Genomic DNA, 115,343 nt, shown 5'->3' on the forward strand with positions numbered 1-115,343 from the left:
TTTTTATTTGCAGGCTAAAGTAACGAGAATGCGGTGTGCCGTTTTTCAAACTGATTTGAAAAATTTCAGCCTAAACAGACGTATAATACGTATTTTTTCCAGATCTGATTGCTTGTAATTCTCCTGAAGTACAAAGCTCTTTCAATAATTTAAATGCTTTAGTTGTACCGGAATTTAATATTGCTTCCGCTTCTTTTCGAGTTATTTTCTTGTTTTTATTTACATATTCCAGAATAAGCTGCTTTTCTGTTAATGAAGAAGGCTGTCTGTATACAGCTACAATCCGTTTTTTGGGCAGATTTGTGTGATTAAGCATTTCATTTCGATTTGGAAGTGTAACACGAAATACTCCTTTGGCTGTTTCGAATACAGGCTGTTTGGAAAAATCTTTATATGCGCGTTGAATTTTGCCAATACCAGTTCCATAACTTTCTATCAACATCATTAGATAAAAGATAGCCGCCAGATTCGGATTTCTTGGTTGTGATACGCCTAAAAAAATAGAATCTAATTCCAATCCTGAAACCAGACCGCCCAAAGAAACAAATTCCATCCGGTCATCATAAATATTAATCAGATTGCTGCCACTAAAAGAATAGTCTCTGTGAACAATACTATTTAATAATGATTCTCTGACCGCCTCTTCTGGATAATCTCTCTTGTCAATTCTCTCTAAGCCTGAGAAACTTGCTTTCGTTTTATTGTTTAGATCGATAAACTGAAAAACGTCATCTAGCTGCTTGATAATTGAACCAGAAAATTCTTTCCGATCGCGGAAAATTGCTTTGTCAGTTCCCTGGAAAATGGCAACCTTTGTCGTTACTTCACACTGATCGGATAATAGCAATGCAAGATTTGTATATAAATTATCTTCACCAATCATTTTCAGAGTCATCATCTGAGACGAACCCAATGGTATATTCCGTTTGGACATTTCAGCAGAAAACACCTCAAATGTCAATGCCTGATTCATGCTCCGGCAGGATTCATAGGAACGGATACCGTTTTGAATAATCATTTCACGGATGCCGTCATCCGTCATTGGCTGTGAAGAGCTTCCTTTTCGGACATAAACACCGCTCGGTTTCAATCCTTTTTCTCGGATATAATAAGGGCGATTTGTTCCAGTCGCAACATTAATTTCGATTACTGTTTTTTCCTCTATTTCAACCGTTTTTATATTCACAAATGGCATGATATCTGGAGCAATCGCATCTTTTAACGAACCCGCGACCTGCAACATAACTGAATCTGGATCATTCACTCCAATAACCGTTCCATCTTTTCGAACTCCAATCAAAATGGTACCTCCAGAAGCATTGGCAAACGCAATCACTTCTTTTCGAATATCAGCTACATATTCTTGTTTAAACTCAACTTCCTGATTTTCAAACGATAGCATGAGATTTCTCCTTTCTTTCTCTTATTTTATGAAAGAAAGAAAGGAAAGTCAAGACGCGAAAGAAAGAAAAGAAACGACATTTTTCCCATCGCCCGATACTTTTCCATATCCGAAGTATAATGACCTGGTAATGCAGTTAGGATTTCGAGAAAAATATTTCAAAAAGTAAAAAGGAGAGTGCATTAATTATGAGAAAGCAGACTAAATTAGTTGCAGTACTTTCTGCAGCAGCTTTACTCGCTATGGGTGCTTCCATGACTTCTTTCGCAGCTGGTTGGCAGAAAGATGACGCTGGTGTTTGGCACTACTATGATAGCGATGATGAGATGGTAACAGGCGAATGGAAGAAGGACGGCGGTAAGTGGTTCTACCTTGACGAAGACGGCGATATGCTGACAGATGCTTGGGTAGATGATGACTACTATGTAGATGAGTCCGGTGCTATGCTGACAAACGCTTGGAAATACACTGTATCTGACGAAGATCAGGATGAACCGGATGAGGATGGCGAGCGTTGGTTCTACTTCAACAACAAAGGTAAAAAAGTTGTAAACGATACCAAGAAGATTAATGGTAAAACTTACTTATTCGATAGCGATGGTAAGATGGAGTTTGGCTGGCAGCAGGATAATAACACCGGCGACATGTACTACTATGGCGATGAGAACGATGGTGCTAGAACAGAGTCCAAGTGGCTGTGGCTGGAGAGATCCGGTAACTTAAGCGATGAGGATCTGGATGACGGACAGAATAAAGGTCTGTGTGACGATACCTCTTCTGATCCGTGTGATGACGAAGGTTGGTACTGGTTCCAGTCCTCTGGTAAGATGTACAAAGATAAAACAAAGAAGAAAATCAACGGTAAGTTCTACATGTTCAATGAGCATGGTCAGATGCTGTATGAGTGGATTGACAATAAGAAAGTTTCTGTTGGTTCCAACGCGCAGCTTGATGCAAAACGTGCTGATGGCTCTGTAGCAACTGCTGGTGAGATGCTGTACTACAATGTAAATGAAGAAGGCTGGAGAGCTGATGGCTGGTATCAGATCGATGGTTCCGAGGCTATGAAGACAGACAGCGATACAGACTGGTACTACATCGATGATGGCGAAATGTATCATGCAACAGATGCTGATGATGCAGGTACGACTGATGGCGGTAGTGAAGTTTATGTAATGAGAAAGAAAGTTAAAGTAAGTGGTAACAAGTATTTCGCATTCAATAAAAAAGGTCAGATGCAGGATGGTCTTCAGTACATCATTAAAGATCATGGCTTCTTCTACTTCGATGAGAATGGCTACCAGAAGACTGGTAAAGTTTCCAGCGTAGAGTGCGAAGATGATGATTACACCTTCTACTTCACAACCAAGAACGGTAAGAACGGTATCGGTTATACCGGTGAAAAAGATGGTACTCTGTACTTCAACGGTAAGAGACTGGAAGCAGATGATGATTATAAGTTCTATGTAGTAGATGGAAGTATCTACCTTGTAAATACAAAGGGTAAGATTCAGAAAGCTACCAACAGCAAGAAATATGATGATATCGAAAACGGCGCATACGTTGGAAAAGATGTACATGTAACAACTAACAAGAAAGGTATCGTATCTTCTGTTCAGGTTGGCAATGCAGCAGCAACTAGAAGCGAAGATTTATTAACAGATCTTGCAACAGACATCAATGCAACTGGTTTCGATGCTAAGTCTTATGAAAACGCAAATGATAATAAAGTAGCAGTTCCGTTCATCGATCTGTACGATAGCAATGATGTTTATACCTATACAGGTAGTGATTATGCTGAGGGATGGAGATAATTAAGTATTACTTTAAGTGATTCTTAATTTCAACCGATTAGAATTTCTTAATCTCTCTAAATTAAAGGAGAGCTGTCGCATTCATATGTGGCAGCTCTTTTTCTGACTAAATATGGTAACATTGTTTCTATGCAAAAAGGACTCCGGCATCCCAGATTTCTCTGAGATGTCGGAGTCCTCTTTATATCAAGCTATCAGCTCAATTCTTCAAGTTCAGCTCAATTACGGCTCCCAAACGAAACCATCAGTTGTGCTCTGACCATCTACATCAAAACCACCAGTTCTGATTACATCAGTCGGAAGTGTTGTTGCATTTGTATTCTTCTCATCATCAACAAAGTACTTGTTAACAGTACCGCTCTTGGTTACAGTTACATAACCTTCGCCGCCATCCAGTTCGTACTTCTTAGAAGTAGATTTCTGGATCTTACCAGTCTTGTTAACTACATACAGAAGATTGTTGTATTTGTATACAGCGTAGTCATCATCAGCCTCAAGTCTCTGACCATCTGCGTACAGATAACCATCTTTGATTCCGTCATAGCCCTTACCAGTATCGTTGTTCTTTGTGCTGAAGTAGAATGTGAATGTATCATCATTGTCATCATCAGCAGTTGTCTTACCGGTCTTCATATAGCCATTGTCATCGAAATAGTAGGTATGGTTTGCAATTCTCTGCAGACCTGTCTGCATCTTACCATCCTGATCGAAGCAGAAGTACTTACCATTGATTTTGATTTTCTTTCTGTACTGGGTTGCACCTGTAGAGTCAGTCTGAGCATCCTCAGCGCCTGCCTTCTTAGCTTCGCCCTTCTTGAAGAAGTACCAGTCGGTATCGTTGTCGTTGCCAAGATCCTCAGCACCGTCGATCTCGTACCAGCCTGCTGATCTGGAGCCATCTTCAACTTCGTTAGCGTAGATCATATCGCTTGCGGAAGCGCCTGCTCTGTTACCATCCAGAATAAATTCTGTGGAGGAACCAGTAGCTGTGTACTCCTTAGTATTGATCCACTCGTACAGCATCTGACCATGCTCGTTGAAGTAGTAGTATTTACCATTGATTTTCTTTTTCTTGCTGTTGTCTCTGTATGCTTTACCGTCGTTCTGGAAGTAGTACCAGCCTTCGCTATCACACAGGGAGCAATCATCATCATGAGACGGCATGGAATCGTTATCCTCGTCATCCTCATTCGGCTCTTCTAACCACAGCCACTTAGCATCTGTTCTCCAGCCTTCATCCTCAGTTCCCAGATAGTACCAGTCACCGTTATCTTCGAACCAACCGTATCTCATCTCACCGTCGGTGTTGAAGTAGTAGGTTTTACCGTTGATCTTCTTCTTATCATCGGTTACTTTCTTACCTTTATTGTTGAAGTAGTACCAGTTCTCGCCATCATCATCCGGATCGCTGCTGTCATCATCATCAGCTACTTTGACCCACTGGTTAACCAGCATAGCACCATCTTCGCCTACATAGTAGTCATCGTCTACCCAAGCGTCTGTTTCCATATCGCCATCTTCGTTGAGGTAGAACCACTTACCACCATCTTTTTTCCACTCGTCAGTTACCTGATTGTCATCGCTATCATAGTAGTGCCAAACACCAGCGTCATCTTTCTGCCAACCAGCTGCGAAAGAAGTCATGGAAGCACCCATAGCGAGTAAAGCTGCTGCAGAAAGTACTGCAACTAATTTAGTCTGCTTTCTCATAATTAATGCACTCTCCTTTTTACTTTTTGAAATATTTTTCTCGAAATCCTAACTGCATTACTAGGTCATTATACTTCGGATATGGAAAATTATCAATAGTTTTTTTACAGAATTTCCAACTTTTTATTTTGAAGTGGAATATTGTCTGTATTTCCTATGTTTCTCTTCCCTGTGAAGTACTGCCTTTCTCCGATACATCCACATTATAATACACGTTTTTCCAAAATACCATAACATTTATCTGTGCATTTTCTTACGGATTTTTTACGAAAATTCTTTATAGTTTCGTAATTGTATTTATATTTGTACAATCCCGTTTTAACCTCCAAAATGCCTGTATTTCCAGTATTTTTTACGTTTCTTATTTCCCACAGACCACCTTATCAAGCCTTTCGTCACTGTTCACGCATACGTGCCCAGTAACAGTCTTTATTCTCTCCCCGCAGCATTGCTTTTTCCGTTTACTTTCTCTGTGTTTATGCTATAATGTTCATATATCACTTTTGATTTTATTTTTTGAACACGCAACAGCTAGAACCTATTTTCACTCTTATCCATCTATAATGATGACGAAATACGTGAATATATAAGAGAAAAATAAAAGAATTTAATAATTCAGGAGGTTTTATATGGATCGCTATGGACTGATCTGCCGGAGTTTCTATGAGAATCCGGATGTGACCCAGCGGGAGCTTGCTTCGATTTTGAATCTTTCCCTGGGGACTGTGAATAAATTGCTTGGGGACTGCCTGGAGGAGGCATTTCTCATGACAGATATGGATACGGGGAAATATCTGCTGACCGAACAGGGGCTTAAGTATCTGGAACAATTTAAAGTGGATGGCGCCGTCATTACCGCCGCCGGGTTTGGCTCCCGGTTTGTGCCGCTGACGTTTGAAACGCCAAAAGGGCTTCTGGAAGTGTTTGGCGAGCGGATGATTGAGCGCCAGATCAAGCAGCTCCATGAAGCGGGGATCACGGATATCACAATTATCGTCGGTTATTTAAAGGAAAAGTTTGAATATCTGATCGACAAATATCAGGTCAAACTCCTCTATAACCCGGAGTACGCCACCAAAAATAATCTGGCTACGATCTACCATGCCCGCGAGCTGTTCCGCGGCCGCAATATGTATCTGCTTGTCTCGGACAACTGGATTCGGAACAATATGTACCATAAATATGAGTGCGGCGCATGGTACTCTTCTGTTTATATGGATGGTGAAACGTCAGAGTGGTGTCTTTCTTCTAATAAAAAGGGGCGTATCACATCGGTGCAGGTCGGTGGGCATGATTCCTGGGTCATGTATGGACCTGCGTTCCTCTCGCGTGATTTTTCCAACCAGCTCATTCCGCTCATTGAGGAAGCCTATCATCAGCCTGGCACAGAACAATGGTACTGGGAACAGGTTGTCGTCGATCATATCAAAGAACTGGATTTTTCGATGAACTGCCAGCCGGCGGATCAGGTCTATGAGTTTGAAAACCTGGAAGAACTGCGCCTGTTTGATCCGAAATATCAGAATCATTCGGACAATGCCGCCATGCAGCTGGTCGCACACGTTTTCAATGTAAAGGAGGAAGCGATACACAACATCCGCTGTCTCAAATCTGGTATGACAAACCAGTCGTTCCTGTTTGAGCTGGATGGAAAACATTATATCTGCCGCATTCCGGGTCCAGGAACAGAATTTCTGATTAACCGGAAAGAGGAGGAGGCTGTTTACAAGGCGGTCACACCGCTTGGCATTACCGAACATATTTTGTATTTTGACGGAAAAACCGGCTACAAGATCGCCCAGTATTATGAGGGTGCTCGGAATGCGGATGCAAAGAACCCGCAGGAGATGGCCGCCTGCATGGAGATGCTGCGGAAGCTGCATCTTTCCGGCGTGACGGTTCCGCACACGTTCCGCATCCGGGAACGGATTGATTTTTATGAGAGGATCTGCCGCGGACATGAGGAAATGCTGTTCGAGGACTACCCGGCGGTCCGCACCCGGATGAATGAACTGATGGATCGGCTGGATACACTGGAACGTCCTTGCTGCCTCTCCCACATTGACTCGGTTGCAGACAATTTCCTGTTTCTGCCGGACGGCTCCCTGCGTCTGATCGACTGGGAGTATGCAGGCATGTGCGATCCGCTCATTGATATTGCGATGTGCAGTATTTATTCATATTATTCACAGGAAGAGCTTGACCACCTTCTGGAAGAATACCTCCAGCACGCCCCATCAGACGAGGAACGCTTTGTCACGTATGCCTATGCGGCGCTCGGCGGTTTCCTGTGGGCGCTCTGGGCGGTCTTCAAGAGTATGGAAGGACGCGAATTTGGCGATTACACGATCGTGATGTACCGGTATGCGAAAAATTATTATCGAAAAATTGTTTCCGAGGGCTTGTTAAAATTGTAATATTTCCGTTAGGTATTTTACATTTTTCTATGTTATACTTATAAAGTAATTTGATATGATACCAGGGTCAAAAGGTCAGAAGTTCGACGCAAGCTTGCTTGCAGGAGAATTTTTGACCTTGGAACCCGCCAAAAATATGAGTAAGTAGCCATTTTTCAAAGAAAAATGAGCGAATTACGAATGTTTTTGAAGATTGCGGGAGCATATAGTGCGGAGCAATCTGGTATCAGAGGGGTCAAAATGCCTTTTGACCCCAACATCTTTGATATTAATTTCTACTGTAATCATAGATAACGATAAATCACATTGCAAGGGGGATACGCGATGCGGAAAAGATATGCAAAACTGCTTGGGCTTGCCTGCCTGATCGGTGCCATGGGGCTGCTTCCTTCTTCCCAGAGCCGTGCGGCCGGATGGCTGAAGGACGGAAACTACTGGTACTACATGACCGACGACGGTCAGAAGCATACCGGATGGGTACATATCGGAGAGAAATATTATTATATGGATGAATCGACCGGCAAGATGGTGACTGGATGGCGTCAGGATTCATCCACTTCCGCCTGGTATTATTTCAACCAGAGCGGCGAGATGATGACTAAATGGCAGAAAATCAACAACTACTGGTACTATTTTAACCAGTACGGTGTGATGCAGAAGGGCTGGCTCCAGCTTGATACGGTCTGGTATTATCTGGGCAATGATGGACGGATGTTTACCAACTGGCAGAAGATGGATAACGGCACCTGGTACTATTTCGGCACGGACGGGGCGATGCGGACTGGATGGCAGAAGGTAAACAGCACCTGGTATTATCTCGACGAAAATGGAAAAATGCTGACCGGTTGGCAGCTCATCAAAAATGAATACTACTATCTCCATGATGGCAAGATGCTGACCGGATGGCTCAATGACAGCAACGGAAACACCTACTACATGGACAAGACAGACGGCAATATGAGCCGCGGCTGGAAGCAGATCGACGGCACCTGGTACTATTTCAATGAGTACGGACACCGTCAGAAAGGCTGGATTAAGGTATCCGGCACCTACTATTATCTGGATGAGAACGGTAAGATGGCTTCGAACACAACCCGGACGATTGATTCGGTGAAATACACCTTTGCCAAGAGCGGTGCGTGCCAGAATCCACCGTCCAGTCTCTCCGGCATGAGCGACAGCTATTTTGACCCAAGTGCTTCACAGGGAACAGGGACTTCGTCTGGCAGTTCTTCTTCAAGCAGCACTTCGGGGCCAAGCGGAACGGCTTCGAACAATTCCAATTCAGGGACCTCCAGTTCAGGTAACACCAACAATTCGAATAGTTCCGATCCTTCGACCAGTTTTACTGCACCGGGAAGTTCCAACAGCTCCAGCTCGTCAAATGGTTCTTCGTCGGGCACAACCGTTCCGATTCCTGGAAGCGGCTACAGCAGCTCCACTTCCACGCCGGGCGGGACTTCCAGTTCGTCAGGCTCTTCGAAAAACCAGACAAGCAGCAGTTCCACCAGCGATACCAGCAATGTACCAAGCCGCATCTACAGCAACGGCACGACTTACACCGCACCGACGACATCGAACTCCAGCTCGTCAGGCTCTTCGTCAAATTCGTCCGATAAACGGATTAACGGATTTACCTCCAATCAGGGCAATACGATTCAGGAGGGACAGACGCAGGGTCCTGGACGGAAATAAACCGTATTTGCAAAATATATAATTGAAATAAAAAAGATTTTGACCAACGATTCATAGCTTATATCGATGGTCAAAATCTTTTTAATTAAAATCATACCTTCTAAAAGCTGCCTACACCTCAAACACCAAATCCCCATAACTCGGAAATGGCCATAATTCTTTATCTACCAGCATTTCCAATTCGTCTGCCGGTTTACGGAGAGCTACCATCGCCGGGCACACCTCATGCAGATAGGCGAATGCTTTTTCTTTGTTATCCTTGATCGCAGATGCCTTTGCCAGGATATCTTTGAGTGCCGCCAATGCCACCTTCATCTCTGAAAGTTTATCAGAGGTCTCTAAAAGCAGTTCTTTCTGGACACTGACATCGGCCTCCTCACAGGCAGTCCGGACGGCTGTCAGGGAGGAAGCAAGCTGAGTCGTATATTTGACAACCGCCGGGATGATCTGCTTGCCTGCCATGTCGATCATCGTCTTCGCCTCGATGTTAACAGTCTTGGAATATGCCTCATACTCGATCTCGGCACGGGATTCCAGCTCGGTCCGGGTGTACACGCCAAATTCTTCAAAGAGCTTGATCGCTTTCTCGGTCCGGATTGCCTCGACAGAATCGATACCCGCTTTCAGGTTCGGGAGTCCACGGCGCTCTGCCTCTTTAACCCATTCCTCAGAATAACCATTTCCGCTGAAAATGATACGGCGGTGCTCTGCAAACAGACGCTTGATGATATCATGGACTGCGCTGTCAAAATCATCGCTGTTTTCCAATTCGTCCGCAGCCTCTTTAAACGCCTCTGCCACGATCGTGTTGAGCACGACGTTCGGGGATGAAACAGAATCCGAAGAACCAACCATACGGAACTCGAATTTGTTACCGGTAAACGCAAACGGTGAAGTACGGTTGCGGTCGGTTGCATCCTTGACGAAATCCGGAAGTGTCGCTACTCCCGTCTGAAGTACCTCGCCTTTCTTAGAATGTGCGGCTTCGCCCGTGCTGCACAGCTGATCGATAACATCCTCCAGCTGCTCGCCCAGGAAAATAGAGATGATCGCTGGCGGCGCCTCTGCCGCACCCAGACGATGATCGTTGCCCGGAATCGCGGTGGACTCGCGCAGCAGATCCGCGTGTCTGTCAACTGCTTTCATGATGCACGCCAGAACCAGAAGAAACTGTACATTTTCGTGCGGCGTCTCGCCCGGATTCATCATGTTGATGCCGTCGTCGCTCGTCAGGGACCAATTGTTGTGCTTACCGGAACCATTGATTCCGTCAAATGGTTTCTCATGCAGCAGACAGGTCAGACCGTGATGTCCTGCGACACGCTTCATCGCCTCCATGACCATCTGGTTGTGATCGACTGCCAGATTGACCTGACAATAGGTTGGCGCTAATTCATGCTGTGCTGGTGCAACTTCGTTGTGCTGTGTCTTTGCACTGACCCCCAGACGCCACAATGTCTCATTTAACTCTTTCATGAACGCACCGACTCTCGGACGGATGCTTCCAAAATAGTGATCATCCATCTCCTGTCCTTTCGGCGGCATCGCGCCAAACAGGGTACGACCGGTGTAGATCAGGTCTTTTCTCTGTAAATATTTGTTCTTATCAACCAGAAAATACTCCTGCTCCGGTCCCACATACGGAATCACACGGTGGGAAGTCGTATTTCCAAACAGGCGGAGAATCCGGAGTGCCTGCTCGTTGATTGCCTGCATGGAACGCAGCAGCGGTGTCTTCTTATCCAGTGCTTCGCCGCGGTACGAACAGAATGCAGTCGGTATGTAGAGTGTCACGCCCAGCGTATCTTCCCGCAGAAATGCCGGGGAAGTACAATCCCAGGTTGTATAGCCGCGTGCCTCAAAGGTGGAACGAAGTCCGCCCGACGGAAACGAGGATGCATCCGGCTCGCCCTTAATCAGCTCTTTACCGGAAAACTCCATGATAACGCGTCCGTTGGAATCCGGTACGGAGATAAACGCATCATGTTTTTCTGCCGTAATGCCGGTCAGCGGCTGGAACCAATGGGAATAATGCGTCGCACCGCGCTCGATCGCCCAGTCTTTCATCGCGTGTGCGACAACATCTGCGATGGACGGATCCAGCTCAGCTCCGTCTTCAATGGTTTTCTTCAGTTTTTTGTAAACACTTTTCGGAAGGCGTTCCTGCATCGCCTTGTCATTAAACACATTTTTTCCGAAAATTTCCGGTACATTGATAATCTCGCTCATTCAATCCCTCACATTAATATGAAAACAGACCGGACCGCCGGTATGTATATCCGCGTTGCGAAATGTACATCCCTGCAGTCCGGTCATGAACCTTACTTATTCATCAGGCTTTTCCGATAGAACCGAACAGTTCCATCTTTGTCTTAACCGTCTCTTTGATCGCCTCAAAACCAGGTGCAAGAAGTTTACGCGGGTCAAATCCTTTGCCCTGCTGATCCTTACCAGCCTCGATATACTGGCGGGTTGCCTCTGCAAATGCCAGCTGGCACTCAGTATTTACATTAATCTTCGCTACACCTAAAGAAATGGCTTTCTTGATCATATCTTCCGGAATACCGGTACCACCGTGAAGAACCAGCGGCATATCGCCTACTTTTTCTTTTACGGCTGCCAGCGTCTCAAAGCTTAAGCCTGGCCAGTTTGCCGGATATTTGCCGTGGATATTGCCGATACCTGCTGCCAGCATATCAACTCCGAGGTCTGCAATCGCCTTGCACTCGTTCGGATCTGCACATTCGCCCATACCGATCACGCCGTCTTCCTCGCCGCCGATGGAACCAACCTCAGCCTCCAGGGAAATACCTTTCTCCGCGCAGACTTTGACTAATTCTTTGGTTTTCTCTACGTTCTCGGCGATCGGATAATGGGAGCCGTCAAACATGATGGAAGAAAATCCAGCATCGATACATTTGTAGCAGCCCTCGTAGGTGCCGTGATCCAGATGCAGCGCAACCGGAACCGTGATGTTCAGCTCTTCGATCATCGCTTTTACCATCGCAGATACTGTCTTAAAGCCAGTCATATACTTGCCTGCGCCCTCTGAAACACCTAAGATAACCGGTGAGTTCTGCTCCTGTGCCGTCAGTAAAATCGCTTTGGTCCATTCAAGATTGTTGATGTTGAACTGACCAACCGCATATTTGCCATCTCTTGCCTTCTGAAGCATTTCCTTCGCACTAACTAACATATACAAACCTCCTCGTTGTCTCTTTTTGATCTAACCAGAGTCTATTATATACCATAATTCAGTATTTGCCTAGCCTGTCAAAAAAATAACAGGCAATTATTTTAATATTTTGTAACTTTTACTGTAAAATCTCCGAAACGGTCTTCTCCATCTCCTCCGGCTTGCACTGGCGGTTGTGACGGATCTCTGCCTTGCGGATCTCCTCGATCGCCTGCGGGATCTTCACGCCGGATGCTTTCTCCATCTCGTCGATAAGCTCGAACTCACCCTTGCCTTCTTCGCTGCCGAAGATTGCCTCCATGACGCTGCGGGAGAATTTATATGGGCTTGCCGTCGATGCGATAACTGTCTTCTTGGTATCGCCTGTCTCCTTCACATAGTTATGGTATACGCAGGATGCAACGCCGGTATGCGTATCGATCATATAACCGGTCTCATCATAGAGACGCTTGATCTCGGCTGCATTTGCCGCCTGATCAGCATAACCGCCGACAAAATCTGCCATGCGCCCACGCATCTCGTCGGTAACCGAATATTTGCCATCTTTCGAAAGCTCTTCCATGCGTTTCTTGGTCTCCTCCGCATCGCAGCCGGTGGAGAGATAAATCAGACGTTCCAGGTTGCTGGAAATCAGAATATCCATCGACGGGGAAGAGGTCAGGATGAATGGACGGTTCTTGTCATATACGCCTGTCTTAAAGAAGTCGTACAGAACTTTATTGTCATTGGACGCGCAGATCAGCTTGTCGATCGGCACACCCATCTGTTTTGCAAAATAAGCAGCTAAGATATTGCCGAAGTTTCCGGTCGGAACGGTTACATTGATCTTCTCACCGTTCTCGATCTCGCCGTTTTCAAGCAGCTTTGCATACGCATATACATAGTACACAACCTGTGGTACGAGACGACCGATGTTGATGGAGTTTGCGGAAGAGAGCTGATAGCCTCTGCCTGCTAATTCTTTGGCAAATTCTTTGTCACCAAAGATTTTCTTGACACCGCTCTGTGCATCATCAAAGTTTCCGGAAATACCGACAACGCTTGTGTTCGTGCCCTTCTGGGTCAGCATCTGCAGCTCCTGCACACGGCTGACGCCGTCCTTCGGGTAAAATACGATAATTCTGGTTCCCTCAACGTCTGCAAAACCAGCCATCGCTGCTTTTCCGGTATCGCCGGAGGTTGCGGTCAGGATCACGATCGTATTCTCCGCATGGTTCTTCTTCGCCGATACGGTCATCAGATGCGGCAGGATCGAGAGCGCCATATCCTTGAAGGCAATCGTGCTTCCGTGGAACAGCTCCAGATAATATGCTCCGTCTGCTTTGACAAGCGGCGCAATCTCTTCCGTATCAAACTTACTGTCGTAAGCGCGCTCGATACAGGTTTTCAGCTCTTCCTCTGTGAAATCAGTCAGGAACTGCTTCATAACTGCATAAGCTACTTCCTGATATGTTTTATGGGATAATTCTTCCAGGCTGCAATCTAACACCGGGATATGATCCGGCATGAACAGGCCGCCGTCTGCTGCCAGTCCCTTTAAGATCGCCATCGAAGCCGTTACGTTGTTTTCACCGCCACGGGTACTGCTGTAATTGATTGCCATGATTTTCATCCTCTCTTTTTATCTTTCCCCATCGTCCCCATCTTTGCAAAGGATGCCGGAGTTAAACTTTCTGCCATATAAGTGTTCTGTGTGGTTTTGCAGTTCTCCCGCAAAGTTACGGGACCCCCTGCTCACTTTAGTTAAAAATTCTATCATACTTTATGGCACAGCGCAAGAAAAATTCCCCCTTAATACGTGATCTTCCAGCGCCCAAACAATCCCTTCTTAAAATGGGAAAACCGCCGTGAAGCACTCTCATTTCCCATCTCGATCGCCTTCTGGTAGCACTGTGCCGCCCGCTCGAGATCTTCCGGGGATTCATTTTTCCGTTCGTAGATAAATCCAAGCTCATAGAGTGCATATCCGTCACATTCCGTCTGTGCCGCCCGCTCAAAAAGCTCCTTCGCCTTATTTTCATCGGCGGTGCAGCCTTCTCCCTTCATATAGAGATAGCCTAACTTGGATGCAGACTGCAGGCTTCCGGCTTCTTCGCACCGGTTCAGCCACTCAAATGCTTTTGCATAATCGCGGTCTACTCCCTCTTCGCCCTGGAAATACAGGCATCCAAGAATCTCCATGCACTCTGGATTTCCCTGCGAAGCGCCTTTTTCGTACCAGGAAACCGCCTGCTTCATATCAATCTCGCCGTTCAGACCATCCCGATAGATATTTCCAAGCGCCAGACTTGCCTGTCCGTCGGTCTCGATCCCAGCTGCCTCCCGCAGAAGTTTTTCTGCCCGGACGGTGTCCTGCTCGTCGGACGGGCGCAGATACAGGCGGGCTAACGGAAGCGCCGCCTCTTTGATGCCTGCCGCATATGCTTTTCCATACCAGTAAAACGCTTTTTCATCATCGCGCTCCACCAGTTCATCCTGATAGAACAGATTTCCAAGTTCTTCAAAGCTCTCCGCCTCGTTCCGCGCCGCGGCGTTTTCCAGCGCCTGGACGGCCGCCTGGATATCGCGCTCTGTGCCCTGTCCGTTTAAATACATCTGCCCCAGATACAGCATGGCGCGGGAAGACCCCTGCTTTGCCGCCGCATAGTCATATTGGAATGCAGCTTCCCAGTCTTCTTCCTGGCGGTAATGTTCCCCCATCTGGAAGAGTCCCCAGACCTCCCCGCTGGCGGCGCACTGATTCGCCCAGCGAAGTGCCTCTTTTTCATCTTTTTCCCGGTATGTACCATTCTGGCAGCATTTTCCCATCTTAACCATCGCCGGGATAATGCCGCCGTCCGCCGCCCGTTCGTACCAGAAGAGGCACTGCTCACGGGCGCTCTCAGTCTGCGGCATATAATCGGCCAGATCTTCCCACTCAACTGCCTCGCCCATCTGCCACGCGGCATAGACATCGCCCATCTCAGCGGCATCCCGCACCTGACGGTAACTTTCCTCGATGGAATAACGTGCCGACTGCTTCATCTGTTCGTCATACTGACCGGCGCGCAGCGCTCCTAACACTGCCCGGGCACTTCCCGCCGAAGCCCCCCGCAGGTAACATTCATACGCTTTTTTCTCATTGAACCCGACAGCCCCGTCCCCCCAGCTGTAACAGTGTCCTAAAAAGAACCATGCTTCTGCATCGCCCGCATATGCCGCCTCTTCCAGCCAGGTAACTCCCTGGGCGTACATCGCATCGTTACACTGTTTCCAGATCTGGTCTGCACCTTTCTCACATAAGCCTGTCATCAGGATTGTCATATATCATTCATCCGCCTTCCACACGAAATTGTATCAATTAAAACTTTCTGCCTCCGCCGCCGTGCATCCTTCCGCTGCTGCCCTGATGTATGGTCGTCCTTCCAGCCGAACCGCCCGAAGCGCCCGGACCCGGATTTTTCGGAATCCGTCTGGTCACTACCGACCGGTTTACAAACTGCTCCTCATTTTGGACAAAATGCAGCGCACTGTCCGCCCGGTATGCCATATGGAAACCCAGCGACTGGCGGTGTTCTTTCTGCATCTTATACTGGCGCATCACCGAAAAGCACGGGAGTGCCGCCACGATCGCTGCCGCGACCGCCGCAAACAGCGCCTCATACCATTCCAGGGAATGTTTTTTCTCCTCGCGCACCTGCGTATACTGTCCCGCCGGAACGCCCATCTCCAGATAATTTTCGATGCTGTCGATCGCCCCCAACGCGCCTTCCGCATAGTTTCCATCCGCCACGCTGTCATATGCCGCATCCAGCACCTTCTCTACCCGCGCATCCGTCAGCACTTTCATCGCATACCCGGTGGTAGAAACGTATATCTCCCGGTTGTCCATATCGATCGAAAGCAGAATACCACTCGCATCGTCCCCGACGCCCAGTCCGTGGCTGTCGTAAAAATCATCGGCATAGCTTTCCGCCGATTCTCCCTGTGCGTCCTCGACTGTCAGTACCGCCAGATCGGCATCCTGTGAGTCACGCACCTCATCGATCCGTGTCTCCAGCTCCTGCACTTCTTCCGCGCTGAACAGTCCCGCCTCGTCGAAGACGCGCGTGCCTTCCGCCGCCCATATAGGGCTGACCTGTGAAAATGAAATAAATGCTGCAACGGAGAAGCATATAAAATCTTTCAGCCGTCCATATTTCTTCTTTTTCTGTGTGACTCCCGCATTTTGATTCTCTATCATATCAGGTATCCTCCCAGCAGCAAAAGTACAAACACAGGAATGAAAATCGTCAAAAACAGGCGCACCAGTTTTTTCGAATCAACCGGCAGGACGCCGCAGACCTTTCCATTTTCCCCATTCATCGCAAAATAGTACATCTGCCCGTTCTTCGGATCCGGGTAGGTCATCATCCACACCGGAAGCATGGCATAGTTCCATTTTTCCCCCGTGATGGTCTCCCGGTGGTTCCGGATATCCACATGATCGTAGCCGGAGACGCTATTTTGCAGGGATTCTCTCGTATACTGCTTGATCTCCTGCTCAATCTCCTGTGCAAATTCTTCCTTTTCCCGGTCGCGCCGCTCCGCCCTAAATCCCAGAAAATAGCCTGCCTGAAACGGGCGCAGCTTCTTCATATCAAACGGAAGCACGGTCTCGGCAAGGCTGCGGTCCGCCTGCTTTAACGCGTTGCGCGCCACATCCTTGATGGGAAGCTCCGCCTTTTTCTCCAGATGGTAACGGCTCGTCTCGATATACTCGATCTCCCCCGCCACCGTCACGCGTTTTTGCAGCGCCTCCGCCTGCATCTCACCGGATACCTGGCAGCTATACATCCAATATGGATAATAAATTCCTTCCAGATACTCCATCTGACGCGGCGAGTAGAAATCATCCGGCACATACTTTTTCTTCTGAATCCAGTTTTTAAAGATTTCTTTTGCCTTTTTCTTGTCGATCTCAAACGGAATCAGACCGTCCGGGCGGTATTTACCGTCCAGACTTCCCGAAAGGACCACCGGATTGTGACAGTAACAGCAGTACGTGGATGCTGTCGTCTCCTGTGCCACAATCTCCGCGCCGCAGCTCGGGCAGGTATAGAGAACCATCTTAGACTCCGCCTGCTTCTGGCTCTCTATCTTTTCCGCTTCCGGCATTCCACCCGGCTTCGAAGCTTCCTCTGACTTTCTGGCTGCCTCTTCCATCTCTTTCAACGTCTCTTCCGTAAACGCTGAGAGGCAGTATTCACATTTAAATTTCTGCGTCTTCGGATCAAACACCAGTCCGCCGCCGCAGTTTGGACACTTATATGATTGTATCTCCATACGCCCTATGACCTCGGTTTTCCGCATTCGGAACAAAACTTACCTGTATTGACCGTTCCGCAGCTGCAGGTCCACGGACCGGCTGGTCTTGGCTTGCCGCACTCGGAGCAGAACTTTCCGTGGTTGACATTGCCGCACTCACAAGTCCAGGATTCTGCCGGAGCTGCCGCACTGCCCTGCGGCGCTGCGTTCTGTCCTGCCGGTTGTGCATAGCCGCCCTGTGGTGCTCCCGGCTGCTGTGCATAACCACCCTGCGGCGCTCCATTCGCCTGCCCCGGCGCATAGCCGCCCTGCGGTGCCGCATATCCCTGCCGCGCCGCCTGCTGCATCTGCATCTGCTGCAGGTTGGACGCCGATGCGGCGCCCATAAATCCGCCGCCGAAGTTCATGCCGGCGCCCATTCCCATGAAGCCTGCCATCGCACCGCTTCCGTTGGAACCGGCTGCCTCAAAGCCGCGTGCCATCGCGCCCTGCACATACCCCTCGCGCACCGACGGGTCGCCGAGCATCGCGCCCTGATTCCGCATATTGATGAGTTTCTGCGATTCTTCATCATAGGAAATGCTGGCGATACCGACTGACTGGATCTCCATGCCACGCAGACGGTTCCACTCCTCATCCAGCGTCTCCGCCATATAGCGTCCCAGTTCCCTGCCTTTGGAGGCTACAAAGGAAATCCGCACGCCATCCGCCGACATCTGGTTGATCGAGGTCTGCAGCGCTTCCAGAAACTCCGCTAAATACTGCTCATTGATGGAATCAATCTCCACCTGATCCTGATTTTTCGGAATAGCCTCCGCATAAAATTTCAGTGGATCCGTGATCTTGATGGAGTAAGTTCCATGTGCGCGCAGAAACAGCTCGGAATTATAGAATAAATCAAAATAGTTGATTGGCGTCCGTGTACCGAACTTGATTCCCTTGATCTCCTGGAGATTAATATAGTAGACCTTCTGTGCATACGGCGTCTGTCCGCCATAACGCACACGGTTGAAGGATTCTTTCAGTGCATCGCCGAACTGTCCGTTAAACAGAGACGGCAGGGATGAATTCTGCACTGTATAATAACCCTCTTCCGCTGTATAATCAACGACCTTACCGCCGTCCACCAGCATCATAAACTGATTCGGGTACACATGGATCACAGAACCATTGGACACCGTTTCCGGTGTTCTCTTCCGGTTCTCCCCGCGGCGTGTCTGCACCCCCGCTGAAAATACGGTCTGTTCCCCCATATTTTCCGGTTCAATCACTTCCAGCCACTGATCTGCCAGCCCGCCGCCGACCGCGTGTGCCGCTGCTCTGATAATTCCCATACTCACTGCCTCCTTCTCCAAATTCATAGTTTCTCTGTTTTTCTGCTTTTTCTATCTATCGGTTATCCTTCCCTTTATTTTTCCCATGCCGATTCCATTTTCCCGGCGTGATCGCCCATACTGCTGCCGCGATCAGCACCATCGCCAGCATACACTGCAAAATCAGGCTGCACGCCGTCCAGTGTGCTGTGATCGCATTGTCTGGAAATACGCCAAACAGTGGCTCGAACCATTTTCTCATGTCGCCGCTTCCCGCCTGTCCGTTAATTACATTATAAAACGAGACAGCCGGATTGAAAAGAAAGAGATAGCGTAAAATGCCGGAACTTGCCATTTCCGATGCATTGAGATTAGATGCATACGAATTTGCCGCCCGGAGCGCCATCCGGTATGCAAACAGATTGACCGCCATCGTTCCCGCCGTCAGCGCCACCACCGTCACATAGGAGCAGACGGTCGATACCGTCGAGCGGCGCAGCACCGATGAATAAAAGATCCCGATACTGCCCGTTAAAATTGCCACAACGCCGTGGCACAGGAACAGCATCCCGATGTCCTGCAGCGTAACGCCCCCGTAGACAAATACGAGCGCCTGTACCGGAAGCGCCGAGACCGCCAGCACCAGCATCGTCACCAGCGAGGACGCCAGTTTTCCAAGCACCATGTCACGCGGCTCCATCGTGGTCGTCAGCATCAGTTCCAGCGTCTGGCGTTCCCGCTCGCCGCTGATACTGCTGGCAGTCAGCGCCGGCATGATGAAAAGCAGCATGATAAATTCGATCGAGGAGACGAACGTGTAGAGATCCAGAAACTGCGAATACTGGATCTCCGCCGTCGTCCTGACCTGTTCCGCCACCGAATACATATTAAACAGCGCCACCGCCGCCAGAATACTGTTAAAAACAAACAGAATCGCCATCATGCGGATGCTGCGGCTTCCGACTGTCATTTCCCTCCTAAATACCGGATTCCATCTCATGTTTCAGCACCGCCCTCTCTTCTTCATGTCCTGTGATCTGCATAAACAGTGATTCCAGGCTTCCCTTCTCGCGCATAAAGCTGCTGACCATCACATCCGCATCGATAAGCTGCTGCAAAAGCAGCGCCTCATCCTGCCGATCCCCCAAAAAGCCCAGCTTGATCTCATCCCCCTGCACCGCAATCGTCTGCACGCAAGGATGGCTTTTCAGGATCGCAAGCGCCTTTTCTTTCTGGCTGAAAATCGAGATCAGAAGCGGATTGGACGAGTTGATCCGCGCAAAAATCTGATCCATGCTGCCCTGCAGGACCGTTCTTCCCTGCTCAATGATGCCGATCGAGGTACAAAGCTCTGACAATTCCGATAAAATATGGGAGCTGACGAGCAGCGTTTTTCCCTGATCGCGCAGTTCTTTCAGAATCGCCGTATACTCCACCCGGGTGCGCGGATCCAGCCCGGAAGCCGGTTCATCCAGGATCAGAAGATCCGGATCGTGGATGAGCGCCCGCGCCAGACAGAGGCGCTGCTTCATACCTCTCGAAAGCCCGTCCACAAAAAAGTCCTCTTTATCTTCCAGCCGCACCTGTTCCAGAAGCGTATGGCAGCGCGTCCGCGCCTGCAGCCCCGTAATTCCGTAGCAGGATGCAAAAAATTCCATATATTCCGATACTTTCAGGTTATCATATACTCCGAAGAAATCCGGCACATAGCCGATCCGCCGCCGGAGTTCTTTTCCGTCTGAGTAAACATCCAGTCCGCCGATCTCCACCTCGCCCTCATCGGGAACGAGAAGTCCCGCAAGAATCTTGAGCGTCGTCGTCTTGCCTGCCCCATTGGGACCCACGAATCCAAAGAGTTCCCCGTCCGCGACCTCCAGATTCAGCCCATCCAGCGCCTGAAAATTGCCATATCGTTTTCTGAGGTTTTTAATCGTCAGCATCACTCTCTCCTCCCTACGACATAGATTCTTGGAAGCTGGCTTTCCCAGCCATACTCTCCCGTCTGTTCCGGCACATATTTGACGGTCAATGTGTTCGACGGAGACAGGTACGGCGAAAGCTCCTTTGCCGAATACTCTGATTTCAGCTCGATCCGGTCATTGCGCCCGGTCTCATAGTTATAGAAATACATGCTTCCGGAGAAGGATGACATATACGGATAGAGCGGATTTTCCGAGAATCGCGGTGACAGAGTCTCAAACGTAAGCTTTTCAATGACAAGGTCACTTCCCAGCGAATATTCGACCGTCGCAGCCTCCGCTGTTTCCCCGCTATACATTGTGTTGTACGCCGCCTCATAATTTCCGGCGAGCACCGTTGGATCTTCCTCAAGCGCCGAACGGTAAAGTTTTCCGTCTTTTTCACGGTTCAGCGGAATTGACTCGGTCACCATGCAAAATCCTTCCCGAAGTGTCCTCGCATCCGCCAGGAAATCTTCCTCTCCCTGGCGCTTCCGGGTTGAAAATGCCACCAGGCACCCCTCGGACGGATTGCGCCCCGCGCCGGAATCCAGATAAAAGCTCAAAAGTCTCGTCTGCTCCTGCGCCTTTAAATAGTCTGGATCCTCAATCTCCGCTTTCTCATACTGATCCGCCCCGGTCACCATCTGTGCTGCCGCATACGAATAGCTGACCGGATAATTGCAGGTCTCCTTTCCATTCAGAGAAATCGTCTGCCCAGGCTCTAATCTTCCCAGCAGCACTGCTTTCCCATTAATGAGCAGAGCCGCATTCTCCAGCGGTTCCTCAAAACAGTTTTTTACCGTTCCAGACACCACGCCGTCAAAATAGGAAATATTTCCCTGAACGCCCATCGCGTCCGTTTTCTCCAGCTCACGACGCAGGGTAAACAGATTCGGTGAAAATGCGACCGTATCCCGCATTTTAATTTCGACCCGTTCCGGCTGATAAACAAAGTTCGTATGATACTCTTCCTCACCGGTAAAGCGCACCGCCGAAACCGCATCGTAATAGTAACTGCGCGTCATCGGGCGCACCTCATAGCCCGGCTTTAAACTCACCGAATACGGCTTGTTATAAGGGCTTCGGATGTTCATATAAGTGGCTTCTTCCGCCTCTTCTCCCGAGGTATCCAGAATCGACGCATACGTCACAAACGGCTCCCGGAAGCGTGTCTTTACGCCCAGCGCATAAATAATGCCGGTAAACAAAAACGCCCCCAGTGTCACCGCCGGCAGATAATACCGGTAAATTCCCCGCTTTTTTAAGTAGAAATAGATGCCCGGACCAATCAAAAGCAGGTAGACCACCACGATCGCCGTGTACGCCGCAACCTTCGGAAGCCGCCCCGCATTACCGGTGTTGACCAGCCCCTGTACGCTGAAATACGAGCCCGAATAACCGTAGTAATCCTCCTGTGCCAGCTCGTCCACGGTATCACTTCCCAGCACCAGCGTATACAGCTTTTCAAATGAGGATGGACTGGTCAGGCACAAATCGCTGATCGCATCCATCGAAAAGGCAGCTGCCACGATCCGCCCCTGTTTGCAGTTCGTATGGGATAACAGCGGGAACACTTCCCCCGCCAGCAGAGTGCTGCCGTTCTTCAGGTTCACATCGACGCATTCTGCCTGGATCTCCCCCGTCTGCTCGCCCGGTGCCGTCTCCCCGCCCAGACTGACCGGAACGGTTACCGCATCCAGATACGGCGGCTCCAGCACCTTCTCTGCAAACCTGCCATAATTTCTCGCACAATCCACACCGCCGCCAAAGAGGATCGTACCGCCGTCTTCCACCCAGCGCCGCAGCGCCTCATACTGGACATCGCTGAGGGAATCCAGGTCAAATCCAGACACAATTACCAGATCCAGCGGATCGTAACCCAGCCGGTCATCCGGTGCCTGCTCGGCATCCAGAAAAACCGCCCGCGTCCGAAGCGTCCCATATCGGATGCCCGCGCCGTCTAAATAAGAAAGTGCCTCCGGCGTATCCGTCAAAATTCCGATATAACTCTCCGCAACGTCCTCCTCAGAACCAAGTTTCAGACGTTTCCGGATGACCGTTTTCCCGTTTACATCCTGTACCGATACAAACATCTGATCCGCCCGCACACCCAGCGGGATATAATATTCCTGTTCAAACTTCTCCCCCGCTGCCAACGATAACGGATAGGAATACTGGTACGCCTCCAGACTGGACTGCGCGGTCAGAAACTCCAGCGTTCCCTCAAACGGCGCTGTATCATTATTCAGAAGGACCGTTACCCGAAGGTAACGGTCGCTCTTTGCCGTATTGTCAAATCCATAGGAAACATCCATCGACAGCGGCGCATCTGCTTCCTTCTGTGAGGCATATGCGTACCCCGCAGGAAGGCAGAATAGTGCCATCCATCCGATCAATATCGCAAAAAAGAACTGTATTCCCCTCTTTTTCTGCATCCTTTCTCTCCCTATCTGTAACTGTTCACGCATACGTGCCCAGTAACGGAATTTGCCGTGGCTTCGCATTAAATACGGCAAATTCCTGCTGCCACCATGTTTTCTTACGGCACTTTCGGTTCCAAAAGTGCCTACCTATGAACAGTAACCAAAAATCCATTAAAATGTCTATTAGATTCTTTCCCACACTCGCCTTTACGGCATCTGGAAATTTTCCCTGTTGATGTCAAAATTCGTCCGCAGGCGCACCGTAAACACCGTTCCATTCAGATCGCTCGTTACCTGAATCGTGCCGCCGTGCATATCGACGATATTTTTGGCGATCGCCAGACCTAACCCTGTGCCGCCCGTGTTGGTCGATCGCGACTGTTCCACGCGGTAGAATTTATTAAATAAAAGAGGCAGCTCGTCCGCCGGAATCACGTAACCGTAGTTCGTCACCGAGACAGTCACGACCTCTTCCTCCGCATGAATCTGCACCAGCACCCGTTTTCCGTCTGCACCGTATTTGATCGCGTTATTGATCAGGTTGTCAAAGAGGCGCGCCAGAAGATTTCCGTCTGCCGTGATAACCTTGCCCGGGACATTGCTCTGCAGCTCGTAGGAGAGGTTTTTGTCCTTGAAGCTCGGATAAAATTCCTCCAACAGCTGGCTGAGCAGTTTGACGATGTCCACCTTCGACACGTGCATTGCCACTTTTCCATAATTCATTTTGGTAAAACCAAACAAATCTTCGATCAGTTTTTCCAGACGTTTCGATTTTGCATAGGCAATATCAATATATTTTTTCTGCATTTCTGCAGGAATCTCCACCTTGCCGGACAGAAGTTCAAGATAGCCGATGATCGAGGTCAGCGGTGTCCGCAGATCGTGTGCCACATTGGTAATCAGCTCGTTCTTCGTGCGCTCCGCCTCGCGCTCCTTGTCCATCAGATTCCGGATATCCCCGACCATCTTATTTAAATTAACCGCCATCGCCGTAAACTCGTCATCGCCCCGCACCTCGATCGTCGTATTCAAATCGCCCTCGGAAATATTCTGAATCGCGGACGAGATCCGGCTGATATAGCGCATGGACCGCTCCTGGAGGGCAAAAAAAGTGACTGAGAAGATCGCGATGCCCGACAGAAGATAGACAAATGCCATCAGTGTCTCTGTCTCCGTCAGGCGCAGGAAAAAAGAATCCCGGTACCGCGTCTCCCGCAGATAGCTGCTGATCATCGAAACATTGGCAATCAGAAACACCTCCACCAGGCATGCCACCACGGTGCTGTAAACGATGTTCATGACCATCCGTGTCCGGAATCGGCGACTCATATCTTTTTTATTTTTCAATTTTGTATCCTACCCCCCAGACCGTTGTAATGATCTTGTTCTGTCGGGTGTCCTCCTTCATCTTGCCGCGAAGCCGTCTGATATGTACCATAACCGTGTTATTTGCCTCGTAGACTTTCTCATTCCACACCTTCTCAAAGATTTCATCGGTGCTGAAGACCCGCCCCGGATTGGATGCCAGCAGATACAGAATGTCAAATTCGATCGGCGTCAGCTTGATCTCCTCGCCGTACACCATCACTTTATGATTATCTTTGTTGATCGTGAGTCCTTTGATCGAGATCTCATTTTTAACCTGATTTCCTGCACCGCTCTGCGGATTTAACTGCGTATAGCGGCGAAGCTGTGATTTGACGCGCGCCGTCAGCTCCAGCGGGTTAAATGGTTTCGTCACGTAATCATCCGCGCCGGTTCCCAGTCCCAGAATCTTATCCAGATCCGCTGAGCGCGCGCTCAGCATGATGATCGGGATATTGTTCGTCTCCCGGATCTTGCGGCACATCTCCAGACCATCCATCCCCGGCATCATGATATCGAGAAGCACCAGATGAATCGTCTCCTTCTCCAGAATCTCCAATCCCTCTAACGCATTGGATGCTTTATATACTTTATAACCATCACTGACCAGATAAATCTCCACCAGATCGGCAATCTCTTTCTCATCATCCACCACCAGAACGTGTATTTCAGACATAAAAAAACCTCCCTCATATGTAATGCAGGTTCCCGGTATCTCTATGCGAAACACCAGACGAATATACCTGTTTCCAGTTTACCATATGGGGAGGATTTATGCTTTAAAAATTTATTACATTTTTGGAGAATTTTGCTTATCTGCGAACTGCAATTTCTTTATTGTTCCAGCGGAATAAACACCCTCATCGCCGCCGGGTCCTGCTTTTTTCCAGCTTCCTTCGCCGCCTGCACTGCCTCCGCACAGAAGGTATCCTGCGCGCAGACCGGCTCTTTGCCGCGGCGGTTGCGTTTAGCGTAGGTTCCATCCGGTCTCAGGTACTGCGCCTTGACATTGTCGGCAAGCTGTACCTCTAAGATGTGACAGATGCGTGCTTTCAGCTTCTCATCCTCAACCGGGAAGAGAATCTCCACACGACGGTCGAGGTTTCGCGGCATCCAGTCGGCACTTCCCATGAAAATCTGCGGTTCACCGTCGTTCTCGAAGTAGAAAATACGGCTGTGCTCAAGGAAATTTCCAACGATCGAGCAGACCGTTATATTCTCGCTTAATCCCGGAATCCCGGCGCGCAGACAGCAGATGCCGCGGACGATGAGCTGTATTTTTACCCCCGCATTGGACGCCTCGTAAAGACTCGCAATGATCTCACGGTCGCACAGGGAGTTCATCTTTGCCACGATCCGCGCTGGAATACCTTCGCGGGCGTTGCGCGTTTCCCGCTGGATCAGGCGCAGAAAACGTCCGCGCAGCCACAGCGGCGCCAGTGACAGCTTGTTCCAGCCAAGCGGCTCCGAATAACCCGACAGCATGTTAAAGACTGCAGTCGCATCCTCACCGATCAGCGGATCACAGGTTAAAAGACCGCAGTCGGTGTAAAGTTTTGCCGTCGAATCGTTGTAATTTCCAGTTCCCAGATGGACGTAGCGGCGGATGCCCTCTTCCTCGCGGCGCACTACCAGCGTGATCTTACTGTGTGTTTTCAGCCCCAGCAGACCGTAGATAACGTGGCAGCCGGCTTTTTCCAGCATCTTCGCCCAGAGAATATTGTTTTCCTCGTCAAAACGGGCTTTCAGCTCAACCAAGACCGACACCTGTTTTCCATTGTCCGCCGCTTCGGCGAGCGCCGCGATAATCGGGGAGTTGCCGCTGACACGGTAGAGTGTCTGCTTGATCGCCAGCACCTCTGGGTCGCGGGCAGCTTTCTTGATAAAATTGACGACCGGCTCAAAAGTCTCAAACGGGTGGGTCAGCAATATATCGCCTTTGCGGATATTGGCAAAAATATCATCCTCATTCATCAGCGCCGGAACCGGCTGCGGCGTATACGGCGGTGTCTTAAATTCATCAAAGCCCGGCAGACCGAACACCTTCATGAGGACGGTCAGATCAAGCGGCCCGTCAATCTCATAGATCGCGTGCCCGCCAACGTGCAGCTCCTTTTTGAGGATGTCTAAGAGGCGCTTGTCCGCCTTTTTCTCGATATCCAGGCGAATAACCTCGCCCCACTGGCGTTTCTTGAGCTTCTGCTCGATCTCCTTGAGCAGATCCTCCGCCTCATCCTCGTCGATGCTCAGATCGGCATTTCGCATGACACGGAACGGATGGCAGCTGATAATATCATAATTTAAGAACAATTTGTCGATGTTCCGCTCGATGACTTCTTCCAGATAAATGATAGATTTGCCCTCCTGGCACGGCAGCTCCACCACGCGTGGAAGCCCGCCCGGCACGCAGACCATCGCAAATTCCAGCTCGCCGTCTCCCTTTTTCTTGCGGACCAGCGCGGCGATATTTAACGATTTATTGTGAATAAGCGGGAACGGGCGGGAGGAATCAACCGCCATCGGCGTGAGGACCGGGTAGACCGATTCCTCAAAATACCGATCAACGTACACCGCTTCTTCCTTCGTAAGTTTCTCATGCTCGGTGACCACGCGCAGACCGTGCTGTTTTAAGAGCGGCAGGAGCATCCGGTTGTAGGTCCGGTACTGATTCTCGACCAGCTCATGCGTTTTTCCATCGATCGCATCCAGCTGTTCCTGTGCCGTCATACCCGCAATATCCCGCTTCGTATAATTGGCGTGAACCATGTCCTTGAGGGATGCCACGCGGACCATGAAAAACTCATCCAGGTTCGACGCCGTGATGCTTAAAAATTTCAGGCGTTCAAACAGCGGGGTCGTCTTATCGCGCGCCTCACCCAGAATCCGGTAGTTAAATTCCAGCCAGCTCAGTTCACGGTTTACATAATTTTCAGGTTCTCCGTATTTCAACACTGCATCCGACATCCTTATACCCCTCTTTTCTGCCTGAGTACAGGCCGTATTCCAAAGACTTCCTCAAAGAAATCTGCCTTCTGGTCAAATGAATACTGCTCCAGCACGATACTCTCCGGACAGTCCGTCGTAATCACCAGACTGCCGTTCCGCACAGCGATGCGGCTGTCGCTCAGCTTCTGGCGGTGGCTGCGGTCCATCGAATTGGCCAGACGCAAAATTGCCGTCAGCTTCGCAATCAGAATCGTCAGATCTCTCCGGGAGGTTCCAAGCCCCGCATACTGGGACAGATCCGACTCCAGGATGACCTCATCGTAGGCATATTCCTGAATGTTGTAGCGCACGATATTGGCTACAACCTCGCGCTCCAGATGGGAAATTCCGATGATCTCCGTATCCATGATGATCTGGTACGAGCTTTCCGAACCGCGCGTGATGCTGACAAACTTGCCGCAGTCATGCAGGGTCGCTGCGATCTTTAAAAGCAGGCGTTCCCGCGCTCCCAGACCATGGTATTTTTTCGTTGCATCAAAGATCATCTCCGCCGACCGCTCTACCTCGCGCACATGTGCGCCGTGGCAGCGGTAGCGCTTCGCCATCTGGCGCGCCGTTGAGAGAATATCTGCCTCAAAATCATGATGGAAGCGGACCAGACGGTTTTCCTGTGCGTACTCTGCCGCGATACCATCGCAGAGTGTCGTCCCCGGTGCCCAGATATAGGAAGCACCCGTCATGTCTAATATCTTCCGGTAGAGAATCGCACTTGGAATCAGCACTTCTGCGTAATCCTGCGGCAGCTCATAGCGCTCCTGAATCTCCTCCGAGGACATTCCGATCAGCTTCTCGCAGAACACGCCAAATTCCTTTGCCGTGAACCGCGCCCCGCCTTTTTCATGCATGCCTCGGCTGATCATATAGTTCATTGTCTCGCCGGTCGCAATCAGCGTCTCGATCTGATGCTCTTTTAAAAATATCTTCCGGAATGTGTATAATTCATTTTCTACCAGCTCGTCGATGATCGCCGGGATCTTTCGGTAATCGACACGCCAGTGTGCTGACATTTCGCTTAAACGCAGCACGCCGAGCAGAAGGTTCTGCGTCGATACCAGTACCTCCTCATCAAAGAGGGAGATCTGGGTGCTTCCGAATCCGACATCCATCAGCGCCGCGCCATTTTTCACGGTGCGCTGGAATTCTTCCTCCCTGGCTGCAACAGCTTTATAACTCTTAAAACGCAGCTCCGAGTTGTTCATCGTGCGGACCCGGAGTCCGGTACGCACCAGAATCCGGTCCAGTACCATCTGGCTGTTCCGCGCCTCCCGAAGCGCACTGCTCGCAAATGCCCGGTAATCCGATACCCGGTATGTTTTCATCACTTCCCGGAACTTATTCAGGACCTCGCACATTTCCTCCACGATCTCGTGGCTCAAACGTCCGTCATTGTACGTGTCTTTGCCAAGCGCCAGCGCATGGCGCACATGATCAATCTCGCGGATTCCGGCGGAAGCAGAAATCTCGAAAATTCCCAGCTCCAGTTCGAAGGAACCCACATCAATAGCGGCAAAGGTTTTAACGGTCATATTACTTGATCTCTCCTTTCAGCTTGCTGCGTAAGTTTGCAATAAACTGGGTGGCAGTACGTCCGGACAGCCCGCCGTGGCTTAACTCCCACTTGTTGGCTTCCAGAAGCAGATCTGCCTCCGGCATATGGATGTGGTATTTATCTGCCAGTACGCGGACGATGTTCTGGAACTCTTTCTTGTCCGGTGAGCCGTAGTAGATCGTGACGCCAAAACGCGCAACCAGGGACAGTTTTTCCTGCACCGTATCGTTGGAGTGCAGATCGTCGTCCAGCTCGCGCTTATCGCTGAATTTCTCGCGGATTAAGTGACGGCGGTTCGATGTCGCATAGATCAGGACATTCTGCGGCTTAATGCCGAGACCACCCTCTATGATTGCTTTCAGATATTTATATTCCAGCTCATATTCCTCAAAGGAAAGATCGTCCATATAAATGATAAATTTGTAGTTGCGGTCTTTGATCTGCTCCAGGACATCTGACAGTCCGCGAAACTGGTGCTTGTACACCTCGATCATGCGGAGTCCGCGGTCATAATACTGATTTAAGATCGCCTTGATACTGGATGATTTACCGGTACCGCTGTCACCGAAAAGCAGGCAGTTGTTTGCCGCGCGCCCCTCGATAAATGCCTCGGTATTCTCAATCAGCTTGGCTTTCTGCAGCTCATAGCCGACCAGATCGCTCAGCTCGATATGTTCCACGCGCGTGATCGGCTCGATATCGACCTGCTTTGCCTCGTCATCCATGATAATATGGAATGCTTTGTTAAGACCAAACTTGCCGACACCAAATTCTTTATAAAATTCGGTCACGATATCCTGAAATTCCTGATCACTCTCCGCATTCTCCAGGGAAACCGATAATTCAACGATCCGGTCGCGGATGCGGTGGTTGAACGCCTTGCTGTTTTCCAGCGCATTTTCGTAATGCTTCATCTCCGACCAGATGCCGTTCTCAGCCTCGTCCAGACGGGCAATATCCAGGGAAAAAAGCTCTCTGACCTGTGCAAAATCGTGACGGGCAAGCTCGCTTAAGCTGCCGCCGACCGGTCCGATGATCTCGCAGGATGTGCTGTAGGCATTTTCATTGTTTGCCATGCAGAACGCCAGGAAACAATGCCACAGGTTTCCGCGGAATCCATAGGTCACTGCCAGATCGATGAGCTGACTCGCGCATGCATATGCATCCGGGCGTGCCTCGCCTTCCTCTGGTTTTAAGAGGCTGCACATATCGTCAAATAACTGCTGATACCGCAGGTTGCGGTATAAAATCATCGTATTTTTTCTTTTTTCTTCCATTATTCTGCCTTTCCGGTTACCATCACATTTTTTTACAGTACTTTCAGTCTCAAAAATGCCTGCCCGTGGACAGCAACCCATTCTGTCTTGTCCTAAGCTAAAGAGTCTAGTAATTTCCTAATATTTTTACATTTTTCGCTTCGCGCATGATTCCGTACAGTGCATTCTGCACACCGGCATCCTCCAGGTTTCCCTCGATGTCCACGAAGAAGCGGTACTGCCAACTCTCCTCCGGGATCGGACGGGACTCGATCATACGCATATTGACGTCATTGAAAATAAAATTGCCGAGCATGCTGTACAGCGTACCGCTGCGGTGCGGCAGCTCGAAACAGAGGCTGATTTTCTCTGCACCCGCCTGATAGACGCGATCCTTCGCCAAAATCAGGAAACGGGTCGTATTGTCCGGACAGTTGTTGATCGGACCTGCCAGCTTTTTGAGCCTGTAAATCTCACCTGCCACCTCACCTGCGACTGCCGCCTGTGACGGATCTTTCTCATCGCGTACCTTCTGTGCCGCCACAGCATTATTTTCCATGCTGAGCTGCTGCCAGTCGTGCTGGTTTAAGAAGTCGCTGCTCTGCATCAACGCCTGCGGATGGGCAAAAACACGCTTCACATCGGAAAGTTCCGCGTCCGGTGTGCCAAGCAGGTAGTGATGTACCGGCAGAAATGTCTCCGCCACGATCACATTGTCGTATTTTAAAAGCAGATCATAGTTGTCCGTCACGGCACCGGCGGAAGAATTTTCAATCGGAAGCACCGCAAAATCAGCTTTTCCCTCCTGAATCTCCACCATCATATCCTCAAACCGGCGTACATGATGGATATCCGCGTCTTTTCCAAAGAACTGCAGCGCCGCCGCATGACCGTAAGCGCCCTCTAATCCCTGGAACACCACGCGTTTTCCGGCGGTTTCAAGCTTCTCCACCTTATGGAAGCCCAGATCCGGACCGCCGACGCGCCCTGCGATCGTCTGATACTGATACCGGCGGCTCAGCGTCATCATCTGCAAAAACAGCTCGGCAACCGCCTGCTTGTTAAACTCGCCCTCTGCCATCGCCTGAACTGACTCGATCTTCTGTTTCTCACGCTCGGCATCGTAAACCGCCTTTCCGGTCGCGATCTTATACTCTGCCACCTCGCTGCAAAGGCGCATTCTCTCCTCAAATAACTTTTCTATCTGGGTGTCAATCTGGTCCAGACGCCCTCTTATCTCCAGCAAATCCATCTCTTAGCTGTTCTCCTTTTCCATCTCTGAAAGCATCCCTGCGATCTTTTCTCTCGTATATGCGCCGACAAACTTCCGGTTCTCCGGATCCAGCTCTTTCACGATAAACGGCTCGCCGAACTCAATCACGACATGGCTCGGACAAATAAGAGGAATATGCTTCTCAAAGACCTCCGCTGTTCCCTTGATCGCCACCGGAACAACCGGACAGCCAGATTTCTCTGCGATCTTTAAGCTTCCCGCTTTAAATGGAAGCAGATCGGAAAGCTGTTCATTTTTATTGCGGGTTCCCTCCGGAAAAATCCAGACAGAAACGCCGCGTCGCACCTTCTCGATCCCCGCCAGAATCGTTTTTAAACCTTCTTTTATATTATTCCGATCTAAAAACAGACAGTTGACATTGAGCATCCATTTTGACAAGAGCGGAATCTTCTCCATCTCTTTCTTTGCCACAAATCCCATCAGTCCCGGAACCGTCGTATAGCCAACCAGGATATCAAAATAGCTCCGGTGGTTTCCCACATAGAGCACCGGGCGATCCTGCGGAATATTTTCATATCCGCGCACCTCTACCGTCACACCTGCCATTTTGAGCAGTTTTTCAAAAATATTACGCACCATCTGGGTGCTTTCTTCCTCCACTGCAACCGGATCTACCTGTCCCTGTTTATCCATACGGTGCAATGTGCCGATGGAACCAACAAGGAAGCTGACGATCGTTCCTACTATCTTTATCGCGCGAAACATACTGATACCTCTCTTTTCTCTTGTATCTGTCCGAAACCGTCTGGTTTTTATCCTGCTATTTTCATTTCCAGACAGACTGCTTTACTGTCTCATTATATAGAAAGAAGCAGGGTTTTACAAGACTTTCCTTGTAAGACATCCTGCCTCTGTTACTGTTCACGCATACGTGCCCAGTATCGGAATTTGCCGTGGCTTCGCATTTAAATACGGCAAATTCCTGCTGCCACCACGTTTTCTTACGGCACTTTCGGTTCCAAAAGTGCCTACCTGTGAACAGTAACCTGCCTCTCTATTTTTTATGGATCCACAATCTCCGTCTTTCCGCTGATCAGCGCTTCCACCTCGATTCCACCTATCTCGCACAAGATTCCCTCATAGCTTTCCAGTGTATCGCTGTAATACACGCTGTAGATAGACACATCCTCAGAAATCTCTCCATCCAGATAGTTTTCCAGCGGATTTTCTCCCAGATCCCGGAAAGAACCACCCAGATCCATCATCAGCTCCCAGCTTTCCGGATGAATGTCCTGCTCATCCAAATCATGCAGATACATCCAGAGCGCCATGCATAGAATCCTCGCCTCGGCTTTCGCCCGCACTTCCTTCGCTTTCTGTACCTGTCCGGACATGATCGGGATCGAAACTGCAACGAGAATCGACACAATCCCGGTCACAATCAGCAGCTCTGCCAGCGTAAAGCCTGACCGTGCCCTAGCGGAACTGGTTCTTTTCTCTGTCATAGGTATATCCCACCGCCTGCAGCTTCTTCTCAAGCTCCGACCGTTCTGTATCAAACGCACTGCATAATTCATCTAAATCCGGGTAAAAATCTCTGAGCTGTGTGTTCACAAAACTCAGGCACATAATCGGATCGTTCGGTATTTTTCCTGCCATCTTTTTCCCTTTCTGTCCTTTTATTCATACTCAAACGTAACCGTCACATAGTAACCGCGGTCATTTTCCTCGATCGCCTTTACCACGCCGTGATCGGCGGGAATCCGGTCATTCAGCTTAAAAAGCCCCGACATCGCCACCGCCGGTTCTATCATATAATTGACATTAAACGGCGTCACCGACTCCGTCACCTCTACTGTCTGTCCGACTTCTACCAGTCCCGGACGTTCCATTTTAAATACAACATCTCTTGTCACGCCGTTTTTCCTCTTCTTTCTGGTCTGATCCCCGATTCTGGCTGCCGGCATATCCTCACGCCGTGCCTCTGATTTCAAAATTTTTTTACACGAACCATAACCGCCAGCTTACCAGTTTTCTAGTATACGGCACTTTTTTCCTTTTATCAACTGCGCCCACATAACCTACCGTTCGTTTTTTTCACGCGCCATCCGCCGCAGCTGCCGAAATCCAAGCCATGCCAGTAAAAGCAGCAGCAGACTTATACTGATCGTCAGTCCGTAGTGAATCCACCGTCTCCAGAACGGAATCGGGAGGTTTTCCACCGGCGCAGTCTCTGTTTCCACCAGAGTTCCCGGATCCGCTTCTATTTCTGTCATCTCTTCCACATCCAGTTCCGCTTTTTCATACTCCATCCGCCTCCGGTAACGCTCATATGCCGGAAGTCTGACCGTTCCCCCGTACACTGCCCGGCAGTCCCATACGCGGCGTTTTGCCTGTACCGCCGCATTGCGGCACCAGATGCCAGCCTCATCCTGATAAGCATATCCCTCCCAGCTTGCCGACTCAATCTGCACCTCATCCTCCGATAGCCCTGCACTTGCAAGCAGTTCTTCCCTGCACGCCTCCAACGGCGGCACTTTTTCATCATGCATCACGACAGTTTCACCCAGCCGGTATGTGTCCGCCCCGTATTCGTGAAATACGACCGAAATCTCAAATCCATCCTGCCAGTGTTCGTTCTCATAAGAGGTTCTTTTCAGATCCAGCATAACCGATACGGTCTTCCGGCTCTCCCGATCCTCCACCTCCATCGGCGCTCTCGCCGGGATCTCCTGTTCCCGCGTCACGGATGGATAGACCATCTCCCCCGAAACCTCCCGCGTTCTGCCGCGCACCGGCACCGCCTCTATCTCTGTCCCCACAAGCCGGTAGGTAATTTTCCCCTCTTCCAGATATTCTTCCGGCGCTTCTGGTATCTCAGCCTCTTTCAAATAGGAAGAAGAATAACGGATCCGCCGTTCTCCCGCCTTATCTTCCTGTGCGTAAGCCTGTCCGCCGGTGCCCTGCAGGCACAGCAGCACAAATGTCAGCACTGCCAGCCTCCCGCCATATCTTCTGTCTTCTCTTTTCCCCATACATTCTCCCTTTCTGCCATTCCCCGGCAAATGTCTCCTGCCAGCCGAACCGCATTCTTTCGTAAGCACGTTCTAAATTTCCGTACTCCTCTCTCAACCTTCTCCATCCTTTCTAAAATTGTTATTGTTCACGCATACGTGCCCCGTAACGAAATTTGCCGTGGCTTCGCATTAAATGAACAGTAACCTGAAATTTTCTGTGCTGAGTTTAAATCGGCATAAAATACCACATCACACACAAATATCATTCAAGATATAAGATGCCATGTTTTCTAAATGCCGATATGATACTTATATTCAGCACCACGAAATCATATGACTGCTTTTTTGTTTCATAGGACGCAGTTTCCCCTGAAACAAAAAATGCATTATGAAATTTCATAAATACCCGGATATTTCTGTGAATCACAGATGCCCTCTTTGCGGGCAGAATCATCGAATGCCGTCCGGAACCGGACTTTGAACTGCATCGTACCTTTATTATAGTCTGCCCTATCTCAAAATACAATTTATAAATCGCTCCCGCGGCATTTTCTACAAAAACCCCTTTTCATCCAGCATTTACTTATAAGTGTTATACAAAAAATCGAATACGAGTTTCTGTTTGGTACGGCAAAATGACTTGACTGGACAGCAGATTTTAGGTATACTTGCATATAGGTACATTTTACAAAATAAGAGCGGAGGAAATTAAACTATGAAGTGTCTTATCATTGACAAAGTATACGCTGGTATTGCTGAAGAACTCAGCAAATACATGGAAGTTAAAACTGCAGAGAATCTGCCGTCCACCAAGGATCAGTTATTAGCTGAAATCGGTGACGTAGACGTTCTGATCATGCGTGTAGATCCGAAGATCGATCAGGAGATCATCGACGCTGCTAAGAACCTGAAGGTTATCGGCGTTTGCTCCGTTGGTCTGAACCACATTGATATGGACTATGCAAAATCCAAAGGAATCCAGATCTTCAACGCACCGGGCTTAAACGCTAACGCAGTTGCAGAGCTGACCATTTCCAAGATGTTAGATATCTCCCGTGGTACTTTCACAGCTAACTACGATGTAAAAGTAAAACACGAGTGGAACAAATATAAATTCGAAGGTCGTGAGCTTCGCGGCAAGACTCTGGGTGTTATGGGCTTCGGTCGTATCGGTAAGAGAGTCGGCGAACTTGGTCGTGCATTTGGTATGACTGTCGTTGCTTACGATCCATTCCTGAAAGCGGAAGATTTCGAGAAAGAGCATGCAACTGGCATGTCCGTAGACGAGATGTTAAAGGTAGCTGATTTCGTATCTATCCACGTACCGCTGACACCAGAGACAAAGGATCTGTTCAACGCTAAGTCCATCGCTGAGATGAAGGATGATGCAGTTGTTCTGAACATGAGCCGTGGTGGTATCGTAAACGAGAAAGACATGTACGAGGCTCTGAAAGCTGGCAAGATCGGCGGCTACGCAGCAGACGTTATGGAGAACGAGCTGGCTGGCAGCGGTCTGACAGGTGATGATACATTCGCAAGCCCGCTGTTCGAGTGCGACAACTTCATCGTTTCCCCGCACATCGGTGCTCAGTCCGTAGATGCTTCCAGAGACATCGGACTTCACATCATTTCCAAGGTAAAAGAGGCTCTTTCCCTGTAATCAGGAAACCAGTCTTATACTCATATAGGAAATCCTGCGGAAATCGTTCTGCAGAAACTGCATAAAGACAGGAACCGGATGATACTCTCGCCGGTTCCTGTTTTTTTGTTTCATAGGAAACTACTGGAATACCACTGGTTCCTCCAGCAGTTCCGTCCGTAGCACAATATACGGATACGACGGCTCTTCCCCGGTCGGCTCGCTTCTCTCCGGTCCTTTTAACTCGGTCTTGACGATGATCGAATTGTCCGTCAGGTACAACTCCGGAACCGTAATGCTGTAGCCTCCGGTCTCCTGCTTGCCGTACCCGGCAGCTATGTAGAGGTCATTTCCGCTTGTGTAAGTCAGGCGGAAGGAATCGTTCTTCTTTTCTTCTATGATCTGCGCCAGCTCCTGCGGCGTCTCGTCGGGACCTATGACGGCAAATTCCAGATCCCGCAATTTTTCTGCCTGTTTTTCACCGCCGCATGCAACCGCATAGACCCCCGCCAGAAAGATTCCCATCACAACCATAAGGCTTAGAAGCCATTTTTTCCTGCTTTTCTTACTTTTCATCAAATAAAAAACCTCCCGCTCCCCTGCACGCAGCCACGCGGCAAAATGCTTTGATTTACTGCATTTTATGAAGCGGAAGGTTGTGATATTCAATCTTTTTTCCTTTTTCCCTGGCATACGCCAGCAGCCGGTCGTTCGCCGCCGCCCAGCCCCCATACTGCCTGCGGCACGCAATCACGCACTGGCACGCATCCAGACATTCTCTGGCTTCTCGTTCCTTTTCCTCTGATATTTCTTCAAATGCGGGGACTGCAATCAATCTGGACGCCAATGTACAAGCCGCCGGATAATCTAAGTCGGCTTCCGATACAATCCCTGCCGCAAACGTGGTTCCAGCTCTCTGAAGCTGCCAGAAGACAGCGCGCCCGCTTCCTCCTCCTGCCAGCACAAACACCTCTGGTGCCCCCTCCGGACGCGGAAGCTCCATACTGCCGCCTGTCTGACGGAAGCGCCCTTCCTCGATCTGGAAAAGCTCGGAAAGATGTTCCGGAGTCAGCATCTCTTCCGGGCGTCCAAACCGGCTTTCCTGCCCCGGGCTGACGCACAGCACCCAGTCAGAGACGCGCTCCGCCAGATCAAGTTCATGAATGGATAAAATGACTGCCACCTTCTTGCGGCGCGCCAGCTCCTGCAAGACCGACATAAATTCCAGCTTATAACGGATATCCAGATAGGAAGTCGGCTCATCGAGAAGCAGCAGTTCCGGCTCCTGACAGAGCGCCCGCGCCAGCATCACCCGCTGCCGCTGACCGTCGCTGAGCGTCTGGAAGTCCCGCTCCCGAAGCTCTGATACCTGCACTGCCTCCATCGCCTCATCAACTGCCTTCCAGTCCTCCTCCGAGAGGACACCAAACCACCCCGTGTACGGATAACGCCCGGCTGCCACAACATCCCGGCAGGTCATCCACTCTGCATGAACCTTTTCCGTAAACATGACCGCCATCCTCCGTGCGCGCTCCGTTCCCTTCATTCCCAGAAGGTCCGCGCCGTCCAGGTAAACCGCGCCTCCCAGAGGGGGAAGCTGCGCGGCGACACTCTTTAAAATGGTCGATTTTCCGGCTCCATTCGGTCCGACTAAAGTCAGGATCTCACCCTTCTTTATCCCGATCCGGACTGGATTTAAGATCTGTTTTCCACCGTATCCAACCTGTAAGTCCTCTGTATAAAAGTAGATCTTCTCCTCATTTTCTGGATTCATGGTATTTTCTCCTCTGCTGCTCTATGCTTCAGGTGCTCTTTCGATGTTTCCGCATCATCACAAAAATCACGACCGGCGCACCGAAGACAGCTGTTACCGTGCTGATGCTCAATTCCGTCGGGGCAAAGACCGTCCGCGCCAGCCAGTCGCTGAACAGGCAGAACACGCTTCCGCCCAGGAAACAGCCCGGAATCAGTACCAGCGGTCTTGTATCGGCAAACAGCCAGCGGATCAGATGCGGAACCGCGATTCCAACAAAGGAAACCGGACCGGCAAATGCCGCTACGCAGCCAGATAAGATGCTGGACAAAATCACCATAAAGAAACGCAGATGTGCGACATTGACTCCCATGCTTTTCGCATACGTCTCCCCCATCTGGTATGCGCCGATCGGCTTGGATAACAGAAACACCGCTGCCGCTGAGACAAAGGTCACGCCCGCCATGACTGCCACATTTTCCCATGTCATACCAGAAAAACTTCCGCGCGACCAGTTATGCAGGTTGACAATATCCGCATCGCTGGCGAAGGTCACAACAAAATCCGTGATTGCCGAGCAAATATAGCCGATCATCACGCCCCCGACGATCAGCATTGCCATCTGTTCCATTTTCCGCGCGACCAGGAGCACAAACAGCATAGAGAGAAGCGCTCCGGCAAATGCCGCTGCCACCAGCATCCCCGAATTGATCGTAATATTCCATTCCAGAAATCCGACCATCACAAGTGCTACCAAAAGCTTTGAACCAGAAGAAATTCCCAGCACAAAGGGACCCGCGATCGGATTGTGGAAAAAGGTCTGTAACAGATACCCTGACAGTGCCAGCGCCCCGCCAAGGATCAGCGCCGCCAGCGCGCGCGGCAGGCGGATCTCCCAGATGATCGTCCACGCCATTCCACGCAGCTTAGGCTCCCGCAATTCCTGTAAAAATTCCATAATCGGAACCGATACACTGCCTGAACAGGCACTCCAGATAAGCGACAGGAGCAGCAACACAATCAGAAGCAGAAATGCGGCTGCGATCCGCACCTGTCTGCCTGCCTGCGCCAGGTTTCTTTGTTTTTTTTCCTGTTTTTGTCTGTTTGCTTCTGATACTGAACGCATCGTTTCTCCTATCTATCTTTATTACACTTTCCTTCCTCACGACTGTAATTTATACAGATATGTCCCATCTTCCTGGCTTCCGCTGAAAATCGCATGGATATCTTCCAGCATCGCTCCAACTGACATGGATTCCTGATAGAGATTCTTCGTCGTACACCAGACATTTCCCGCCTGTACCGCCTTGAAATCCTTGAGAACCGGCGCTTTTGCCAAAAGCTCCGAAATTGAGTGAATCTCCCCATCGATTGTACTGTTATAAATCAGATAATCGGATTCTTTCGCGGCTGCATAAAATTCTTCCATCTGCATATTGACGGTCGAAGACCGCTTTCCGTCATCCCCCAGATGCCCGAATATGTATCTGCCGCCCGCTAATTCTATCATTTTCGGTATATAATCAGAGGAACGGCGCACGTTCACGCTGCCCTGGTTCGTAATATAGAAAAATGCCGCCGACGGCTTTTCCACCTGTGCCGTCTGTTCTGTTTTTACGCTCCCGCCTGCGTTCTCCGCATCCGAACCTTCTTCTGTAACACGCTGCAAAGCCGCTTCCTGCTTTGCAAATGCCGCTTCCGCCTCTTTTTCTTTTCCGGTCAGCACTCCATACAGGCGGATCCATTCCGTCCGCCCCAGCGGATGTGCTTCGTAGCTGGAATGATCCACAAGCACCGGGATTCCGAAACTTTCCAACTTTTCTTTTACCTCCGGCGAATGGAGAATCATCGTATTTTCTATTGCCAGACCGCAGCCCTCCGAGACGATCCGCTCATAATCCGGTTCGCTGTACTTGCCTGCGTAGAGAATTGACCCATTCTCCATCGCCTCCTTTGCCTCCGGGATGTACCAGCCCGACGCATCGGTTCCCGAAAACCGGATATCCGGGAGCGCTCCCAGCATCCGGAACATATCCATGGTCGCGGTCGCTACCAGATAAATCTGTTTGACCGGGCGCTTAAGCACCTGGATCGAATCCGGAAGATCTTCCGGCACCTTTCCGCCCTCTGGAATCAGAAGAAAACGGCTTCCATCCGCAACCGAAACTGCTTCGTACTGCATCCCGTCCGCATCCTCATAGGTATCGACCGCAAACTGGGTCGCATAGGCAAGTTCCATCCGCGATTCCCAGGTCAGGGACGCACTGATCGCCTCACCCGGCTGTGGAAGTGATGCCTCCGCCACCTGTGCATCCACGTTTTCTGCCGGCCGGGACACTTTCGAACCTTTACCCGCCTCATTGGATGTCTCACTGGCAGATGTAGACGACGCTGCCGCCACCGCACTCTTTCCCGTATTTCCACAGCCGCTCAAGAGCAGCACCCCCATAAGCGACAGCCCTGCCATCCTAAGTGCCATTTTCTTGTTACTGTTCACGCATACGTGCCCAGTAACGGAATTTGCCGTGGCTTCGCATTTAAATACGGCAAATTTCTGCTGCCACCACGTTTTCTTACGGCACTTTCGGTTCCAAAAGTGCCTACCCGTGTACAGTAACCTTTTCTTTCCCATTATCCATCCTATTTTCTTCATTTTTCCCACTCTGCCTCTCTCACGTGCGCCACATACAGCTTCCGGATCGCCTCAACCTCTCCCAGTCCCCGGATGCGGCATTCCACCTGGTATCCGGCGCGTTCCAGGCGGCTCTTCCAGGAATCCTCCTCTTCACCTGCCATATCCTGATTCGCATGGTCGCCTGCAACCACCATGAGCGGCTGCAGCACTGCCCTCTGATAGTGTTTCTGCGCGCCCAATTTCTCGATCACCGCCTGTAAATCCGGCTGCGCCTCCACGGTTCCGATGTAATAATTTGCATAGCCGCCCGCGATCATCCTATCCTGCATCTTCTGATACACCTGATTGGAAGCCGCGTTCGTCCCATGCCCCATCAGACAGAGTGCCGTTTTTCCATCGTCATATCCGCCCAATTCTCCTGCCATCGCCCGGATCACCGCATCCAGATCCGCTTCACTGGCAAGAAGCGGTGCTCCCAGCGCCAGCCGTTCAAAACGCCCCTGATTCGCTTCCACTTCCGCTTTTACATCCATGTATTCAAATCCATCCATCAGATGGGTCGGCTGCACAATCAGATTTTTAATCCCATCGGCTGCTGCCCGGTCAAGTGCCTCCTTCAAATTGTCGATCGACCGTTGATCCCGCTTTTTCAATTTATCAATGATCCTCTGGCTGGTAAATGCCCGGCGCACCTCATATGCCGGAAATGCCTCCGCCACTGCACGCTCAACCGCTCCGATCGTCTTTTCTCGGCTGTCATTGTAGCTTGTCCCGAAGCTGACTACCAGGATTGCCTGTCTTGGTTCCATCTATCCATTCTTCCTCTTTGTTTTTTATCTTTCAATTCAGAATTTTCCCGTTCCTCCTACGCTGCCATATGCCTGAATCTGGCTGACATATAGCTTTATGAATCGAAGCTACTATAGCATATTTTGAAATAGTTTGCAATGAAGCAGAAAAAATGGCACTCCGCCCGTCCAGGCGGAATGCCCCTTTTTCTGCTTTCAGCTCCAATTTTACCAGCTTTTCTATTTCTCGTCCCGGCTGCACGCGCGCAGCTGGTGCTCATGCTCATATTTTTCTTTCGTCGCCATCCCGCCCCGGATATGGCGTTCCGCTTTGTTGATGTCCAGTACTACACGCGCCCGGGATGCAAGCGGCGGATTGATATGGGAAAGGCGCTCGGCCACATCTTTATGCACGGTAGATTTACTGATCCCAAATTTCCGGGCCGCCTGCCGCACTGTCGCATTGTAGTCTATGATGTAATTAGCGATCGCAACCGCCCGTTCCTCGATATATTCCTTCATGGGAGTTCCCCTGAGAACGTTTTTTACATCTTATTACATCGGTTTCCGGTTTATGCAAATTCCCTTTCCCAAACAAAAACACTGCCGATTAGTAGTTCTCCGCACGGCGGTGTTTCCGCAAGTCGTTTCTCTTCACGCCAGCTTCCCACTCTGCCTTCTCCTCATCGGTCTCGATAAGCAGTCCCGGAACTTCCATCGGATGCTCGTTTTCATCCAGCGCTACCATAACCACATAAGCGGTATTAACCAGTTTACGCGCGCCGCTTAAAGACTCTACGAATGTATCGACACGCACTTCCATGGAGGTTCTTCCAACGTAAGTCAGCTTACCCTCGATAATCAGGGTATTGTTCAGGTGGACTGCCTCTTTGAACTGCAGGTTATCAACCGATGCAGTTGTCGGATTGCAATGCGCGTGGCGGCGCGCAACAACGGTCGCTACAATGTCGATCCATTCCATCAGCTGACCGCCAAACAAACGACCAGCACCATTTAAGTGACTATTTAATACAAGCTGTGTCTGGATAACAGCTGAATCCGCTACGCGGCGCATAATTCTTTCTTCCATAATTTATTTCTCCTTTCGAGAAGGATGCCTCTTCCAATCTCCCGCTTTCGAAGGACTTCCCTGTGATATGGTACCTAGTATACTGGCTTTCCCTCAAATTTGCAAGTATTCCGCTGCAAAAATTCTGAATCTTTTTAGTTATACATTCTATTGGCAGTAAACTATAAATGTAAAAAAACGACCGAAGAATCTGGGGCAGCGTCTGTTGTCTTTCGCTGACTCCCATCATCTTCAGCCGTTCTCTTATTTATCCTCTTCCCGCGCCGTGATCATCCGATAGATGAAATCCACGGTTCCATCGATACCGTAGCTGGCACTGTTGATACAGAGATCATAGTTGTTGGAATGTCCCCAGTTTCGGTTTGTATAGTAATGATAGTACTGGCTGTGGACATGATCCAGATGCTTTAACATATGGCGTGCCTGCTTGACCGTCAGGGAACTGTCAATCTCCATCGCACGTTTGATACGCTGCTCAAACGGCGCCGTGATGTAGATACTGATATGCGGGATGTTGTTGTTTGCCATGATGGCATCTCCGCATCGTCCCAGAATAACAAAATCTTCCTTCTTCGCCATGTCAACCAGAAGGTCGCTCTCGTTGAAGAAGACCGCATCACGCTTCGGCAGTCCATGGAAACGGCTGAACTCGCGCATGCGCTGGCGCAGGGTCAGATGGCGCTCCGGGATGAATGCCTCACTCGGGTTTACATTGGCATCCTGATCGTGCGCCGGCTCTTTCTTGATTCCCGGCTTGATTCCGTAGCTGACAGAATCCTGTATAGAATCCTTCTGAGCCTCGAGACGTTTCAGAACCGCTTCAAAGATCTCCGCGTCGTAGAAATTGATTTTCAGCTTATCTGCCAGCTTAAATCCGATATTTACACCGCCGCTTCCGTAGGTCCAGCTGATACATACGATCAGGTGGTCATTTTCGGAAAAACGGTTTTTCAGGTTAAATGTATTCAGCTTCGCCAGCTCTGCGTTGATAACGTCGCCGCTCGCGAAACTGGTCGGCAGACTCATGACTTCGGTCAGAATCCGGTTGTACTCGGTCATGACGAGCTTCCGCTCTTCCTTATTCTCGATGGTACGCGCCATGTTTCCGATCAGGGCAATCTCACTTCGAACCAGGTTACCCTGCGGGCGTGTCAGCATCAGATGAGTCAGCTCATCCACGCAGCGCTTCCGGTCACGGTTGAAAACACGTCCCAGAGAAGAACCTAACTGTGCATAAACCTCCGCATCCAAATCGTAAATACTCTCCGCCAGTTCACGGATTCGTTTTTCATCTCTTCCAGGCACCGTGCTGCCCGGCTTCTTCCCTGCCGAATCCTTTTCGGCTGCATTTTCCGCACCCGTTACTTCATTCGCATACTGGGCGCTGTCCTTTTCAAGCGCCTGCTGCGTCTGATTTTCCATATTATCTGTATTGGTATGTTCCTGATTGTTGCTCATCGTCACTCACCCCCTATAAAAAGAATAACAGCATATCAAGTACAAAGACCGGAACCAGAATACCGAACGACCAGAGCAGATATCCGAAGAAGGACGGCATACGCACACCGTTTTCATCCGCAATCGACTTAACCATGAAGTTCGGTGCATTTCCGATGTAGGTGTTCGCACCCATAAATACCGCACCACAGGAGATCGCCATCAGCATCTTGATCGGAACCGTTCCTAACGTCGTCACCATGCCCTCCGTAAATCCAAGCGCACCTGCCGTTGTTAAAAATACCAGATAGGTCGGCGTGTTATCCAGGAAGCTGGACAGCAGACCGGTCGCCCAGAACATTTCAAATGGCTCGGAGATGCCCAGATTCGCGCCATTTGCTTTCAGAATCATCAGGGCTGGCTGCATCGTGATGAAAATACCGATAAACAGAACCGCAACCTCCTGAATCGCGCCCCAGGTAAAGTGGTTCTCACGGCGGATCTCAACCTTCGTGGTCTTGAAGGACAGGAAAGCCGCCACCAGAATGATCACAATCTCAATGATGGCCGGATAGCTTAATTCTACCTCTCCAAACAGGTGGATGCCAAGCACCTTTCCGGCTGCATCCTGGAACTGCGGCATGGACGGTAAGGTACCGCTTAAAATAACGGCTGCCACGATCATAACCAGGAAAATCAGGTTGTGCGCGCCGCGCAGCTTTACTTCGGTACCCGGTTTGCTGATATCCGGTTTCAGACCGCTCGCGATATCCTGACGATATGCCCTCTTATCAATAAAATAGAAGATTGTCAGCAGCACCAGCATATTGAAGAATAAGATCGGCGCCAGATGTAAGCTCCAGAAGAACGGTACGCCGCGCATGAAGCCCATCAGCAGAGGCGGGTCACCGATCGGGGTCAGACATCCGCCGATGTTGGATACAAGGAAAATAAAGAAGATAATGATATGACGTTTCTTCTTTCTCCATGCATTCATCTTGACAACCGGACGAATCATCAGCATACTGGCACCGGTCGTACCGATCCAGCTTGAAAGCAGGGTTCCCAGTGCCAGTAGTCCCACATTGACACGCGGAGAACCTGCCAGGTCACCGGACATCGTGATATTACCGGCAACGCAGAAAAGTCCAAATAACAAAATAATAAAGGTCAAATAGTCATTGACCAGACATTCCAGAACCGTTTCCAGTGCTGTCCCCGCACTGTAACGCATCGCAAACGGAATGATAAAAAGAATTGACCAAAGAGCAACCGCATGAGGCTGGTGCTCTTCCCACCATTCTGCCTTCACAAGCGGCAGAATCGCAATACAGAGAAGCAGTCCCGCAAATGGAATACACATCCAGAGCGGCACAGAGGATGCCGATGCACCGCCTTCCTGTTCTGCTGCCAGAGCCGTCATCGGATTTGCCATCAAAAATAATCCCAGGCTCGCGCAAAACGCACTCAATCTTTTCACCTTCGTAACCTCCCAACTTTTTTCTTTTTTGTTTTACATTTTCCATTTCAGCCACTCATTATAACAATTTTATTTCCTAAATACAACCGTGTTTTTCACGTTGTAAGCGTGATTTTCCGTGAATTTTTCGTTAAAAGTACCTTATATTAATTCTTATTAATAAGTGTTGTAAGCCTGTGCTCATAACATAAACAAATACCTCTTTTGTATATAGAAATTATGTATAATACTGTAATTTCACAAATGCTATATTTAATTCTACTATGAAACAAAAAACCGCCCGCCGATATCCCGACAGACGCTTCCTACATTCACATATAACTTTTTCTTGAAATATACTCTCTTTCCAGAGTTCATATTTCAATTCCATATCTTCCCCGCCATCTTCCATCTTTTTCCTGCAGCTGTTTTCGCGCTTCATTTTAAGCCAGCCGCCCGATCTCTCGCGGTATTCCTTCGTGGTTTCTTTTTCGATATGTGCCAGTTGGCAAATCTGCCGCTGTATAACCTGCTCTTTCGCAGCGTTCACACATATTCTCTCTTGAACCTGTTTTATTATAGCGCTTTTTTGTAAAATTTATTTCCGCTTTTTTGTCAAATCTTTGTAAAAAAATCAAGCAGCAAATTGGAGAAACTGTCTCATTTACTTTTTATCTTCTTTATGCTATAGTTAGCCTGTATTTTGCATTCAGTTGTATTACGAATCCATTCGGAAATTCCGGTGCCATCCCGTGCCGGAATACTCAATGTCTTATCGTGTTTTATAAATATCAGAAGGATTTTCAGGAGTATTGTATTCATGCAGGCGAATATATTTAAAATCAAACGAAATAAATTGGCTGACGGTTCCGGGCTGCGGACTACGATTTATTTTAAAGGATGCCCCCTGCGCTGTGTCTGGTGTTCAACACCGCAGGCGCATGAGCGCCCGACCCGGATTCTCTGGGACAGCAAGCACTGTCTCTACTGCAATCTCTGTGTCAGCGAATGTCCCACCGGAAGTCTGGCATTTTCAGACAACCGTCTCACCTTTACCCCGGACACCTGTACATTCTGCCGTGCCTGTACGGATCACTGTCCGTCCCGAATGCTTCATTTCGTCGGTCAGATGATGGATATGGATGAAATCATGGAAAAAATTCTTGCCGACCGGGAGCTCTATGGAAATGGCGGCGTCATTCTCTCCGGCGGCGATCCGCTGATGCAACCGGAAGCAGCCACCGCTGTCCTGAAAACATGTAAAGAACACGGCATCCGCACCGCGATTGAGACAACCGCTTTCGCCAAATCGCTGGCTTTCTCCCGCTTCATCGCCAACGCGGACATGATTATCATTGATTTAAAACATTATTCTGAAAAGAAATATGTCCAGTTCACCGGCGTCTCAAATCATTCAATTCTGGAAAATCTGGACTTTGCCGTCGCTATCGGCAAAACAGTGGCGGTCCGCATTACCATTACCCCCGGCATCAACGACACGCTCATCGATGCCCGCAGGTATGCCCACCTTTTGTCTGAGCACCACATCAGACATGTAATTCTGCTCTCCTATTCAAATCTGGGGATCATTAAATATGAAAAATACACGCAATCTCCGGCTCTTGTCCGCGAGCAGACCTTCTCCGGTCAGGATATGGAGAATTATGCGAACATGCTGCGCGGACTGGGATTTGATGTGCAGATTGAGCAGTAGGGAGGCGGCAGGATTTTTCCATTGCCGCCTCCCATACATTTTTCTATCGATTCGTTACTGTTCACGCATACGTGCCCAGTAACGGAATTTGCCGTGGCTTCACATTTCAATACGGCAAATTCCTGCTGCCACCACGTTTTCTTACGGCACTTTCGGTTCCAAAAGTGCCTACCCGTGAACCGGTAACATCTATTTCCTTGTTTCTCTATTTTTTCCCAAATTTTTCATTGATTTTTTTTCCACCCAATGCTATAATGTGTTCAATATTTAATTTATTTATCAAAAAATGAACATGAACCATTTGCAAAAATCCTCATTTTTACAAATGATTTAAAAGGAGGTTTCCCATGCAAAATCCACAATCCCAAACAGCGCCAGAGCCAAAACGCCTGGACTGGACCACGATGGTCGTCCCATTTCTTCTTATTATAATACTCTGTCTCTGCTTTCTGGCTGCGCCAGATGCATCCAAGGCAGTGTTGGAAAATCTCCGTAGCTTTCTCGGGGAAAACTTCGGTGTCGGCTACCTTGCCATCGGACTCGGCATTTTTCTTCTGTCAATCTACATCGCCTTTTCCCGCTACGGAACCATCCGGCTCGGAAAACCGGATGAGAAGCCGCTCTATTCCAATTTTGCCTGGGGTTCGATGATGTTTACCTCCGGACTTGCGGCGGACATTCTCTTTTACTCCCTGTGTGAGTGGGTTCTCTACGCCAATGACCCGCATCTGGCAGAAATGGGCAGTATTCAGGACTGGGCGAGCACATACCCGCTCTTTCACTGGGGTCCGATCCCGTGGGGCTTCTATGTCGTGCTCGCCGCTGCCTTTGGCTTCATGCTTCATGTGCGCGGCTGCCATAAACAGAAATACTCCGAAGCCTGCCGCCCGATCCTCGGAAAACACACAGACGGGCTTGCCGGAACCCTGATTGATCTGATGGCGGTCTTCGCACTGCTGGCCGGCACAACCACGACTTTTACGCTGGCGACCCCTCTGATGAGCCAGATCGTCTCCGAACTCTTCGGATTCGGCGACACCCGCCTCATCACCATCGCGATTCTGGCAGTCACCTGCCTGGTATATACCGTTTCCGTCGTGCGTGGCATGAAGGGCATCCAGAAGCTCGCGGCGTCCTGCGTCTACCTCTTCTTCGCTCTTCTGGCGTATGTGCTGCTGTTTGGCGGTGAAGCTCGCTATATCATCGAAACCGGCTTTTCCTCCATCGGAAATCTGGTACAGAACTTTATCGGACTCTCCACCTACACCGACCCACAGCGCACCACCTCATTTCCGCAGACATGGACAATGTTCTACTGGGCATACTGGATGGTCTGGTGCGTCGCTGCCCCGTTCTTCATCGGAACCATCTCTCGTGGACGTACGATCCGGCAGACAATCCTCGGCGGCTACGTGTTCGGGCTTGGCGGCACGTTTGTGAGCTTTATTATCCTCGGAAACTACAGCCTGGGACTCCAGGTGTTCGGAAAACTGGATGTCATGGGTCTTTATGCCGCCAGTGGCGACCTCTATTCCACAATCACTGCCATCATCCGCACGCTTCCGCTCGCCCCGATGGTTCTCGTTCTGCTCGCGGCGGCGATGATCGCCTTCTATGCCACCAGCTTTGACGCGATCGTACTGGTTGCCTCCGCCTACTCCTACAAGAACCTGACAAGCGAGGACGAACCGCACATGGCGATCAAAACCTTCTGGTCCCTGAGCCTGATTCTACTGCCGATGGTCCTCATTTTCAGTGATAATTCAATGGCAAACCTGCAGACCGTGTCCATCATTGCAGCATTTCCGATCGCGTTTATCATTCTCCTGATCGTGGCGGCGTTTTTTAAGGATGCGAAGAAATATCTTTCAAGCTGCCATGGTATTGAGCGAATTGATTGATTAAAAATATCCCGAATGCACTTTCCGATGCATTCGGGATATTTTTCTTTATCTATAAGCTCTCCCGCAGATACTCCCGCGTCACACTCCGCTCCGCTTCCAGCATCTCCTTCGGTGTCCCGGCAAAGAGCAGACTGCCGCCTGCGAGTCCGCCGCCCGGTCCAAGCTCCACGATATAGTCGGCGTCCTTCATCACATCCAGGCTGTGCTCGATGATAAACAGTGTATTGCCCTGATCGGTCATCCGGTTGAAAAGCTTCATCAGACGGCGGATATCGTCGAGATGCAGCCCGTCAGTCGGCTCATCCAGAATAAATATCTGTCCCCGCTCATCCAGCTTGCTCGCCAGCTTCACACGCTGCAGCTCGCCGCCGGAAAGCGTCGTCATCGACTGATTCAGATGCAGGTAACCGAGTCCGACCTGTACCAGCGTATCGAGTTTCTTCACAAAATCCGCATCTTCAAAGAACTGGATCGCCTGACGGACGGTCATATCCATGACTTCCGCAATATTCTTTCCCTTGTACTGATATTTCAGCACTTCCTCCGAATACCGCGTTCCGTGGCAGACCTCGCAGACCGTCTCAATCGAGTCCATATATGCCATATCCGATATAATCACACCTTTACCCTGACACGCCGGGCAGGCGCCCTTGGAATTGAAACTGAAATATGCCTGTGCGACATGGTTCGCTTTCGCAAAAAGCGCCCGGATCGCATCCGCGATATCCAGATACGTCGCCGGGGTCGAACGCAGATTGATACCGATATCCTTCTGCCGGATCGAGATCACCTCGCCTGGATACTGGCTCGTAAAATATTCCATCAGGGAGCTTTTTCCCGAACCAGCCACACCGGCGATGACCGTCATCACGCCAAGCGGCAGTTTTACGCTCAGATCTTTTAAGTTATGAAGCTTCGCGTGCTCGACCTGATACCATCCGGTCGGCTTGCGGTACTCCATCTTCATCGGCGTTTTCGTCCGCAGCATCCGTCCGGTCACAGTGTCCGCTTTCAGAAGATCCTCGTAGCTTCCCTGATACATGATCTGTCCACCGTTTATGCCCGCTTCCGGTCCCATATCCACAATGTGATCCGCCAGAGCGATGACTTCCCGGTGGTGTTCCACAATCATCACGGTATTTCCGTGCTCTTTCAGCTTGATCAGCGAATTTTTGAGATTCTGGATATCACGCGAATGCAGTCCGACGCTTGGCTCATCAAGCACATACATCATATCGGTAAGCGGCGAATTGATGTAACGCGCGATCTTGATACGCTGCGCCTCGCCGCCGGAGAGAGTGTCTGTTCCACGGCTTAAAGAAAGATAGCTGAGTCCGATCTCAATCAGCGCATTCATCCGCTTCAGGATCTCGGTCTTGATATCACGTGCCAGCGGATCATCGATCTGGCGGATAAACTCTGCCGCCTCCGGGATCGGCATATCCGAAACCTCGCAGATATTTTTTCCGTTAATCAGGCAGCTCCGGATCTTCGCATTCAGTCTCGCCCCGTGGCACTCCGGACACGTAAAGGTGCTGACAATACGATCCAGCTCTTTCTTGTGAAGCTGTCCTTCCTTAGATGTAATGATACTGCGGTACATACGCGGATAAATGCCCTCGTACTTCGCGGATTTCGGCCAGTTTGCCGGCGGGTTTTTCAGGCGGATCTGCGGCGAATAGAGAAATAAATCCATCTCTTCCTTCGAATAATCCCTGATCTTCTTGTCCAAATCAAACAGACCGCTGTACGCGTACCGCTTCCACCGCCATGCGCCGGTCGTGAACGCCGGCCACTGGATAACGCCCTCATCGTTTAGGCATTTATCAAAATCCACCAGCTTGTGGATGTCCAGCTCCGTCACAACGCCCAGGCCCTCACAGCGCTCACACTTGCCACTCGGATGGTTGAAGGAAAAGCTGTCCGAATAGCCGACAAACGGTTTGCCTACACGTGAAAAGAGCAGGCGCAGCAGCGCATAGATATCGGTGTATGTGCCGACCGTTGAGCGGGAGTTTGCCACCGGCTTTTTCTGATCGATCACGATCGTGACCGGAAGATTCTCCATGCGCTCAACCTCCGGACGACCATATTTCGGCAGAAACTGCTGGACAAAACTTGGAAATGTCACATTCAGCTCCCGCCGCGACTCTGCCGCAATCGTATCAAGGCAGAGCGATGATTTGCCCGAACCGGACACACCGGTAAAAACCGTGATTTTCTTTTTCGGAATTTTCAACGACACATGTTTCAAGTTGTTTTCCGTTGCATTCACAATGCTTATATACTCCTGATTTTCTCGTTCCATCTGGCATTTTTCCTTTCTTAAGCTGCATTTTCCCGTCCCAGGTTCCTTTATTTTAAAGGTACTCAATGCTATCCTGATCTGTACGCGGCTATCACGCACAAAAGCAGACAGAAAATACCCCTAAGAAGCATTTTCCGTCTGCTTTTTTATTTGACTTCCTGCTTTACACGCACTCCGCCGAACAGCAAAGGCATTGTCTTTCTTGTATACTCTCCAAGCGCATAGCCACCGTCTGAAATGCAGTAATCATAGATGATTGCCCTCTCGCAGAGTGCATACATATGTGCAATCTCGTAATATGGCATACTGCGGGTAATCTGCCCCCGGCGCTGCCCCTCATCGACCAGCTGATTTACCATCTTATAGTAAAAACGGTTCTGGTTTAAAAGATGCTTATCCCCCTTTGTCACCACCTGTGAGGAATAGAGTGACGCCAGAAGCCCTACCGGGATATCCGACTCTATCAGATCATGTACACTGAAGCAGAGCGTCATAAGCTTGTCAAAGCTGTCCATCTCCGGATCCAGCGCCTGCATTACCTCTTCATACTTTGCATCAAAGATCTCTGGGAGAGATGCCAGAAGCTCATCCTTTCCACTATAATAATGATAGAAGCTTCCTTTTGATGTTCCAGACTGCAGGATAATCTCATCGATCGTCGTCTCCTCATATCCCTTCTCATGAAACAATTTCCATGCAACACGGGCAATTTTTGCTTTTGTGTTATTACCCTTCGCCATTTGCCTTTTACCTCTTAACTTCTCAATAATCGTAATTTCAGGGAAACATTCCTGGTCATCTAATTTACCTTTTTGTTTACCTGAATCCAGCCGAAAGCAGAGTGGATAATCTTCCTCATCTGCTTTCGGCAATCTAATTTATTTTATCATTCTTTTCCTGTGAAGTAAAGAGATTGTTCATAGTGTCTATTTTTAATATCGTTTTCTTACGGCACCTTCGGTTCCAAAAGTACCTACCCGTAAACAGTAACCCGTTTTCACATCCGGTGAACTTTGGTATGTGCATGGCAGCTACACTGGGGATGAACCGGAATTTCTATCAGATCCGTGGACCACGTTTTGACATCAATGAACAGCATTTTTCCAATCAGCGCCTCTCCCTTACCCAAAAGAAGCTTCAATACTTCTGCCGCCTGCATACACCCGATCATGCCAGGAATCACACCAAGCACACCATAAGCGGCCGAATTCGGGTTTCCGGATGGGTCCTCTGCCTCCGGACAGAGACAGCGCAGACATGGTCCGTCCGATGCGAACACGGTAACCTGTCCCGCAAATTCACAGATAGCTCCATATACATCCGGCTTTCCCAGCTTCATACATGTGTCACTCAGCAGATAGCGGGTTGGAAAATTATCCGAAGCATCCACAATCACATCAAACTTTGCAAGAATTTCTTCTGCATTTTCAGCTGTAATTCCCTCTGGGTATACTTCTACCTGCACCGAATGGTTCCGGCTCTGAAGCTGCTCCGCCGCCAGTTCTGCTTTTGCCTTTCCAATGTCCTGTTCCCGGTAAAGGATTTGCCGCTGCAGATTGCTGACATCCACCCGGTCAAAATCAGCAATCCCGATCGTACCGACTCCTGCTGCTGCCAGATAGAGGCTGACGGGAGATCCAAGTCCCCCCGCCCCGACTACCAGCACCCGGCTTTCCGCCAGCTTTTTCTGTCCTTCTTCTCCTACCTCCGGCAGGAGAATATTTCTTTTATAGCGTTCTTTGTCTATCTCCAAACCAGCGTCTCCTTTCTGAATCAACCGCCCCCCAGTAAATGATAAATCTTCAAATCATCTGCTTCTTCAAGTGTTACTTTATCATAGTCTTCTGGCCAGACCAGCTGCCCATTTACCTTCACGACCAGCTTGGGCCAGGTAAATTTCATGTGTTCCATCACACCCCTGATTGTCAGTCCTTCATGCCAGTCCGGATATGGACGGTTATTCAGTACCATTATATCCACTTCCCTTCTGCAACGTATTAATGAATAGTCTTACTGAAGCGGCTCAACTACTTCCAAAAGCTCCGGAAGATCCATGCCAAGCTCTTTCAGGTGTGCAATTGTCGGAACACCGTTTAAATTCCAGCCGCGCTTCGGATATACCGCATCAATCAGCTTCTCATATTCCCCTTCTCTGTGCTTTCTGGTCGCAGCCATCTTTTCCTTTAAGGACATTTTTTCGACTTCTTCTTTTGTAAAACCAACCAGCTCTACCAGCTGACCATCGTAGCGCTCCTGACGGGACAGATATTCTTCTTCCGTAACCGGTCCCTGAGAACGGTATGGAATCGCATCGTTCGCACGCAGTCCCTTGCCCAGACGAATGTTGAAAACACGCTGGAAATTGTAGACACGCTCGGACATTTTAATCATCTCATCCCTATCAATCTTGACCCCAGTAACACCATAATAAAGATCCAGATAGTTATCTACGTGCTCCGGTACCTTCGCCGGTTCATCGGTCAGGCTGTTGTCAGCCGGTACAATATCATTCCACGGCAGCTTGCAAAGTCCCAGAAGACCAAACCAGGTTCTAAACATCGGATAGTAATACAGCGCCTCCGCCTTATCCTCAAAGGTAGGGATCTGGTTATTTACCTGATCCATGAAAATCAGCCATGCCTCATCATGCTGCGGTCCCTTATTGGTCAGACCATAGCCGCCCTGCTGCGCCAGGGATTCTTTGGAAGCATACTCTGAATATTCAAGTCCCTTCTGTTCCATCGCAATATCATTCATGAAATCCATATCGCCCCAGCCCTGCGCTGCAAAATACTCTTTCTGCTTGTGGCTTCCAAGTGCCGCAATCTTGCCAAAGCCTTCGTTTCGCGCCATCTGGTGCAGCAGCTCCAGCTCCGCCTCTGCATTGCCCCATACAAGCTCCAGACCGCCGGTTCTCTCCTTATTCAGGATACCATTTTCATAGCATTCCATCAGGAAGGCAGTCATGGTGCCAAAGGAAATCGTATCAATGCCATATGTATCACAGTAGAAATTCACTTCCAGGATTACCTGCGGATCGGTTACGCCGCAGTTCGGACCAACACCGGCTGCTGTCTCATACTCCGGACCATCCACACATACTTTATGTCCCTTATACGGACCTGTCTTTAATTCAAACTGATCGGCTGTTTTAGCACACGCCATCGAACATCCATACCAACATCCGTCCGCTCCGCCCTGAGTCAGCCATTTATTTCTCCATACCTCCGGTGCCATCTCATCGATCTTATCCGTTCCGCCATATTTATAATTGCGCGTCGGCAGAATATCATAATCGCTCATGATACGCAGGGAGTATGCTGTTCCGGATTTACGCATTGAATTCTGTTTGTCATCCTGTGTCGCCACCTCACGATGGAATTTCAGACCATCCCGGTTCAGGATACTGATATCATATACATGGTTCAGATTTGCTTTTACACCTTTAAAATGGCATACCAGCGCTTTAATGTGCTTGTCCGCAAAGACACGTCCGATACCACCACGTCCAGCCTGTTTTAAGCGGACTACATTTCGCTTCGGATCATAGAATGTAAAATTCAGCATAGAGAGGTTGCAATGATCCGCCGCTGAACCAGAACATACGACCGCCACGTTTTTGCGATCATTGTCATCCTCCGCATACATGGTTGTCAGCTCTTCTCCCAGTACATGTGCATCTTTATGCTCTAACGGTGCTTTTTCAATTGAAACGGTTCCCTTATTGCCATCGATGACAATAATCACGTCTTCCTCCGCTTTTCCAGTCAGCTCGATCACATCAAATCCGGAGAATTTTAAGAATGGGCCAAAATATCCGCCGACGTTTGAATCAATCGGGATATCTGTCATCGGTGAAATGCTGCATACCAGGCATTTTCCGGTACCGCCGTACTGCGTAATTCCGGCAATCGGTCCTGCCGACATGGTGATGGCATTTTCCGGAGAATTCCACTTTGTATCCGGATTCGTTGCATCCCACAGATAACGCAGGCAATAACCTTTTCCGCCGGTAAATTTTTCTTTGACCTCCTGAGGAATGTCGATCATATCGATGGTGTTATCTGTCACATTGATTCGAAGACGCTTATCCGTATATCCATGATACAGCGGCTTTGGCTCATATGTAACCTGATTGAGAACCGTGTGGGCCTCTTTCATTTTTTTGATTTCTTCCATATCTGCGTCCGCATAACGCGGAAGATCACACATTTTAATCATGCCTTTCTCCTCCTTTTACTCTTCTACCAGACGGATCGCTCCGGTCGGACATGCTTTTACGCACAATCCGCACGCCGTACATTTGGACGGCTCCAGATAATCATCACACTGTACCATAACATTCTCCGGACAGAATCCAACGCACATCAGACAGCCGGCACATTCTTTCTTATTCAGCCGGTAAACGCCTCTCGCATCCTCCGTAATCACACCTGTATTGCACACTTCAGAACATTTTCCACACTGTGTGCACACAGCAATATGATGGCTTCCATCCTCCTTGTCGGTAATGCGGATGCAGGATTTCATTGGATCCGAAACCTTGTAAAATGCCTTCGAACAGGCTTCTTCGCACTGGTGGCATCCAATGCAGAGTGATTCATCTTTCTCTAATCGTCTCATCACAGTTCCTCCTTTTTGTTCAATTTCATTATTTCATCCGAAACAGATACATACCCGTCCCGAATCACTTCCAAAAATATGGCTCCTGCCGAAAGGCGGCAGAAAACTCCTTTTTCATGGTAAATACACTCTGGAAAACACTTTTTTCCATACCCGGAGACGCGGAACACCGCCCCTCCCGCCGCCAGAAGATCCCCCGTATTTAACTGGGTGGTATCTATTCCCTCCGTTATCAGGTTTGCCTTGTAGCGGCGGAAGCAGAGTCCCGGTTCTGTCTGCTTCTCCATCCAGTCCCGGGTTTCTCCCGCCAACAGCGAAGTCTGCCTTTCACCTCCCGCTGCATGCCGGTCACCCTCCATTCCGATCCCCCTTCGGAACCAGGCGCTCTCCACGGCTTCTCCCGGCTGTCCCCTCTGCCGGAACACATATAATTCACGCACAACTGCTCCCATCTAATCCCCTCTTTTATAAATATAAAATTTCTCCGGTTCTTGCCAGCCCATAACCACCGAGCTTCTCCACTCTCTCTGCAAACTCCCGGCTTTTCAAAACCGCCAGAAAATGCTGTACCGGTGGAAAATCCAGAAATCTGACCGGAATCGCAAAGTCATACTCTTCCCGTCCAATCTCAATAAAATCAAGTCCCATTGCCCTGGCTGCCGACTGGATTCCCATGCCCGCGTCTGCATCGCCGCCGGACACGGCAGCCGCCACTGCCATATGCGTTGCCGCCTCTCTGTCATATCCGTGAATCTCTTCCGGTGAAATACCGGCTTCCTTCAGCTTATAATCAAAAAGAACTCTTGTCCCCGCTCCTCTTTGTCGATTGACATAATTCAAGCCACGTAGATCTTCAATTTCATGGATTCCAAGCGGATTTCCTTTTTTAACGATAATTCCCTGAATTCGCTCAACGCCCTTGACAAGTGCCATTTTTTCACCCGCAAACAGTTTTTTCAGGATCGCAATATTATATTCTCCTGTCTCTTCATCCAGCAGGTGAGTCGGAGCCAGATGCGCTTCTCCCCGCTTTAATGCCATTAAACCGCCCATACTGCCTACATGCGTACTGGAAAGGTAATTACCCGGGTACATACACGGCAGCAAATCTGCCATCACATCCAGAATCAGATCATGGCTTCCGATTGCCACTGCCGTACTTCCAATTTCCTCCAGGGAACGGTATAGCTCTACGTCAACGGTATCTCCCGCCTCGACCCCCTCGCTGTTCTGAGGAATCACACAGAATCCGTCTGCCCGCACCAGGCTCATTGCTGCTCCCGCCCCGCGCGCCAGTGGAGAAGCGACGAGCTTGTCACCCACTTCTCCTACCTTCACCCGCACATACTCTTTATGTTTCAGGGATGATACAAGGCGTTTGGATATGACAGCCCGCACCGTCGTGCCGCCTGTTTCTGTACGTCCTGCCAGTTTCTGCAGCACAGGAATCACAAAATTTTCAAAGTTGATATAGGCGGATACCGGATATCCCGGAAGTCCGATTACCGGTTTTCCATTGACAATCGCCAATATTACCGGTTTTCCCGGCTTGATTGCCACCCCGTGTACCAGAACCTCCCCCAATTCCCGAAGTACATGAACCGTAAAATCTTCAGTTCCTGCACTGGAGCCGGCATTGACAATCACCATGTCATAGTTTTCAACCGCCTCTGCCACCTTTGCTTTCAATGTTTCATATTCATCCGCAATCGGCGGAAAACGATGGGGCGCACCGCCATGTTCCGTTACCAGTGCCTCAAACACTCTCGAATTTGATTCGATGATGTCCCCATCCCTGGGTTCCTGTCCCGGCTCTATGATTTCGGTTCCCGTCGGAAAAATCGCTACCGACGGCTTTTTCAACACCTCAATCTCTGTAATTCCGCCAGACAGGAGAACACCTATATCAATCGGGCGTATCTCATGATAACCGGGCATCAGCATCTCACCCGCTACGATATCTTCTCCGATCGGACGCACATGCTGCCATGATGCAGCTGCATCCGTAATCTGCACCGATCCGTCTTCCTGCTCCAGCAGATCCTCCGCCATGATAACTGCATCGCATGGTGCGTGAATCGGATCGCCCGTATCCACCACTGTAAAATCTGTACCCGGATACAGGGTAAGTGGTTTCCGCTCCGATGCTCCCTTTGTTTTCTCTGCCTCAACCGCGATTCCATCCATCGCCGCCGCATTATAAAGCGGGGAACAATATTTCGCATAGACTGCCTCTTTTGTAATCCGGTGCAGACTTTCCGTCACGGGAATCCATTCTGCCTTGGGGCTTAATAATTCCCCCAGTGCTTTCTGGTAAAGGGCTTTTGCCTCCTCCACCGGTGTATTATTCAGATATAAATTTCTCTTTCCCATCTCTGCCTCTATTCTGTTTCCACCAGGCTCTGCCGATCCTTTATCCTCCGCCGCCCTTCTGGAAGCAATTCATTTTAAAAGCGGTATACCTTCACCTGCTCACCCTTCTTCAGTCCCTCCTGATTCATATCAATCAGAACGTAGCCGTCTGCCTCTGCCATCGTCGAAATCAAGCCTGATTTTCCAAATACCGGTTCTGCCTCCAGCCCCTGCGGAGCCATCTGAAGCTTTACCAGCAGGCAGGTTGTTTTTCCGGGTGCCCCCGCCAGGTTCGTTGTCATAAAGGCTTCTAGCGGAGGTTGATCTGGCTGACCGGTTACCTGCTTCCAGAGCCACACAAATAATAAGTGGAAAACGGTAAGCGCTGCTGCCGGATGCCCAGGAAGTCCTCCTAACAGCGTATTTTTCTCTTTATCATATCCCAGAATCGTCGGTTTTCCCGGTTTCAGTGCCAGCCCATGGGTAAATACTCCCTCCTTGGAGATGCGGTTTAATATCTCCATAGTCATGTCCTTCTTTCCCTGGGAACTTCCTCCGGAGATCAGAATCAAATCACATGCTTTGACCGCCTCTCTGATTTTCTCCTCTAAAAGTACCTCTTCATCCCTCACCGCCTCTGCCGAAACAAGCTCCAGACCTGTCTTCTTCACATAACAGGACAGCGCCCATGTATTAATATCCCGCACCTGTCCCGGTCCAGGAACCTGATCGATCCTGACCAGTTCGTCGCCCGTCGATAGAATTGCCACCTTCCACGGTTTAAAAACCGGAACCTGAACCACGCCAAGCGCTGCCAATGTTCCCGCCTGCGCCGGGCCAATCCGGGTTCCCGCTTTAAGGACTATATCCCCGGTTTTTACATCTTCTCCCGGAAGCACGATGCATTTCCCATACGGAACATTTTCATACAGGGCAACCTCATCTGTTCCGAACCGTTCACTGTATTCTACCATCACCATGGCATCTGCCCCTTCCGGAACCATGCCGCCGGTCGGCACATAGGCACAGGTACCCGGTTCAATCTTTGATACCGCCGGATGTCCTATCTCTACTTCTTCCAGCACCTTCAGAAAAACCGGGATACTTTCTGTTGCGCCCGCCGTGTCCTTTGAACAGACTGCATACCCATCTACACTGGAACGGCGGAATGCAGGAATCATTTCCCCAGAGACAATATCTTCTGCTAAAATACAGCCAGACGCATCTGCAAGCGCAACCCGCTCCGTCTCCGGCAGGCACTCTTTTGCCGCTTCAAGCAGACGTTCCCGCGCCTGCGCCAGCGTATCAACTTTCAATAACTTCATAATTCCTCCCTTGCGGCATGATTCTTCTTCGCGAAGGTACGCATCCACGCGAAGTGCTTTTGATTCATAGGCCGCCTCTCCGAATGAAACAAAAAAACGAATACAGAAAACATTCCGCTCTCTGTATCCGTTCCTGATGATGCAGTCTGCCTCTTATGGCTTTCTGCTGATATGCACTTATCTACATCAGGCTTTGCTTGGGCTGGCGGAATTTACTGCTCTTTTCCAGAACTTCCGGGTCTTCATCCCGGTCATCCGAGAGCTATTCCTTTCCAATGCATCGTCTGATGCGGGGAGGCACCCGCGTTTCCCCGGATACCCATTGGCTTTTCTTCCATCCTGTGAATCGGTTCACAGCTTAGGCAGAAAAGCTCGAAATCAACTCTGTATAACTGCCGCTCTCGTGCGACAATTCTCTTTCTCATGATTTTCTACCAGAAATTATACCACATTTTCACAAACTGTGTCAATCATCCCAAGCAAAACTCTTTCCATTTTTTTCACATTCAGCGCAATCATCTCGCATTTTTATTCATATTTCTGAACTTTTTTCATTTTCGCGATATGAAACCTCTGTATCTGCCAGATATCGACGTATGGACGGGTGAGAGGGGTGAAGAAGGATTTCTTCCGGTGTTCCAGACACCAGAACATTCCCCTGTTCCATAAAATGTACCTGGTCACAAATCTTGCGGACATGCACCAGCTGATGGCTGATTAGCAGCCATGTCATCTTATTTTTCGTCTGCTGCTCCCGCATCAGCTGTTCAAACAATTCTGTACTGTCAGGATCCAGGTTGGAAAGTGTCTCATCAACAATCACAAACGCAGGGTCAAATACCAGAGCCCTGATAAATGATAATTTCTGCTGTTCCCCGCTGCTCAGGGAACGGGCATACTGATTTTTTTTCTGCAGAAGCCCACATCGTTCCAGCCAGGCATCCATCTTCGCCTCATCTGGGCGGATTCCCCGTATTTTCAGCGGATAGATCAGGTTCTGATACACCGTATCATGCAAAAGATACGGTCTCTGTGTTGTCATCGTGATATCCCGGGGTGTCAGTCCCTCGTAATCAATCCTCCCGCCATCTGGAACCAATATCCCCTGTATCAGCTTGGAAAGTGTTGTTTTTCCGCAGCCATTGGTTCCTATCAGACCATGAACCTTCCCGCTCTCCAGATACAGTTCCTCGATTTGAAGCGTAAACTGACCCATCTTCTTTTGCAGCTTAGAGATTTTCATCCGGTGTCTCCTCCTGTCTGAAATGTTCTGCCAATGTCTGTACCGCAAATGCCAGAAGCATCAGGATCACTCCCAAAAATACCCCTTCATAATAATCGCCTGCACCTTTCAGGGTTGAAATCGCAGTCGTCATTGTCCGGGTGCTGTTTTTTATATTTCCACCTACCAGAAAGACCGCCCCGACCTCACTGATGGAACGCCCATATCCAGACACAACCGCAAAATAAATTTCATTTTTCATTTCACGCAGCAGAAGCCGCGCGGTCTGATGCCGGTCAGCTCCCATCGTCCTGGCAAACGCCCGGATCGAAGGCGCCGTGCGGACCGCATATGAATATACCATTCCACAGACGATCGGAGTAATGATCAGAACTTGAGCTGCCACCATTCCTTTGATCGTAAATACCCATCGAAGCGCCCCAAACGGACCTTTTTTTCTCAAAAGCATATATGTGAGCAGTCCGATGACAACCGGAGGTGCTCCCATCAAGGTCCGGTTCACGCGGACTACCAGCTTTTTTCCTGGAAATTTCGTCTGCTCCAGCACAAGTCCCAGAAAAATTCCAAGCATGGACGCAATCAAGGTTGACCAGAAAGACATCACCAGCGTTACCCGGATAGAATCTATCACTCCGACCGTACCAAAAAATTTTGAAAACAGGTTTCCCATATTTTTTCTCCCAGCATATCCACTGAAACACCTTATGTTCTGCAGGCGTTCTCATTTTCTCAATTCTTAATGACAGAAAAACCGGAAAAAGTGCATCCTCCCTTCTCCGGTTTCCTGTTTATACATTATAAATTCTGCAAGGTTCAACTGCCTGCTTTATTCGTTTAAATACGCTAATTCCAGCACTACCACATATCATCCGGCAGTATTTTACTTCTGCTCTGCATTCGGGAAGAATAACGGCTCGCCGTACTCCTTTACGCCGTATTCACCGATCAGCGTCTGGATTTCCGGAGAACAGATCCACTTGATAAACGTATTCGCCGCCTCGTTGTTGACATCCGGATATTTCTCCGGATTTACTGCGATAACGCCGTACTGGTTTAAAAGTTCCTTGCTGCCTTCACATACAATATCCATATCCGGGAAATCTGCCTTCTTGGCAAGCCAGGTACCGCGGTCAGACAGGCAGTAGCCACCTTTTTCATCTGCCATCGCCAGTGTATCAGCCATTCCAGCGCCTGCCGATACATAATTTGGATTGCTCTCATAATCTGTAATTCCCAGCTTCTCCCAGATTCCGGTCTCCTTGTTATGGGTACCAGAGTTGTCTCCACGGGACACAAATGTCAGCTGCTCGTCCATGATCTGCTTAAATGCAGCGTTGATATCATCCGTCTTTGCAATCGGACCATCCTTCGGTCCTACGATCACGAAATCATTATACATAACCTGGAAGCGCTCTACACCGTAGCCGCTCTCCACAAATTCTTCTTCTTTTGCTTTAGAATGAACCAGTATCACATCGACTTCACCATCTTTTGCTTTCTGAATCGCATCACCGGTTCCTACTGCCGTCCACTGTAAGTCAATACCTGTATCCTCTAAAAAGATTGGCTTTAAGTAATCCAGAAGACCTGTATTATCGGTACTGGTCGTCGTTGCCATCAGAAGCGTCTCTCCGGATGCTTCCTTGGTCTCCTCTGCACTGCTTTCCTCAGCAGCCTCTGCGGTTGTCTCTGCGGCGCTTTCCGCCTCCGTTGTCTCTTTTGCGCTTCCGGAGCAGGCTGTCATAGACAATGCTGTCATGGCCGCCATTGCCAATGCAATGATTCTGTTTGTCTTCTTCATGAAATTGTTCTTCTCCCTTCTTTTGTTTAAGAATACGCTGAAAAACATTTCATCGGAACGAGACTCTGGCAGAGGATGCGCCGCCTTTTACCAGCTGCCTTTCTTCCTAATAAGCAGCAGGTCCTACTTCTCTTTCCAATGCATTTCTTTCCAAATGCGGGAGGCATCCGAGTTTCCCCTGATACCCATTGGCTGTAAACCCTGACAATATACTGTGTTAGGTTTTTCAGCTCGAAATATAGTTTTCCTGGCTTCTGCTGTCCGGGTTCTTCTAATACTTCCCGAAACATCCTTATACATTTTTACTATACCATGTCAAAATTCCTCTTGTCAACCGGGCAACTTTCACATGAGCGAAATTTTTTCATTTTTTCAAGCTTCTTATTTATTTTGTTTTTTGTTTTCTACTGCTCTTTTCTACTGTTATTCTGGATTTTTAGTCTTTTTTCACTTCTATCTTGATTTTCCTTTTTCATATTTGTGCGATGCCCTTTTAACTGTGCTTAATTTTTTGTTTTTGTTTTGTATTTTATGAATATTCACACCATTTTATCTTTTCTACAATTTTCACTTTCTTTTCACGCATAATATCCTCACTTTTGCCGATTGTAAGCCCCATTTTTCTATGTTATCTTATATGTTATATTAATTTTCTTTTATAGTCATTCCGCACTCCGCTTGTTTCAGCGTGATCGGATGATTATTTTTCAGATTCGTCTGTTAAAAATTAAATTAATACATTTTTTTCAATTTACTCTTGTATTCTTGAGTTGGTTGTAGTATTATAGACTCAGAACTAGAACACAGTCTAGTTTTTTGCAAAGGAGGGGGAAAGGATGGCAGAAACTCCTTACATATTTAACATCCAGAAATTTTCAACGCACGACGGTGATGGTGTCCGCACCACGATTTTCTTCAAGGGATGTCCCTTACGCTGTATGTGGTGCCACAACCCGGAGAGTCAGCATTATTATAAGGAACTGATTTTTCATCAACACAAATGTACCGCCTGTGGTCGATGCGTTGCAAAATGTAAACAGGGAGCCAATTCCATCGTAGACGGCAAGATTGTATTTGACCGTTCCAAGTGTACCGCCTGCGGCGTCTGTACCGACTGGTGCATCACAGAGGCCCGGGAGTTAGCCGGTAAGGAATACACGGTAGATGCACTTGTCAAGGAAGCGATGAAGGACAAAATCTTCTATGAACAATCCGGCGGCGGTGTAACACTTTCCGGCGGTGAGGTTATGGCTTCCCAGCATATGGACTATGTGGAAGAGGTCTGTCGCAAGCTCCACGAGAACGGTGTCAGCGTTTTCATCGACACCAGCGGCTACACAGACTATGAGAATCTGAAGCGGATTCTTCCTTATGTAGATGTTTTTCTCTACGACATCAAAGTGATGGATCCGGAAGACCACAAGAAGTATATTGGCGTTGACAATTCACTGATTCTAGAGAACTTAAAGAAATTAAGTGATGAAGGCGCAGGTCTTTATATCCGGCTTCCGATTATCCAACAGGTCAACGCAACCGATGAACACATTGAAAGTGTCATCCATTTCCTGAAAGAAAACAATATTCACGCACGTCAGGTAAACCTTTTACCTTATCATGACATCGGAAAGGGTAAATACGCCAGCCTCGACATGGAGTACCATGATGATGAGATGAGCGTACCGGTGTCCGAGCTTATGGAACACTTTAAGTCCATGTTCGAAGAACAGGGCTTCAACAAAGTCAATATAGGAGGATGATTTAAATGGCAGAGAAAATTGATACTTCATTCGTAATCAACACACCAGAAGGTCTGTTAAAAGACAACGACCGCGGATGTACCGAAAGAATTAAAAGACTGAGAAGACTCAGCCATTCTACCCAGCCGCATCTGGATCTGGAAAGAGCCAAAATTGAAACCGATGTTTACAAAGAGTACGAAGGTTCCGTATCTGTACCGGTTTTAAGAGCTCTCGTTCTGAAAGAGTACTTCTCCAAGAAAACTCTTTACTTAGGCGATGATGAGCTGTTAGTTGGTGAGAAGGGTAAAGACCCTCAGTGTTCACCGACTTTCCCGGAGCTGTGCTGTCATACCATCGAAGATATGCACATTATGAATGATCGTAAACTGGTTAACTTCACCGTTACCGAAGACGATCTGAAGCTTCAGGAAGAAGAGATCATTCCGTACTGGAAGAACCGTGCAGTCAGAGAGCATCTCTTAAAAGCTATGACCCAGGAATGGAGAGACTGCTATGAGGTTGGTATGTTTACCGAGTTCATGGAGCAGCGTGGACCGGGTCATACAGCCGGCGGCAAGAACTTCTACATCAAGGGCTACGGCGACTACAAGAAAGAGATCGAGGAGGCTATCAAAGATCTTGACTACTTCAATGATCCGGAAGCTTATGACAAAGAGCAGGAACTTCGCGCTATGGATATCTGCTGCGATGCTATCATTATCTTAGGTAAGAGATATCACGATCTGGCTCTTGAGAAAGCTGCTGAGGAGAAGGATCCGGTCAGAAAAGCAGAGCTTGAGCAGATTGCAGCTAACTGTGCGGTTGTTCCGGAGCACAAACCGGAGACCTACTGGCAGGCACTTCAGATGTACTGGTTTACACACCTTGGTGTTACAACCGAGTTAAACCCGTGGGATGCATTTACACCGGGTCGTCTGGATCAGCATCTGATTCCGTTCTATGAGAAAGATACCGCTGCAGGTACTCTGGATGATACAAGAGCTCTTGAGCTTCTTGAGTGCCTCTGGGTTAAACTGTTCAACTCTCCGGCTCCGGTTAAGGTTGGCGTAACCTTAAAAGAGTCCGGTACATATGTAGACTTCGCAAATATCAACTCCGGCGGTGTGAAGGAAGATGGTACTGATGCAGTTAACGCTGTTTCTTACTTAATCCTTGACTGTATGGAAGATATGAGACAGAACCAGCCGAACTCCAACGTACAGATTTCCAAAGTTACTCCGGATAAGTTCTTAAAGAGAGCCTGCGAGATCGCTCGTCAGGGCTGGGGCCAGCCGGCATTCTACAATACCGATGAGCTGATTCAGGAGCTGGTAAATCAGGGCAAATCTCTGGTAGATGCAAGAAACGCTGGATGCTCCGGATGTGTTGAGACAGGTGCTTGGGGAACCGAGGCTTACTGGCTGACCGGTTACTTAAACATCCCTAAGTGCTTACAGCTCACTCTGTATGATGGCTACGATGTAATGTTCAAAAAACAGATCGGACCGCACACCGGCAAGGCAGAAGACTTTAAATCCTACGACGAACTGTGGAACGCATTCAAGACACAGCTTGAGTACATCATCGATGTTAAGATGCGCGGCAACCTGGTTATCGAGAGAATTTACGCAGAAATGATGCCGGCTCCGTTCCTTTCCATCTGTACCGATGACTGTATCAAGAAAGGTAAAGACTACAACGCTGGCGGTGCAAGATACAACACAAGCTATATCCAGGGTGTTGGTATCGGAACCATTTCCGATGCACTTTCCTCTATCAAGTTCAACGTATTTGACAATCAGAAGTTTACCATGAAAGAACTCATCGACGCTATGAATGACGACTTCAAGGGTCATGAGGATATCCTGAACCTGGTTAAGAATAAGACTCCGAAATACGGCAACGATGATGATTATGCAGATGACATCATGGTAAGCGTATTCAACGAGTACAAAGATTATATCACCGGCAGACCTACCACCAGAGGCGGTGTATATCATGTAGATATGCTTCCGACCACCTGCCACGTATACTTCGGTGATGTTATGATCGCAAGCCCGAACGGACGTCTGGCACATATCCCGCTGTCTGAGGGTATTTCCCCAGAAAAAGGCGCTGATATCAACGGACCGACCGCAGTTGTTAAATCCTGCTCCAAGATGAATCACTGTGAGACCGGCGGTACTCTGCTGAACCAGAAGTTTACTCCGGCTGCTATCGCAGGCGAGAAGGGTATTGACAACCTGGCTGCTCTGATTCGTTCCTACTTTGCTATGAACGGACATCATATGCAGTTCAACGTTATCGACCGTCAGACTCTGATCGAAGCTCAGAAGAATCCGGAAGAATACAAGGAACTGATCGTCCGCGTAGCTGGATACAGTGACTACTTCCGCAACCTGGATAAACCGCTTCAGAACGAGATCATTGAGAGAACCGAGCAGAGCTTTGGAGGCTGTGGCTGCTGTTAATTGCTCGCAACAGTTTGACAACTCTAAAAGTCTTAAGTTCAACATATAATGCCTTCTATGAAAATGATATAGCCCCAAAAGGGCGGAAAGCCCCGGCAGCAAAACTGCCGGGGCTTTCTTATTTCTTTATCCTTATCTCAATATCAGATATTCCGCTCTACTCTGTTATCATTTTTGACCTTCTCAGACAAATAACCGCCAGGGCAACTGCCAGTCCGCCTGACAGCACCTTGCTGATCATATAGGCTGTTACCCAGTTTCCCGGTATCAGGGACGCTACAAGGGTCATCTGACCGCCTACCACATAGGCGCCTGCAACAGAGAAAGCCGCATTTAATACTTTTCCGCGCTTATCCATCTTGGAAAACAATGGCAGCATCGCAAGGCTCTGTATAAAGGAAAGGAACAGTCCGACAACTGCCTCCTCATTGATACCCAGGATCGCCCCGATGCGCTGGATCGGCTTTTGGAGACGTTTTAACGCCACCTGCGACAGCACCAGACCGCCGCACGCTGCGATGACCATACGGAGTACCATAAAAAGCATTTCCTCAATCAGAGCATTCTCGACAACCGCATACTTCGGCATAAAAATTCCGAAGACTGCCACACCAAACAGGAAAAAACTAAAAATACGGATCGCATTTCCGATGAAAATCATGATCTTCATCGTCAGCTCCGGAACCAGCACAAATGCCGCAATCAACACCACGCACAGCACCAGCACCGGGATCATATTAAAAAAGAGCTGACGGACAGGCAGACCCAGCATCAGACCTCCGACCGCCAGACCAGACGGTATGGCAATCAGCCCGAAGATGAATCCCCGCATCAGCTCTCCTATTTCATCTTTTCGAACGGCTGCCAGAAAGACCGGCAGCTGGTATCCGACCGTCATTCCCAGACTGCCTGCTACCATCGCACCGGTAAATGCTGCCAGCGCCGGTGTCGCCGCCAGCTTCTGTGCCATGCCAAGCGCCCCCATATCCGGCGCCAGAATGCAGCTTGGAATGAGCGCCGGATCAAATGGCATATGCTTTGCCGACTCCGCAATCGCTTCCGCGTGCGTCTGCACATATGTAACTCCGATCGCATAAAATCCTACCGTGGACATCGCCAGACCGCCCATCGTGGCAAGCCCCTTTTCAAAGTTCGGCATCAGCCCCAGCTTTCCTCCCAGTATCTCATCCAAAAGCCCGGCTGCCGCAAATACAAGCATGATCGCAATGAATATGTTCATAAGACCTACCTCTCAGCTTTTCCCTATTTCTCTATTCCCCTGTTTTCACTTATTTTCCCTCTATCAGGCACATTTCTCTGTCAATCACAATTCTTTTTTACCTCGCCAGCAGCTGTATCAGCACGCCCCCGATGGTCAGCATCAGTGCCCCGCAGGAACGCGTCACAATCTGTGCAAATGGAAGCAGTTCCATCCGTTTTGAACTGCTGAGCACCGCTACATTTCCGGATCCGCCCATGTTCGTTGTACACATCCCCGCTGCGATCGATGATTCCAGCGGATAAAATCCCATCTTGATGCCGATCAATCCGGCGGTCAGTGTGATCGCCCCGACAATCAGCACGACACTGAGCAGATAAAATGGAGTGATCGTGTGTAAAATCGTCTTTAAATCAATCAGCGTCGCCCCGATTCCGGTCAGCGCCGCCGCTGTCCAGCTGTGGATCGCGAACTGTCCCCACTCTCTCGCCGCGTCCTCCAGGCGCTCTGAAAGGATTCCCGTTCCCTTCACAATCACAACTGCTACAATCATCCACGCATACGTCGGTACAATCGAAATAAAATGATGGCAGAGCGCCCCTAGTTCATAAAATGCCATTGAAATGATAAGCCCCGTACATAAGAGTGCGAAGGTCGGTTTCATCGGAGGCTGTTTCTTCACTTCGTGACCATCATTGACAAGGCAGCCATTTCCGGTCAGGGATGGCTTTCGCTCGCCGATATTATTGGCTAAACCGCCAAAAATGATCGCCACACAATTTCCCAGCACCGTCGCCGGTGCGATCCGCGTCAGGATCTGTCCGGCGTCCGTCCCCAGAACCGACGAATACATTGCCGACAGAGGCACTGCTCCCGCCGTCATGCCGCCGCTCGTCATCGGAATACCGATATACAGGATGCCTTCCAGAAAACTATCCCCCATCACCATACCGAGCAGACCTGAAAGTATCACGCCGACTGCCAGCGATATGACAGCTGTCGGAAGCAGTTTCACCGTTGCGCGGATCAGAAGCCCGCGGTCGATATTGAAAAGACTTCCTGTGATCAGCGCTGAGATATAGAAGACCAGAAATCCTTCTTTGTTGACAAAATTGTCCAGAATCTCATGCGTCTGCTCTGGAATCAGCCCCAGCGCCTGGATGACTGCCGCCCCCAGAATACAGATGACCGAGCCGCCCAGGTACGTTTTCACAACCGGTGTATGATTTCCCAAAAAATTGAGTCCCTCGCCCAGCACCATCAGCGCAATCATGCCGCCGACCAAGCCTGCCGGAAGACAGTCCATATACATACAGACCACCACCAGCGCCAAGATGCCTAGATACAGAGGGATGGAAAAACCAGCGATCGTATTAGCTTTGCCAGATATTTCTTTCCTCTCTTGCTGCATTTTTCATTTCACCTCTGAGTATTAATTTCTTCCACAACACTTCTTATATTTCTTCCCAGATCCGCAAGGACACGGATCATTCGGATAAATCTTCTCCACCTTTTTCGCGGTTACCGGTGCTGGCTGGGACATTTCCGGCACCATCGCCGGCATGCCGCCGATCATACCTCTCTCACTTAATTCCCACGGTTTATTTCCGCGGTTTTCTTTTGTTCTCGTATTGTTGAACGCATCCATGAGAAGTCTTAAAAATTCGCCCATCTGCTGCTCGCTCTGGAAGACAATCCCTTCTTCATGCATCTTATTCATCAGTTCTGCCGGTGATTTTCCTTCATAGCTGCTGGTCCACGTCTCAAAGCACCATCTAGCCGCTTTCTCATACGGCACATCCAATTTTTTTATGAAATAGGACTCCAGCTCCTTATAAGCCAGTACCCCTGCCTCATACCCTTTCTGACAGATTTCATCCAACTGCTGTGCAGACGGAATATAGAATTTTTTATTCTGCTGCTGTTTCAACAAAGCAGTGAGTCCATCACCCTCAAAAACTGGAAGATGTACATACAAGCCCCTCTCGGAATAAAGCGGATTCTCTTTCGGCAGGTCCTGCATTCCCAGTTTCTCCATCGGGAAAATGCAGGATTCTGTGATGTCCTCCGGCATTTCCTCCAGCATCCCGATCATTTCTTCGATCGTGCCTTTCACCTTCAATTTGTACAGTTCATACAAAATTTCCAGCGGCGCAATCTCATAATAATCGATAAAGAAGCTGATACACTTCATCAGCCAGCCTTTTTTGCTCTGAACCGCCCGGAATGCCTCATCGTCAATCCCGCTAAAACCCTGTGCAATCTCTTCAAAGACAGTAAAGCAGTCACTCACTTCCTCAAAACTTCCAAGTACGTATTTATATAACTGCATTCCATCCATAATCTCTTCTGCAGAAATTTTCTGTGGCTCGGTACAGGCTTTGCAAAAAAGCACCATCTGCTCTTTCGTCAGGCATGAAAGTCTGCCCCGGAGTGCCTCTTTTGTCGTTAAATATTCTACAATTCGGTCAATCAGGTCATCCTTTTTAAGCCGGGAACAGTTCTTTAACTCGTAGCTTCTTGCTTCGTTTAATAAGTCTTCTTTGGTCCATTCTTTTAAATATTCTCTTAATAACATACAATTTCCTTTTCTCATCCTACATCGTTTCATGCTTCTCTTCATATTTTTTTATTATACTTTTAAATGCACATGGATTGCAAGATATATCGTTACATATTTCTGCTTCGCGCGAGTGCGCATCATTGGCATTACACAAAAATACAGCCTGTCTCCAAGCTTTTCAGGAAACAGACTGTATCAATTAAGGATTATGGTAAATAAAGGATTGTCGTAACTGTTCAGTAGGTCTGCGCATTTACTGCGCTGACCGTACGAAAACATGGGCCAGCAGGCAAAAATCCCATTGCCGCAGGCAATTTTTAATGGATTTTTGCGCGTGACTGTGAAGGTACTGGACAGTTACGGATTGTCTATATTTTACAGAAATACTGCCAGCTCTTCCAGCGGCTTGCGATCTGCATGCAGCCTGGACGGATGAGCTGTCTCTGCCGGATATCCAAGCGGCAGATAGGCCGTCGGCTGTAAGCCCTTCATCTCTGGGAACTGCTCCAGCAATTTTTCTGGATTGAACATACCAACATACGTTGTTCCCAGTCCCAGTTCTGCTGCCTGCAACATCATCTGGGAAACCGCCAATGTCACATCGATCTCTCCATGGTTTTTCCCGTCCTCTTCCCTTTTCCAGGAAATCTCTGGATCATAGGCTGCTACAATCACAACCGGCGAATGAAAATGACACGCCGTACATGCATCCGCTTTCGCCAGAGCCTCCTCACTCTGCATCACGAAAAAGCGCTGTGGCTGTAAGTTATGTGCCGTCGGGGCTTTGCGTCCTGCCTCCAGCACTTTCTGTAATTTTTCTGCCTCAACCGGGCGGCTGTCAAATTTACGAAGTGAATAACGTGCATCACATAATTCTTCAAATTTCATAGTAATCAAAACTCTCCTTTGTATTGCGACTAATAACTACGAATCCGATCCGAATCCTCTTCTCCCGTTTTCTCGATCTTCCGGATCTCCACCACATAGCTGCTCTTATCGTTGACCTTCACTTCCACCTGGTCACCCACATGGTGTCCTTCGATCGCTTTTCCGAGCGGCGACTCAATACTGATCCGGTTTTCCAGAGAATTGCCCCGGATGCTCGTTACCAGACGGTATACTTCTTCCTCGTCGTCATCCTCAAAATACAGGGTAACCGTATCATTCATTCCGACCTCATCCGGGCGGGATTCTTCCGATACGATCTTGGCATGCTTCAGCATATTTTCCAGATAGCGAATACGGCTTTCATTCCGGTTCTTATCCTTCTTAGCAGCATAATATTCGAAGTTTTCGCTCAAGTCACCCTGTGCGCGCGCCTCCTTGACCGCCTCGATCGCCTCTTTGCGGACCACCAGCTTCCGATGGTCGATCTCTTCCTGAATCTTCTTTACATCACTTTCTGTCAACTGCTCTCTCATGTCTTACTCTGCCAGTCCCTTTTTCTCTATCATTTCTACAACCTGTGCTACATATTTTCCGCAGATTTCATCCGTCGGTGCCTCGACCATCACGCGGATCAGCGGCTCCGTACCACTCGGACGAACTAAGATTCGACCGGTATCGCCCAAGGCATCCGATACCTTCTGAACCTCCGCCTGCACGTCGCGGTCTGCCTGCGCCGCCTCTTTATCCTTGACTCTGACATTTTTCAGAACCTGCGGATAAATCTGCACCTCATCAGCCAGCTTTGCAAGTGTCTCTTTCTTCTCCAGAATCACTTCCATCAGCTTTAATGATGTCAAAATGCCATCTCCGGTCGTCGCGTGCTTGCTGAAAATGATATGGCCCGACTGCTCGCCTCCCAGACAGTGACCGTTCTGGGACATATTTTCATAGACATACTTATCGCCAACCGCCGTCTTCTCATAAGAAATACCCTCGCGCTCAAATGCCTTATAAAGACCGAAGTTCGACATAACCGTGGTAACAACCGTATTGTTGACCAGCGTGCCCTGTTCTTTCATGTATTTTCCACATACATATAGAATCTTGTCGCCATCTACCAGCTTGCCCTCACTGTCCACTGCCAGGCAGCGGTCCGCATCTCCATCATAAGCGAATCCAACGTCCAGATGATTTTCAACCACATATTTCTGCAGTCCCTTGATGTGGGTGGAACCGCAATTTGTATTGATATTCAGACCATCCGGCGTGTTATTGATGACGTGTGTCTCCGCGCCCAGTGCATCGAATACGTTTTTCGCAATCGCGGAAGCGCTTCCGTTTGCACAGTCAAGACCTACCCGCATATTTTTGAAAGACCGTGTTGCCAGGGAAATCAGATAACCGATATAGCGGTTGCGTCCCGCCGCATAGTCAACGGTGCGTCCGATCGCATCGCGTTTGGCAAATGGAATTTCGCCCATCTCGCCATCCAGATACGACTCAATCTTCTCGATCGTCTCCTCCTCCAGTTTCTCGCCGCGTCCATTGATGACCTTGATTCCGTTGTCATAGTATGGATTGTGGCTTGCGGAGATCATGATACCGCAGTCAAACTCCTCGGTGCGTACAACATACGATACACTCGGAGTAGTTGTCACGTGAAGCAGATAGACATCTGCGCCGGAAGCGGTCAGTCCCGATACCAGCGAATACTCAAACATATAGCTGCTGCGTCTCGTATCCTTGCCGATCACGACCCGGCAGCGATCTGCTTTCGTCTTCTGTCCATAGTACCAGCCCAGGAAACGACCTACTTTATAGGCATCCTCCACGGTCAGCGTCACATTTGCCTCGCCGCGGAATCCGTCTGTTCCAAAATATTTACCCATTTTGAGAGTTCCTCCTACATCATCAAATACAGAGTCCAAAGGTCATGTACATTTATGGAAATCCCCCACTAACATACATGACCTTCTACGATTTTGATTCCAACCTGAAGAAAATCCTGCAGCCAACGACGCTTCACACTTTCTGCCGCTGCTGCTTTCTATGTCTGATTGCACATTTTTTACTGAATTTCTTTCAGATAGCGACCTACCGCATCCTGCCAGGACGGCAGGCGCTCAAATCCGTTGTCCGAAAGTTTTTCTTTGCTGATCCGGCTGTTCATCGGGCGTTTTGCCTGACCCGGATAAGCAGCTGTATACTCAGCAGTGCTGACCGGCGTCACCTTGACGTCCATGCCCGCCTGCTTAAAGATCTCAACTGCAAATTCATACCAGCTGCAAAGTCCCTCATTCGTCGCATGGTAACGACCATATTTATCACTCTGAATCATATCAACCAGCAGACGTGCCAGATCGTATGTGTAAGTCGGGGAACCGATCTGATCATCCACAACACTGACTGCCCCGCGCTCTTTGCCAACGCGCAGCATCGTCTTGATGAAGTTCTTGCCGTTCACGCCAAATACCCACGCGATACGGACGATGAAAAACTTCTTTACCAGCTCCTCGACTGCCAGCTCGCCCTCATACTTCGACTGACCGTAGGCGTTGAGTGGTTCCCGGTGGTCATCCGGCTCCCACGGGCGGGTGCCCTGACCGTTGAATACATAATCGGTGCTGATGTACATCATTTTGATGTCCAGACCTTTGCAGACCTCCGCGATATTTCTCGTTCCATCTGCATTGACTTTACGGCAGAGTTCCATATTCTGTTCCGCTGCGTCTACTGCAGTATATGCAGCGCAGTGAATCACTGCATCCGGCTTTGCCTCGGTGATCACGCGGCGGCATGCCTCTGCATCGGTAATATCCATCTCATCGACATCCACACCGATGCCAGTAAGACCCTGTTTTTTCAGCTCATTCATCACGTCATAGCCAAGCTGGCCTTTAACGCCTGTCACTAATACTCTCATTATAATCTATCTCCATACATTTTTTCGAAGTACTGGCTGTACTCACCGCTTAAAATGTGTTTCCACCAGTCCTGATTGTTCAGATACCAGTCGATCGTCTGACGAATGCCGGTGTCAAAATTGTATTTCGGCTTCCAGCCAAGCTCCGTCTCGATCTTGGTCGGATCGATCGCATAACGGCGGTCATGACCCGGACGATCCTTGACGTAACGGATCAGGCTTTCCGGCTTGTCCAGCGCTTTCAGGATGGTTTTAACAACCTCCAGGTTGGTCCTCTCATTATGTCCGCCGATGTTGTAAATCTCACCGACGCGTCCCTTGTGGAGAATCAGATCGATCGCCTCACAATGATCGGATACGTGCAGCCAGTCGCGGACGTTCGCGCCGTCGCCGTATACCGGAAGTTCCTCGTCTGCCAGCGCACGGCTGATCATCAGCGGAATCAGCTTCTCCGGAAAATGATATGGACCGTAGTTGTTGGAGCAGCGGGATACTGTCACCGGAAGTCCGTAGGTTCTATGGTATGCCAATACAAACAGATCCGCACTCGCCTTGGAAGAAGAGTACGGGCTGGAGGTATGAAGCGGGGTTGTCTCCGTGAAGAAGAGATCCGGGCGGTCTAACGGCAGATCGCCGTATACCTCATCGGTCGATACCTGATGATAACGTTTAATTCCATAGGTGCGGCAGGCATCCAGCAGGGTGGTCGTTCCCATGACATTGGTACGGACAAATGCCTCCGGGTCCGTGATGGAACGGTCTACGTGGCTCTCCGCTGCAAAGTTTACAACGACATCTGGTTTTTCCTCTTCAAACAGCTTGAATACAAAGTCGCGGTCTGCGATATCGCCGTGTACAAACTTGTAATTCGGCTTATCCTCTACCGGTTTCAGTGTCTCTAAGTTACCCGCATAGGTCAGAAGATCCAGATTGATGATCTGATACTCCGGGTATTTATTTACCATATGGTGTACGAAGTTTCCGCCGATGAATCCGGCTCCGCCTGTCACGATAATCTTCATTGTTTTAACTCCTTTTAATTCTGATGTATTTTATCAACATATTTCCCATCCAGTACGTCTTTCAGATATTTGCCATACTGGTTTTTCTTGTATACCTCGTATGCCTCCAGCACTTCTTCCTTGCTGATCCAGCCGTTTAAGTACGCAATCTCCTCCAGGCACGCGATCTTGCGGTGCTGGTGGGTCTCTACTGTCTTAACGAAATTGGTTGCCTCAACTAAGGACTCATGTGTACCGGTATCGAGCCAGGTAAAGCCCTGTCCCAGAAGAATAACATCCAGATCGCCATTTTCCAGATAGATGCGGTTCAAATCGGTGATCTCAAGCTCGCCTCTGGCAGACGGTTTTAACTGTTTCGCATACTCTACTACCCGGTTGTCATAGAAATACAGACCCGTTACACAGTAATTGGACTTCGGTTTCTCCGGCTTCTCCTCGATGGAGATCGCCTTGCCCTGATCGTCAAATTCTACGATACCGAAGCGCTCCGGATCATCGACATAGTAGCCGAATACAGTCGCGCCCTCTTTCTTGGCAGAGGCAGCACGCAGGCGTTTCACAAGTCCCTGACCCTGGAAAATATTGTCCCCCAGAATCATCGCTACGGAATCATCCCCGATGAACTCCTCGCCGATGATAAATGCCTGCGCCAGTCCATCCGGACTTGGCTGCACGGCATAGCTTAAATGTAAACCAAACTGATGTCCATCGCCCAACAATTCCTTAAAACGCGGTGTGTCATCCGGTGTCGAAATAATCAGAATATCCCGGATTCCCGCGTTCATCAGAACGGAGATCGGATAGTAAATCATCGGTTTGTCATAAATCGGAAGCAGCTGTTTGGAAGTTACGCGTGTCAGCGGGTAAAGGCGTGTGCCTGAACCGCCTGCTAAAACGATACCCTTCATATCTTGTTCTCCTCATATGTTTTATTTTCACGCCTCTTTTCTAAAAAAAGGCAGATCTCATCACTATAAGTAATATACCACATTTGCCTGCTGCTTGCAAATTTATTTGCTTTGCACTTCTTTCTTGCATTGTACAATCGTAACTGTTCACGGGTAGGCACTTTTGGAACCGAAAGTGCCGTAAGAAAACGTGGTGGCAGCAGGAATTTGCCGTATTTAAATGCGGAGCCACGGCAAATTCCGTTACTGGGCACGTATACGTGAACAGTAACGTACAATCCATAAGCATCATTCATCCACTGCATACACAATCGTCCGCGCATCCGCAAATTCATAACTGCACGTCACAAAGGAATACAAGTGGGAAACCTCCTCGTCTGGCAGTTCGCGAAACCGGCATCCCTCCGTCATTTCTTCTATATAAGGATGCATCTCCGACCGATCCGCAAATTCCGTCCTACGCCGTTCCCCCTGACTGCCCGCAGTGAGCGCTGCAATCAGACGGAGTGTCCGCCTTTTCCCATCTGGAAAATAGAGATAAGCCGTCCGATGCTTCTGGAAGAAATCTTCGTCTTTCAGGCGGATCAGCTCGGAAAACCGGCTTCCGTCCTTCATATGATGCCCGTAAAAAATCGAATGAAAATCCGATGCATCCGGTGCACTCTCGCAGTCCAGAAAGACAGTCCCGGCTGGATCTGGTTTTCCATCCAGCCCGATGCTGCGGTACGATTCATTGTCGGTTGTCTGGACAATCGGTTCGTCGATGTGAGTACCGGGAATGCGAATCCAGGCGATGACGTCGGCATTCTGACATTTTAAGGCTGCGAAATCTGGCTGCCATATCGGCTCTGACGCATCTGAATCAGATTTTCCAGATAACTTCTGCTCTACATTTCCTTCAGATTGGGAATCTCTGTTTTCCGCCCTTCTAACCGCATCCCCCACACCATCCGCCAAAACCAGACATCCAATCACGATCAAAAAAGCACAGAAGATGCGGCGTGCCCAGCGGGCAGCGCCGTCTCCTGTGCGCTTCTTAGTACCCAAATTTTCCTTCCAGCGATTCATCTTCGCGGATCCAATCTTCTACATCGACTTTTCGATACTCATTTTTCGTATCACGGATATAGACATGTTCAATTCCGGCATTGATTACCATGCGCTTGCACATCGAACAGCAGCTCGATTTTTCCACATACCCGCCGGTTCTCGCATCGACACCGGTCAGATACAGCGACGCGCCGATCATGCGCTCTCTGGAGGCACTGATCAGGGCGTTGGCCTCGGCATGGACACTGCGGCACAACTCGTACCGCTCGCCGCGCGGCACATGAAGCTCCTCGCGGATGCAGCGACCGATATCGGAACAGTTTTTCCGTCCGCGCGGGGCGCCCACATAGCCGGTCGAGATAACCTCATCGTTATTCACAATCACTGCCCCGTAATGCTTTCGCAGACAGGTACTCCGCTGCGAAACCATTTCCGCCAGATCCAAATAATAATTGACTTTATCTCTTCTTTCCATATAGGATCCCCCTTCCGTTTTCTCTAATTCTTTAGATGCCCTCATTCATCTTCGCCAGCTTCGCCGCCTGATCGGCTGCAATTAAGCTGTCAATGATCTCATACAGATCGCCGTCCATGATCGAATCGATCTTATACAAGGTCAGTTTGATGCGGTGCTCGGTCACACGTCCCTGCGGGAAGTTATAGGTACGGATCTTCTCGGAACGGTCACCGGTACCAATCTGGCTGCGGCGTTCTGCCGCTTCCTCGTTCTGGCGTCTCTCCAGCTCCAGATCATATAGCTTGGAACGCAGAAGACGGAACGCCTTTTCCTTGTTCTGTAACTGCGATTTCTCAGTCTGGCTGTAGATCACGATACCGGTCGGAATATGGGTCAGACGTACCGCGGAGTCAGTCGTGTTGACACACTGTCCACCGTTTCCGGACGCACGCATAACGTCAATACGGATATCTTTATCATCAATGACAACGTCCACATCCTCTGCCTCCGGCATCACGGCAACCGTCGCGGTCGAGGTATGGATACGTCCGCCGGACTCGGTCTCCGGCACACGCTGTACACGGTGGACACCGCTCTCGTACTTCATCTTGGAGTAAGCGCCCTGGCCGGTAATCATGAAAACGACCTCCTTGAAGCCGCCGATTCCATTTTCACTGACGCTGACAAGCTCAGTTTTCCAGCGGTTGCGTTCTGCAAAGCGCACATACATACGGTACAGTTCGGACGCAAATAATGCCGCCTCATCGCCGCCTGCACCTGCACGGATCTCGACGATAACGTTCTTTTCATCGTTCGGATCCTTCGGAAGAAGCAGAATTTTTAATTCCTGCTCCAGCTCTTCAATGCGCTTTTTCGCAGCATTTAACTCTTCCTTCGCCATCTCGCGCATCTCCTCGTCGGATTCCTCATCCAGAAGCGCCAGACTGTCCTCTACGTCCTGTTTTGCCTTCTTATACTCTTTATATGCCTCCACAATCGGAGCCAGATCCGACTGCTCCTTCATCAGCTTGCGGAAACGATTTGTATCGCTTGCCACTTCCGGGCTGCCGAGCTCTTCCATCAGCTCTTCATAACGGATCAGCAAATCATCCAATCTGTCAAACATGATATCCTCCTCTATCGTCTAACGGTTCCACCGTGCCTTTACCACGCGGTTAAGCCCCGGCTCATCCTTTATCACTTCTATCTCCCGATACCCGGCGATGGTCAGTATCCGGCTGACCGCCTCCGCCTGGTCATATCCTATCTCAAAATATACGCAGCCGCCCTTATTCAGATGTTTGCTGCACTCCAGCGCCAGAACCCGGTAAAAATACAGACCGTCCTCGCTGCCGTCCAGCGCCAGCCGCGGCTCATGGTCGCGTACCTCCGGTTCCAGACCGTCGATCACCGCCGATGGGATATACGGCGGATTCGACACAATCACATCGTACATGACATCCGCCTCCACCGCCTGAAACAGATTGCTCTGCAAAAGTGTCAGGCTGTGTTCCTCGATCTCTGCCTGCAGGCGCGGTCCCTTTGCCAGCCACGTTTTCAGGCGGATGCACCACGGATCCTCCGATACCTGAAACGATTCTGACCGCGCAGTTCCCTTTTGAATCAAAAAGAGACGTCTCGCATTTTTCTTTGCCACGCGCAGCGCCGCCTCGGAAATATCCACCGCCGTCACGTTCTGGTAGCCGCCAAGCACGGCAAGGCTGATCGCGATACAGCCGGATCCGGTACACATATCCAAAAGTTTCAGATCCTTTTCCGGGTAATCCCGAAGAACCCGCTCAACTAACGTCTCCGTATCCTGGCGCGGAATCAGGACATTTTCATCGACAGAAAATGTCATTCCCATAAAATCCTGCATTCCCAGAATCTGCTGCAGTGGAATGCGCTCTGCCCGTTTCTGAAGCATTTCCTGATAGCGCCCATAGCCCTTTTCCAGGCGTTCCGCATGGATCGGACGGTTCTGATCCAGATAATAATGCACCCGGTCAATCCCGAACGCCGCTTCCATCAGATACCAGGCATCCGTCCCTGCGTCCGGCACACCCGCCTCACTTAAGCGCGCGCCGCCCTCATCCAACAGTTCTCTCCAGGTCAGGTCTGTTCTTCCGTTTTCCTCGCTCATCGACTCATCCCCTCTGTCGTACCGTGTTCTATTTATGACTCTTCCAGCTGCTTTTCCCAGCCTGGGAAATTCTCCGTCAGGTATTCTCTCCAGTCAAAAACTGCCTCGGTCGCCGCGATCGCCACCTCAATCATCGAGTCATCCGGCTCCTTCGTCGTCAGTCCCTGCATCCACATACCCGGACGGCTCACCAGATCCATAAACTTCGAATTGCTCCGTCCAGCGCACTGCAATACCTCATATGATATACCCGCAATGACCGGAACCAGAATAATACGGCTCAGAATCCGCATCCAGATCGTATCGACCCGGATCACCATAAACATCAGAATACTGATCACCATGACAATCAATATGAAACTGGTACCACAGCGCTTGTGCTCCTTCGAGCTCTCGCGCACATATTTTACCGTCAGCGGATGTCCGTGTTCCACACAGTTGATGCACTTGTGCTCCGCCCCGTGGTACATAAATGTCCGCCGGATGTCCTCCATCCGCGAAACAAGTTTAATATAGATAATAAAAATCGCGATCCGGATCACACCTTCCAGCACTGCCATCAGATGATCCGATGTGATAACTCCCTTAAACAGGTTCGCAATCCCCAGCGGCAGGAGCATAAAAATACCAATTGCCAGGATAAACGAAATTACCAGAACTGCTGCCATGATCGCACTCTCCAGCTTCTCGCCGAACACACGGTCTAAAAGCTGTTCGAATTTTCCCGGCTCTGCATCCTCATCATCCTCAAAAAAGCTGGCGGAATACGACAGACTCCGCATGCCGATGATCATCGAATCTGCAAACCGGAACACGCCGCGCACAAACGGGAGCTGTAAAATCTTCGCTTTTTTCGTGATACTCTGGTATGTGTCTTTTTTTACTTCTATCTCTTTGTCAGGCCGGCGGACTGCCACTGCATAGTCCTCGCCTTTCATCATCATGATTCCCTCAATTACCGCCTGACCGCCAATTCCTGAATACTTCATGCTGTCCTTTCAAAATAAAAAAAGAAGAAAACAAAAAGGCTGAGTTTAATGTCGCCACTAAAACCCAACCTTTACATGGTTCAAACTTATTTGCCTGCGTTGATGCCGTACTTGCGGTTGAACTTATCGATACGTCCGCGGGCAGCGGCTGCTTTCTGCTGGCCTGTGTAGAATGAATGACACTTGGAGCAAACCTCTACGTGGATGTCTTTCTTGGTAGAACCAGTTACGAACTCGTTACCACAGTTGCAAACTACTTTTGCCTGATAATAGGCTGGATGGATTCCTTCTCTCATTTCTTTCACCTCTCTGAATTTTTCATTGCGATTTCCGACCGCTTTTTTAATTGCAAGCCGTCTTAAAACGGCTCTATATAAAGCTCCGCACATCCAGGCACGCTATTCCATCATTTAAGCGTTCCTTCCACTCGTAAGGACGACTCACGCAGATGTCAGAACTACCGTCTGTTAATACAGCCTTATAATTATATCATGGTGTGTACTTTTTAGCAAGCAATTTTATCTATTTTTCAATACTATTTTTCTTCTTACAGTCCTGTTTTCCTGCCTGGAAGAAAGTCCTCACAAATGCGCTATTGGTGAAACATGATTTTTAGTAAAATGACCCCTTTTTCCGCGTGATCTCCACAAATTCCGTATTGTTCTTCGTCTTGGCAAACAGATCCAGAATCCGCTCGACGGTATCCTCCGGTTTCTGCGTGTTGGTCGCCTTGTGGACGATATCGACCGCTTCCGCCTCGGCGGACGAAAGAAGCAGATCATCTCTTCGCGTACCGGAACGCAGGATATCGAGCGCCGGGAAGATGCGCTTCTCGGAAAGTTTGCGGTCAAGCACCAGCTCCATGTTGCCGGTTCCCTTAAATTCCTCGTAAATAACATCGTCCATACGGCTGCCCGTCTCAATCAGCGCGGTCGCCAGAATCGTCAGGCTGCCGCCCTCGCGTATATTTCTCGCCGCACCGAAGAAGCGCTTCGGCATATGCAGCGCTGCCGGATCCAAACCACCTGAAAGAGTTCGTCCACTCGGCGGAACCACCAGGTTGTAAGCCCTCGCCAGACGGGTGATACTGTCTAAAAGAATCATAACGTCCCTTCCGTGCTCGACAAGGCGCTTCGCCCGTTCTACTACCATCTCCGACACACGTTTATGACGCTCCGGCAGCTCGTCAAACGTCGAATAGATGACCTCGACATTTTCTCCCGTTACCGTCTCACGGATATCTGTCACCTCCTCCGGACGCTCATCGATCAGAAGGATGATCAGGTGCATTTCTGGATGGTTCTTTGTGATGGTCGTCGCCACCTGCTTTAACAGGGTGGTCTTTCCGGCTTTTGGCGGGGATACGATCATGCCTCGCTGTCCTTTTCCGATCGGGGACAGCAGATCCATCACGCGCATCGCCATGGAAGTCTTAACCCCCGGATATTCCAGGTGCAGACGTTCATTTGGGAAAATTGGCGTCAGATTTTCAAAATTCGGACGTTTTTCCACCACGCTGGTCGGGTATCCATTGACCGAATTAATATATAATAATGCGGCAAATTTCTCCGTCGCCGACTTCACACGACGGCTTCCGCGCACGATATCACCAGTTTTCAGATTAAAACGGCGGATCTGGGACGGCGCCACATAGACGTCATTTTCACCCGGCAGGAAGTTTTCACAACGGATAAATCCAAATCCATCCGGCATAACCTCCAGGATTCCGTTCGCCTCGATGCCGCTGTCCAGCTCCTGAAATTCATTTTTCAGATCCTCCATGCGTGCATTTTCCACCTCAGTACGGGTGCTTTCCATCTGCTGCACCGGCGCGGTACGTTCCGGCTGACTGTACTCGGAGGCTGCTTCTGCCATCTGCGGTGCCGGTGCGGTATGTTCCGGCTGGCTATACTCGGTTCTTGCGCTCATCGCTTCATTGTAATTGTTACGCGGCACATAGGAATTTCTCTGATACCCCTCTCGCTGCGTGTACTCGCGTCTGCGATTATCCTGATAACGGGTATTATTATTCTCACGGCGTGTATAGGAGCCGTATTCATTCCGGCGGTATCCGCCTTCGCTGCGGCGCTCATAACTGTAATTCTGCCCTCCCGCAGCCCGTTCTCCGTTGGCAGATCTCCGCGGCTGCGAATACGTCTGTGCCGATGTATTCTGCCCTGCATCAGTTCTGCGCGGCTGCACGTGCATTTCCGTTCTCTCTGCCGGTTCCGCCGATCCAGCCGGATGCTCACTGACAGAAGCCTGGGGCGTTTCTTCTTTCTGTCCCTCTTCCACCGGCTTCTCAAGTTCGCACAGCCTGTCTATGATCTCCGCCTTTTTCAGGGTGCTGATCCCCTTTAACCCCTGTGCCTTCGCCATTTCCCGAAGCTGCACCAGAGGGAGTGTCTTTAATTTTTCTCTCATATAATTCTCCTTGCCCTGTTTAATTGTGTCATATTCTCTGGGATTCAAAAATCAGAAATAAGAAACGTGTGGATGTCTTCCAGGTACTTACACGAAACCGGACAGGCAGATACCTGCCCGGCATACCTTTTTAACATAGCCTTTTATGCTGTGACTGCTCTTTATCCTGCAGCCACCTTGGTTTTATTATAAACGGTTTTCATAAAAATTCAAGTAAACATTTTCTTCATACATATCAATAGTTTTCCATCTCAAATCAAAATCTATCTGAAAAGAAGCTTTTCTCATTCAGAGCCCTTCAGAAAGTGCAGCCACTCCCCAATCTTCTTCTCATACCCATTTTCTGACGGGCGGTAAAATGTGCTGCCCTCCAGTCCATCCGGCAGGTACTGCTGCTTCACATAATGGTTCGGATAATCGTGTGCATACTTGTACCCGTCGCCATGCCCCAGCTTCTCCGCCCCGCTGTAATGGCGATCGCGCAGATGGGACGGCACCGTAAAGTTTCCCTTTAACCTGACCGCCTCCTGTGCCTCATCGACCGCCACATACGCCGCGTTGCTCTTCGGCGCGCTCGCCACATAGGTAGCTGCCTGCGACAGGATAATCCGCGCCTCCGGCAGACCAATCCGTTCCACTGCCAATGCCGCGCTGACCGCAACCTGAATCGCCTGCGGATCCGCATTGCCGACATCCTCCGACGCACAGATCATGATACGCCGCGCAATAAATTTGATATCCTCGCCTGCATCCAGCATCTTCGCCAGATAATAAACTGCCGCATCCGGATCGGTACCGCGCATACTCTTGATAAACGCTGAGATCGTATCGTAATGGTTATCCCCCGTCTTGTCATACTTCACGGCACGGCGCTGGATGCACTCCTGCGCCACATCGAGTGTAATGTGAATCAGCCCATCTCCACTCCGTTCCGTTGTGAGAATACCAAGCTCGATCGCATTGAGCGCCGCGCGCGCGTCTCCGCCTGCCATATCGGCCAGAAAATCCAGAGCCTCGTCCGTCGCCTCCGCGCGATAGCTTCCCATGCCCTTTTCCTTGTCATGGATCGCCCGCTCTAAAAGCTCGCGGATATCCGCATTTTCCAACGGTTTCAGCTCAAAAATACGGGATCGGGAAATCAGCGCCCCGTTGACCTCAAAATACGGATTCTCCGTCGTCGCACCAATGAGCAGAATCGTCCCGTCCTCAACAAACGGCAGAAGATAGTCCTGCTGCCCCTTATTAAAGCGGTGAATCTCGTCGATAAACAGGATCGTGCGCTTTCCGTACATCCCCAGCGCATCCTTGGCATCCTGCACGACCTGTTCCATATCTTTTTTCCCCGCCACCGTCGCGTTGAGCTGCTCAAAACGCGCGCTCGTCGTGTTGGCAATCACGCGCGCCAGCGTCGTTTTGCCCGTTCCGGGCGGTCCATAAAAAATCAGCGATCCGAGCTTATCTGCCTTGATCGCCCGGTACAAAAGCTTATCCTTTCCTATGATATGCCTCTGTCCCACCACCTCGTCAAGCGTGGACGGGCGCAGCCTGGATGCCAGCGGCGCCTCCTGCTCGATCGTATTTTTCCGCATATAATCAAATAAATCCATCGTATCCTCTCAATCAATCAGACATTCTTCTATTGTAACAAAAGTATATCCCTCCGCCGTCAATGTGTCAATCGTCTCAAGCGCAGCATCGACCGAAGTCTGATATGCATCATGCATCAGCACCACCGTGTGAACCGCCGCATTTTTGCAGATATGCTTCACAATCCGCGCCGTATTCCGGTTTTTCCAGTCCAGCGTATCGACGTCCCAGAACACCGGCGTCATCGACACTCTCTCCTGAAGCTCCGTACTCCATGAACCATACGGCGGACGTATGTATTCCGGACGTTTTCCCGTGACCGCCTCGATCCAATCGGCCGTCTCCCGAATCTCCTCCACGCTCTTTTCAATCGGCTGGCGCGCCAGATCCACATGTGCCATGCAGTGAACCCCGATGAGATGACCGTCTTTAGCCATCTGTTGCACCAGTTCCTCATTACCCGGAATATTTTCCCCGACCAGAAAAAAAGAGGCTTTCACGCCCCTCTCGCGCAAGCCGTCCAGCAGCTTTTTCGTGTACACCCTGTGCGGTCCGTCGTCGAAGGTCAGCGCCAGCTCCCCACCGGAAAAGCATTCCGGGGAGGAAACCGTCTGGTCCGTCTGGTCCGCCTGCTCCACTTCCGCCAAATCTTCCCACTGCATCCCCACTGCCAGCCTGCACACGATTCCTAAGAAACACAGATCCAGCAGCACTGCCGTGCACAGGCAGAGCAGTTTTTTCCTCATGGAACCCTTATTTTGAATGATCCGATTTACCATTTTAGACGTGTCAGCCCTGAACTGTGACAGGGCATCCCCTTTATATTTGCGTTTCCGCTTCCATGTATTATATGAACGCAAAAAAGGATCCAGACCTCCGCATTTCTGTCAGGTCTGAATCCTCTTTTTCTATTTAATGTGCTCTCGGAATCTTTCCGCCAGCCGCAAAAGCAAGTGCAGGAAAGACTCCGAGCGTACATTTTAACCTACTAGCGCCGAAATACCAAAGTAGGACAGCACCACGATACCAAGCACAATCCGATAATATCCGAAAAACTTGAAATCATGCTTGCGGACATATCCCATCAGGAACTTGATCGAGTACACGGACACGCCAAATGCGACCACCATACCAAGAACCAGATAAATGAACTCCGCGAAAGAAAATCCGCCGCCCTGAATGAAAAATTTCACAATCTTTAAAAAACTCGCACCGAACATAACCGGAATCCCAAGGAAGAATGAAAATTCTGCCGCCGCCGGACGTGAACAGCCGATCAGCATCGCGCCCAGAATCGTCGCGCCCGAACGGGAAGTACCCGGAATCATCGCCAGCACCTGGAAACAGCCGATCAGCGCCGCAGTCTGGAACGAAATCTGCGTCACGCGCTCAATCGGAAAATGACGGTGCACGTTTCGATTTTCCAGTACGATAAACAAAACGCCGTAGAGAATCAGCATCGCTGCTACGACATAGCCGTTCATCAGCTTATCCATGAAATGGTCAAGCGGAAGCCCAATCACCGCTGCCGGAATGCAGGCTATAATAATTTTTATCCACAAACGAATTGTACCGCGCTTCTGCGCCATCGATTTGTGCGGTGAAAACGGATTCAATTTATTGAAATACAGCACCATAACCGCCAGAATCGCACCCAGCTGGATGACAACCATAAACACTTCCCGGTACGCCTCGCTGACATCCAGATGGATGATCTCATCCACCAGAATCATATGCCCGGTACTGCTGATCGGAAGCCATTCCGTGAAACCTTCCACGATTCCCAGTACAATTACCTTTAAAATCTCAACAAAACTCATGTCTGCTCCTTCCTACACGTTTTCTATCTGCCAGTCGATCGGGGCAACACCATGTTCTTTTAAAAATTCATTGGTCTTGCTGAATGGCCGGCTGCCGAAAAATCCGCGGTACGCAGACAGCGGGCTCGGATGCGGTGCTTCGAGAATCAGATGCTTTGGATTATTAAGCATCGATTTCTTCGCTTGTGCCGGACGTCCCCACAGAATAAATACCATCGGACGGTCCTGCTCATTTAAGATCTTGATCGCAGCGTCCGTAAACTCCTCCCAGCCGATTCCACGGTGGGAATTTGCCTGATGCGCGCGAACGGTCAGAACAGTGTTCAGCAGCATGACTCCCTGCTTCGCCCATTTCGTCAGATAGCCATTGTTCGGGATGTAGCAGCCGAGATCATCGTGCAATTCCTGATAAATATTCACCAGGGACGGCGGGATTTCCACATCCGGCTTTACCGAAAAGCAAAGCCCATGCGCCTGTCCCGGACCATGGTAGGGATCCTGACCTAAAATAACCACCTTTACCTCGGAAAGAGGGGTAAAATCAAATGCATTGAAAATATCATTCGCATCCGGATATACAACATGCGTCTCATATTCCCGTTTCACAGTATCGTATAACTTTCTGTAATATGGCTTTTTAAACTCTCCGCTGAGCGGAGCCAGCCAGTCATTACTGATTGCTCCCATTGCCCTATCCTCTCGTCCATGTCATTTTCTGTCGTTTTCTGTCAAACGATGGTTCCATTTTAGCACAATCGAAGCGGTTTCTCAAGTTTTGCTTCCCAAATGTCCCCTCCGCAGATAAGTGGACGTTACTGTTCACGCATACGTGCCCAGTAACTAAGTGGACTCTCAATCGCAGTAAGGAAAATTGCGGATAAAGCCGACCGAATTCTGCGGAATCGATACGGTCCTCTCCTGAATATCTCCGACAATCTGGTAAAACTTCTGGTTTATCCGATACATATGCGATTTGCGGTTAAAAAAGACCGTCTTTTCAAAGGGCCAGCGGATGACGGTCGGCGTCTTGAAGTCCACTCCCAGCTCGAGAATCAGAAGCGCATGGTTTAAGGTTCCAGCCAGCCATTCCCGGTAGAGATTCCAGCTTTTCAAATAACCCTCCTCGATATACGGATTCGCCAGAACTGTGTTTTCTGTCAGCGGCGCCCCACAGTGCGGGCAGATACCATCCGCCACCTCGCCGCGCTCCCAGATATCCTTCGTACAGCCTTTCGAACACTGAAGCCAGTTCACATTACCGCACGGCGCCGTGATCTTCGCTTCATCCAACGAACTTTCAAAGATGCGCGCATCCTTTGCGGTCGTCACGATAAAATAATCCTTCCCCTCTGTCATCGCTGCCAGCGCCCGGTATGCCTCCTGTACCTCCGCGCCTCCCGCCTTCTCCCATTCACTTCCAAGTCCAATCAGCAGAAATTCGCACGCCTTAATCCGCTCCCGAAGCGTTTTAAGTTCTGCATCTGCTGCCATTTCATTTTCTGTCTTCTCTGCCATCTTAATCTGATTCCCCCGTATAAAAAAGAGTCTGCATCTTCGCGCGAGTGCGCATCATTAGAAATTCCAAGGAATTTCCTATTACACAAAAAGAGCCCGGCATGCGCTCACGCACACGCCAGACTCCCCATCTGTAATGCAATTAGCTCTATGCGAAATTACTTAAATTACTTTAAGGTAACTTTAGCGCCTTCAGCCTCTAATTTAGTCTTGATGTCCTCAGCCTCTTCCTTGGAAGCGCCAGCCTTAACTACCTTCGGAGCACCGTCAACTACTTCCTTAGCCTCTTTCAGACCAAGACCTGTAGCTTCACGAACTACCTTGATAACTTTAACTTTGTTCGGGCCAACCTCTGTCAGCTCTACGTCGAACTCAGTCTTCTCTTCTGCTGCCTCAGCTGCACCTGCTGCTGCTACAACAACGCCTGCTGCTGCGGATACACCGAACTCTTCCTCGCAAGCTTTTACTAAATCGTTTAACTCTAATACGGATAATTCTTTGATTGCCTCAATGAACTCAGCTGTTGTTAACTTTGCCATTTTAATATTCCTCCTGTGATTGAATTTTAAATCGGCCTTATGCGGCCTCTTGCTTTACTATGCGGCTCTCACGCACCTTACACCCTGCTTTGCAGGTAAGGGTCTTATGCCTCCTGCTGCTCTGCGATCTGTTTGATAACACGAGCGAAGTTTGTGATCGGAGACTGCATGCTTCCAAGAAGTTTTCCAAGAAGAACTTCTCTGGACGGGATGGTTGCGATAACCTGCATGCCCTTTGCATCGTAGTAAGTATCCTCTACAACGCCGCCCTTGATCTCAAGCTTGTCTGCTTTTTTAGCGAACTCAGCTAAAATTCTTGCCGGAGCTGTAGCATCCTCTTTGGATACAGCCAGAGCGGTCGGACCCTCCAGATTCGGCTCCAGAGCCTCGAACGCGGTACCCTTAGCAGCGAAACGAATCATGGTGTTCTTATATACTTTATAAGTAACACCAGCTTCTCTTAACTGCTTACGGAGCTGTGTGTCCTGCTCAACTGTCAGTCCACGGTAGTCAACTACTACTGCGCCCTTAGCGCCGTTGAATAATTCTGCGATTTCAGCAACAACCGGCTGCTTTAATTCAACTTTTGCCATGATTGGTTTACCTCCTGTTTTATTTCTATAACCGCCTGGTAAACGTTTTCTGTAAAATAAAATCCCTCCGTCACTCGCAGGACAGGGGGATAGAAATATACAACGATATCAGTTCCCTCGGCAGGCGTATTAACCTTATGCCTTTCGGCACCTGCTGTCTTCGGCAGTTAAACACGATAAGTACTATAACATAGAAGTCAAGGGTTGTCAATAGACCTATTAACTTTTTTTATTTTGTAAAAATGCAGCCGCAACCTCCATATCCTCCGGCGTTGTCACCTTGATATTCCGGTAAGAACCTTCGGTCAGGCGCACCTTGTGATCGGTCATCGTCTCGACCACCATCGCATCATCCGTCACTCCCTGCTGGTACTCTTCCCGACTCATCATCTTGTCATACGCCGCGCGGATCAGCGGGTAAGTAAATCCCTGCGGTGTCTGAATCATCCAGACATGCGCCCGTTCCGGCGTCACAGAGGCAAATCCGTCCGCATCCACCAGCTTGACCGTATCCTTTGACGGCATGCCTGCCACTGCTGCGCTATAACTTCGTATATCTGATACGATACGTTCAATCATCGGCTCGTCCACAAACGGACGCGCCCCGTCATGAATCAGGACGCAGTCCCCCTCCCCATAGGAAAGCTGGCTGCCGAGCGCCTTTAACCCCTCGTAGACCGAATGGTAGCGCTCTTTTCCGCCCGCAACGATAGCGCGCACCTTGGAAAATACATATTTTCCTACAATCTCGTCCCGGCAGTACGCGATCTCATCCGCCCCGGTCACCAGAATCACATCATCGACCCGGCTCTCCTCAAACGCGTGAAGTGCATACCAGATGACCGGCTTTTCCTCCAGAAGGAGAAACTGCTTCTGAATCTTGCTTTTCATCCGTTTTCCCTGTCCGGCTGCCAGAACGATAGCGGCGGTGCGGGTCGGATGCGGTGTAATTTTCTCTTTTCCAAATTGATCCAATGTATGTTCCATCTCGTTTCTCCTCCATGCCAGAACGATCTCTTAAAACACTCTTTTTCCACTTTTTGTCAAATCAATATTTTTTTTAAAACTAACCGCAAAACAATTCTTCCTGAAAAAATTTGTATTATCTCTCGCCCAGCTTCAAATTCGGCACCGCATTCAGATCCCAGCCTGCGCGCGCGCCCTTCTTATATTCATAGTACGCCGCCGCGCCGATCATCGCCGCATTGTCCGTACAGAAGATCGGTGACGGATGGAAGAACCGGATCCCCGCCTCTTTACAGGCTTTCTCCATGCCCGCCCGGAGAGCGGAGTTGGATGCCACACCGCCGGCGATCGCCACGCGCTTATAGCCGTGCTGTTTCGCCGCCTCGATCGTGCGCGATACCAATACTTCCACAACCGCATTCTGGAACGAAGCCGCCAGATCCGGCACATTGATCTCCTCGCCCATCATTTTCGCATGGTTAATATAATTTAAGACCGCCGATTTTAAGCCGCTGAAGCTGAAATCATATGGATTGTCGCCCACTTTTGCCCGTGGAAACTCAATCGCATGTGGATTCCCCTCTTTTGCCGCCTTATCGACCTTCGGGCCGCCCGGATAACCGAGCCCGACCGCGCGTGCCACCTTGTCAAACGCCTCGCCTGCTGCATCGTCTCGGGTGCGTCCCAGAATCTCAAATTCGCCATAATCTTTCACAATCACCAGATGTGTATGTCCGCCTGACACGATCAGGCACATGAACGGCGGTTCCAGATCCGGATTTTCGATGAAATTTGCCGATACGTGCCCCTCGATATGGTGTACGCCGACCAGCGGCTTCTTCGCCGCATACGCGAGTGCTTTGGCTTCCGCCACACCGACCAAAAGCGCGCCAACCAGCCCTGGACCGTAGGTAACTGCAATCGCCGTCATCTCCTCCAGACTCATATGTGCCTCTGTCAGCGCCTCTTCAATAACCTGGTTGATCTTCTCGATATGCTTTCTCGACGCAATCTCCGGCACAACGCCGCCAAACAGCGTGTGAAGATCGATCTGGGAAGATATGATATTGGAAAGAACGGTACGTCCGTTTTTCACGACTGAAGCTGCCGTCTCATCACAGGAACTCTCGATTGCAAGAATGTAAACATCTTCTGATGGGTGTCCGTTTTCTGTATCATGCACGGAAATCTCTGCCCCCGATACCGGAGCTTTCCCTAGTCCCCGTCCAAATGCTCCTGAAACTGGCATTTCCATCCGTTCTTCCTTCTTTTCTTCTATATTTTCTCTCTTTTCTTCCGTCTGCATCGCCCTTACTCCTCATCAAATCCCAGCTCTGCCGTCCAACCATCACGGGCGGCTTTCGCTCTCGGGAATATCTCACGCACTTTATCCATATAATCATCCGGACGGATGAGCGACGGGCTGTAATGAGTCAGCCACATTTCCTTCGGCTGGGCCTCCTTCGCCAGGTGCGCCGCCTCCTGGAATGTCATATGCTTGTATTCTCTCGCCTTGGCTTCTTTCCCGTCCTCGCCGTACATGCCTTCACAGATAAACAGATCCGCATCCTTCGCGTACTCCGCAATTACCGGAAGCGGTCTCGTATCGGTACAGTATGCCACCTTGATTCCCTTCCGGTCACCTCCGAGCACCATATCCGGTGTCAGCGTTCTGCCTTCCTCCTCGATCGTCTCCCCCTTCTGCAGGCGGCTCCAGAACTTCTGCGGAATCTCCTGCGCCCGCGCGCGTTCCACATCGAACCGTCCCTTTCTCGGAATCGAAATCGAGTACCCATAACAGGTCACATTATGGTTGACCCGGTACGCATCGATCACATACGGTCCAATCTGAAGCTGCTGTCTCGGCTCCGTCAGCTCAATAAACTCAAGCGGAAACGGCAGTTCCGGCGCGATCGTCCGCAGTGCCGTCACCACGCGTTCCAGTCCCTTCGGTCCAATCATCGTGATCGGCTCCGTCCGCTCCGCATTTCCCATCGTCAACAAAAGTCCCGGCAGACCGCTGATATGATCCGCGTGATAATGTGTAAAACAAATCACATCCACCGGCTTCGGGCTCCAGCCCTTTTCTTTCAACGCAATCTGCGTGCCTTCCCCGCAGTCTATCAGCAAATTGCTGCCCGAGCAGCGGACCATCAAAGCCGTCAGCCACCGATACGGCAGCGGCATCATCCCGCCCGTTCCCAGCAAACATACATCTAACATGAAACATCCTCTTTTCTATTAAATAAATGATTCATAATAAATCTTTTTAATTAAAAGTCATGCAAAAAGCTGTCAAAACAGCTTTTCTCCTAACTCCCATATCATTTAATAATATCATAAAGAAATACTATGTTGCAAGCCAGAAATTCAGCAATCCAATTCACTGGAGAGACGCAGATGGCGCACCGCCTGTCCCGCGTTTTTCCGTGCCCCTCACGACTCTACAATAGTTCCGTCCTCTCCTCCTTATCTGCCTCAATCAGAAATTCCCGCGTCACTCCATCATAGCACTCCTCGCACAGATCAAAATGATGCACCTCCCCATCTTTCTCCGAAAAATAGTCCCATGCCACATCAAAATGCGCCGCTCCTTCGCGCAGAATGCCTTCTTTCACCGCCAGCTTCTTTCCGCACCGGTTGCAGACAACCGACAGAAGAATGCCGCTCTCTCCATATTTTCTCATGCTCTCCTCGCCTTTCTCTTCTATATACGCAAAATGGAGAAGCCATGTCCTCCACAGCTTCTCCATCATTATACTGTTTTTTATACCGGTTTTTAAGCGGAAAGTGCTGGAAATACTTACAGTACCTTATATCCCTTCGATGTCAGGCAGATGCTGACCTCCCTCACATCGTCCGTGTGAAGCACCATAACCGGCTTGCCAGAATCACGATTGAAGGAGAGATACAGGTAATCTACATTGATATTGCTCTCTTCGAGGGAAATTAACAGACGGTTGAGTGCTCCGACCTCGTCATCCAGTTCGACGCCAAGCACCTCTGTCAGACGGCAGAGATAACCAGCTTCCGCCAGCACTTTCTCCGCGTGCTCTGGATTAGAAACAACCATACGGATAATACCGTACTCCGCACTGTCATTCGTGATCGAACCCCAGATGTTAATATTCTCCTTCTGAAGAAGGGATGTAATATTCTGTAAACGTCCTTTCTTATTCTCTGCAAAAATAGATACCTGACTCAGCATATGAACCTCCTACCGTTCTTTTCTCTTAATTTAACACTGTAAAGTGTTACGCTTTTATCTGTTAAACAGTATACTCATTTCCATTTCATCTGTCAATGCTTTTTCCGCTTCTTTTCCAATAAATCAGCGCATCTTCCGTCGGCCCGCTGTAATAATTCTTCCGAATCGCCTCTTTCTGAAAGCCATACGCCTCATACAGCGCAATCGCCGGGGCATTGGATGCACGCACCTCCAAGGTGATATCCTCGACGTTTTCTTCCTCTGCTTCCCTTAACAGCCGTTCCATCAGAAGCCGCCCATAGCCGCGCCCCCGGCACGCGCCGTGAACCGCGATCCGCATCAGCTCGCCTTCCCCGGCAATGACGCGGAAATTGCTGTAGCCACAGACGGTTTCATCCTCTTTCAGCACCCAGGCTTTATCCCAGCTGCTCGTCAGCAGATCCTGTAAAAGCTTCTCCGACCATGCATCCGAAAAGCATTCCAGTTCCAGTGCCCGGACCGCAGGAAGATCCCCCGGCTGAAAATCCACTATCTGAACACGAAGCTTTTTTTGCGTTCCCGTTCCTGCCGCCATTATTTCTTCTCCACAACCACAATACCGGCTGCCAGCTTATCCATCTCGCCCTGGCGCTCTGCGACCTCGCGCTCGCGCTCCGCCTGCGATTTCCGCAGATAATCCGGCTTGTGTTCGGCTGCCGTCTCAGTCTTTCCCTCTGCCAGATACACTGCACCAAGCGCTGCCACCGCCGAAGCCCGCTGACGGCTCGCCTGTGCCGGTGCAAACGAATACGGCACCTTCATCTCTTCCTCGATCACCGCCCGGTTGACCGGCACACCGTCCCCCAGGAAAATCACGCGCTCGCCGCGCTCATTTAACTCGGCAATCAACGCATGGATATCCGTAATGCACTGTTCTTTCACAATCTCGAACTTCTCTTCATAGCGATAGAGTCCCGTGTACACCTGCTGCCGTCTCGCATCCAGCATCGGGCAGATGAGCGCCGAAGCCCCGTACAGACAATATCCCATCGCATCCATCGTCGGCACATGGATCAGCGGCTTCCCAAGCGCCAGTCCCAGTCCTTTCGCTGTCGCAGAGCCAATCCGAAGCCCCGTAAAAGAGCCCGGACCGCCGGATACTGCGATTGCATCGATGCTTTCCAACGGCACCTCCAGCATTTTCACAATCTCATCAATCATCGGAAGAAGTGTCTGCGAATGCGTTTTTTTCAGATTCACCGTATATTCCGCCGTGATCACATCATCCGTAACAATAGCAACCGATGCCACCAGGGATGCGCTTTCGATTCCCAAAATTCTCATTTTCTCTTTCCTCCTGTCGCCGGCTACTGCTCGTTTACTGAAATTTTCCGGTAATCAAAGCCCTTTTCCAGATCCTTTTCAATCGTGATCTGGATCGGATGTTCCGGCAGGATCTCGCGGATGCGCTCCGACCATTCGATCAGGCAGATGCCCTCGCCGTAGAAATAGTCCTCATAGCCAATCTCATCCATCTCGTCCACATCGCCGAGACGATATACATCAAAATGGTAGAGCGGCAGGCGCCCATCGTCGTACTCCTGCACGATCGTGAAAGTCGGGCTGTTGACCGGTTCCTGAATTCCAAGTCCCGCGGCAAACCCCTGGGTAAAGACCGTCTTTCCTACGCCCAGATCACCATTCAAACAATACACCTGCCCTGCCTGCGCTTCCATTCCAAGCTTTTTTCCAAACGCATACGTCTCTTCCGGGCTGTTTGTTTCTATCATCATGCTCGAATTCCTCTTCTCTTTTCCTGCGGCAGATTTCTTGTAAGCATACTGAGAAAAATCTGCTCCTCCGAACCTCTGAACACGCGCTTCGGCATCAGGTACGCCTTGTCCCGACCCAGGTAAAGCACATATATTCCCGCGATCTTTTTCACTTTTACCAGCTTATCCCAGCTGATCTCGCCCTTGCTGTTCGCCTGGCGGGCACGGATGCCCTCGTCTCCAATGTGAAATACAATCTCAGCTCCCGTTTTCGCATCCCCGGCGGTGCGCTCTGCCTGTTTCCAGATTGCAAAAATCTGAAATCCTGTCAAGGCAATCACTCCCAGAATCACCAGATTCGTCACCTGCGTTCCCAGACGTTCCTCGCTGGCTGCCGCTGCAATAATAACGAGCACCGTCAGTATGATGCATCCGATTCCACGCAGTCCCGCCCAAAAATTGTACATCGAATAAATAAAAATCTCTTTTGGCTGTATTTTTACACGTAAGTCCATTTTATCTTCTCCCTAATTTTCTATGCCTTATCCGCCGCCCCATTCCAGTCAGCGCTCCTGCATCCTATAACCAACGGCTGAATCTGCCGTGGTTTACTTCGTCTCCCGGATTTTCATCGTCAGCGAAATGCGCTTCTTCGCCACATCAACCGCCAGCACCTTGACCTCCACGATATCCCCGACGCTGACCGCCTCCAGCGGATGCTTGATATAGCGGTCTGTCATCTGGGACACGTGAACCAGACCATCCTGATGCACGCCGATATCCACAAACGCACCGAAATCAATGACATTCCGCACGGTTCCTTTTAAAATCATGCCCGGCTTCAAATCCTTCATTTCCAGCACATCCGTGCGGAGAATCGGCTTCGGCATCTCCTCACGCGGGTCGCGCGCCGGTTTTTCCAACTCGCTCACGATATCGAGTAAGGTCGGCTCGCCGATCGAAAGCTCTTTTGCCAGCTTTGCCGTATCCGCGATCTCCTTGCGGATATTGCGGATGCCGCCCGCCGCGATCTCCTTCGGATCATGTCCAAGCTGCTTTAAAAGTGCCTCCGCTGCTTTATAGCTCTCCGGGTGCACACTCGTCGCATCGAGCGGATTCCTGCCGCCCTGGATCCGCATAAATCCGGCGCACTGTTCATACGCCTTCGGTCCCAGCTTCGCCACCTTCAAAAGCTCACGGCGCGTTGAAAATGCGCCATTCTCCTCCCGATATGCCACGATATTTTTCGCAATCGTCTTGTTAATGCCGGAAATATAGGCGAGCAGCGGCGCCGATGCCGTATTCAGATCCACGCCGACCTTATTTACGCACGTTTCCACCACGCCCTGCAGCGCCTCGCTTAAATTTTTCTGGTTCATATCATGCTGGTACTGACCGACTCCAATGGATTTCGGATCAATTTTTACCAGCTCCGCCAGCGGATCCTGCAGGCGTCTCGCGATCGATGCCGCACTTCTCTGTCCGACGTCAAACTGCGGAAATTCCTCCGTCGCCAGCTTGCTCGCCGAATAAACCGACGCGCCCGCCTCATTGACGATGACATACTGAACCTTCTCCGGAATTTCTTTTAAGAGTTCCACGATGATCTGCTCAGATTCTCGGCTTGCCGTACCATTCCCCACTGAGATCAGGGAAATGCCGTACTTGCGGATCAGCTTTTTCACGATCTCCTTCGACTCTTCCACGCGGTTCTGCGGCGCAGTCGGGTAAATGACCGTCGTATCGAGCACTTTTCCCGTCTCATCCACAACTGCCAGCTTGCAGCCCGTCCGGAATGCCGGATCCCAGCCGAGCACCACGCATCCTGCGATCGGCGGCTGCATCAGGAGCTGTTCCAGGTTCTTGCCAAATACCTGAATCGCGCCGTTCTCTGCCGTTTCTGTCAGCCCCGCGCGGATCTCGCGCTCGATGGCCGGTCCGATCAGGCGGCGGTAGCTGTCCAGAATCACTTCTTCCATCACGCGCGCCGCATCCCCATCCGGGCGGATAATCAGCTGTTTCTCCATATACCGGACAATCTGCTCCTCCGGCGCTATAAGCTTCACGCTCAGAATCTTCTCTTTCTCACCGCGGTTGATCGCCAGCACACGGTGTCCCGCCAGCTTTTTGACTGGTTCGGAGAAATGATAGTACATCTCGTACACCGACTGTATCTTCTCATCCTTTGCGGATGCCTCCAAAAGACCGTCCTGCATCGTCTTTTTACGTGCGTAGTTGCGGTATTTTGCCATCTCGCTGATCTGCTCAGCCAGAATATCACGCGCGCCGTCTATTGCCTCTGAAACATCTGCAACACCCTTTTCTTCCGACACATACTTCGCCGCCTCCGCCTCCAGGCTGCCGCCCGCTTCCTGCTTGTAAATCCAGACTGCTAACGGTTCCAGCCCTTTCTCACGGGCAATTCCGGCACGGGTGCGCCGTTTCGGGCGGTACGGAAGATAAAGATCTTCCACCGCAACCAGCGTCGCCGCATCGCGGATCTGTTTCTCCAGCGCCGGAGTCAGCTTCTCCTGGGCGCGGATCGCACCGATCACCTGCTCCTTTTTATCCTCCAGATTCCGAAGATAGCGCAGTCGCTCATCTAGCTGGCGCAGCACCTCATCATTCAGGGAACCGGTCGCCTCCTTGCGGTAGCGCGCGATGAACGGAATCGTGTTTCCCTCATCGATCAGCTTTACCGCCGCTTCGACCTGATTTCTCCCTATCTGAAGCTCTTCTTTCAATGCCTGTATAATATCCATGCAAAAACTCTCCTTCAATATCAATACGCTGTTTAATCATACCATTCCAGCGCATATTTCGCAAGTCAATGCCTAACTGGACAAGCGGCTTTATTCATGATACACTTTTATCGGATTCAATCCGCCAGATGGGCATAGATTTTGTTTTGCCCTATTCAGCGGCTGTCTCTAATTTTCAGAAAAGGATGTAGCTGTTTTCTTTTTTCACAGTTATGAAAGGATTAGATATACGATGAGTTATTACGATGAAACACCTTCTCCGAAGGAACATTCAGATACAAATGAAACCCGGCGCAATCGTTCGCGCCGCTATGCCACGATGTCAATGATGTGCGGCATCTTCGCATTTTTCTCCCTGTTTTTGAGTTTTTCCGCCGCGATTCTGCTCGGAATGTCGGCGAATGTACTGTTTGTCCTCTCCAAGGAGGAAGGACAGCCGCGGCGCGGCAGCGCAGTGGTCGGGCTGATACTGGGAGTTATGTCTACCATCTTTGGAGTAGTTGAGTTTTTCTGCCTGATCCAGGTGTACCATATGATTACGGATCCGCAATATGCACCGTTTTTTGATCAGGCGATGGAGTTGTATGAGAGTTTGATTGGTCCGTTACAATAAAATGATTGGCAAGGGGACCTTTTTCTGTGTATTTCTTGCGTTAAAAAGCACACCGCGTCATGAATGACTTTGGCGTGCTTTTTACTTTATATCCTATTTTGTATAGCGAATCGTCTGGCGGATATCTTCCTCGAACGCCGCTGCCAGTTTCCGGAAGCGTGCTTCGGTCATTTCTCCGGTTACGACCGCAAATTCGTCCATCTCCGGGAGTTCGATGGTTTCTGCCTCACCGAAGGCTGCACGCACATCGGCAAGTTTGTCGGCTGATTTGCCTGCCAGTCGGAGGAAGTAGCTGAAGGTTACTTCGCCCATCGGTGCAACTGGCTGTTTTTCGTCGGTCCAGCCGGTCGGGATGTTGTCTTCCATGTGTCCGGCGATCTCTACGATGTCGCTGACGACTGCGCTGGCGGTCGGGAGTTTTCCGGCGCCGCTGCCGTAGAACATGACGGTTCCAAGTGTATTGCCGCGAACCATGACTGCATTGTATACGTCATTGACTGCAAAGAGCGGATGATCCGGTCCGATCATCATCGGGCATACATAGACGCTGGCTTTATTGCCTTCCATGCGGCTGGTTCCAAACAGTTTAATCGAAGTTCCCAGCTTTGCCGCATATTTGAAATCAGTATCGGTAATCTTTGTGATGCCCTCGGTCGGCACATCTTCGTAATTTACTTCTTTTCCAGTTGCCAGTGAGGTAAGAATCGTGATCTTGCGGCAGGTATCGTAGCCTTCTACGTCTGCCTCCGGGTTGCGCTCTGCATATCCGAGTTCCTGCGCTTTCTTTAAGGCTTCCTCAAAGGTCTGACCTTCTCTTGCCATCTTGGTAAGGATGTAGTTGGTTGTACCGTTTAAGATACCGCTGATTTCCTCGATCTTCTCGCCTGCAAGAGACTGGGTCAGCGGACGCAGAAGCGGAATGCCGCCGCCTACGCTGGCTTCGAAGAGGAAATTTAAGTTCTTCTCGCGTGCAATCGCCAGAAGCTCGGTGCCGTGTGCCGCTACAAGTGCCTTGTTGGAGGTCACAACGTGCTTACCGGCTAACAGGCACGCTTTTGCAAACTTGTATGCCGGATTGACGCCGCCCATCGCCTCTACAACGATCTCTACTTCTTCGTCTTTTTCAATGATCTCAAAATCATGAACAATCTGCGCTTCGTGCGGATCACCCGGAAATTCACGCAGATCCAGAATATATTTTACTGCAATCTCTTTGCCGGTTTTTTCTGTGATTTTGTCTTTGTTGGTTTCTAATACTTCTACGACTCCGGAACCAATTGTTCCATAGCCCATCACTGCTACCTGAATCATAATCTTTACTCCCTGGCTATAATTTTTACGTTGTGTACTCCCGAATTTTCTTCCATCTCTTCGACCATATGCGATATATTTCCGGTATCCGAGCGGACTTCCACGCTGAGTGTCAGCGTCGCCACATTGTTGACCGGAATACTCTGATGAATCGTCAGAATATTCGCCTTGTAAATCGCTACGATATGAAGAAGATCCGATAAAAGTCCCTGTTCATCATCCATCTGCAGCACCATGGTAATCGTTTTGCCCTTGGCGTTGTCGTAAAATGGAAAAATATCGTCCTTATACTTGTAAAAGGAACTCCGGCTGATCCCAAGCTGGTCGGTCGCCTCCTGAATCGTCATCGCCTTTTCCGACGCAATGAGCTTCTTCGCTTCCGCCACCTTCAAAAGGACTTCCGGCACTGCTTTCTGCTTTAACAGATAATACTTTGTCTTTTCTTCCATTCCATCTCCGCTTATGTACGCACCAGAAATACATTTGTGTTTACCAGGAAGATATTATCACATTTATTGACGCTCTGCAATCTATTTTTTTCATAATAATCGAATTGTATCTGTAAAAAAACAGCCTGAACTGACGGCACTCGACAGAGTATTTTCTTCTCTGTCAAACTTTTGTGCCGCCAATCCAGGCTGATTTATCTTCTTTTACGCCTCTTCTGTCTTCTGGTTTTTCAGGCTGATCCACTTTAAATACGCACTGATAAACAGATCAATATCTCCATCCATCACCGCGTTCACATTGCCATTTTCAGCGTTCGTCCGGTGATCCTTGACGAGCGTGTACGGCTGCATAACGTAGGAACGGATCTGGTTTCCGAAGTTAATGTCCTTGACATCGCCGCGGATGTCGGACAACTTCTCGGCATTCTCCTGTTGTTTGAGCAGGTACAGCTTTGCCTTTAACATCTGCATCGCCTTGTCCTTGTTCTGGAACTGGGAACGCTCATTCTGGCACTGTACGACGATACCGGTCGGCAGATGCGTGATACGGATCGCGGAGGACGTCTTGTTGATATGCTGTCCACCGGCACCACTCGAGCGATAGGTATCGATCCGCAGATCGTCCGGATTAATCTCCACATCCAGATCTTCTTCAATATCCGGCATGACATCACAGGAAACGAACGAGGTCTGACGCTTGCCAGCCGCGTTGAACGGGGAAATACGGACCAGACGATGGACGCCTTTCTCCGATTTCAGGTAGCCGTAGGCATTTTCGCCGTTGACCTGCAGTGTGATGGACTTAAGTCCCGCCTCGTCGCCATCCAGGAAATCAAGCACCTCGGTCGTAAAGCCCTTTTTGTCCGCCCAGCGCTGGTACATACGATACAGCATACTGCACCAGTCCATCGCCTCGGTACCACCCGCGCCCGCGTTCAGCTTGAGGATCGCGTTGCAGCCGTCGTACTCGCCGGACAGGAGTGTCTTTGTGCGGAGTTCTTCCAGCTCTTTGACGAACTCATCTAACATCTCCTGAATCTCCGGAATCATCGCCGGGTCATTTTCCTCATAGCCCATCTCGATCATGACCTGGATATCCTCATACTGCTGTTCAAGGTGCTTGTAGCCATCCACTGTATCTTTGAGATTTTTCGCCTCACGGACCGTCTTGGTCGAGCGCTCCGGATCATCCCAGAAGCCCGGTTCTTCCATTGATTTGTCAAGCTCCGTGATGCGGCGCTCCTTATTTTCCAGATCCAGGGAATCCTTGACCTCTTTCAGCGTCTCATCGTAGGTTGATAACGTATACTTAAACTGATCTAATTCAACCATGCTCTCACCTTCTCCATTCTCATCTATCTGCTGCCATTTTTCTCAACGGTTCAGCATTCTTTCAGTTATATTTTGTTACGGATCACACACATATAGACCGTAACTCTTTTTTATATTTGGAAAAATTCCCGGAACCAGGTATTTCGCCATAGTTTCGGGAATTTTCTGCACAGACTGCTGCAAAATCACAGCAGCCTGCCTTCTTTCATCTATTAATTCTTCGCGTACAGCTTCCGTCCACAGCACTGTTTGTACTTCTTGCCGGAACCGCATGGGCACGGATCGTTCGGGTAAATCTTCTTCTCCTCACGCTTCTTCGGTGCCTGCACGGTGCTGTCGTCACGGTTGGTTCCCGTTACCTTGGCAGCCGGTTCACGCTCGACCTTCTGCTCTGCACGGATGTGGAACAGAATACGGACGGTATCCTCACGGATCGCTGCCGTCATGCTGTCGAACATCTCATAGCCGCTCATCTTATACTCAACCAGCGGGTCTCTCTGACCATACGCCTGCAGACCGATGCCTTCGCGCAGCTGATCCATATCGTCGATATGAGCCATCCACTTTGCATCAACCACTTTCAGAAGGATCACGCGCTCCATCTCGCGTACCTGTTCCGCGCTTGTAAACTCTGCCTCGCGTGTCTCATAAAGCTTCGTTGCCGCCTCTTTGAGCATATGTTTCAGCTCGTTTTTCTTCATATGCTGCTGGTCTTCCGTCAGCTGAATCGGCTCTAACGGGATAACCGGAAGCAGCAGGGAATTTAACTCAGACAGATCCCACTCAGCCGGTTCCTGCTCATCAGAGATGGACATATCTACGGCATTTTCTACGATATCCGTGATCATCTTCATGATAACGGAACGCATATTCTCGCCATCCAGTACACGGCGGCGCTCTGCGTAGATTGCCTCACGCTGCTCGTTCATAACCTCGTCGTATTTTAACAGGTTCTCGCGGATACCGTAGTTGTTGGTCTCGATCTTCATCTGTGCTTTCTCAATCGCCTTGGAAAGCATCTTGTGCTCGATCTGCTCATTCTCCGGTACGCCCATGGCGTTGAACATATTCATCAGACGCTCTGAACCGAAGAGACGCATCAGGTCATCCTCCAGGGACAGGTAGAAACGTGATTCACCCGGATCGCCCTGACGTCCGGCACGACCGCGCAGCTGGTTATCAATACGTCTGGACTCATGACGCTCTGTACCGATAATCTTTAAGCCGCCCAGTTCTCTGGAAATCTCATCCAGCTTAATATCCGTACCACGACCTGCCATATTAGTCGCGATCGTAACGGCACCGTGGATACCTGCATCTGCTACGATCTCAGCCTCCAGCTCATGGAACTTCGCATTTAATACCTTATGCGGAATGCCGCGTCTTGTCAGCATCTTGCTCAGGAGCTCGGAAGTCTCGATCGTAATGGTACCAACCAGAACCGGCTGTCCCTTTTCATGGGCTGCTGCCACTTCCTCGACAACCGCATGGAATTTCTCTTTTTTCGTCTTATAAACCGCATCCTCGTAATCAATACGCTGTACCGGGCGGTTCGTCGGGATGGAGATAACGTCCATCTGGTAAATGTTACGGAACTCCTTCTCCTCGGTCTGTGCCGTACCGGTCATACCAGCCTTCTTGTTGAACTTGTTGAAGAAGTTCTGGAAGGTAATGGTTGCCAGCGTGCGGCTCTCACGGCGCACATGTACGTGCTCCTTCGCCTCAATCGCCTGATGGAGACCATCGGAATAACGGCGTCCCGGCATGATACGTCCGGTAAACTCATCGACGATCAGAACCTCGTCATCTTTTACCACGTAGTCCTTATCGCGGAACATCAGGTAGTTGGCACGCAGTGCCAGGATGATGTTGTGCTGGATCTCCAGGTTCTCCGGATCCGCCAGGTTTTCGATGTGGAAGAAATCTTCGACCTTCTTCACACCAGCCTCGGTCAGGTTGACTACTTTATCTTTCTCATTGACTACGAAATCGCCTGTCTCCTCGATCTCCTCGCCCATAATGGCTGCCATCTTGGAAAATTCTGCTGATTCCTCGCCCTTTTCCAACTGACGTGCCAGAATATCGCAGACCTCATAGAGCTTCGTGGACTTGCCGCTCTGTCCGGAAATGATAAGCGGGGTTCTCGCCTCATCGATCAGGACGGAATCGACCTCATCGATGATCGCATAGTCCAGATTCCGCATAACCATCTGCTCTTTGTAGATCGCCATGTTGTCACGCAGATAATCGAAACCAAGCTCATTGTTGGTAACGTAGGTAATATCACAATTGTAAGCTTCCCGGCGCTCGTCGGAATTCATCGAGTTTAAAACCACGCCGACCGTCAGACCGAGGAATCTGTGAACCTCGCCCATCCACTCTGCATCTCGTTTTGCCAGATAGTCGTTGACGGTAACGATGAATACACCCTTTCCAGCCAGCGCATTTAAGTACGCCGGTGCGGTGGAAACCAGGGTTTTACCCTCACCAGTACGCATCTCTGCGATACGTCCCTGATGCAGGACGATACCACCGATCAGCTGAACCGGGTAATGCTCCATATTTAATACTCGTCTCGCCGCCTCACGCACGGTTGCAAATGCCTCCGGCAGAAGGTCGTCCAGCGTCTCGCCGTTCGCAAGGCGCTCTTTGAACTTGCGCGTATTGTCGCGCAGTTCATCATCCGATAAGGCAGTCATCTGCTCGCGCATACCTAGAATCTTATCCACGATCGGGCGGATCAGCTTCAGCTCGCGTTCGCTGTGGGTACCAAACACTTTCTCTATCAGATTCATGCTTTTCTCTCCTATTTCTTACATTCTAAATCTAGTTATTTTATTTCATTCCATCATAAATGATATGTTTTAATACTTAAAGATCGTATAGGCATAGTTATACAATCTTATTTATTCTAACACTAACGGGGATTTTATTCAATGATTTCATTATTTTTTTACATTTATGCTGCGCACGCGCCCGGCTGAGATAACCCGAACCTGCCGTACCCGGAAAATCCCAGCCATAAAACAAGCCCCTCCATACACGAACAAAGGGACCTGCTTACCTCGCTTCCAGCATGGTAAACAAATCCCTGTTTTTATGAAATATATTCCCGAAAATACCTATTTATTATTTTGCTTTTTTCAGCTCCTCAATCCCGCCGCCGGCTTCCAGAATCCGGGAAAATTCTTCTTCTTTTGCCGCGGACTTCTCCGCTTTTTCAAGCACTTCCTCGACAAGCTCATTCGGAACGATGCAGACACCCGAACCGTCTGCCACGATCAGGTCGCCCGGCATGACAAGGCAGCCGCAGAGGCTGACCGGTCCGTTCACTTCTGCACACTCCATGCGGTATTTTCCGGTCATCGGCGTCACGCCGCAGGAAAAGACCGGGAAATCCATCCGGCTGATCTCCTCCGTATCGCGGCAGCTTCCATAAGCGATGCAGCCTGCAAATCCCCGCACTTTCGCCAGATGGCAGCTCTGGCCACCGATATTGGAATACTCCAGATTGCCTCCGAAATCGGACACCAGCACATCGCCCGCCTCGCCCAGGTAGAAAATATCCTTCGTGGACATCAAAATCTTATCTTTGTCTCGCTGTCCCTGCGTCGCCGTCTTGCGGGACGGGATGCTGCGGACCGTGACAGCTGTTCCCACCAGGCGTGAGCCTGCCTTGACTGGCTTTAAGCAGGTGTTTGGAACAGCACCGTGAATGCCGTAAGTATCCAGAATGTCCGATACAGCCGTACTCATATCTTCCAGCGCATAGTAGCGGTCAATCACCTCTTTGCTGGTACGTGGAATCTGAATCTGCACAATCTTTTCGCGCGGAACTGTGCCCCAGATGCGCCCTTCTGCCTTATATTTTTCATAATCAGCGTCTCTCTGCGCCTGCATTTCTTCTATATTCATAGACTCTCTTTCCCTTTCTTTTAAACTATTTCTCACGTTTTGGCTGTTTCAATCTTTCACGACTGATTATACGCCCGCAGTCCCCGCCCCATCGGGCATCCGGGATTCCGGGCGTACAGACAGGATTCAGCGTCTACTCACAATACTCACAAGCAACCGCCCGATTCCCATTTTTATTTTGTGTTTTTGTAAAAGTTAATCAAGCTTCCCGCCAGCAGAACTTCCTTCTCCGCCTCGGTCACATCCTTGAGAGCCAGCATAAGCTTCCGGCTGCTGCCGTCTGTTCCGATAACGGTTGCTTCAAATTCCTTTGCACCCTTTTCAACTGCTTCACGGATACCCGGCAGATATACATACTCGCCAGCTTCCAGATTAATTTCCGCCTCATCACAGGTAAATGGAAGGATACCCCAGTTGACGCAGTTGCTGCGGTAACGCTTGGTTGCGTACTCGATACAGATGTCAGCCAGACCGCCAAGCACCTTCTGACAGCTTGCTGCATACTCGCGGGCAGAACCATCACCCGGACGTTTTGCATACAGTACGGAACCAATACCGGTTGTCTGCATCAGCTCCTCAAGCGATGTTGTAACGCCAGCTGCCTGCAGTACCTGATAAAATTCACCAGCCTTAGCGCTGTCACCAGCCAGACGAGCCTTCTCATACTCCTGTGCCGCTTTCGCACGACCAACATACTTCGGATCCTTACGAATCAGGGTAAATTCTGAAATCTTGTACGGATTAGAACGATAGGAGGCTGTCTCACCGGACGGGATCAGTTCGTCTGTGGTGGTCACTTCGTCACGGATTACGCTGGCTACCTGTAATAACAGATTTTCTTTTAACGGCTCCATCTCCGGCCAGTCCTTGATGGACGGTCCATAAACGATCTCTGTCTCCGGTTTTGCTTTTCCAAATCCATTGTATACAATGTTCTCGTAAATGTGCTCATTGAATTCATAGGATGGTGTTTCAAATACAACCGGGCAGTTCTCTGCAGAGGTTAAATAGCCGCCATTAAATGCAGTTGCCGCGATTGACTTGGAATCCATCAGTGCAACCGATGCGATCTGACCGGTTGCCGGGTTGCTTCCCTCACGGTTCGGGAAGTTACGAGTGCTATGACGGATACAGAAATCATTGTTTCCAGGTGCATCCGATGCGCCGAAGCACGGTCCGCAGAATGCAGTCTTCACGCGCACACCATATCCCATCAGGTCATTTAAGACACCGATTTTGTTTAACTCATACATAATCGGCTGAGATGCCGGATAAATATTGAATGGGAAGGTTCCCAGTCCTTTGTCCATCTTCTTCGCGATCTGGTCAACCGCATAGATATTTTCGAAGGAACCAGCTGCACAGCCTGCGATCGCCGCCTGATCAACCTTGATCTTGCCGTCATGAATCTTGGAGCAGAGATCCAGATGAATATCCTTGTTATTCTCGAAAACACGCTCTGCCTCTTTTTCTACCATCTTTAAATATTTCTCCGGTTCAGCGATGACATCCGCTAACGGATATGCATTGCTTGGATGGAACGGAAGCGCAATCATCGGAACGATCGTATCCAGATTTACCTCTACTACGCCGTCATAGAGTGCTGCATTGCCCGGAACCATCTCCTTGAAGCCCTGCGGACGTTTGTGGATCTCAAAATACTCTTTTACCTTATCATCCGTCGCCCACACAGAAGACAGACAGGCAGACTCGGTTGTCATCGTATCGATACCGTTTCTGAAATCCATCGACAGGCTGTGTACGCCCGGTCCAATGAACTCAAGGACTTTATTCTTCACAAAATTATTCTTAAATACCTTGCCGATGATGCTCAAAGCCACATCCATCGGACCAACCCACGGCTTCGGGGTACCGGTTAAAAGAACGGCAATCACACCCGGATAGTCGATCTCATAGTATTTTCCCAGCATTGCCTTTGCAAGCTCCGGACCGCCTTCGCCGATGGAGACAGAACCCTGTGTACCATAACGGGTGTGGGAATCGGATACAATCGACATATCGCCGGAGTTAACGATCATCTCACGCATATACTGATGGATGACTGCCTCATGAGGCGGAACGAAGATACCACCGGATTTACGGCAGGCAGATTCTGCATATTTGTGGACATCGGTGTTAATAGTGCCGCCGACTGCACACAGGCAGTTATGGCAGTTGGTAAATACACACGGCATCGGGAACTCCTTAAGACCGCTTGCGTAAGCAGTCTGGAGAATTCCGACATAGGTATTATCATAAACTCCCATGGAATCAAACTGAATCTCCAGATGTTCCATATTATCTGAGTGATTGTGTTTAGAAAGCACCTGCCAGGTCAGTGTTTCTTTCTTTGCTGCTTCTTCAGAAAGCTTTGCAGCTTCCTCTGCACTTGCAATGTGATCGTTATTTATAATGAATTGTTTTCCCTCATGTAAGGTTACCATATATGTACTCCTTTCGTTACGATTCGTGCCAATCGAATCATTCTCATTTTTCTGCCAGAAATCAGCTTTTCAATTCAAAAATATCTCGGCATTTTTTCTCTACCGGGTCTTAAATACTATGCAGACTGGGCTCTCCGTTTCTACTACCACCGGATTTTCCTGTAAACTTCCATTCTCATTTCTCATGAAGCATACAATGGTGTCTGTTACCTCATTGGCTGCAGCAACCCACTCTCCATCCGGACTGACGGTCAAAAATCTTGGCTGTTCACCGCCGGTCTTAATGTTCTGCATCCAGCTCATCCGGCCTGTCTCAGCGTCCAGATGGTACACGCTCACGCTGTCATGCTTGCGGTTCGATACGTACAGGGTCGTTCCCTCTGCATCCATATCGATAGCGCTCGCCCAGCCGTCTCCGGCATAGTCCTCCGGCAGACTCGTCAAAATCTGCATCGGCTCCAGCGTTCCCTCGTTCTCATCAAACCGGTACGCCGCTACCGTGCTGTCTTTCTCATTCACGCAATAGCAGAAACGGTTGCTCGGTGCAAATACGCAGTGTCTCGGCTCTGCCCCTGTGCGTCCCTTGATGGCAAAATGCTCTCTCAGTGTTCCTTCTGTTCCGTTTGTTTCAAATAATGTAATTTTTCCGACACCCTGAAGACGTCCCTGGGATGGAACTGCCAGCCAGCGTCCGCTCCGATCAAGCATCGTCTGATGCGGATGGGAAATATAACCCGGACCGCCGTTACCGGAAATGAAATACAATTCCTTGATTTTTCCAAGACTTCCATCCTTCAACACCGGAATCAATGAAACTGCACCGGTCTGTAAATTTGCCACATACAGCCATTTTCCGCTTCTGTCAAGCACCAGATGCACCGGATTCGTTCCGTGTGTGCCCACTGTATTGCAGTAGACAAGATTTCCATCCGGCTGGATTCGATAAGCGCTGACTTCGCTGTAATCACCATGAATGGTATACAGCATGTCCTGTGCTTCATTCAGACAAAAATAGGACGGATTAACCGGACCTTCTAAAAGTCCAACCGGTTTCCAGGTTCCATTTTCTATCTCAAAAATACGGATGCCTTTGCCGCGGGCGTTACGCTCCTTGGTGGTGCGGCATCCTACATATGCGAACTGTTTCATGGTAGATTCTCCCTATCCTTTCCTTAAACTTCCACTTAACGTTTGTTCAGAAACCAGCCTGTTCCATTTTCAAAACCAAATCCATTCAAAATGGCATTCCGGTTTCTGAACTTCCGCTTTCTCCTCTTGGCTCTGTCAATTATCCAACAAAACTTGTCACTCCGATAAAGGTCAGTACACACACAATCACAACGACTGTCGCGGACAGTGCGAACAGAGTACCGAACATCTTCTGCTGCTCCTTATCGCTGCAGTCCGTCTCCTGTGCATAGCTTGCCAGAATCAGGCTGCCGCCGGTTGAAAGCGGGCTGATACCTGCAACAGTTGCGCTGCACACGATTGCAGTGATAATCTGCATGACGGATGCACCACCCACCTGAGATGCGATATCCGGAACCGTCGGAATCAGAGTCGGGAATACAACGCCGTTTGCACTGGAAAACCAGGACATTAAGCCTGCCGTAAAGCCCATGATCGAACCAGCCGTCCGCTTCGTCATAAAGGATGCCAGAATGGAGGAAAGCAGGTCGATGCCGCCCATTGTCTGGGTAATATTCATCAGGACATTGACGCCTGCAATCAGAATCAGAACACTCCACGGAATCGCCTTGATCGCTTTTTTCTCATCTGCTGTTCCAAGTAAAATCAGAATCATTGCCAGTGTGAAGCAGAGAAGTCCTACATCATAGGAGAAGCCGACAACCAGCACAACCATGATTACCAGAGCAATCAGGCTGAGCCACTGATTCCGCGTAAATTTCTCCACCTTTTTCTCGCCGCTCTCTGCATTTCCGCGCAGCTTGTAGCCGCCTAAAAGGATATACATCGCAACTGCACAGACAAAGTTGCTGACGCTGACACCGATGAAAATATTGTTGATGGAACCTTCAATTCCCATCTCTGTCATCATATCACCTACGATAATACCTGTCAGGGCAATCGGGGAAGCCGTTCCGCCGACCGCACCGAGAATCGCCATGACACCCATCAGAATCGGACTTACCTTCATCTGTACTGCCAATGCGACTGCAAAAAGGACGGTAACCGACTGCACGCTGATCGCGCCCGGTCCGGCTGCAGATAAACCAAAACTAACTACATAAATGATAATCGGTACTAAAAATAAATGTTTCCCGCAAAGTCCTATTAGACGATCCGATATCTTTTCCAGAGTTCCATTCTGCTGTAAGAGGCTGAAAAACAGCATCGTTCCGAGCAGAGTTGCAAACAGCTTAAATGGAAATCCTTTATAGATATCTGACGCACCTATGCCGCCAATTTTTCCCAGTATCAAAGCCAGACCGAAGCAGACCAGACCTACATTTGTTTTCTTCACAAATCCAAGTACAATCGCCCCAATCAGGCATCCAAGTGCTATTACCTGAAGTCCCATAATCATTCTCCCTCTTCTATCTTGTGTTTGTTGCCAGGTTACCTTTATTCTTTTACGACGTCCATTGCAATGTGGCAAAGCTTACTTTTTTACTTTTCCAGCTATCTTCCACTTTCATTTCTTGCATTAGTCTCTCACATACACCCAGCCGTCCATGATACGTCTCGCCGTCCGTGTCACGCCGCCCTTGATGACTTTTTCGCCGTCCATCTTAACATCCACTTCGGTCACGCCGCTCGCATGTCCCAGACGGATAATATCCTGATCCGGCGCCGGTTTGACAATCTCATTGACGATTGTGCCCGAAATCCGTGCTGCTGCGCCTGTTCCGACTGCTACAGTCATCGGGTACGCCTTGTGAAGTGCGCCGACCGAGATCGCCCGGCAGCAGAGATCCATCGTATCCGCTTTTACTTCATTTCCATCCATATTGATGTAGTCTTGCGGAGCAGAGACGATGGAAACCTTCGGAGCCGACGTCGATTTCGTCCGCGCGTCCTCCCAGTTCTCCACGAAACCGCATTTCACTGCCGCCATGCCGCGGATACGCTCGATGTGTTCCATCACATCTTTATTCTGATTCAGTTCCGTAAGCTCGGATCCCTTAATTCCCAGATCCGATGCTTTGATAAATACCATCGGGTTCGAACAATCAAGTACGGTCACTTCCGCCGGACCATATCCCGGTACATCGAATACCTCTTTTTTCTGCCCGGTCGGGAACAGCTTTCCGGTCTTGGAACCAGCCGGATCCTCAAAATACATATCGATGCGGGAACCTGTTCCCGGAACCCCCTGAATTACCTCGTCGCCGTGTACCATCGCATGGCCGTCCTCAACGCGGACATGTTCCTCAATGATCTTATTGGTGTTCGTATTTAACACGCGCACCACCGTGATCGGCTCAACCGCCGGAACCAGACCTTCATCAATCGCAAACGGACCAACCGCCGATGAGATGTTTCCGCAGTTTGCACTTCCGTCCACTCTCGGAATCACGATATCCACCTGACGGAATGTGTATTCCACATCCACGCCCGGCTTGTCAGACGGTGCAATAATCGCAATCTTGCTGGTCGAGGAAACCGTTCCTCCCATGCCGTCAATCTGCTTCACATCCGGGGTACCCATGACTTTCAGGAAAATATCATCCCAAAGACTCTTATCCTCCGGCAGATCCTTCTCGTGGAAAAATACCGCTTTGCTGGTACCTCCTCTCATGTAGACACATGGATATTTTTTCATGTACATAATTCTCCTCCTTCTCCTATAACGCTTATTTTCATTGAACCTTCTTTTTTGTTTCACTGCTTCTATGTTGTGTTTTTACTTTCACATCTGCAGCTGCCCTTGTGCTGTGTTTTGAACGGAGTTTTCCTTGGCTCCTGCCCTGTATCGCACGAAATTTTCAGTTCAGAAAATCCCCACCTGTGAACAGTTACAAATTCCTGCTGCCACCATGTTTTCTTACGGCACTTTCGGTTCCAAAAGTGCCTACCTGTGAACAGCAACCAACTTACTATTAATTTTTTCTTATACATACTATAACTCATTGCCCCATCCGCTGTAAAATGGTATGATCTTATCAAGATTCATAACAATTTGGAATGATAAGGAGTTCGATATGGATAAACGTGATTATGAACTGCTGCTGGCGCTCGACCAGCACAAAAATATAACAAAGGCGGCGCAGTCTCTCTATATGACACAGCCTGCCATCACCAAGCGGATTCAGAAGATGGAAGAAGAACTGCACTGTCCGCTGCTCATCCGTTCCAAGCGCGGCGTGCTCCTCACCCCGGCAGCCGAAAGCCTGCTGCCATGCGCCCGCACGATCCTAAAAAATATGGAGCAGATGGAAGAACTCGCTGCCGCCAGCCAGGACTACATCTGCGGCACGTTGCGACTCGGCTGTTCTCTGAACTACGCCCACTACCGCCTCCCGGCAATCCTCAAGGACTACACAGACCGCTATCCCAAAGTAGAGGTGCATATCACGACCGAGCAGAGCCGCCAGCTCTACAAGATGCTTTGCAAAGAAGAAATCTCCCTCGCCATCCTGCGCGGCGAATATAACTGGGACGGCAAAAAGATTCTTCTCGCCTCCGAACCCATGTGCCTGATCTGCAGCCGCGAGGACGCCGGGCGTCCTCTGACCGACTATCCGTACATCAGCCACAACACCGACTCCGGCTTAAATTCCCAGCTCTTCTCCTGGTTCGAAGCGCGTGGACTGACCGGCATCCGACGGAATTTCCAGATCGACAGCATCGATACCTGCAAGGAAATGGTGCGGTATGGGCTTGGCTGGAGTATCCTGCCGTCCATCTGCCTGAATAATTTTGACGGCTACACCGAGGCACTTTTCTGGCAGGATGGCACGCCCTTCGTCCGCAATACGTATCTGCTCTGCCAGCCCACCAGTGATCGGCTTCCGCAGGTCAAGAAGTTTCTGGAACTTCTCTAAATGCCACCCTGCTTCGCTCCCGTTCAGGGTGCCTGCTGTAAAACGCCGCCTCCCTGCCTATCCAGGTAAAACGTTTTTTCTTCTGCCATCCCGCCAACTTTATGGTAAACCAGACAAGTTGCACAAAATATATGTTCGACTTTCTTGTTGTCCACATTATCCACATTTTGTCCCCAGTTTTGTGGATAAGTTTTGCACACCCGTTTTTTCCCTTTTTTAGGGAAAATGGAGTTTTGCACCGACTTATCCACATTATCCACAATTTCCGTCTGTTCACGAAGCCCCCATTGTCCCCGGCGCATTTTGATTTCTTTTTTGTTCAGATCTCATAAACTTGCATATTTCTTCCAAAAATACAAGCAGATCTATTGACAAATGAAGAACCCTTGCATTGCCTCCAAACCCCCGTTTTTTCTAGCTTTTTCGACCTTTTTCTGTTGCAAAAACACACCCATTCTGCCCTATCCTGCAAGACTCTTTTTTCATATTTCATTGTCCGCCGCACAAACCGCGCGCAAATCCCTTATAAAACAACAGCAATTCGTGAAAAATCAAACGACACAGTATTTCGACCTGTTTTTCAATTAATTGTGTTGACAATTTTGCAAAAAAGGTTGAATTTAACATCCAAAAGTGGTATACTATAGCCATCCCAATAAAAAGGAGCGATGATTATGCGTTATAAGATTACTGGAAGAAATATCAATGTTACCCCGGGGTTAAAAGCAGCTGTAGAGGAGAAGATCGGAAAGTTAGAGCGATACTTCAATCAGGACACTGAAGTGAATATCACACTTACGGTTGAGAAAGATCGTCAGAAGATCGAGGTTACCATCCCTGTCAAAGGCACCATCATCCGTGCAGAGCAGGAAAGCAACGATATGTATGTATCGATTGATTTGGTAGAAGAAATCATCGAGCGTCAGCTCAAAAAATATAAGAATAAAATCGTAGACAAGAAACAGGCAGCCGTTGCATTCTCTGACCTCTTCATAAACGAAGAATATGATTCCAACGACGAAGTAGATATCGTCAAAGTAAAGAAATTCGCTATGAAGCCGATGGATCCGGAAGAGGCTTGTGTACAGATGGAACTCTTAGGACATAGCTTCTATGTATTCCTGAATTCCGAGACCGAGCAGGTCAATGTTGTTTACAAACGTAAGGGCAACACCTACGGATTGATCGAACCAGAATTTTAATTCATCGCTTCGTACTATAAGTAGACAAGTTTCCTAGCAAAAAGGGGAGCTGCCATGTGGCAGTTCCCCTTTTTGCGTTGTGTTAAGTTCCATTCATATCCTATTTCTTTTCTTAGAACAGACCCGTGATCCGTCCATTCTCATCGACATCGATCTTCTCTGCCGCTGGCATCTTCGGAAGTCCTGGCATCGTCATGATGTCGCCGGTCAGCGCTACGATGAATCCTGCGCCCGCGGATACTTTCAGGTTGCGGACAGTTACTGTAAAGTTCTTCGGTGCGCCGAGCAGCTTCGCATTGTCCGAAAAGCTGTACTGCGTCTTCGCCATACAGATCGGATAGTTACCAAATCCAAGCTCAGTCAGGCGTTTTGCCTGCTTCTTTGCTGCATCCGTGAGTACAACGCCGTCGCCGTGGTAGATCTTCTTCACGATCGCATCCAGCTTCTCCTCGATCGTTGTATCGGTCTCGTAGCAGTAGTGGAAATCGCTCTCAGTCTCGCACAGGCGGATGACTTCTTTTGCCAGCTCCTCGCCGCCTTCTCCGCCTTTCGCCCATACCTCGGACAGAGCTACATTGACACCGACCTCATGGCACTTGTCCTCGATCAGCTTTAATTCTGCCTCGGTATCCATTGGGAAGCGGTTGATCGCTACGACACATGGAAGTCCATATACCTTGGTAATATTTTCTACATGCTGCATCAGGTTCGGAAGTCCCTTCTCCAGTGCTTCCAGATTCTCTGCGTTTAAGTCAGCCTTCGCCACGCCGCCGTGATGCTTCAGGGCACGTACTGTCGCTACTACAACGACCGCCG

99 protein-coding genes, 2 riboswitches and 1 other annotated feature (1 of these 102 running past the window's edge) are annotated in these 115,343 nt (G+C 49.6%); of the genes, 11 read left to right on the forward strand and 88 right to left on the reverse strand.

Annotated features, from left to right (window positions below):
- Positions 1 to 70: 70 nt before the first annotated feature.
- Positions 71 to 1,402, reverse strand: a complete 1,332-nt coding sequence (locus tag DXD12_RS09755) for an RNA-binding domain-containing protein (RefSeq protein WP_118638267.1) — start codon at positions 1,400 to 1,402, stop codon at positions 71 to 73.
- Between the two features lie 242 nt (positions 1,403 to 1,644).
- Between DXD12_RS09755 and DXD12_RS09760 the strand changes: the two genes are divergently transcribed.
- Entirely contained in the window at positions 1,645 to 3,216 is a 1,572-nt protein-coding gene (locus DXD12_RS09760) for a glucan-binding protein (protein ID WP_347561382.1), read from the forward strand.
- A gap of 222 nt (positions 3,217 to 3,438) precedes the next feature.
- Here DXD12_RS09760 and DXD12_RS09765 read toward each other — a convergent pair whose 3' ends face one another.
- Positions 3,439 to 4,926 carry a glucan-binding protein gene (locus tag DXD12_RS09765; RefSeq protein ID WP_117796041.1) on the reverse strand — a complete coding sequence of 496 codons (1,488 nt, stop codon included), beginning with the start codon at positions 4,924 to 4,926 and terminating at the stop codon, positions 3,439 to 3,441.
- Positions 4,927 to 5,555: 629 nt separating this feature from the next.
- Between DXD12_RS09765 and DXD12_RS09770 the strand changes: the two genes are divergently transcribed.
- Positions 5,556 to 7,343, forward strand: a complete 1,788-nt coding sequence (locus tag DXD12_RS09770) for a phosphotransferase (protein WP_118638269.1) — start codon at positions 5,556 to 5,558, stop codon at positions 7,341 to 7,343.
- A gap of 324 nt (positions 7,344 to 7,667) precedes the next feature.
- Complete coding sequence (locus DXD12_RS09775; protein ID WP_118638270.1) at positions 7,668 to 9,038, forward strand: N-acetylmuramoyl-L-alanine amidase family protein; 1,371 nt, start codon at positions 7,668 to 7,670, stop codon at positions 9,036 to 9,038.
- A gap of 111 nt (positions 9,039 to 9,149) precedes the next feature.
- Here the strand turns inward: DXD12_RS09775 and DXD12_RS09780 are convergent, their stop codons facing one another.
- From DXD12_RS09780 to DXD12_RS09880, 21 genes are all read right to left on the reverse strand, one after another.
- Positions 9,150 to 11,267, reverse strand: a complete 2,118-nt coding sequence (locus DXD12_RS09780) for a glutamine synthetase III (RefSeq protein ID WP_117796044.1) — start codon at positions 11,265 to 11,267, stop codon at positions 9,150 to 9,152.
- Between the two features lie 103 nt (positions 11,268 to 11,370).
- The gene (gene fba, locus DXD12_RS09785; RefSeq protein WP_022360285.1) at positions 11,371 to 12,234 is read right to left on the reverse strand and encodes a class II fructose-1,6-bisphosphate aldolase; all 864 of its coding nucleotides are present in this window, start codon (positions 12,232 to 12,234) and stop codon (positions 11,371 to 11,373) included.
- A gap of 118 nt (positions 12,235 to 12,352) precedes the next feature.
- Positions 12,353 to 13,837 (reverse strand): threonine synthase, encoded by a 1,485-nt coding sequence (thrC, locus tag DXD12_RS09790; RefSeq protein ID WP_118638350.1) that lies wholly within the window; start codon positions 13,835 to 13,837, stop codon positions 12,353 to 12,355.
- Positions 13,838 to 14,025: 188 nt separating this feature from the next.
- Entirely contained in the window at positions 14,026 to 15,537 is a 1,512-nt protein-coding gene (locus tag DXD12_RS09795; protein WP_233430267.1) for an SEL1-like repeat protein, read from the reverse strand.
- A 37-nt stretch (positions 15,538 to 15,574) separates the two neighbouring features.
- Positions 15,575 to 16,456, reverse strand: a complete 882-nt coding sequence (locus tag DXD12_RS09800; RefSeq protein ID WP_118523272.1) for a TPM domain-containing protein — start codon at positions 16,454 to 16,456, stop codon at positions 15,575 to 15,577.
- Positions 16,453 to 17,538 (reverse strand): TFIIB-type zinc ribbon-containing protein, encoded by a 1,086-nt coding sequence (locus tag DXD12_RS09805; protein ID WP_118638271.1) that lies wholly within the window; start codon positions 17,536 to 17,538, stop codon positions 16,453 to 16,455. The genes DXD12_RS09800 and DXD12_RS09805 overlap by 4 nt, the downstream gene beginning before the upstream one ends.
- 5 nt (positions 17,539 to 17,543) lie before the next feature.
- Positions 17,544 to 18,854, reverse strand: coding sequence for an SPFH domain-containing protein (locus tag DXD12_RS09810; RefSeq protein WP_118481937.1), 1,311 nt, complete (start codon positions 18,852 to 18,854; stop codon positions 17,544 to 17,546).
- A gap of 55 nt (positions 18,855 to 18,909) precedes the next feature.
- Positions 18,910 to 19,833 (reverse strand): ABC transporter permease subunit, encoded by a 924-nt coding sequence (locus DXD12_RS09815; RefSeq protein WP_107001434.1) that lies wholly within the window; start codon positions 19,831 to 19,833, stop codon positions 18,910 to 18,912.
- On the reverse strand, positions 19,811 to 20,773 hold the full coding sequence (locus DXD12_RS09820; protein WP_107001433.1) for an ABC transporter ATP-binding protein: 963 nt from the start codon (positions 20,771 to 20,773) through the stop codon (positions 19,811 to 19,813). Before DXD12_RS09820 ends, DXD12_RS09815 begins: the two co-directional genes overlap by 23 nt.
- Positions 20,773 to 23,229 (reverse strand): hypothetical protein, encoded by a 2,457-nt coding sequence (locus DXD12_RS09825; RefSeq protein ID WP_118638272.1) that lies wholly within the window; start codon positions 23,227 to 23,229, stop codon positions 20,773 to 20,775. The genes DXD12_RS09820 and DXD12_RS09825 overlap by 1 nt, the downstream gene beginning before the upstream one ends.
- Before the next feature lie 195 nt (positions 23,230 to 23,424).
- Entirely contained in the window at positions 23,425 to 24,564 is a 1,140-nt protein-coding gene (locus DXD12_RS09830; RefSeq protein ID WP_333490916.1) for a HAMP domain-containing sensor histidine kinase, read from the reverse strand.
- A complete protein-coding gene (locus DXD12_RS09835) occupies positions 24,554 to 25,258 on the reverse strand; it encodes a response regulator transcription factor (RefSeq protein ID WP_118492379.1) in 705 nt (234 codons plus the stop codon). The genes DXD12_RS09830 and DXD12_RS09835 overlap by 11 nt, the downstream gene beginning before the upstream one ends.
- A gap of 158 nt (positions 25,259 to 25,416) precedes the next feature.
- Positions 25,417 to 27,546 (reverse strand): RNA degradosome polyphosphate kinase, encoded by a 2,130-nt coding sequence (locus tag DXD12_RS09840; protein WP_117796048.1) that lies wholly within the window; start codon positions 27,544 to 27,546, stop codon positions 25,417 to 25,419.
- Positions 27,547 to 27,548: 2 nt separating this feature from the next.
- Entirely contained in the window at positions 27,549 to 29,114 is a 1,566-nt protein-coding gene (locus DXD12_RS09845) for an HD domain-containing protein (protein WP_118638273.1), read from the reverse strand.
- Position 29,115: 1 nt separating this feature from the next.
- Positions 29,116 to 30,414 carry an ATP-binding protein gene (locus tag DXD12_RS09850; protein WP_182427984.1) on the reverse strand — a complete coding sequence of 433 codons (1,299 nt, stop codon included), beginning with the start codon at positions 30,412 to 30,414 and terminating at the stop codon, positions 29,116 to 29,118.
- Positions 30,415 to 30,520: 106 nt separating this feature from the next.
- Entirely contained in the window at positions 30,521 to 31,645 is a 1,125-nt protein-coding gene (locus tag DXD12_RS09855) for a bifunctional chorismate mutase/prephenate dehydratase (protein ID WP_107001429.1), read from the reverse strand.
- A gap of 3 nt (positions 31,646 to 31,648) precedes the next feature.
- The gene (locus DXD12_RS09860) at positions 31,649 to 32,392 is read right to left on the reverse strand and encodes a lysophospholipid acyltransferase family protein (RefSeq protein ID WP_118638274.1); all 744 of its coding nucleotides are present in this window, start codon (positions 32,390 to 32,392) and stop codon (positions 31,649 to 31,651) included.
- 296 nt (positions 32,393 to 32,688) lie between these two features.
- Positions 32,689 to 33,132 (reverse strand): type II secretion system protein, encoded by a 444-nt coding sequence (locus tag DXD12_RS09865; protein WP_182457063.1) that lies wholly within the window; start codon positions 33,130 to 33,132, stop codon positions 32,689 to 32,691.
- Complete coding sequence (locus tag DXD12_RS09870) at positions 33,104 to 33,286, reverse strand: DUF4250 domain-containing protein (protein ID WP_022360303.1); 183 nt, start codon at positions 33,284 to 33,286, stop codon at positions 33,104 to 33,106. The genes DXD12_RS09865 and DXD12_RS09870 overlap by 29 nt, the downstream gene beginning before the upstream one ends.
- Positions 33,287 to 33,306: 20 nt before the next feature.
- A complete protein-coding gene (locus DXD12_RS09875) occupies positions 33,307 to 33,594 on the reverse strand; it encodes a hypothetical protein (protein WP_243021938.1) in 288 nt (95 codons plus the stop codon).
- A 114-nt stretch (positions 33,595 to 33,708) separates the two neighbouring features.
- Positions 33,709 to 34,662 (reverse strand): hypothetical protein, encoded by a 954-nt coding sequence (locus DXD12_RS09880; RefSeq protein ID WP_118638276.1) that lies wholly within the window; start codon positions 34,660 to 34,662, stop codon positions 33,709 to 33,711.
- Positions 34,663 to 35,359: 697 nt separating this feature from the next.
- Between DXD12_RS09880 and DXD12_RS09885 the strand changes: the two genes are divergently transcribed.
- Positions 35,360 to 36,304 carry a D-2-hydroxyacid dehydrogenase gene (locus tag DXD12_RS09885; RefSeq protein ID WP_118638277.1) on the forward strand — a complete coding sequence of 315 codons (945 nt, stop codon included), beginning with the start codon at positions 35,360 to 35,362 and terminating at the stop codon, positions 36,302 to 36,304.
- 120 nt (positions 36,305 to 36,424) lie between these two features.
- Here the strand turns inward: DXD12_RS09885 and DXD12_RS09890 are convergent, their stop codons facing one another.
- The 9 genes from DXD12_RS09890 to DXD12_RS09930 all read right to left on the reverse strand — a co-directional run bounded on the left by DXD12_RS09890 (position 36,425) and on the right by DXD12_RS09930 (position 45,466).
- A complete protein-coding gene (locus DXD12_RS09890; protein ID WP_107001425.1) occupies positions 36,425 to 36,859 on the reverse strand; it encodes a protease complex subunit PrcB family protein in 435 nt (144 codons plus the stop codon).
- A gap of 55 nt (positions 36,860 to 36,914) precedes the next feature.
- The gene (locus tag DXD12_RS09895; protein ID WP_118638278.1) at positions 36,915 to 38,057 is read right to left on the reverse strand and encodes an ABC transporter ATP-binding protein; all 1,143 of its coding nucleotides are present in this window, start codon (positions 38,055 to 38,057) and stop codon (positions 36,915 to 36,917) included.
- 28 nt (positions 38,058 to 38,085) lie between these two features.
- Positions 38,086 to 39,162, reverse strand: a complete 1,077-nt coding sequence (locus DXD12_RS09900; RefSeq protein WP_118638279.1) for an iron ABC transporter permease — start codon at positions 39,160 to 39,162, stop codon at positions 38,086 to 38,088.
- Positions 39,163 to 39,198: 36 nt separating this feature from the next.
- Positions 39,199 to 40,515 (reverse strand): ABC transporter substrate-binding protein, encoded by a 1,317-nt coding sequence (locus tag DXD12_RS09905; protein ID WP_118638352.1) that lies wholly within the window; start codon positions 40,513 to 40,515, stop codon positions 39,199 to 39,201.
- 170 nt (positions 40,516 to 40,685) lie between these two features.
- Positions 40,686 to 41,480, reverse strand: a complete 795-nt coding sequence (locus DXD12_RS09910) for a sirohydrochlorin cobaltochelatase (protein WP_118638280.1) — start codon at positions 41,478 to 41,480, stop codon at positions 40,686 to 40,688.
- Positions 41,481 to 41,699: 219 nt separating this feature from the next.
- Complete coding sequence (gene spoIIID, locus DXD12_RS09915; RefSeq protein WP_117796058.1) at positions 41,700 to 41,981, reverse strand: sporulation transcriptional regulator SpoIIID; 282 nt, start codon at positions 41,979 to 41,981, stop codon at positions 41,700 to 41,702.
- Between the two features lie 88 nt (positions 41,982 to 42,069).
- Positions 42,070 to 42,549 carry an acyl-CoA thioesterase gene (locus tag DXD12_RS09920; protein ID WP_118638281.1) on the reverse strand — a complete coding sequence of 160 codons (480 nt, stop codon included), beginning with the start codon at positions 42,547 to 42,549 and terminating at the stop codon, positions 42,070 to 42,072.
- A gap of 243 nt (positions 42,550 to 42,792) precedes the next feature.
- On the reverse strand, positions 42,793 to 44,007 hold the full coding sequence (locus tag DXD12_RS09925) for a cytidylate kinase-like family protein (protein WP_022360314.1): 1,215 nt from the start codon (positions 44,005 to 44,007) through the stop codon (positions 42,793 to 42,795).
- A 13-nt stretch (positions 44,008 to 44,020) separates the two neighbouring features.
- Positions 44,021 to 45,466 carry a sodium:proton antiporter gene (locus tag DXD12_RS09930; protein ID WP_243105377.1) on the reverse strand — a complete coding sequence of 482 codons (1,446 nt, stop codon included), beginning with the start codon at positions 45,464 to 45,466 and terminating at the stop codon, positions 44,021 to 44,023.
- A gap of 799 nt (positions 45,467 to 46,265) precedes the next feature.
- Here DXD12_RS09930 and DXD12_RS09940 point away from each other — a divergent pair.
- Together DXD12_RS09940 and DXD12_RS09945 are read left to right on the forward strand one after the other, a co-directional pair.
- Positions 46,266 to 47,159 carry a glycyl-radical enzyme activating protein gene (locus DXD12_RS09940; protein WP_118638283.1) on the forward strand — a complete coding sequence of 298 codons (894 nt, stop codon included), beginning with the start codon at positions 46,266 to 46,268 and terminating at the stop codon, positions 47,157 to 47,159.
- Positions 47,160 to 47,506: 347 nt separating this feature from the next.
- Positions 47,507 to 49,060, forward strand: a complete 1,554-nt coding sequence (locus DXD12_RS09945; RefSeq protein WP_118293379.1) for a BCCT family transporter — start codon at positions 47,507 to 47,509, stop codon at positions 49,058 to 49,060.
- A gap of 52 nt (positions 49,061 to 49,112) precedes the next feature.
- Here DXD12_RS09945 and DXD12_RS09950 read toward each other — a convergent pair whose 3' ends face one another.
- The 12 genes from DXD12_RS09950 to DXD12_RS10005 all read right to left on the reverse strand — a co-directional run bounded on the left by DXD12_RS09950 (position 49,113) and on the right by DXD12_RS10005 (position 62,715).
- Positions 49,113 to 51,371 carry an excinuclease ABC subunit UvrA gene (locus tag DXD12_RS09950; protein ID WP_118638284.1) on the reverse strand — a complete coding sequence of 753 codons (2,259 nt, stop codon included), beginning with the start codon at positions 51,369 to 51,371 and terminating at the stop codon, positions 49,113 to 49,115.
- 146 nt (positions 51,372 to 51,517) lie between these two features.
- Positions 51,518 to 52,111 (reverse strand): TetR/AcrR family transcriptional regulator, encoded by a 594-nt coding sequence (locus DXD12_RS09955; protein ID WP_107001407.1) that lies wholly within the window; start codon positions 52,109 to 52,111, stop codon positions 51,518 to 51,520.
- A 257-nt stretch (positions 52,112 to 52,368) separates the two neighbouring features.
- Entirely contained in the window at positions 52,369 to 53,124 is a 756-nt protein-coding gene (locus DXD12_RS09960; RefSeq protein ID WP_182457064.1) for a HesA/MoeB/ThiF family protein, read from the reverse strand.
- Between the two features lie 20 nt (positions 53,125 to 53,144).
- The gene (thiS, locus tag DXD12_RS09965; protein ID WP_022360324.1) at positions 53,145 to 53,342 is read right to left on the reverse strand and encodes a sulfur carrier protein ThiS; all 198 of its coding nucleotides are present in this window, start codon (positions 53,340 to 53,342) and stop codon (positions 53,145 to 53,147) included.
- 39 nt (positions 53,343 to 53,381) lie between these two features.
- Entirely contained in the window at positions 53,382 to 55,592 is a 2,211-nt protein-coding gene (locus tag DXD12_RS09970) for an aldehyde ferredoxin oxidoreductase C-terminal domain-containing protein (protein ID WP_207663956.1), read from the reverse strand.
- 15 nt (positions 55,593 to 55,607) lie between these two features.
- A complete protein-coding gene (locus DXD12_RS09975; protein WP_022360326.1) occupies positions 55,608 to 55,994 on the reverse strand; it encodes a 4Fe-4S binding protein in 387 nt (128 codons plus the stop codon).
- Positions 55,994 to 56,446, reverse strand: coding sequence for a hypothetical protein (locus DXD12_RS09980; protein ID WP_118638286.1), 453 nt, complete (start codon positions 56,444 to 56,446; stop codon positions 55,994 to 55,996). Before DXD12_RS09980 ends, DXD12_RS09975 begins: the two co-directional genes overlap by 1 nt.
- A gap of 13 nt (positions 56,447 to 56,459) precedes the next feature.
- Positions 56,460 to 58,367 carry a molybdopterin biosynthesis protein gene (locus tag DXD12_RS09985; protein WP_117796064.1) on the reverse strand — a complete coding sequence of 636 codons (1,908 nt, stop codon included), beginning with the start codon at positions 58,365 to 58,367 and terminating at the stop codon, positions 56,460 to 56,462.
- A gap of 74 nt (positions 58,368 to 58,441) precedes the next feature.
- Entirely contained in the window at positions 58,442 to 59,671 is a 1,230-nt protein-coding gene (gene glp / locus DXD12_RS09990) for a gephyrin-like molybdotransferase Glp (protein WP_118638287.1), read from the reverse strand.
- Positions 59,672 to 59,920: 249 nt separating this feature from the next.
- A riboswitch (molybdenum cofactor riboswitch) is annotated at positions 59,921 to 60,061 on the reverse strand.
- A 142-nt stretch (positions 60,062 to 60,203) separates the two neighbouring features.
- A complete protein-coding gene (locus tag DXD12_RS09995; RefSeq protein ID WP_118472599.1) occupies positions 60,204 to 60,914 on the reverse strand; it encodes an ABC transporter ATP-binding protein in 711 nt (236 codons plus the stop codon).
- Positions 60,901 to 61,584, reverse strand: coding sequence for an ABC transporter permease (locus tag DXD12_RS10000; protein WP_022360331.1), 684 nt, complete (start codon positions 61,582 to 61,584; stop codon positions 60,901 to 60,903). Before DXD12_RS10000 ends, DXD12_RS09995 begins: the two co-directional genes overlap by 14 nt.
- A 210-nt stretch (positions 61,585 to 61,794) precedes the next feature.
- Positions 61,795 to 62,715 (reverse strand): substrate-binding domain-containing protein, encoded by a 921-nt coding sequence (locus tag DXD12_RS10005; RefSeq protein WP_022360332.1) that lies wholly within the window; start codon positions 62,713 to 62,715, stop codon positions 61,795 to 61,797.
- Positions 62,716 to 62,842: 127 nt separating this feature from the next.
- Positions 62,843 to 62,964, reverse strand: a riboswitch (molybdenum cofactor riboswitch).
- A 587-nt stretch (positions 62,965 to 63,551) separates the two neighbouring features.
- Between DXD12_RS10005 and DXD12_RS10010 the strand changes: the two genes are divergently transcribed.
- Together DXD12_RS10010 and hypD are read left to right on the forward strand one after the other, a co-directional pair.
- Positions 63,552 to 64,472 (forward strand): trans-4-hydroxy-L-proline dehydratase activase, encoded by a 921-nt coding sequence (locus tag DXD12_RS10010; protein WP_118638288.1) that lies wholly within the window; start codon positions 63,552 to 63,554, stop codon positions 64,470 to 64,472.
- 5 nt (positions 64,473 to 64,477) lie between these two features.
- Positions 64,478 to 66,925 carry a trans-4-hydroxy-L-proline dehydratase gene (hypD, locus tag DXD12_RS10015; RefSeq protein WP_118638289.1) on the forward strand — a complete coding sequence of 816 codons (2,448 nt, stop codon included), beginning with the start codon at positions 64,478 to 64,480 and terminating at the stop codon, positions 66,923 to 66,925.
- Between the two features lie 157 nt (positions 66,926 to 67,082).
- Here the strand turns inward: hypD and DXD12_RS10020 are convergent, their stop codons facing one another.
- The 33 genes from DXD12_RS10020 to DXD12_RS10185 all read right to left on the reverse strand — a co-directional run bounded on the left by DXD12_RS10020 (position 67,083) and on the right by DXD12_RS10185 (position 98,252).
- A complete protein-coding gene (locus DXD12_RS10020; protein WP_118638290.1) occupies positions 67,083 to 68,165 on the reverse strand; it encodes an ethanolamine utilization protein EutH in 1,083 nt (360 codons plus the stop codon).
- Between the two features lie 97 nt (positions 68,166 to 68,262).
- Positions 68,263 to 69,555 (reverse strand): 2-hydroxycarboxylate transporter family protein, encoded by a 1,293-nt coding sequence (locus tag DXD12_RS10025; protein WP_118523293.1) that lies wholly within the window; start codon positions 69,553 to 69,555, stop codon positions 68,263 to 68,265.
- Positions 69,556 to 69,576: 21 nt separating this feature from the next.
- On the reverse strand, positions 69,577 to 70,722 hold the full coding sequence (locus tag DXD12_RS10030; RefSeq protein ID WP_182431313.1) for an SEC-C metal-binding domain-containing protein: 1,146 nt from the start codon (positions 70,720 to 70,722) through the stop codon (positions 69,577 to 69,579).
- 360 nt (positions 70,723 to 71,082) lie between these two features.
- Entirely contained in the window at positions 71,083 to 71,595 is a 513-nt protein-coding gene (locus tag DXD12_RS10035) for a nitroreductase family protein (RefSeq protein ID WP_117796070.1), read from the reverse strand.
- A gap of 29 nt (positions 71,596 to 71,624) precedes the next feature.
- Positions 71,625 to 72,128 carry a transcription elongation factor GreA gene (gene greA / locus DXD12_RS10040; RefSeq protein WP_022360596.1) on the reverse strand — a complete coding sequence of 168 codons (504 nt, stop codon included), beginning with the start codon at positions 72,126 to 72,128 and terminating at the stop codon, positions 71,625 to 71,627.
- 3 nt (positions 72,129 to 72,131) lie between these two features.
- Positions 72,132 to 73,484, reverse strand: a complete 1,353-nt coding sequence (gene glmM / locus DXD12_RS10045) for a phosphoglucosamine mutase (RefSeq protein ID WP_118638291.1) — start codon at positions 73,482 to 73,484, stop codon at positions 72,132 to 72,134.
- Positions 73,485 to 73,663: 179 nt separating this feature from the next.
- On the reverse strand, positions 73,664 to 74,518 hold the full coding sequence (gene rfbD / locus DXD12_RS10050) for a dTDP-4-dehydrorhamnose reductase (RefSeq protein ID WP_107001395.1): 855 nt from the start codon (positions 74,516 to 74,518) through the stop codon (positions 73,664 to 73,666).
- The gene (gene rfbB / locus DXD12_RS10055) at positions 74,518 to 75,540 is read right to left on the reverse strand and encodes a dTDP-glucose 4,6-dehydratase (RefSeq protein WP_118293369.1); all 1,023 of its coding nucleotides are present in this window, start codon (positions 75,538 to 75,540) and stop codon (positions 74,518 to 74,520) included. The genes rfbD and rfbB overlap by 1 nt, the downstream gene beginning before the upstream one ends.
- 14 nt (positions 75,541 to 75,554) lie before the next feature.
- Positions 75,555 to 76,448: a glucose-1-phosphate thymidylyltransferase RfbA gene (gene rfbA, locus DXD12_RS10060; protein WP_022360600.1), complete on the reverse strand. Its 894-nt coding sequence runs from the start codon at positions 76,446 to 76,448 to the stop codon at positions 75,555 to 75,557.
- A 288-nt stretch (positions 76,449 to 76,736) separates the two neighbouring features.
- A complete protein-coding gene (locus tag DXD12_RS10070; RefSeq protein ID WP_118638293.1) occupies positions 76,737 to 77,516 on the reverse strand; it encodes a class B sortase in 780 nt (259 codons plus the stop codon).
- Positions 77,485 to 77,973 (reverse strand): deaminase, encoded by a 489-nt coding sequence (locus DXD12_RS10075; protein WP_022360603.1) that lies wholly within the window; start codon positions 77,971 to 77,973, stop codon positions 77,485 to 77,487. Before DXD12_RS10075 ends, DXD12_RS10070 begins: the two co-directional genes overlap by 32 nt.
- Before the next feature lie 31 nt (positions 77,974 to 78,004).
- Entirely contained in the window at positions 78,005 to 79,081 is a 1,077-nt protein-coding gene (gene prfA, locus DXD12_RS10080) for a peptide chain release factor 1 (RefSeq protein ID WP_118293366.1), read from the reverse strand.
- 18 nt (positions 79,082 to 79,099) lie between these two features.
- The gene (locus tag DXD12_RS10085) at positions 79,100 to 80,098 is read right to left on the reverse strand and encodes a HemK/PrmC family methyltransferase (protein ID WP_118472589.1); all 999 of its coding nucleotides are present in this window, start codon (positions 80,096 to 80,098) and stop codon (positions 79,100 to 79,102) included.
- A 32-nt stretch (positions 80,099 to 80,130) separates the two neighbouring features.
- Entirely contained in the window at positions 80,131 to 81,087 is a 957-nt protein-coding gene (locus DXD12_RS10090; RefSeq protein WP_118472588.1) for a DUF1385 domain-containing protein, read from the reverse strand.
- A gap of 86 nt (positions 81,088 to 81,173) precedes the next feature.
- A complete protein-coding gene (gene rpmE / locus DXD12_RS10095) occupies positions 81,174 to 81,383 on the reverse strand; it encodes a 50S ribosomal protein L31 (RefSeq protein ID WP_022360607.1) in 210 nt (69 codons plus the stop codon).
- Between the two features lie 316 nt (positions 81,384 to 81,699).
- Positions 81,700 to 83,511, reverse strand: coding sequence for a transcription termination factor Rho (gene rho, locus DXD12_RS10100; RefSeq protein ID WP_118638294.1), 1,812 nt, complete (start codon positions 83,509 to 83,511; stop codon positions 81,700 to 81,702).
- Positions 83,512 to 83,795: 284 nt separating this feature from the next.
- Positions 83,796 to 85,118 carry a replication-associated recombination protein A gene (locus tag DXD12_RS10105; protein WP_118638295.1) on the reverse strand — a complete coding sequence of 441 codons (1,323 nt, stop codon included), beginning with the start codon at positions 85,116 to 85,118 and terminating at the stop codon, positions 83,796 to 83,798.
- 9 nt (positions 85,119 to 85,127) lie between these two features.
- Positions 85,128 to 85,844 carry a polysaccharide deacetylase family protein gene (locus tag DXD12_RS10110; protein ID WP_181357236.1) on the reverse strand — a complete coding sequence of 239 codons (717 nt, stop codon included), beginning with the start codon at positions 85,842 to 85,844 and terminating at the stop codon, positions 85,128 to 85,130.
- Positions 85,845 to 86,078: 234 nt separating this feature from the next.
- Positions 86,079 to 86,918, reverse strand: coding sequence for an undecaprenyl-diphosphate phosphatase (locus DXD12_RS10115; RefSeq protein ID WP_022360611.1), 840 nt, complete (start codon positions 86,916 to 86,918; stop codon positions 86,079 to 86,081).
- A gap of 12 nt (positions 86,919 to 86,930) precedes the next feature.
- Positions 86,931 to 87,605: a uracil-DNA glycosylase gene (locus tag DXD12_RS10120; RefSeq protein WP_022360612.1), complete on the reverse strand. Its 675-nt coding sequence runs from the start codon at positions 87,603 to 87,605 to the stop codon at positions 86,931 to 86,933.
- A 165-nt stretch (positions 87,606 to 87,770) separates the two neighbouring features.
- The gene (locus tag DXD12_RS10125) at positions 87,771 to 88,433 is read right to left on the reverse strand and encodes a hypothetical protein (RefSeq protein ID WP_118638296.1); all 663 of its coding nucleotides are present in this window, start codon (positions 88,431 to 88,433) and stop codon (positions 87,771 to 87,773) included.
- Positions 88,434 to 88,600: 167 nt separating this feature from the next.
- Complete coding sequence (gene rplL / locus DXD12_RS10130) at positions 88,601 to 88,972, reverse strand: 50S ribosomal protein L7/L12 (RefSeq protein ID WP_107001383.1); 372 nt, start codon at positions 88,970 to 88,972, stop codon at positions 88,601 to 88,603.
- A gap of 104 nt (positions 88,973 to 89,076) precedes the next feature.
- Positions 89,077 to 89,565 (reverse strand): 50S ribosomal protein L10, encoded by a 489-nt coding sequence (gene rplJ, locus DXD12_RS10135; protein WP_022360614.1) that lies wholly within the window; start codon positions 89,563 to 89,565, stop codon positions 89,077 to 89,079.
- 47 nt (positions 89,566 to 89,612) lie between these two features.
- Positions 89,613 to 89,747 (reverse strand) — a sequence feature (ribosomal protein L10 leader region).
- A gap of 37 nt (positions 89,748 to 89,784) precedes the next feature.
- Entirely contained in the window at positions 89,785 to 90,552 is a 768-nt protein-coding gene (ispD, locus tag DXD12_RS10140) for a 2-C-methyl-D-erythritol 4-phosphate cytidylyltransferase (protein WP_118638297.1), read from the reverse strand.
- A gap of 115 nt (positions 90,553 to 90,667) precedes the next feature.
- The gene (gene tsaD, locus DXD12_RS10145; protein ID WP_243105378.1) at positions 90,668 to 91,837 is read right to left on the reverse strand and encodes a tRNA (adenosine(37)-N6)-threonylcarbamoyltransferase complex transferase subunit TsaD; all 1,170 of its coding nucleotides are present in this window, start codon (positions 91,835 to 91,837) and stop codon (positions 90,668 to 90,670) included.
- A gap of 5 nt (positions 91,838 to 91,842) precedes the next feature.
- Positions 91,843 to 92,754, reverse strand: a complete 912-nt coding sequence (locus DXD12_RS10150) for a ribonuclease Z (protein ID WP_022360617.1) — start codon at positions 92,752 to 92,754, stop codon at positions 91,843 to 91,845.
- A gap of 221 nt (positions 92,755 to 92,975) precedes the next feature.
- A complete protein-coding gene (locus DXD12_RS10155; RefSeq protein ID WP_181357235.1) occupies positions 92,976 to 93,218 on the reverse strand; it encodes a hypothetical protein in 243 nt (80 codons plus the stop codon).
- Positions 93,219 to 93,334: 116 nt separating this feature from the next.
- Positions 93,335 to 93,739: an ACT domain protein gene (locus DXD12_RS10160; protein WP_022360619.1), complete on the reverse strand. Its 405-nt coding sequence runs from the start codon at positions 93,737 to 93,739 to the stop codon at positions 93,335 to 93,337.
- Positions 93,740 to 93,824: 85 nt separating this feature from the next.
- Entirely contained in the window at positions 93,825 to 94,313 is a 489-nt protein-coding gene (gene rimI / locus DXD12_RS10165; RefSeq protein ID WP_118638298.1) for a ribosomal protein S18-alanine N-acetyltransferase, read from the reverse strand.
- On the reverse strand, positions 94,313 to 95,062 hold the full coding sequence (gene tsaB / locus DXD12_RS10170; RefSeq protein WP_117796084.1) for a tRNA (adenosine(37)-N6)-threonylcarbamoyltransferase complex dimerization subunit type 1 TsaB: 750 nt from the start codon (positions 95,060 to 95,062) through the stop codon (positions 94,313 to 94,315). The genes rimI and tsaB overlap by 1 nt, the downstream gene beginning before the upstream one ends.
- A gap of 23 nt (positions 95,063 to 95,085) precedes the next feature.
- The gene (gene tsaE / locus DXD12_RS10175; protein WP_022360622.1) at positions 95,086 to 95,511 is read right to left on the reverse strand and encodes a tRNA (adenosine(37)-N6)-threonylcarbamoyltransferase complex ATPase subunit type 1 TsaE; all 426 of its coding nucleotides are present in this window, start codon (positions 95,509 to 95,511) and stop codon (positions 95,086 to 95,088) included.
- On the reverse strand, positions 95,508 to 96,005 hold the full coding sequence (locus DXD12_RS10180) for a YcxB family protein (protein WP_117796085.1): 498 nt from the start codon (positions 96,003 to 96,005) through the stop codon (positions 95,508 to 95,510). The genes tsaE and DXD12_RS10180 overlap by 4 nt, the downstream gene beginning before the upstream one ends.
- A gap of 93 nt (positions 96,006 to 96,098) precedes the next feature.
- On the reverse strand, positions 96,099 to 98,252 hold the full coding sequence (locus DXD12_RS10185) for a Tex family protein (protein ID WP_117796086.1): 2,154 nt from the start codon (positions 98,250 to 98,252) through the stop codon (positions 96,099 to 96,101).
- Positions 98,253 to 98,484: 232 nt separating this feature from the next.
- On the opposite strand from DXD12_RS10185, the gene DXD12_RS10190 reads away from it, so the two are divergent.
- Complete coding sequence (locus DXD12_RS10190; protein ID WP_118492426.1) at positions 98,485 to 98,865, forward strand: hypothetical protein; 381 nt, start codon at positions 98,485 to 98,487, stop codon at positions 98,863 to 98,865.
- Between the two features lie 93 nt (positions 98,866 to 98,958).
- On the opposite strand, the gene DXD12_RS10195 is transcribed toward DXD12_RS10190, so the two are convergent.
- The 9 genes from DXD12_RS10195 to DXD12_RS10235 all read right to left on the reverse strand — a co-directional run bounded on the left by DXD12_RS10195 (position 98,959) and on the right by DXD12_RS10235 (position 112,109).
- Positions 98,959 to 100,176: a homoserine dehydrogenase gene (locus DXD12_RS10195; protein ID WP_118293355.1), complete on the reverse strand. Its 1,218-nt coding sequence runs from the start codon at positions 100,174 to 100,176 to the stop codon at positions 98,959 to 98,961.
- Positions 100,177 to 100,181: 5 nt separating this feature from the next.
- The gene (locus DXD12_RS10200) at positions 100,182 to 100,625 is read right to left on the reverse strand and encodes an ACT domain-containing protein (RefSeq protein ID WP_107001373.1); all 444 of its coding nucleotides are present in this window, start codon (positions 100,623 to 100,625) and stop codon (positions 100,182 to 100,184) included.
- 204 nt (positions 100,626 to 100,829) lie between these two features.
- Complete coding sequence (gene prfB, locus DXD12_RS10205; protein WP_117796089.1) at positions 100,830 to 101,957, reverse strand: peptide chain release factor 2; 1,128 nt, start codon at positions 101,955 to 101,957, stop codon at positions 100,830 to 100,832.
- Between the two features lie 212 nt (positions 101,958 to 102,169).
- Positions 102,170 to 104,752 carry a preprotein translocase subunit SecA gene (secA, locus tag DXD12_RS10210; protein WP_117796090.1) on the reverse strand — a complete coding sequence of 861 codons (2,583 nt, stop codon included), beginning with the start codon at positions 104,750 to 104,752 and terminating at the stop codon, positions 102,170 to 102,172.
- Between the two features lie 334 nt (positions 104,753 to 105,086).
- Positions 105,087 to 105,872 (reverse strand): RraA family protein, encoded by a 786-nt coding sequence (locus DXD12_RS10215; RefSeq protein ID WP_207661054.1) that lies wholly within the window; start codon positions 105,870 to 105,872, stop codon positions 105,087 to 105,089.
- A gap of 173 nt (positions 105,873 to 106,045) precedes the next feature.
- On the reverse strand, positions 106,046 to 108,316 hold the full coding sequence (locus DXD12_RS10220; protein WP_118472584.1) for a hydratase: 2,271 nt from the start codon (positions 108,314 to 108,316) through the stop codon (positions 106,046 to 106,048).
- A 99-nt stretch (positions 108,317 to 108,415) separates the two neighbouring features.
- Entirely contained in the window at positions 108,416 to 109,465 is a 1,050-nt protein-coding gene (locus DXD12_RS10225) for a lactonase family protein (RefSeq protein WP_118638299.1), read from the reverse strand.
- A gap of 139 nt (positions 109,466 to 109,604) precedes the next feature.
- Complete coding sequence (locus DXD12_RS10230) at positions 109,605 to 110,858, reverse strand: SLC13 family permease (RefSeq protein ID WP_118638355.1); 1,254 nt, start codon at positions 110,856 to 110,858, stop codon at positions 109,605 to 109,607.
- 126 nt (positions 110,859 to 110,984) lie between these two features.
- Complete coding sequence (locus DXD12_RS10235; protein ID WP_118638300.1) at positions 110,985 to 112,109, reverse strand: PrpF domain-containing protein; 1,125 nt, start codon at positions 112,107 to 112,109, stop codon at positions 110,985 to 110,987.
- Positions 112,110 to 112,482: 373 nt separating this feature from the next.
- Between DXD12_RS10235 and DXD12_RS10240 the strand changes: the two genes are divergently transcribed.
- On the forward strand, positions 112,483 to 113,325 hold the full coding sequence (locus DXD12_RS10240; RefSeq protein WP_117796095.1) for a LysR family transcriptional regulator: 843 nt from the start codon (positions 112,483 to 112,485) through the stop codon (positions 113,323 to 113,325).
- 23 nt (positions 113,326 to 113,348) lie between these two features.
- On the opposite strand, the gene DXD12_RS10245 is transcribed toward DXD12_RS10240, so the two are convergent.
- Positions 113,349 to 113,627: a hypothetical protein gene (locus DXD12_RS10245; RefSeq protein ID WP_118638301.1), complete on the reverse strand. Its 279-nt coding sequence runs from the start codon at positions 113,625 to 113,627 to the stop codon at positions 113,349 to 113,351.
- A 372-nt stretch (positions 113,628 to 113,999) separates the two neighbouring features.
- On the opposite strand from DXD12_RS10245, the gene raiA reads away from it, so the two are divergent.
- A complete protein-coding gene (gene raiA / locus DXD12_RS10250) occupies positions 114,000 to 114,527 on the forward strand; it encodes a ribosome-associated translation inhibitor RaiA (RefSeq protein ID WP_022360630.1) in 528 nt (175 codons plus the stop codon).
- 112 nt (positions 114,528 to 114,639) lie between these two features.
- Here the strand turns inward: raiA and DXD12_RS10255 are convergent, their stop codons facing one another.
- Positions 114,640 to 115,343 carry the 3' portion of a formate--tetrahydrofolate ligase gene (locus DXD12_RS10255; protein ID WP_118629334.1) on the reverse strand. Its footprint extends 964 nt past the window's final position, so only the last 704 of its 1,668 coding nucleotides appear in the window; its start codon lies beyond the right edge, outside the window — the gene reads right to left on this strand; the stop codon is at positions 114,640 to 114,642.

This window comes from Clostridium sp. TF11-13AC, assembly GCF_003481065.1.
Classification (GTDB): Bacteria; Bacillota; Clostridia; order Lachnospirales; family Lachnospiraceae; genus Otoolea; species Otoolea fessa.

Bases quoted from the DNA above. Each gene is read 5' to 3' on its own strand.
- DXD12_RS09860 (WP_118638274.1), bottom strand. From the start codon at position 32,392: ATGTTTCGCGCGATAAAGATAGTAGGAACGATCGTCAGCTTCCTTGTT.
- DXD12_RS09875 (WP_243021938.1), bottom strand. From the start codon at position 33,594: ATGCCGGCAGCCAGAATCGGGGATCAGACCAGAAAGAAGAGGAAAAAC.
- DXD12_RS09755 (WP_118638267.1), bottom strand. From the start codon at position 1,402: ATGCTATCGTTTGAAAATCAGGAAGTTGAGTTTAAACAAGAATATGTA.
- DXD12_RS10025 (WP_118523293.1), bottom strand. From the start codon at position 69,555: ATGCAGCAAGAGAGGAAAGAAATATCTGGCAAAGCTAATACGATCGCT.
- DXD12_RS09835 (WP_118492379.1), bottom strand. From the start codon at position 25,258: ATGTCTGAAATACACGTTCTGGTGGTGGATGATGAGAAAGAGATTGCC.
- DXD12_RS10180 (WP_117796085.1), bottom strand. From the start codon at position 96,005: ATGGACTTACGTGTAAAAATACAGCCAAAAGAGATTTTTATTTATTCG.
- rfbD (WP_107001395.1), bottom strand. From the start codon at position 74,518: ATGAGAGTATTAGTGACAGGCGTTAAAGGCCAGCTTGGCTATGACGTG.
- DXD12_RS10005 (WP_022360332.1), bottom strand. From the start codon at position 62,715: ATGAAGAAGACAAACAGAATCATTGCATTGGCAATGGCGGCCATGACA.
- DXD12_RS09955 (WP_107001407.1), bottom strand. From the start codon at position 52,111: ATGGCGAAGGGTAATAACACAAAAGCAAAAATTGCCCGTGTTGCATGG.
- DXD12_RS09940 (WP_118638283.1), top strand. From the start codon at position 46,266: ATGCAGGCGAATATATTTAAAATCAAACGAAATAAATTGGCTGACGGT.
- DXD12_RS10215 (WP_207661054.1), bottom strand. From the start codon at position 105,872: ATGAATATAGAAGAAATGCAGGCGCAGAGAGACGCTGATTATGAAAAA.
- DXD12_RS10105 (WP_118638295.1), bottom strand. From the start codon at position 85,118: ATGGATTTATTTGATTATATGCGGAAAAATACGATCGAGCAGGAGGCG.
- rfbB (WP_118293369.1), bottom strand. From the start codon at position 75,540: ATGAAGATTATCGTGACAGGCGGAGCCGGATTCATCGGCGGAAACTTC.
- tsaD (WP_243105378.1), bottom strand. From the start codon at position 91,837: ATGCAGACGGAAGAAAAGAGAGAAAATATAGAAGAAAAGAAGGAAGAA.
- DXD12_RS09850 (WP_182427984.1), bottom strand. From the start codon at position 30,414: ATGGAAGAAAAAAGAAAAAATACGATGATTTTATACCGCAACCTGCGG.
- DXD12_RS10195 (WP_118293355.1), bottom strand. From the start codon at position 100,176: ATGATTCAGGTAGCAGTGATGGGCTATGGAACAATTGGTTCCGGAGTC.
- glmM (WP_118638291.1), bottom strand. From the start codon at position 73,484: ATGGGTAAATATTTTGGAACAGACGGATTCCGCGGCGAGGCAAATGTG.
- DXD12_RS10190 (WP_118492426.1), top strand. From the start codon at position 98,485: ATGAGTTATTACGATGAAACACCTTCTCCGAAGGAACATTCAGATACA.
- DXD12_RS10160 (WP_022360619.1), bottom strand. From the start codon at position 93,739: ATGCTGAGTCAGGTATCTATTTTTGCAGAGAATAAGAAAGGACGTTTA.
- DXD12_RS09910 (WP_118638280.1), bottom strand. From the start codon at position 41,480: ATGGAACCAAGACAGGCAATCCTGGTAGTCAGCTTCGGGACAAGCTAC.
- DXD12_RS10230 (WP_118638355.1), bottom strand. From the start codon at position 110,858: ATGGGACTTCAGGTAATAGCACTTGGATGCCTGATTGGGGCGATTGTA.
- DXD12_RS09865 (WP_182457063.1), bottom strand. From the start codon at position 33,132: ATGACAGAGAAAAGAACCAGTTCCGCTAGGGCACGGTCAGGCTTTACG.
- DXD12_RS10030 (WP_182431313.1), bottom strand. From the start codon at position 70,722: ATGTTATTAAGAGAATATTTAAAAGAATGGACCAAAGAAGACTTATTA.
- DXD12_RS10235 (WP_118638300.1), bottom strand. From the start codon at position 112,109: ATGTACATGAAAAAATATCCATGTGTCTACATGAGAGGAGGTACCAGC.
- DXD12_RS10185 (WP_117796086.1), bottom strand. From the start codon at position 98,252: ATGGATATTATACAGGCATTGAAAGAAGAGCTTCAGATAGGGAGAAAT.
- DXD12_RS10000 (WP_022360331.1), bottom strand. From the start codon at position 61,584: ATGGGAAACCTGTTTTCAAAATTTTTTGGTACGGTCGGAGTGATAGAT.
- DXD12_RS10240 (WP_117796095.1), top strand. From the start codon at position 112,483: ATGGATAAACGTGATTATGAACTGCTGCTGGCGCTCGACCAGCACAAA.
- fba (WP_022360285.1), bottom strand. From the start codon at position 12,234: ATGTTAGTTAGTGCGAAGGAAATGCTTCAGAAGGCAAGAGATGGCAAA.
- spoIIID (WP_117796058.1), bottom strand. From the start codon at position 41,981: ATGAAGGAATATATCGAGGAACGGGCGGTTGCGATCGCTAATTACATC.
- DXD12_RS09815 (WP_107001434.1), bottom strand. From the start codon at position 19,833: ATGAGATGGAATCCGGTATTTAGGAGGGAAATGACAGTCGGAAGCCGC.
- DXD12_RS10075 (WP_022360603.1), bottom strand. From the start codon at position 77,973: ATGGAAAGAAGAGATAAAGTCAATTATTATTTGGATCTGGCGGAAATG.
- rplL (WP_107001383.1), bottom strand. From the start codon at position 88,972: ATGGCAAAGTTAACAACAGCTGAGTTCATTGAGGCAATCAAAGAATTA.
- DXD12_RS09845 (WP_118638273.1), bottom strand. From the start codon at position 29,114: ATGACCGTTAAAACCTTTGCCGCTATTGATGTGGGTTCCTTCGAACTG.
- DXD12_RS10020 (WP_118638290.1), bottom strand. From the start codon at position 68,165: ATGAACATATTCATTGCGATCATGCTTGTATTTGCGGCAGCCGGGCTT.
- DXD12_RS09770 (WP_118638269.1), top strand. From the start codon at position 5,556: ATGGATCGCTATGGACTGATCTGCCGGAGTTTCTATGAGAATCCGGAT.
- DXD12_RS10245 (WP_118638301.1), bottom strand. From the start codon at position 113,627: ATGCGCCGGGGACAATGGGGGCTTCGTGAACAGACGGAAATTGTGGAT.
- thrC (WP_118638350.1), bottom strand. From the start codon at position 13,837: ATGGCAATCAATTACAGCAGTACCCGTGGCGGTGAAAACAACGTAACG.
- DXD12_RS09870 (WP_022360303.1), bottom strand. From the start codon at position 33,286: ATGGCAGGAAAAATACCGAACGATCCGATTATGTGCCTGAGTTTTGTG.
- DXD12_RS09805 (WP_118638271.1), bottom strand. From the start codon at position 17,538: ATGGAGATACAATCATATAAGTGTCCAAACTGCGGCGGCGGACTGGTG.
- DXD12_RS09975 (WP_022360326.1), bottom strand. From the start codon at position 55,994: ATGAGACGATTAGAGAAAGATGAATCACTCTGCATTGGATGCCACCAG.
- DXD12_RS09980 (WP_118638286.1), bottom strand. From the start codon at position 56,446: ATGGGAGCAGTTGTGCGTGAATTATATGTGTTCCGGCAGAGGGGACAG.
- raiA (WP_022360630.1), top strand. From the start codon at position 114,000: ATGCGTTATAAGATTACTGGAAGAAATATCAATGTTACCCCGGGGTTA.
- DXD12_RS09780 (WP_117796044.1), bottom strand. From the start codon at position 11,267: ATGAGCGAGATTATCAATGTACCGGAAATTTTCGGAAAAAATGTGTTT.
- DXD12_RS10035 (WP_117796070.1), bottom strand. From the start codon at position 71,595: ATGAAATTTGAAGAATTATGTGATGCACGTTATTCACTTCGTAAATTT.
- DXD12_RS09810 (WP_118481937.1), bottom strand. From the start codon at position 18,854: ATGGGAATTATCAGAGCAGCGGCACACGCGGTCGGCGGCGGGCTGGCA.
- DXD12_RS09765 (WP_117796041.1), bottom strand. From the start codon at position 4,926: ATGAGAAAGCAGACTAAATTAGTTGCAGTACTTTCTGCAGCAGCTTTA.
- glp (WP_118638287.1), bottom strand. From the start codon at position 59,671: ATGAAGTTATTGAAAGTTGATACGCTGGCGCAGGCGCGGGAACGTCTG.
- DXD12_RS09855 (WP_107001429.1), bottom strand. From the start codon at position 31,645: ATGGATTTGCTGGAGATAAGAGGGCGTCTGGACCAGATTGACACCCAG.
- rimI (WP_118638298.1), bottom strand. From the start codon at position 94,313: ATGGCGGCAGGAACGGGAACGCAAAAAAAGCTTCGTGTTCAGATAGTG.
- DXD12_RS10090 (WP_118472588.1), bottom strand. From the start codon at position 81,087: ATGAAGTATTCAGGAATTGGCGGTCAGGCGGTAATTGAGGGAATCATG.
- thiS (WP_022360324.1), bottom strand. From the start codon at position 53,342: ATGGTACTGAATAACCGTCCATATCCGGACTGGCATGAAGGACTGACA.
- prfB (WP_117796089.1), bottom strand. From the start codon at position 101,957: ATGGTTGAATTAGATCAGTTTAAGTATACGTTATCAACCTACGATGAG.
- rho (WP_118638294.1), bottom strand. From the start codon at position 83,511: ATGAGAGAAAAATTAAAGACACTCCCTCTGGTGCAGCTTCGGGAAATG.
- DXD12_RS09995 (WP_118472599.1), bottom strand. From the start codon at position 60,914: ATGAAAATCTCTAAGCTGCAAAAGAAGATGGGTCAGTTTACGCTTCAA.
- DXD12_RS10150 (WP_022360617.1), bottom strand. From the start codon at position 92,754: ATGTTAGATGTATGTTTGCTGGGAACGGGCGGGATGATGCCGCTGCCG.
- DXD12_RS09800 (WP_118523272.1), bottom strand. From the start codon at position 16,456: ATGATAGAGAATCAAAATGCGGGAGTCACACAGAAAAAGAAGAAATAT.
- hypD (WP_118638289.1), top strand. From the start codon at position 64,478: ATGGCAGAGAAAATTGATACTTCATTCGTAATCAACACACCAGAAGGT.
- DXD12_RS09760 (WP_347561382.1), top strand. From the start codon at position 1,645: ATGGGTGCTTCCATGACTTCTTTCGCAGCTGGTTGGCAGAAAGATGAC.
- DXD12_RS10225 (WP_118638299.1), bottom strand. From the start codon at position 109,465: ATGAAACAGTTCGCATATGTAGGATGCCGCACCACCAAGGAGCGTAAC.
- DXD12_RS10070 (WP_118638293.1), bottom strand. From the start codon at position 77,516: ATGAATCGCTGGAAGGAAAATTTGGGTACTAAGAAGCGCACAGGAGAC.
- DXD12_RS10010 (WP_118638288.1), top strand. From the start codon at position 63,552: ATGGCAGAAACTCCTTACATATTTAACATCCAGAAATTTTCAACGCAC.
- DXD12_RS10120 (WP_022360612.1), bottom strand. From the start codon at position 87,605: ATGGGAGCAATCAGTAATGACTGGCTGGCTCCGCTCAGCGGAGAGTTT.
- DXD12_RS09880 (WP_118638276.1), bottom strand. From the start codon at position 34,662: ATGGGGAAAAGAGAAGACAGAAGATATGGCGGGAGGCTGGCAGTGCTG.
- DXD12_RS09945 (WP_118293379.1), top strand. From the start codon at position 47,507: ATGCAAAATCCACAATCCCAAACAGCGCCAGAGCCAAAACGCCTGGAC.
- DXD12_RS09920 (WP_118638281.1), bottom strand. From the start codon at position 42,549: ATGGAAGAAAGAATTATGCGCCGCGTAGCGGATTCAGCTGTTATCCAG.
- DXD12_RS09895 (WP_118638278.1), bottom strand. From the start codon at position 38,057: ATGAATCCAGAAAATGAGGAGAAGATCTACTTTTATACAGAGGACTTA.
- DXD12_RS09900 (WP_118638279.1), bottom strand. From the start codon at position 39,162: ATGCGTTCAGTATCAGAAGCAAACAGACAAAAACAGGAAAAAAAACAA.
- rpmE (WP_022360607.1), bottom strand. From the start codon at position 81,383: ATGAGAGAAGGAATCCATCCAGCCTATTATCAGGCAAAAGTAGTTTGC.
- DXD12_RS10085 (WP_118472589.1), bottom strand. From the start codon at position 80,098: ATGAGCGAGGAAAACGGAAGAACAGACCTGACCTGGAGAGAACTGTTG.
- DXD12_RS09925 (WP_022360314.1), bottom strand. From the start codon at position 44,007: ATGAGCAACAATCAGGAACATACCAATACAGATAATATGGAAAATCAG.
- DXD12_RS09820 (WP_107001433.1), bottom strand. From the start codon at position 20,773: ATGCTGACGATTAAAAACCTCAGAAAACGATATGGCAATTTTCAGGCG.
- tsaE (WP_022360622.1), bottom strand. From the start codon at position 95,511: ATGATGATAGAAACAAACAGCCCGGAAGAGACGTATGCGTTTGGAAAA.
- DXD12_RS09950 (WP_118638284.1), bottom strand. From the start codon at position 51,371: ATGGAACGAGAAAATCAGGAGTATATAAGCATTGTGAATGCAACGGAA.
- DXD12_RS09840 (WP_117796048.1), bottom strand. From the start codon at position 27,546: ATGTCGGATGCAGTGTTGAAATACGGAGAACCTGAAAATTATGTAAAC.
- rfbA (WP_022360600.1), bottom strand. From the start codon at position 76,448: ATGAAGGGTATCGTTTTAGCAGGCGGTTCAGGCACACGCCTTTACCCG.
- prfA (WP_118293366.1), bottom strand. From the start codon at position 79,081: ATGTTTGACAGATTGGATGATTTGCTGATCCGTTATGAAGAGCTGATG.
- DXD12_RS09985 (WP_117796064.1), bottom strand. From the start codon at position 58,367: ATGGGAAAGAGAAATTTATATCTGAATAATACACCGGTGGAGGAGGCA.
- DXD12_RS09825 (WP_118638272.1), bottom strand. From the start codon at position 23,229: ATGCAGAAAAAGAGGGGAATACAGTTCTTTTTTGCGATATTGATCGGA.
- ispD (WP_118638297.1), bottom strand. From the start codon at position 90,552: ATGGAACATACATTGGATCAATTTGGAAAAGAGAAAATTACACCGCAT.
- DXD12_RS09775 (WP_118638270.1), top strand. From the start codon at position 7,668: ATGCGGAAAAGATATGCAAAACTGCTTGGGCTTGCCTGCCTGATCGGT.
- greA (WP_022360596.1), bottom strand. From the start codon at position 72,128: ATGAGAGAGCAGTTGACAGAAAGTGATGTAAAGAAGATTCAGGAAGAG.
- DXD12_RS10200 (WP_107001373.1), bottom strand. From the start codon at position 100,625: ATGGAAGAAAAGACAAAGTATTATCTGTTAAAGCAGAAAGCAGTGCCG.
- DXD12_RS10155 (WP_181357235.1), bottom strand. From the start codon at position 93,218: ATGAGAAAATATGGAGAGAGCGGCATTCTTCTGTCGGTTGTCTGCAAC.
- tsaB (WP_117796084.1), bottom strand. From the start codon at position 95,062: ATGAGAATTTTGGGAATCGAAAGCGCATCCCTGGTGGCATCGGTTGCT.
- DXD12_RS10220 (WP_118472584.1), bottom strand. From the start codon at position 108,316: ATGGTAACCTTACATGAGGGAAAACAATTCATTATAAATAACGATCAC.
- rplJ (WP_022360614.1), bottom strand. From the start codon at position 89,565: ATGGCAAAAGTTGAATTAAAGCAGCCGGTTGTTGCTGAAATCGCAGAA.
- DXD12_RS09970 (WP_207663956.1), bottom strand. From the start codon at position 55,592: ATGATTAAAATGTGTGATCTTCCGCGTTATGCGGACGCAGATATGGAA.
- DXD12_RS09885 (WP_118638277.1), top strand. From the start codon at position 35,360: ATGAAGTGTCTTATCATTGACAAAGTATACGCTGGTATTGCTGAAGAA.
- DXD12_RS10125 (WP_118638296.1), bottom strand. From the start codon at position 88,433: ATGGCAGAGAAGACAGAAAATGAAATGGCAGCAGATGCAGAACTTAAA.
- DXD12_RS09890 (WP_107001425.1), bottom strand. From the start codon at position 36,859: ATGAAAAGTAAGAAAAGCAGGAAAAAATGGCTTCTAAGCCTTATGGTT.
- DXD12_RS09905 (WP_118638352.1), bottom strand. From the start codon at position 40,515: ATGGCACTTAGGATGGCAGGGCTGTCGCTTATGGGGGTGCTGCTCTTG.
- DXD12_RS10115 (WP_022360611.1), bottom strand. From the start codon at position 86,918: ATGAGTTTTGTTGAGATTTTAAAGGTAATTGTACTGGGAATCGTGGAA.
- DXD12_RS10110 (WP_181357236.1), bottom strand. From the start codon at position 85,844: ATGAGGAAAAAACTGCTCTGCCTGTGCACGGCAGTGCTGCTGGATCTG.
- DXD12_RS09795 (WP_233430267.1), bottom strand. From the start codon at position 15,537: ATGACAATCCTGATGACAGGCTTATGTGAGAAAGGTGCAGACCAGATC.
- secA (WP_117796090.1), bottom strand. From the start codon at position 104,752: ATGAATCTGATAGAGAAAGTGTTTGGTACCCACAGCGAACGCGAGCTG.